Annotated in this window: 102 protein-coding genes and 1 riboswitch (1 of these 103 running past the window's edge); of the genes, 32 read left to right on the top strand and 70 right to left on the bottom strand. The window is 71.3% G+C overall.

Annotation, left to right across the window (positions count from 1 at the left end; all coding sequences use genetic code 11):
- Window positions 1-306, bottom strand: partial view of an iron-siderophore ABC transporter substrate-binding protein gene (locus tag ACP15J_RS11780; protein ID WP_424937190.1) — the start only. It extends 726 nt beyond the left edge of the window; only the first 306 of its 1032 coding nucleotides appear in the window; its start codon is at window positions 304-306; its stop codon lies off the left edge, out of view.
- A 96-nt stretch (window positions 307-402) separates the two neighbouring features.
- Entirely contained in the window at window positions 403-1215 is an 813-nt protein-coding gene (locus ACP15J_RS11775; RefSeq protein WP_424980953.1) for an ABC transporter ATP-binding protein, read from the bottom strand.
- A gap of 106 nt (window positions 1216-1321) precedes the next feature.
- Between ACP15J_RS11775 and ACP15J_RS11770 the strand changes: the two genes are divergently transcribed.
- The gene (locus ACP15J_RS11770; protein ID WP_424937188.1) at window positions 1322-2329 is read left to right on the top strand and encodes a siderophore-interacting protein; all 1008 of its coding nucleotides are present in this window, start codon (window positions 1322-1324) and stop codon (window positions 2327-2329) included.
- A gap of 64 nt (window positions 2330-2393) precedes the next feature.
- Here the strand turns inward: ACP15J_RS11770 and ACP15J_RS11765 are convergent, their stop codons facing one another.
- Window positions 2394-5264: a helix-turn-helix transcriptional regulator gene (locus ACP15J_RS11765; RefSeq protein ID WP_424937187.1), complete on the bottom strand. Its 2871-nt coding sequence runs from the start codon at window positions 5262-5264 to the stop codon at window positions 2394-2396.
- A gap of 167 nt (window positions 5265-5431) precedes the next feature.
- Complete coding sequence (locus ACP15J_RS11760) at window positions 5432-5785, bottom strand: hypothetical protein (RefSeq protein ID WP_424937186.1); 354 nt, start codon at window positions 5783-5785, stop codon at window positions 5432-5434.
- A 161-nt stretch (window positions 5786-5946) separates the two neighbouring features.
- Here ACP15J_RS11760 and ACP15J_RS11755 point away from each other — a divergent pair, with 161 nt between their 5' ends.
- On the top strand, window positions 5947-6984 hold the full coding sequence (locus ACP15J_RS11755) for an FUSC family protein (RefSeq protein ID WP_424937185.1): 1038 nt from the start codon (window positions 5947-5949) through the stop codon (window positions 6982-6984).
- A 259-nt stretch (window positions 6985-7243) separates the two neighbouring features.
- Here ACP15J_RS11755 and ACP15J_RS11750 read toward each other — a convergent pair whose 3' ends face one another.
- Complete coding sequence (locus tag ACP15J_RS11750; protein WP_424937184.1) at window positions 7244-7609, bottom strand: hypothetical protein; 366 nt, start codon at window positions 7607-7609, stop codon at window positions 7244-7246.
- Between the two features lie 46 nt (window positions 7610-7655).
- On the opposite strand from ACP15J_RS11750, the gene ACP15J_RS11745 reads away from it, so the two are divergent.
- Entirely contained in the window at window positions 7656-8420 is a 765-nt protein-coding gene (locus tag ACP15J_RS11745) for a DeoR/GlpR family DNA-binding transcription regulator (RefSeq protein ID WP_424937183.1), read from the top strand.
- 232 nt (window positions 8421-8652) lie between these two features.
- Here the strand turns inward: ACP15J_RS11745 and putP are convergent, their stop codons facing one another.
- Window positions 8653-10164 (bottom strand): sodium/proline symporter PutP, encoded by a 1512-nt coding sequence (gene putP / locus ACP15J_RS11740; protein WP_424937182.1) that lies wholly within the window; start codon window positions 10162-10164, stop codon window positions 8653-8655.
- Window positions 10165-10334: 170 nt separating this feature from the next.
- On the opposite strand from putP, the gene ACP15J_RS11735 reads away from it, so the two are divergent.
- From ACP15J_RS11735 to ACP15J_RS11715, 5 genes are all read left to right on the top strand, one after another.
- Complete coding sequence (locus tag ACP15J_RS11735; RefSeq protein ID WP_424937181.1) at window positions 10335-11003, top strand: DNA alkylation repair protein; 669 nt, start codon at window positions 10335-10337, stop codon at window positions 11001-11003.
- 196 nt (window positions 11004-11199) lie between these two features.
- Complete coding sequence (locus ACP15J_RS11730) at window positions 11200-13800, top strand: DEAD/DEAH box helicase (RefSeq protein WP_424937180.1); 2601 nt, start codon at window positions 11200-11202, stop codon at window positions 13798-13800.
- Between the two features lie 53 nt (window positions 13801-13853).
- A complete protein-coding gene (locus ACP15J_RS11725) occupies window positions 13854-14855 on the top strand; it encodes an ATP-binding cassette domain-containing protein (protein ID WP_424937179.1) in 1002 nt (333 codons plus the stop codon).
- Window positions 14855-16510: an ABC transporter permease gene (locus ACP15J_RS11720; RefSeq protein ID WP_424937178.1), complete on the top strand. Its 1656-nt coding sequence runs from the start codon at window positions 14855-14857 to the stop codon at window positions 16508-16510. Before ACP15J_RS11725 ends, ACP15J_RS11720 begins: the two co-directional genes overlap by 1 nt.
- A 60-nt stretch (window positions 16511-16570) precedes the next feature.
- On the top strand, window positions 16571-17116 hold the full coding sequence (locus ACP15J_RS11715; protein ID WP_424937177.1) for a GbsR/MarR family transcriptional regulator: 546 nt from the start codon (window positions 16571-16573) through the stop codon (window positions 17114-17116).
- A 239-nt stretch (window positions 17117-17355) separates the two neighbouring features.
- Here ACP15J_RS11715 and rocD read toward each other — a convergent pair whose 3' ends face one another.
- From rocD to ACP15J_RS11680, 7 genes are all read right to left on the bottom strand, one after another.
- Entirely contained in the window at window positions 17356-18567 is a 1212-nt protein-coding gene (rocD, locus tag ACP15J_RS11710; RefSeq protein WP_424937176.1) for an ornithine--oxo-acid transaminase, read from the bottom strand.
- On the bottom strand, window positions 18567-19445 hold the full coding sequence (gene ddaH / locus ACP15J_RS11705) for a dimethylargininase (protein WP_424937175.1): 879 nt from the start codon (window positions 19443-19445) through the stop codon (window positions 18567-18569). The genes rocD and ddaH overlap by 1 nt, the downstream gene beginning before the upstream one ends.
- Window positions 19446-19643: 198 nt before the next feature.
- A complete protein-coding gene (locus tag ACP15J_RS11700; RefSeq protein ID WP_424980948.1) occupies window positions 19644-20723 on the bottom strand; it encodes an NAD(P)-dependent alcohol dehydrogenase in 1080 nt (359 codons plus the stop codon).
- Between the two features lies 1 nt (window position 20724).
- Window positions 20725-20955: a helix-turn-helix transcriptional regulator gene (locus ACP15J_RS11695; protein WP_424937173.1), complete on the bottom strand. Its 231-nt coding sequence runs from the start codon at window positions 20953-20955 to the stop codon at window positions 20725-20727.
- A complete protein-coding gene (locus ACP15J_RS11690) occupies window positions 20955-21401 on the bottom strand; it encodes a hypothetical protein (protein ID WP_424937172.1) in 447 nt (148 codons plus the stop codon). Before ACP15J_RS11690 ends, ACP15J_RS11695 begins: the two co-directional genes overlap by 1 nt.
- A gap of 300 nt (window positions 21402-21701) precedes the next feature.
- The gene (locus ACP15J_RS11685) at window positions 21702-25400 is read right to left on the bottom strand and encodes a proline dehydrogenase family protein (RefSeq protein WP_424937171.1); all 3699 of its coding nucleotides are present in this window, start codon (window positions 25398-25400) and stop codon (window positions 21702-21704) included.
- 144 nt (window positions 25401-25544) lie between these two features.
- Complete coding sequence (locus tag ACP15J_RS11680; protein ID WP_424937170.1) at window positions 25545-26108, bottom strand: acyl-CoA thioesterase; 564 nt, start codon at window positions 26106-26108, stop codon at window positions 25545-25547.
- Window positions 26109-26259: 151 nt separating this feature from the next.
- Between ACP15J_RS11680 and ACP15J_RS11675 the strand changes: the two genes are divergently transcribed.
- Window positions 26260-26766: an N-acetyltransferase family protein gene (locus ACP15J_RS11675; RefSeq protein WP_424937169.1), complete on the top strand. Its 507-nt coding sequence runs from the start codon at window positions 26260-26262 to the stop codon at window positions 26764-26766.
- A gap of 57 nt (window positions 26767-26823) precedes the next feature.
- Here ACP15J_RS11675 and ACP15J_RS11670 read toward each other — a convergent pair whose 3' ends face one another.
- From ACP15J_RS11670 to ACP15J_RS11660, 3 genes are read right to left on the bottom strand one after another with little or no spacing between them, the layout of a single operon-like run.
- Window positions 26824-28554 carry a cytochrome b/b6 domain-containing protein gene (locus ACP15J_RS11670; protein WP_424937168.1) on the bottom strand — a complete coding sequence of 577 codons (1731 nt, stop codon included), beginning with the start codon at window positions 28552-28554 and terminating at the stop codon, window positions 26824-26826.
- A gap of 6 nt (window positions 28555-28560) precedes the next feature.
- Window positions 28561-29532 carry an electron transfer flavoprotein subunit alpha/FixB family protein gene (locus ACP15J_RS11665; protein ID WP_424937167.1) on the bottom strand — a complete coding sequence of 324 codons (972 nt, stop codon included), beginning with the start codon at window positions 29530-29532 and terminating at the stop codon, window positions 28561-28563.
- A gap of 1 nt (window position 29533) precedes the next feature.
- Window positions 29534-30310: an electron transfer flavoprotein subunit beta/FixA family protein gene (locus tag ACP15J_RS11660; protein ID WP_424937166.1), complete on the bottom strand. Its 777-nt coding sequence runs from the start codon at window positions 30308-30310 to the stop codon at window positions 29534-29536.
- A 76-nt stretch (window positions 30311-30386) separates the two neighbouring features.
- On the opposite strand from ACP15J_RS11660, the gene ACP15J_RS11655 reads away from it, so the two are divergent.
- The 3 genes from ACP15J_RS11655 to ACP15J_RS11645 all read left to right on the top strand — a co-directional run bounded on the left by ACP15J_RS11655 (window position 30387) and on the right by ACP15J_RS11645 (window position 31995).
- Window positions 30387-30923 carry a MarR family winged helix-turn-helix transcriptional regulator gene (locus tag ACP15J_RS11655; protein ID WP_424937165.1) on the top strand — a complete coding sequence of 179 codons (537 nt, stop codon included), beginning with the start codon at window positions 30387-30389 and terminating at the stop codon, window positions 30921-30923.
- Window positions 30924-30940: 17 nt separating this feature from the next.
- Entirely contained in the window at window positions 30941-31396 is a 456-nt protein-coding gene (locus ACP15J_RS11650; RefSeq protein ID WP_424937164.1) for an SRPBCC family protein, read from the top strand.
- 140 nt (window positions 31397-31536) lie between these two features.
- The gene (locus ACP15J_RS11645) at window positions 31537-31995 is read left to right on the top strand and encodes a YdeI/OmpD-associated family protein (protein ID WP_424937163.1); all 459 of its coding nucleotides are present in this window, start codon (window positions 31537-31539) and stop codon (window positions 31993-31995) included.
- Window positions 31996-32066: 71 nt separating this feature from the next.
- On the opposite strand, the gene ACP15J_RS11640 is transcribed toward ACP15J_RS11645, so the two are convergent.
- The 13 genes from ACP15J_RS11640 to ACP15J_RS11580 form a co-directional block, all read right to left on the bottom strand.
- Window positions 32067-32600, bottom strand: a complete 534-nt coding sequence (locus ACP15J_RS11640; protein ID WP_424937162.1) for a putative immunity protein — start codon at window positions 32598-32600, stop codon at window positions 32067-32069.
- A gap of 8 nt (window positions 32601-32608) precedes the next feature.
- Window positions 32609-33385 carry an enoyl-CoA hydratase-related protein gene (locus tag ACP15J_RS11635; protein WP_424937161.1) on the bottom strand — a complete coding sequence of 259 codons (777 nt, stop codon included), beginning with the start codon at window positions 33383-33385 and terminating at the stop codon, window positions 32609-32611.
- Between the two features lie 117 nt (window positions 33386-33502).
- A complete protein-coding gene (gene mmsB / locus ACP15J_RS11630; RefSeq protein ID WP_424937160.1) occupies window positions 33503-34384 on the bottom strand; it encodes a 3-hydroxyisobutyrate dehydrogenase in 882 nt (293 codons plus the stop codon).
- A 20-nt stretch (window positions 34385-34404) separates the two neighbouring features.
- Window positions 34405-35553 (bottom strand): acyl-CoA dehydrogenase family protein, encoded by a 1149-nt coding sequence (locus ACP15J_RS11625; protein WP_424937159.1) that lies wholly within the window; start codon window positions 35551-35553, stop codon window positions 34405-34407.
- A gap of 31 nt (window positions 35554-35584) precedes the next feature.
- A complete protein-coding gene (locus ACP15J_RS11620) occupies window positions 35585-37084 on the bottom strand; it encodes a CoA-acylating methylmalonate-semialdehyde dehydrogenase (protein WP_424937158.1) in 1500 nt (499 codons plus the stop codon).
- Between the two features lie 428 nt (window positions 37085-37512).
- On the bottom strand, window positions 37513-38640 hold the full coding sequence (locus ACP15J_RS11615; protein WP_424937157.1) for a bifunctional 2-methylcitrate synthase/citrate synthase: 1128 nt from the start codon (window positions 38638-38640) through the stop codon (window positions 37513-37515).
- Between the two features lies 1 nt (window position 38641).
- On the bottom strand, window positions 38642-39544 hold the full coding sequence (prpB, locus tag ACP15J_RS11610; protein ID WP_424937156.1) for a methylisocitrate lyase: 903 nt from the start codon (window positions 39542-39544) through the stop codon (window positions 38642-38644).
- Window positions 39544-41070 carry an MmgE/PrpD family protein gene (locus ACP15J_RS11605; RefSeq protein WP_424937155.1) on the bottom strand — a complete coding sequence of 509 codons (1527 nt, stop codon included), beginning with the start codon at window positions 41068-41070 and terminating at the stop codon, window positions 39544-39546. The genes prpB and ACP15J_RS11605 overlap by 1 nt, the downstream gene beginning before the upstream one ends.
- Complete coding sequence (locus ACP15J_RS11600) at window positions 41067-41789, bottom strand: GntR family transcriptional regulator (RefSeq protein ID WP_424937154.1); 723 nt, start codon at window positions 41787-41789, stop codon at window positions 41067-41069. The genes ACP15J_RS11605 and ACP15J_RS11600 overlap by 4 nt, the downstream gene beginning before the upstream one ends.
- Before the next feature lie 181 nt (window positions 41790-41970).
- A complete protein-coding gene (locus ACP15J_RS11595) occupies window positions 41971-43041 on the bottom strand; it encodes an alpha/beta hydrolase (RefSeq protein WP_424937153.1) in 1071 nt (356 codons plus the stop codon).
- 103 nt (window positions 43042-43144) lie between these two features.
- The gene (locus ACP15J_RS11590; RefSeq protein ID WP_424937152.1) at window positions 43145-43564 is read right to left on the bottom strand and encodes an RbsD/FucU family protein; all 420 of its coding nucleotides are present in this window, start codon (window positions 43562-43564) and stop codon (window positions 43145-43147) included.
- A 252-nt stretch (window positions 43565-43816) separates the two neighbouring features.
- Window positions 43817-44779: an aldo/keto reductase gene (locus ACP15J_RS11585; protein WP_424937151.1), complete on the bottom strand. Its 963-nt coding sequence runs from the start codon at window positions 44777-44779 to the stop codon at window positions 43817-43819.
- Window positions 44766-46064, bottom strand: a complete 1299-nt coding sequence (locus tag ACP15J_RS11580; protein ID WP_424937150.1) for an L-fuconate dehydratase — start codon at window positions 46062-46064, stop codon at window positions 44766-44768. Before ACP15J_RS11580 ends, ACP15J_RS11585 begins: the two co-directional genes overlap by 14 nt.
- A 146-nt stretch (window positions 46065-46210) precedes the next feature.
- Here ACP15J_RS11580 and ACP15J_RS11575 point away from each other — a divergent pair, with 146 nt between their 5' ends.
- The 3 genes from ACP15J_RS11575 (at window position 46211) to ACP15J_RS11565 (ending at window position 49270) form a co-directional block, all read left to right on the top strand.
- On the top strand, window positions 46211-47071 hold the full coding sequence (locus ACP15J_RS11575; protein WP_424937149.1) for a fumarylacetoacetate hydrolase family protein: 861 nt from the start codon (window positions 46211-46213) through the stop codon (window positions 47069-47071).
- Window positions 47068-47829 (top strand): SDR family NAD(P)-dependent oxidoreductase, encoded by a 762-nt coding sequence (locus ACP15J_RS11570; RefSeq protein WP_424937148.1) that lies wholly within the window; start codon window positions 47068-47070, stop codon window positions 47827-47829. Before ACP15J_RS11575 ends, ACP15J_RS11570 begins: the two co-directional genes overlap by 4 nt.
- Before the next feature lie 442 nt (window positions 47830-48271).
- Entirely contained in the window at window positions 48272-49270 is a 999-nt protein-coding gene (locus tag ACP15J_RS11565; protein ID WP_424937147.1) for a hypothetical protein, read from the top strand.
- 285 nt (window positions 49271-49555) lie between these two features.
- Here the strand turns inward: ACP15J_RS11565 and ACP15J_RS11560 are convergent, their stop codons facing one another.
- Window positions 49556-50236: a FadR/GntR family transcriptional regulator gene (locus tag ACP15J_RS11560; protein ID WP_424937146.1), complete on the bottom strand. Its 681-nt coding sequence runs from the start codon at window positions 50234-50236 to the stop codon at window positions 49556-49558.
- 69 nt (window positions 50237-50305) lie between these two features.
- Here ACP15J_RS11560 and ACP15J_RS11555 point away from each other — a divergent pair, with 69 nt between their 5' ends.
- The 3 genes from ACP15J_RS11555 to ACP15J_RS11545 all read left to right on the top strand — a co-directional run bounded on the left by ACP15J_RS11555 (window position 50306) and on the right by ACP15J_RS11545 (window position 52914).
- Complete coding sequence (locus ACP15J_RS11555; RefSeq protein WP_424937145.1) at window positions 50306-51184, top strand: amidohydrolase family protein; 879 nt, start codon at window positions 50306-50308, stop codon at window positions 51182-51184.
- 93 nt (window positions 51185-51277) lie between these two features.
- Window positions 51278-52333 carry a PLP-dependent cysteine synthase family protein gene (locus tag ACP15J_RS11550; protein ID WP_424937144.1) on the top strand — a complete coding sequence of 352 codons (1056 nt, stop codon included), beginning with the start codon at window positions 51278-51280 and terminating at the stop codon, window positions 52331-52333.
- A 68-nt stretch (window positions 52334-52401) separates the two neighbouring features.
- Window positions 52402-52914 (top strand): glycine cleavage system protein R, encoded by a 513-nt coding sequence (locus tag ACP15J_RS11545; protein WP_424937143.1) that lies wholly within the window; start codon window positions 52402-52404, stop codon window positions 52912-52914.
- Window positions 52915-53061: 147 nt separating this feature from the next.
- Here the strand turns inward: ACP15J_RS11545 and ACP15J_RS11540 are convergent, their stop codons facing one another.
- The 12 genes from ACP15J_RS11540 to rlmN all read right to left on the bottom strand — a co-directional run bounded on the left by ACP15J_RS11540 (window position 53062) and on the right by rlmN (window position 67007).
- A complete protein-coding gene (locus ACP15J_RS11540) occupies window positions 53062-53556 on the bottom strand; it encodes a VOC family protein (protein WP_424937142.1) in 495 nt (164 codons plus the stop codon).
- A gap of 46 nt (window positions 53557-53602) precedes the next feature.
- Entirely contained in the window at window positions 53603-55141 is a 1539-nt protein-coding gene (locus ACP15J_RS11535; RefSeq protein WP_424937141.1) for a sugar ABC transporter ATP-binding protein, read from the bottom strand.
- A 9-nt stretch (window positions 55142-55150) separates the two neighbouring features.
- Window positions 55151-56452, bottom strand: coding sequence for a sugar ABC transporter substrate-binding protein (locus ACP15J_RS11530; RefSeq protein WP_424937140.1), 1302 nt, complete (start codon window positions 56450-56452; stop codon window positions 55151-55153).
- A gap of 62 nt (window positions 56453-56514) precedes the next feature.
- The gene (locus ACP15J_RS11525) at window positions 56515-57525 is read right to left on the bottom strand and encodes an ABC transporter permease (protein ID WP_424937139.1); all 1011 of its coding nucleotides are present in this window, start codon (window positions 57523-57525) and stop codon (window positions 56515-56517) included.
- Window positions 57522-57893, bottom strand: coding sequence for a cupin domain-containing protein (locus ACP15J_RS11520; RefSeq protein WP_424937138.1), 372 nt, complete (start codon window positions 57891-57893; stop codon window positions 57522-57524). Before ACP15J_RS11520 ends, ACP15J_RS11525 begins: the two co-directional genes overlap by 4 nt.
- On the bottom strand, window positions 57890-58780 hold the full coding sequence (lsrF, locus tag ACP15J_RS11515; RefSeq protein ID WP_424937137.1) for a 3-hydroxy-5-phosphonooxypentane-2,4-dione thiolase: 891 nt from the start codon (window positions 58778-58780) through the stop codon (window positions 57890-57892). Before lsrF ends, ACP15J_RS11520 begins: the two co-directional genes overlap by 4 nt.
- Window positions 58773-60377 (bottom strand): FGGY family carbohydrate kinase, encoded by a 1605-nt coding sequence (locus tag ACP15J_RS11510; protein ID WP_424937136.1) that lies wholly within the window; start codon window positions 60375-60377, stop codon window positions 58773-58775. The genes lsrF and ACP15J_RS11510 overlap by 8 nt, the downstream gene beginning before the upstream one ends.
- Window positions 60374-61399, bottom strand: a complete 1026-nt coding sequence (locus tag ACP15J_RS11505; RefSeq protein ID WP_424937135.1) for an NAD(P)-dependent oxidoreductase — start codon at window positions 61397-61399, stop codon at window positions 60374-60376. The genes ACP15J_RS11510 and ACP15J_RS11505 overlap by 4 nt, the downstream gene beginning before the upstream one ends.
- A 33-nt stretch (window positions 61400-61432) precedes the next feature.
- Complete coding sequence (locus ACP15J_RS11500) at window positions 61433-62245, bottom strand: GntR family transcriptional regulator (protein ID WP_424937134.1); 813 nt, start codon at window positions 62243-62245, stop codon at window positions 61433-61435.
- Window positions 62246-62592: 347 nt separating this feature from the next.
- Window positions 62593-63606 carry an aldo/keto reductase family protein gene (locus ACP15J_RS11495; RefSeq protein ID WP_424937133.1) on the bottom strand — a complete coding sequence of 338 codons (1014 nt, stop codon included), beginning with the start codon at window positions 63604-63606 and terminating at the stop codon, window positions 62593-62595.
- A gap of 134 nt (window positions 63607-63740) precedes the next feature.
- On the bottom strand, window positions 63741-65675 hold the full coding sequence (locus ACP15J_RS11490) for a DUF4407 domain-containing protein (RefSeq protein ID WP_424937132.1): 1935 nt from the start codon (window positions 65673-65675) through the stop codon (window positions 63741-63743).
- Between the two features lie 105 nt (window positions 65676-65780).
- The gene (rlmN, locus tag ACP15J_RS11485; RefSeq protein ID WP_424980952.1) at window positions 65781-67007 is read right to left on the bottom strand and encodes a 23S rRNA (adenine(2503)-C(2))-methyltransferase RlmN; all 1227 of its coding nucleotides are present in this window, start codon (window positions 67005-67007) and stop codon (window positions 65781-65783) included.
- A gap of 147 nt (window positions 67008-67154) precedes the next feature.
- On the opposite strand from rlmN, the gene ACP15J_RS11480 reads away from it, so the two are divergent.
- The 3 genes from ACP15J_RS11480 (at window position 67155) to ACP15J_RS11470 (ending at window position 69095) form a co-directional block, all read left to right on the top strand.
- Window positions 67155-67655 (top strand): hypothetical protein, encoded by a 501-nt coding sequence (locus tag ACP15J_RS11480; RefSeq protein WP_424937130.1) that lies wholly within the window; start codon window positions 67155-67157, stop codon window positions 67653-67655.
- 64 nt (window positions 67656-67719) lie between these two features.
- Entirely contained in the window at window positions 67720-68370 is a 651-nt protein-coding gene (locus ACP15J_RS11475) for a bifunctional 4-hydroxy-2-oxoglutarate aldolase/2-dehydro-3-deoxy-phosphogluconate aldolase (protein WP_424937129.1), read from the top strand.
- Window positions 68371-68378: 8 nt separating this feature from the next.
- Window positions 68379-69095 (top strand): ankyrin repeat domain-containing protein, encoded by a 717-nt coding sequence (locus ACP15J_RS11470; protein ID WP_424937128.1) that lies wholly within the window; start codon window positions 68379-68381, stop codon window positions 69093-69095.
- A gap of 25 nt (window positions 69096-69120) precedes the next feature.
- Here the strand turns inward: ACP15J_RS11470 and ACP15J_RS11465 are convergent, their stop codons facing one another.
- Together ACP15J_RS11465 and ACP15J_RS11460 are read right to left on the bottom strand one after the other, a co-directional pair.
- Complete coding sequence (locus ACP15J_RS11465; RefSeq protein ID WP_424937127.1) at window positions 69121-69966, bottom strand: SDR family oxidoreductase; 846 nt, start codon at window positions 69964-69966, stop codon at window positions 69121-69123.
- 81 nt (window positions 69967-70047) lie between these two features.
- Complete coding sequence (locus ACP15J_RS11460; RefSeq protein WP_424937126.1) at window positions 70048-70809, bottom strand: SDR family NAD(P)-dependent oxidoreductase; 762 nt, start codon at window positions 70807-70809, stop codon at window positions 70048-70050.
- A 122-nt stretch (window positions 70810-70931) separates the two neighbouring features.
- On the opposite strand from ACP15J_RS11460, the gene ACP15J_RS11455 reads away from it, so the two are divergent.
- Window positions 70932-71294 carry a DUF488 domain-containing protein gene (locus ACP15J_RS11455; RefSeq protein ID WP_424937125.1) on the top strand — a complete coding sequence of 121 codons (363 nt, stop codon included), beginning with the start codon at window positions 70932-70934 and terminating at the stop codon, window positions 71292-71294.
- Window positions 71295-71330: 36 nt separating this feature from the next.
- On the opposite strand, the gene ACP15J_RS11450 is transcribed toward ACP15J_RS11455, so the two are convergent.
- Window positions 71331-71651, bottom strand: coding sequence for a TfoX/Sxy family protein (locus ACP15J_RS11450; protein WP_424937124.1), 321 nt, complete (start codon window positions 71649-71651; stop codon window positions 71331-71333).
- 233 nt (window positions 71652-71884) lie between these two features.
- Window positions 71885-73591, bottom strand: coding sequence for an RCC1 domain-containing protein (locus ACP15J_RS11445; RefSeq protein WP_424937123.1), 1707 nt, complete (start codon window positions 73589-73591; stop codon window positions 71885-71887).
- 287 nt (window positions 73592-73878) lie between these two features.
- Here ACP15J_RS11445 and ACP15J_RS11440 point away from each other — a divergent pair, with 287 nt between their 5' ends.
- Window positions 73879-74856 carry a helix-turn-helix domain-containing protein gene (locus tag ACP15J_RS11440; protein WP_424937122.1) on the top strand — a complete coding sequence of 326 codons (978 nt, stop codon included), beginning with the start codon at window positions 73879-73881 and terminating at the stop codon, window positions 74854-74856.
- 57 nt (window positions 74857-74913) lie between these two features.
- On the top strand, window positions 74914-75651 hold the full coding sequence (locus tag ACP15J_RS11435) for a phosphotransferase (protein ID WP_424937121.1): 738 nt from the start codon (window positions 74914-74916) through the stop codon (window positions 75649-75651).
- A 10-nt stretch (window positions 75652-75661) separates the two neighbouring features.
- On the opposite strand, the gene ACP15J_RS11430 is transcribed toward ACP15J_RS11435, so the two are convergent.
- From ACP15J_RS11430 to ACP15J_RS11420, 3 genes are all read right to left on the bottom strand, one after another.
- Window positions 75662-76462, bottom strand: coding sequence for an energy-coupling factor transporter transmembrane component T family protein (locus ACP15J_RS11430; RefSeq protein ID WP_424937120.1), 801 nt, complete (start codon window positions 76460-76462; stop codon window positions 75662-75664).
- Window positions 76450-77973: an ABC transporter ATP-binding protein gene (locus tag ACP15J_RS11425; RefSeq protein ID WP_424937119.1), complete on the bottom strand. Its 1524-nt coding sequence runs from the start codon at window positions 77971-77973 to the stop codon at window positions 76450-76452. The genes ACP15J_RS11430 and ACP15J_RS11425 overlap by 13 nt, the downstream gene beginning before the upstream one ends.
- Entirely contained in the window at window positions 77970-78605 is a 636-nt protein-coding gene (locus ACP15J_RS11420) for an ECF transporter S component (protein ID WP_424937118.1), read from the bottom strand. The genes ACP15J_RS11425 and ACP15J_RS11420 overlap by 4 nt, the downstream gene beginning before the upstream one ends.
- Window positions 78599-78708, bottom strand: a riboswitch (TPP riboswitch). (Overlaps the previous gene by 7 nt.)
- Window positions 78709-78858: 150 nt before the next feature.
- Here ACP15J_RS11420 and ACP15J_RS11415 point away from each other — a divergent pair.
- Window positions 78859-80508 carry a D-alanyl-D-alanine carboxypeptidase family protein gene (locus tag ACP15J_RS11415; protein WP_424937117.1) on the top strand — a complete coding sequence of 550 codons (1650 nt, stop codon included), beginning with the start codon at window positions 78859-78861 and terminating at the stop codon, window positions 80506-80508.
- 187 nt (window positions 80509-80695) lie between these two features.
- On the opposite strand, the gene ACP15J_RS11410 is transcribed toward ACP15J_RS11415, so the two are convergent.
- The 4 genes from ACP15J_RS11410 to ACP15J_RS11395 form a co-directional block, all read right to left on the bottom strand.
- Window positions 80696-82879, bottom strand: a complete 2184-nt coding sequence (locus ACP15J_RS11410; RefSeq protein WP_424980951.1) for an ABC transporter ATP-binding protein — start codon at window positions 82877-82879, stop codon at window positions 80696-80698.
- An 89-nt stretch (window positions 82880-82968) separates the two neighbouring features.
- The gene (locus tag ACP15J_RS11405) at window positions 82969-84696 is read right to left on the bottom strand and encodes an ABC transporter ATP-binding protein (protein WP_424937115.1); all 1728 of its coding nucleotides are present in this window, start codon (window positions 84694-84696) and stop codon (window positions 82969-82971) included.
- 170 nt (window positions 84697-84866) lie between these two features.
- A complete protein-coding gene (locus tag ACP15J_RS11400) occupies window positions 84867-86423 on the bottom strand; it encodes a helix-turn-helix transcriptional regulator (RefSeq protein ID WP_424937114.1) in 1557 nt (518 codons plus the stop codon).
- A gap of 182 nt (window positions 86424-86605) precedes the next feature.
- On the bottom strand, window positions 86606-87685 hold the full coding sequence (locus ACP15J_RS11395) for an enoyl-CoA hydratase/isomerase family protein (protein WP_424937113.1): 1080 nt from the start codon (window positions 87683-87685) through the stop codon (window positions 86606-86608).
- Window positions 87686-87818: 133 nt separating this feature from the next.
- Between ACP15J_RS11395 and ACP15J_RS11390 the strand changes: the two genes are divergently transcribed.
- Window positions 87819-90704 (top strand): ATP-binding cassette domain-containing protein, encoded by a 2886-nt coding sequence (locus tag ACP15J_RS11390; protein ID WP_424937112.1) that lies wholly within the window; start codon window positions 87819-87821, stop codon window positions 90702-90704.
- Between the two features lie 102 nt (window positions 90705-90806).
- On the opposite strand, the gene ACP15J_RS11385 is transcribed toward ACP15J_RS11390, so the two are convergent.
- The 11 genes from ACP15J_RS11385 to hemE all read right to left on the bottom strand — a co-directional run bounded on the left by ACP15J_RS11385 (window position 90807) and on the right by hemE (window position 100481).
- Window positions 90807-91244, bottom strand: a complete 438-nt coding sequence (locus tag ACP15J_RS11385; protein ID WP_424937111.1) for a hypothetical protein — start codon at window positions 91242-91244, stop codon at window positions 90807-90809.
- 104 nt (window positions 91245-91348) lie between these two features.
- Window positions 91349-92671 carry a glutamate-1-semialdehyde 2,1-aminomutase gene (gene hemL / locus ACP15J_RS11380; RefSeq protein ID WP_424937110.1) on the bottom strand — a complete coding sequence of 441 codons (1323 nt, stop codon included), beginning with the start codon at window positions 92669-92671 and terminating at the stop codon, window positions 91349-91351.
- A gap of 81 nt (window positions 92672-92752) precedes the next feature.
- Window positions 92753-93757 carry a porphobilinogen synthase gene (gene hemB / locus ACP15J_RS11375; protein ID WP_424937109.1) on the bottom strand — a complete coding sequence of 335 codons (1005 nt, stop codon included), beginning with the start codon at window positions 93755-93757 and terminating at the stop codon, window positions 92753-92755.
- On the bottom strand, window positions 93754-94551 hold the full coding sequence (locus tag ACP15J_RS11370) for a uroporphyrinogen-III synthase (RefSeq protein WP_424937108.1): 798 nt from the start codon (window positions 94549-94551) through the stop codon (window positions 93754-93756). The genes hemB and ACP15J_RS11370 overlap by 4 nt, the downstream gene beginning before the upstream one ends.
- Complete coding sequence (hemC, locus tag ACP15J_RS11365; protein ID WP_424937107.1) at window positions 94538-95566, bottom strand: hydroxymethylbilane synthase; 1029 nt, start codon at window positions 95564-95566, stop codon at window positions 94538-94540. The genes ACP15J_RS11370 and hemC overlap by 14 nt, the downstream gene beginning before the upstream one ends.
- 12 nt (window positions 95567-95578) lie before the next feature.
- The gene (gene hemQ, locus ACP15J_RS11360; protein WP_424937106.1) at window positions 95579-96301 is read right to left on the bottom strand and encodes a hydrogen peroxide-dependent heme synthase; all 723 of its coding nucleotides are present in this window, start codon (window positions 96299-96301) and stop codon (window positions 95579-95581) included.
- 145 nt (window positions 96302-96446) lie between these two features.
- Window positions 96447-96755, bottom strand: a complete 309-nt coding sequence (locus ACP15J_RS11355) for a hypothetical protein (RefSeq protein WP_424937105.1) — start codon at window positions 96753-96755, stop codon at window positions 96447-96449.
- On the bottom strand, window positions 96742-97149 hold the full coding sequence (locus ACP15J_RS11350) for a phage holin family protein (RefSeq protein WP_424937104.1): 408 nt from the start codon (window positions 97147-97149) through the stop codon (window positions 96742-96744). The genes ACP15J_RS11355 and ACP15J_RS11350 overlap by 14 nt, the downstream gene beginning before the upstream one ends.
- Window position 97150: 1 nt before the next feature.
- On the bottom strand, window positions 97151-97612 hold the full coding sequence (locus ACP15J_RS11345) for a hypothetical protein (RefSeq protein WP_424937103.1): 462 nt from the start codon (window positions 97610-97612) through the stop codon (window positions 97151-97153).
- 167 nt (window positions 97613-97779) lie between these two features.
- Complete coding sequence (locus tag ACP15J_RS11340) at window positions 97780-99423, bottom strand: protoporphyrinogen/coproporphyrinogen oxidase (protein ID WP_424937102.1); 1644 nt, start codon at window positions 99421-99423, stop codon at window positions 97780-97782.
- Window positions 99420-100481: a uroporphyrinogen decarboxylase gene (gene hemE, locus ACP15J_RS11335; protein ID WP_424937101.1), complete on the bottom strand. Its 1062-nt coding sequence runs from the start codon at window positions 100479-100481 to the stop codon at window positions 99420-99422. Before hemE ends, ACP15J_RS11340 begins: the two co-directional genes overlap by 4 nt.
- Before the next feature lie 298 nt (window positions 100482-100779).
- Here hemE and ACP15J_RS11330 point away from each other — a divergent pair, with 298 nt between their 5' ends.
- Together ACP15J_RS11330 and ACP15J_RS11325 are read left to right on the top strand one after the other, a co-directional pair.
- Window positions 100780-102108: a glutamyl-tRNA reductase gene (locus tag ACP15J_RS11330; RefSeq protein WP_424937100.1), complete on the top strand. Its 1329-nt coding sequence runs from the start codon at window positions 100780-100782 to the stop codon at window positions 102106-102108.
- A 42-nt stretch (window positions 102109-102150) separates the two neighbouring features.
- On the top strand, window positions 102151-102888 hold the full coding sequence (locus ACP15J_RS11325) for an alpha/beta fold hydrolase (protein WP_424937099.1): 738 nt from the start codon (window positions 102151-102153) through the stop codon (window positions 102886-102888).
- 61 nt (window positions 102889-102949) lie between these two features.
- On the opposite strand, the gene ACP15J_RS11320 is transcribed toward ACP15J_RS11325, so the two are convergent.
- On the bottom strand, window positions 102950-103759 hold the full coding sequence (locus ACP15J_RS11320) for a helix-turn-helix domain-containing protein (protein ID WP_424937098.1): 810 nt from the start codon (window positions 103757-103759) through the stop codon (window positions 102950-102952).
- 119 nt (window positions 103760-103878) lie between these two features.
- Here ACP15J_RS11320 and ACP15J_RS11315 point away from each other — a divergent pair, with 119 nt between their 5' ends.
- From ACP15J_RS11315 to ACP15J_RS11305, 3 genes are read left to right on the top strand one after another with little or no spacing between them, the layout of a single operon-like run.
- Window positions 103879-104451, top strand: coding sequence for an HhH-GPD-type base excision DNA repair protein (locus ACP15J_RS11315; RefSeq protein ID WP_424937097.1), 573 nt, complete (start codon window positions 103879-103881; stop codon window positions 104449-104451).
- A 3-nt stretch (window positions 104452-104454) separates the two neighbouring features.
- On the top strand, window positions 104455-104880 hold the full coding sequence (locus ACP15J_RS11310; protein ID WP_424937096.1) for a DUF1801 domain-containing protein: 426 nt from the start codon (window positions 104455-104457) through the stop codon (window positions 104878-104880).
- 16 nt (window positions 104881-104896) lie between these two features.
- Window positions 104897-106273, top strand: a complete 1377-nt coding sequence (locus ACP15J_RS11305) for a glycoside hydrolase 5 family protein (protein WP_424937095.1) — start codon at window positions 104897-104899, stop codon at window positions 106271-106273.
- Here the strand turns inward: ACP15J_RS11305 and ACP15J_RS11300 are convergent.
- Complete coding sequence (locus ACP15J_RS11300; protein ID WP_424937094.1) at window positions 106168-107991, bottom strand: sigma-70 family RNA polymerase sigma factor; 1824 nt, start codon at window positions 107989-107991, stop codon at window positions 106168-106170. The genes ACP15J_RS11305 and ACP15J_RS11300 overlap by 106 nt on opposite strands.
- 252 nt (window positions 107992-108243) lie before the next feature.
- On the opposite strand from ACP15J_RS11300, the gene ACP15J_RS11295 reads away from it, so the two are divergent.
- Window positions 108244-109107: a hypothetical protein gene (locus ACP15J_RS11295; protein ID WP_424980946.1), complete on the top strand. Its 864-nt coding sequence runs from the start codon at window positions 108244-108246 to the stop codon at window positions 109105-109107.
- Between the two features lie 67 nt (window positions 109108-109174).
- On the opposite strand, the gene ACP15J_RS11290 is transcribed toward ACP15J_RS11295, so the two are convergent.
- From ACP15J_RS11290 to ACP15J_RS11275, 4 genes are all read right to left on the bottom strand, one after another.
- The gene (locus ACP15J_RS11290) at window positions 109175-109705 is read right to left on the bottom strand and encodes a hypothetical protein (protein WP_424937092.1); all 531 of its coding nucleotides are present in this window, start codon (window positions 109703-109705) and stop codon (window positions 109175-109177) included.
- Window positions 109706-109961: 256 nt separating this feature from the next.
- The gene (locus tag ACP15J_RS11285) at window positions 109962-111710 is read right to left on the bottom strand and encodes a DUF6923 family protein (protein WP_424937091.1); all 1749 of its coding nucleotides are present in this window, start codon (window positions 111708-111710) and stop codon (window positions 109962-109964) included.
- A gap of 203 nt (window positions 111711-111913) precedes the next feature.
- Window positions 111914-112114, bottom strand: a complete 201-nt coding sequence (locus ACP15J_RS11280; RefSeq protein ID WP_424937090.1) for a hypothetical protein — start codon at window positions 112112-112114, stop codon at window positions 111914-111916.
- A partial coding sequence (locus ACP15J_RS11275; protein WP_424980945.1) for a hypothetical protein occupies window positions 112111-113072 on the bottom strand: 962 nt, incomplete at its 5' end. The genes ACP15J_RS11280 and ACP15J_RS11275, both read right to left, overlap by 4 nt.

Below are 113072 nucleotides of genomic sequence, written 5' to 3'. Positions count from 1 at the left end.
CCGGTACCCGTCGGCGTCAGCGACGGCCACCGGGGTGAGGCACAGGGAGAGCACGTCCTCGATCTGCTGCCATTCCAGGGCGGCGACACGCGACGCGGGGCGATCGAGCTGCACGGTGCGGCCCAAGGAGTCGGTGAGCGAGACCGGCCCGGTCGCGGTCGTGGTCGTGTCCTCGGCGCAGCCCTGGCCGGTCGCGGTCGCCGGGGAAGAGGTCGGCGCCGAGGAGGACGGCTGGGTCGTGCCGCAGGCGGTGAGGGCGAGAGCGAGCGCGCCGAGGGCGGCGACGACGGCGAGGGGCTTCTTCATGGGGACTCCGTCTCGGAAGGCGGGCACGCGGGCGCCCGGGGGTGTGGTCGATGTCGGGGAGGGCGGGCAGGAGGCAGGGGTGGCTCGGGCAGACCCTCACCGGCCGACAGGGACGGGCTGCGCCCACTCGGCCGGCGCGGCGACGCTCGGACGACGACCGTGATGGCGACCACGCGGGATCACGCGCACCCGGCCCGTCTCGGCGTCGACGACCGTGTCGATGTGCAGCCCGTAGACCGGCGACAGGTTCTCGCCGGTGAGCACCGAGACGGGGTCGCCGGTGGCATGCACCCGGCCGCGATGGAGGAGCACCACCTCGTCGGCCACCTCGGCGGCATGGCCGAGATCGTGCAGCACCACGCCGAGGGCCGTCCCTCGATCGGCAAGGTCGCGCACGAGATCGAGCGTCTCGATCTGATAGCGCAGGTCGAGATGGTTCGTGGGCTCGTCGAGGAGCAGGATGCCGGTGTCCTGGGCGAGAGAGGTCGCCAGCCAGACGCGCTGCAGCTCGCCCCCGGAGAGCTCGTCCACCGGACGGTGGGCCATCTCGACGAGCCCGGTGAGGGAGAGGGCTCGGTCGATCGCGTTCCGGTCGTCCACGGTCAGACCCGCGAAACGACCACGATGAGGATGGCGCCCGTGGGTCACCACATCGCGCACCTCAAGGCCCGAGGGGTGCGGGCGGGACTGCGACAGCATCGCCACCGTCCGCGCGAACTCGCGGGCGGAGAGGGTCTCGACATCGCGTGCCCCTCCTGCGTCGGCACCGATCCGGACCGAGCCTGTCTCGACCCGGTGCAGGCGGGCGATCGCCCGCAGGAGCGTGGACTTGCCGCTGCCGTTGGGGCCGACGAGCGCCGTCACCGCTCCGGGGCGCAACCGGAGCGAGACGTCGTGCACCACGGGGATCCGCCCGTAGCGCAGCGCGAGGTTCTCGGCGCTGAGCTCGCCGATCTCGGGGGTGGGGGGAGGGGCGCGGTGGTCATATTAGGGCATCCTAACCTATACTGGCGGGGTGAGTCATCCCTATCGCACGTACCGAACGACCGTCGCCCGCCTCACGCCGCTCTCCCCCCACTTCACCCGGATCACGCTCCACGGCGACGATCTGCAGTGGTTCGGGACCGACGGCCTGGATCAGCGCATCAAGGTGATGATCCCCTTCGGGGACGGCTCGTTCACCGACGTCGGGCAGTTCGACGAGTCGCAGTCGATGACCGAGTGGTACCGCCGATGGCGCGAGCTCCCTGACGCGCAGCGCAACCCCGTGCGCACCTACACGGTCCGCGCGGTGCGCCCCGAGGAGCGCGAGATCGACGTCGACTTCGTCCTGCACGGCACGTCAGGCCCGGCGTCGGCCTGGGCCACCGCGGCCGCCGTGGGCGACGTCCTCGCCGTCGTCGGGCCGGACGCGCGGGTCGAAGGGCACGACGGGGGGATCGAATGGCATCCCGGAGAGGCGACGACGCTGCTCATCGCCGGCGACGAGACCGCCGTCCCCGCCATCTGCGCGATCGTCGAGTCGCTTCCGGCCGATGCGACGGGACAGGTGCTGGCCGAGGTGCCGACCGAGGCCGATGCCCTGCCGCTCTCCGCCCCGGCCGGTGTCGCCGTGACCTGGCTCGCTCGCGGCTCCGCCGCCCACGGCGTGCGCCTGAGCGCCGCCGTGCACGCCTGGGGGCAGGAGCGCGCGGCGCATCTCGCCGACACGGCAAGACGAGCACCGGCCCTACGGGCCGCGGACTCGGCCGCCACCGCCTCGACCAGACGCTCGGCGAGCCAGGAGAGCACCGGAGGGGGCGTCGCGACGCTCGCTCCGGTCGCGGAGGAGTTCGCCGAGCCGGATGAGGACGAGGTGCTGTGGGAGGTCCCCGATCGGGTCTCCGGTGGCGAATACGCCTGGCTCGCCGGCGAGGCGGGGACGATCACCGCCCTCCGCCGCCACCTCGTCCGGGATCTCGGTATCGATCGTCGTTCGATCGCCTTCATGGGCTACTGGAGGGAAGGCCGCGCCGAGGCCTGACCCGCGCTTCGGCGGCGCTCGGGCAACGGGAGGGTCGCGGCCTGACCCTTCCGGGACGTCGGGATCACCCCCGACGGGAGGCGGCGACCGCGGCCTCGGTGCGCGTGGCGACGCCGAGCTTGCGCAGGATGGCCGAGACGTGCACGCTCGCGGTCTTGGCGCTGATGAACAGCCGCTCCCCGATCTGTCGGTTGCTGAGCCCCTCCGCGATCAGCTCCAGCACCTGCTGTTCACGAGCCGTGAGCGCGCTGGGGTCCGGCCCCGCCGAACGAGTCTCGCCATCGGCGCGGCCGGCGAGCGGGCCGGCGAGACCGGTCGCGTCCGCGATCGCCGCGATCTCGCGCCGCAGCCCGGCGTGACCGATCCGCTCCGCGATCTCCGCGGCGATCGACACCTCCTCCGCCGCCACCGCGCGATCGGCACGGGCGCCGGACGTCACGAGCAGTCGGACGAGCTCGCGCCGCAGGAGCACCCGGAACACCGCGGGCATGTCCTCTCCGTCGGCGATGCGCACCGCCTCGCGCACCCCGGACGGCGAGGGGTCCAGCATCGCGGCGAGCATCGCCCGCCACTCCGCCCGGCGGAGCTCGGCGGGAAGGGCGTCCCAGGCGCGGCGCACCACCGCCGCGGTCTCTGCCGCTGCGGCGTCATCTCCTCGGGCGCGGAGGCTCGCGACGACCCAGCCGCCGTCGAGCAGCATCCGAGCCTCATGTCCCAGCCGCGGCCCCGGATCGGCCTCGAGCGCCCGCAGCAGCTCGCGGGCGCCGGCGAGATCGCCCGCCGCGAGTGTGACCGAGAGGTCGGCCGCACGCACCGAGTACCAGATCTGCCGCTCGACGGCCCCGGCCGCCTCGAATGTCGCGTGCCATTCGTCTCGAAGGCTCCGCGCCTCGTCGATCCGCCCGCGCCAGGCGAGGGCACGGATGCGGGAGACCGTCGTGTAGACGCGGAAGATGCGGAGCGTGCGCATCGTGAGGTCTTTCGCGAGAAGCTCCTCGACCCGGTCGATCTCACCGAGCTCCAGAAGCGGCTCGACCATGTTCTGGGTCATGATCGAGCCGGTCGTGCGCTCGATCCCCAGCCGACGGGCGTGCGCGATCCCCTCTTCGGCCACCCGGACCGCCTCGCGGTACCGGCCGAGCGTGCGCAGGGCGTCGGAGTAGTTGACGCGGTAGCGCAGCCGGGGATCGTGGTCGACCGCGCATTCCCAGGACAACCGGTAGTCCGCCAGCCCCTCGGCCACCTGCCCCAGATGCACGCGGCTGCTCCCGCGCAGGTTCGCTGCCACGGACATCGCGGCGTCGTCGCCGATGCGCTCGGCGAGCCGGAACGCCTCGTCGGCGGTCGCGACCGCCTCCTCGGATCGGCCGCCGGTCAGGTGCCGGCCGGCGAGGTAGTTGAGCATGGTGGCGCGCAGACGGTCGTCGTCCACCCGCCCGTCCATCACCGCCAGCCCCTCGCGCAGCAGCTCGACCGAGCCCGGCCGGCCGAGGTTCTGCAGATAGAGCGCCTTGTCGCGGAGCAGTCGCACGTACGCCGCCGGGTCGGTGGTCACAGGGTCCGCCTCGGCGAGCGCGAGATCCACGACCGTGAGCGCCCGCTCGCCGTCGCCGGCGTTGCGCAGGATCGATCCGAGCCGCGCGAGCAGGGTCACACGGTCGATCCCCACCGCGGCCTCGGCGGCGGGCACCTGTTCCCACAGCTCGAGCGCGAGCTCGCCGAACCGTGCCGCGGTGGAGAAGGCGTAGCTGGTCTTCGCCTGCTGCATGGCGTCGACCGCGGACACGAGGGCCCGATGCGGGTCGTGCGCCTGGTGCCAGTGGAAGGCGAGGGCGGACGCCGGAGCCGTGCCCTCCAGCGCTTCGGCGTAGGCGCGGTGCAGGCGGGCCCGCTCGCCCGGGAGCAGGTCGTCGTGCACCGCCTCGCGCAGCAGGGCGTGCCGGAAGCCGTAGGCCTCGCCGTCGAGGACCGCGAGGATCGCGGAGTTCGCCGCCTCGCGGACGGCTTCGTCGAGGCGGTCGTCGGGCAGGCCGGCGAGCGCCGAGAGCAGACGGTGCGGCACGGCTCCGTCCGAGCCGGACACCGTGCGGACCACGCGCTTGGCGTCGTCCCCGAGCAGATCGAATCGCACCAGGAGCACGTCGCGCAACGTGTCGGGGATCGGTCCCAGAGCGTTGCACGCGAGCTCCTCGACGAAGAACGGCACGCCCTCGCTGCGCTCCAGGAGCCGTGCGAGAGCGGCTTCATCGACCGGGCCGCTGATCTCCTGCACCATCTGCCGCACCGCGACCGGGTCCAGCCGCCGCAGGGCGACCCTGTCGAGCAGGCGGGCGCGCTCGGCCTCGACGAGGAAGCCCCGCACCGGACCCCCTCGCCGCACCTCGTCGATGCGGCAGGTGAAGAGGAAGAGCACCCGACGCCCCATGAGCGCACGGAGGAGGAAGGACAGCATGGAGAGGGTGGCCGCGTCGGCCCAGTGCAGGTCTTCGACGACGATCACGAGCGGACGGCGCTCGGCGGCCGCCTCGAGCAGGTTCGCGATGACCTCGCCGAGCCCTTCCGGTCCCACCGCCGAACGGTCGACCGGGCCGTCGCCCCGCTCCGGCAGGAGCAGGCGCAGCGCCTCGCGCCCCGGCCCCGCCGCCGTCTCGGCCTCGTCGCCCAGCTCGGCCAGGACCCCGCGGAGGATCGCGGGGAGAGGACCGTACGGCGCGGGCGTGGAGCCGTAGTCCAGGCACCAGCCGACGAGGACGGTCGCCGCGTCCCCGACCCGCGCGCCGAACTCCCGCAGCAGACGCGACTTGCCGATCCCCGCCTCGCCCGCCACGAGCAGCGCGCCGGACTGCCCGGCCGACGCACGATCGAGCGCCGTCCGCAGGACGTCGAGCTCGGCGTCGCGGCCGATCATCTCGACGGTCGGGGCGGTGAGGGCCATGCCCTCATCGTGCCACCGGCCACCGACATCCGGGGCGGCCGCGGCCACGCCGGCCGACGCCGCCCGCCGTCCTCCGCGCGGGCCCGGCCCCCACCCTCGGGCCGGCCGGACGTGCGCGGCTTCGGCCCTGCCGTCGAGCCGGGCAGGAGCCGCCCCGTCCCCCGCCGTCACACCGAACGGGAAGCGGTCGCTCGAGAGGCGACGGGGGCGGGGCGGGAGGCCGCGGACCGCCCGGGGGCGAGACGCGGCGAAGCGGCGCAGGAGGTCGCCGCGGTCGGGGAGGTCGTGGGGACCGGCGCCGTGCTCGCCGCGGCCGGAGCCGGCCGGACGTCCGCGGCGGGCGAGGCCGCCGGGCCCCGCGACGCACGCCGGCGTGCCGAGGCGTCGCGGAGCCGGGTCAGCAGGCCGCGACGCGGTGGGAGCCGGTCGGCGTTCTCCGCGATGACGCGGGCACGCTCGGCGGCCTGGGCGATCTCGAGCTGCGAGACGCGGTAGGTGAGGGAGGGGTGCTGCTCGAACATCGTGAGCTCCTTGGTGCTCTGTCTCCTTGGTTCTCTGTCCCCTTACTCTTCGCGCTAAGGCCCCCTCCGCTCATCGGGCAGATGCCTTATCTTTCCGGCGACGGAGACGGAGGAACCGGGGCGATCGTCTGAGACCGCGGTCCCGCGGCTACCGTGGAGCCATGGGCATGTCCGCCGCGATCCGCGCCGCCAAGCGCGCCCCGCTGCTGCAGGTCGCCAAGTCCGCGGCGGCGACCATCGCGGCCTGGCTCGTCGCCGGAGCCGTCGTGCCGGGACCCCTTCCCGTCTTCGCCGCGATCGCCGCTCTGCTGGTCGTGCAGCCGAGCGTGAACCAGTCGCTCGCCAAAGCGATCGAGCGCAGCATCGGCGTGATCGCCGGCGTCGTGATCGCGATGCTCCTCAACCTCCTCCTGGGCACCCAGAACGGGACCGTGCTCCTCGCCGTCGTCGTCGCGATGCTCGTGGCCTGGGCATTCAAGGCCACCCCCGGAACCGGGAACCAGGTGGCCATCTCGGCGATGCTCGTCCTCGCGCTCGGCTCTTCGAGCCCCGCATACGCGATCGACCGGATCGTGGAGACGCTCATCGGCGCCGCGATCGGGATCGTGGTCAACGTGCTCATCGTGCCGCCGGTGCTCGTCGCCCCCGCCCGCCGCGACATCGCGCTGCTGGGAGGCGAGCTCGCCGCGACCCTCGACCGCCTGGCCGACGCCCTCCCCGCCGTGCAGCCGCCGGCACGGCGCGAAGAGCTGCTGCTCGAGGCCCGCCTCCTCCGGCCGATGAAGGAGGCGGCCGAGGCGTCGGTGGCGGCCGGCGAGGAGTCGCTCTCGCTCAACCCCCGCCGATCCGCGCACCGCGACGAGCTGCGCGCGGCGCGCGCCCTGCTCGACCGGCTCAGCCCGATCGTCACGCAGGTGATCGGCATGACCCGCGCGTACCTCGACCACTATGACGACACGCTCGCGGAGGAGCCCGCCCTCGGCGCGATCGCCGAGCAGCTGCGCCGCGCCGGGCACGACGTGCGGCTGGCCGTGCAGCTCGCCGAGGTCTCCCCGGAGCCGGAGCCGCTGACCTCCGCCGTCCCCGCGCTGACGGCCCCGCTCGCGCTGCGCCCGCCGTCCTCGGACCACTGGATCCTCATCGGCTCGCTCATGGAGGACCTCCGCCGCATCCACGGCGAGCTCCGCGCCGAGGACTGATCTCGCCCGTCCCTCCCGCCCCCGGCTCCGTCCGCCGGCTCCCGCCGACCCGGCCCGGCCCGGCCCGTCCCTCCCGTCGCCGCATCCCGCCCGTCTTCACCTCCCGTCGCGAAATCTGTCGTCAAATCCCCGGAATGCCGACATTTTTCGAGACGGGAACGGATAGGCGCGACGCGACGGGAGGGAGCGACGGCCGGGGAAGCAGGGAGGGAGCGACCACCGGGGCGCGCCGCGCGGCGCGGAGACGCGGCGGTCGACTTCAGGCGCGGGGGATCTCAGCGACGGAGGAGTAGACCGGGAGCCCCCGCTCGCGGGCGATCGCCACGTCCTGGTCGGCGCCGCGGGACTCGCCGGGGAGCCGCAGCACCGCGTCGCAATGCTGGAGAAGGCGCTCGGCCGTGGGATACATGACCTTCGCGGCGAGAGGATCGTCCGGACCGCTCGCGCCGGCGCTGGACAGGACGGGAAGGGCGACCCACTCCCCGATCATCGGGATATGACCGGCCTCGAAGATCGGCCAGGCCGCCTCCTCGAGCCGCTTCAGGTTCCGCGCCATCAGCGCGGGATCGCCATCGGTGCCGGACGCGTAGGGGCCGGCGATCAGGATCAGCATCGGTTTGCTCATCCCGCCACCATAGTGCACAATCGTGAAAGAACAGGAAGGAATCGGAATGCTGGCTGCCGCCCGCCGAGAACTGCTCCTCGATCGCCTCCGCCGCGACGGACGCCTCGTCGCGAAGGAGATCGCCGCCGAGCTGGGCCTCTCCGAGGACAGCATCCGTCGCGATCTGCGCGAGCTCGACGACGCCGGCCTCGCCGTCCGCGTCTACGGCGGAGCGCTGCCGGCCTCGCCCGCCATCGCCGACTACGCGACCAGGACCACGGTCGCCGCCGAGAGCAAACGCGGGGTCGCCGCAACCGCCGCCGCCCTCGTCCGTCCAGGAGCGACGGTCATCCTCGACGGCGGCACGACCGCGCTGGCCGTCGTCGCGGCCCTCCCACGATCCCTCGACTGCACCGTCGTGACGCACAGCCCTACCGTCGCCGCGGCGCTGCTGGACCATACCGCCGACGTGTTCCTCCTCGGCGGGCGTCTCTTCAAGCATTCGGCGGTCGCCTGCGGGGCGGCGGCGGTCGAGGCGGCGAGCGCGATCAGTGCCGACCTCTTCCTCCTCGGCGTCACCGGCGTCCACCCGACGGCGGGACTCACGACGGGAGACCCGGACGAGGCGGCGATGAAGCGGGCGCTCGCCGCGCGTGCCGCGGAGACCTACGTGCTCGCGAGCGACGAGAAGATCGGGGCCGCCTCCCGCTTCTCCGTGCTCCCCCTCGACGCCGTCGCCGGCGTCGTCGTCGATCGCTCGCCGCGGCGCGGAGACACGAAGGAGGCCGCTCTCCGCGAGCTCGAGGAGCGCGGGATCACGCTCCTCTCCTGACCCGGCCCGCCCGGCCCAGACCTGCCCGGCCCCGCCTCGTCGGCTCCCCTCCCACACGCCTGCCCGACCTCGCCCCGGCTCCCCCACCGTTTCCCCTCGCGAAATCTGTCGCTCTATCCGGAAAGGAACGACAGAGTTCGCGACGGGAACCGACCTCCTCCGGCCGGCGTCTCGGACAGGAGGGGCCCCGGACAGGAGGGGCCTCGGGCGGGAGAGCGCCCCGAGAGGGCGCTCAGGGGGTGTCACCGACGGCATGGGGCCGCGGGAGAGCGAGCAGCGTGCCGGTCTCGGTGAACTCCCGCTGGATCTCGTCGTCATGCCGATAGGTGAGGAGACTGATCGCCACGGCCGCGACGAACCCCAGGACGAACGCCGGGAGCAGCTCGTAGAGGCCCGTGTCCAGCGCCTTCCAGAGGAAGACGGTCGCTGCGCCGACGGACATCCCCGCCAGAGCGCCCGCGGTCGTCAGCCGACGCCAGAAGAGACTGAGCAGGATCACCGGGCCGAAGGCCGCACCGAACCCGGCCCAGGCGAACGAGACGAGGCCGAGGATCGTGTCGTTCGGGCTCAGCGCGAGGATCAGCGCCACCACGGCGACCACGAGCACGGCGAGCCGGCCCAGGAGCACCAGGCGCTTCTGCGGCGGAGGCGTCCGCCGGAACACCGCGTACAAGTCCTCGACGAGCGCCGAGGAGCAGACGATGAGCTGGCTCGAGATCGTGCTCATGATCGCCGCGAGCACGGCGGCCAGCACCAGACCCGCGACGAACGGGTGCAGCAGCGTCTTCGACATCAGCAGCACGACGGTCTCGGGGTTGCTCAGGTCCGTGCCGGTCCTGGCGATGTAGGCGACGCCGACGAGACCCGCGAGCACCGCTCCAGCCATCGACACGACCATCCATGAGATCCCGATCCGGCGGGCGCTCTTCGCCTCCTGCGGACTGCGCAACGCCATGAACCGCACGATGATGTGCGGCTGCCCGAAGTAGCCGAGACCCCAGGCGAGGGACGAGACGATCGCGAGCACGGTGCCCCCGGTGAGCGCCGTGTCGCCGAGGAGTGAGAGATGACCGGGGGCGACCTCGCCCAGGGTCTCTGCCGTCTCGCCGAGCCCGCCGACCGCCACCACCGCCGCGACCGGCACGACGATCAGCGCGACGACCATCATCAGCCCCTGCACCACGTCGGTGAGCGAGGCGCCGAGGAACCCGCCGAACAGCGTGTAGGCGAGCGTCACGCCGCTCACCAGCAGAACGCCGACGAGGTAGTCGCCGCCGAAGGAGCTCTCGAAGAACACCCCGCCGGCGACCATCCCGGAGGAGATGTAGAGGGTGAAGAACACGAGGATGACGACCCCGGAGAGCACCCGCAGCAGCCGGGTGCGGTCGCGCAGCCGGTTCTCGAAGAAGCTCGGGACGGTGATCGAGTTGCGTGACACCTCGCTGTACGCCCGCAGCCGCGGCGCGACGAGGAGCCAGTTGAGATACGCGCCGATCGTGAGGCCGATCGCGATCCAGGCCTCGATGAGCCCGGAGAGGTAGATCGCCCCGGGCAGCCCCATCACGAGCCAGCCGGACATGTCGGACGCGCCCGCGCTCAGCGCGGCGATCCACGGCGGAAGACTCCGTCCGCCGAGCATGTAGTCCTCGTGGTCCTCGGTCCGGCGGAACGCCAGGTAGCCGATGAACAGCATCCCCGCGAAATACAGCCCCAATGCCCCATACGTGAAGACCTGATCAGACATCTTCGTCCCCCTCTCCTGCTCCCCCCGAGCAGGACCCGTTCGATCTTGCCAAGCCGCCGCCGCGGGCGCCACCCTTTTCTTGTGCGTTCCGTCCCCCTCTGGCATTCCGCCGCAGCCTCGCGCTCTGAGCCTTCCCGTACGACGAACTAGGCTGTCGGCGGAGGTGCCCCATGACAGAGACGACGCTCAGCGACGCGCTCGAGGAGCTCGCCGCACTGGAGGACCCGAAGGCGCGCGCGGTGAACGAGCGTCATGGAGACGCCCATGGCGTCAACCTCACCAAGATGCGGGGGGTGGCAAAACGCATCGGCACCGATCAGGAGCTCGCCCGTCAGCTCTGGGCGTCCGGCGACGTGGCGGGACAGCTGCTCGGTCTCCTGATCTGCCGTCCCCGCGACTTCTCCGCCGACGAGCTGGACGCCATGGTCCGGGCGACCGACAGCGCCAAGGCGCACGACTGGCTCGTCAACTACGTCGCGAAGAAGTCCCCGTTGTCCGAGGAGATGCGGCTGCGCTGGCTCGACGACCGTGACGAGGGCGCACGGGCCGCCGCCTGGTCGCTCACCACCGATCGCGTGGCCAAGAAGCCCGAGGGACTGGACCTCGACGCCCTGCTCGACACGATCGAGCGCGAGCTGAAGGACGCGCCGAGCCGGCTGCAATGGGCGATGAACGAGACGCTCGCCCACATCGGCATCCACCACCCCGAGCATCGCGCCAGGGCGATCGCGATCGGCGAGCGCCTGCAGGTGCTGGCCGACTACCCCACTCCGCCGAACTGCACCTCGCCGTTCGCTCCGGCGTGGATCGCCGAGATCGTCCGCCGCCGCGAGGGCTGACCCGCGGTCTTCCTCGCCCGGCTCCGGTCCTCGCCCGGATCGGGTCACGCGAACCGCTTGAGCGCGAGACTGCATCCGCGTCACGAGACCTAGCGCTGTCTCGTGATGCAGATGCAGTCTCGCGGCACGGATCCGGCCACGCCCCGGCCACGCCCGGGCCGCGCGCGGCCGCCGGGGATGGGATGATCGAGGGACCATGTCTGCGCGCCTCGATCCGACCGGTCTCCGCACCGGCGACGGGTCGAGCCCCGACCCCGACGCCGTGTACTCCGCCTTCGTCGGCTGGGCGGAGAAGACCGGGTTCGCGCTGTATCCCGCGCAGGACGAGGCCGTCATCGAGATCGTCTCGGGGCAGAACCTGATCCTGTCGACGCCCACCGGGACGGGCAAGTCGCTCGTCGCGGTCGCCGCGCACTTCGCGGCCCTCGCCGATCGGCGGAGGAGCTACTACACAGCGCCCATCAAGGCCCTCGTGAGCGAGAAGTTCTTCGCCCTCGCCGAGACCTTCGGCCCCGAGAACGTCGGCATGGTCACCGGCGACTCGGCCGTCAACCCCGATGCCCCGATCGTCTGCTGCACGGCCGAGATCCTGGCCAATCTCGCCCTGCGCGAGGGGCCGGGGGCCGACGTCGGGCAGGTCGTGATGGACGAGTTCCACTTCTACGGCGATCCCGACCGCGGATGGGCGTGGCAGGTGCCGCTGCTCTCGCTCCCCCAGGCGCAGTTCGTCCTCATGTCGGCGACCCTGGGCGACGTGACAGGGCTCGCCGCCGACCTCACCCGGCGGACGGCGCGCGAGACCGCGGTCGTCACCGGCGTCGAGCGCCCGGTGCCGCTGCACTACTTCTACGAGACGACGCCGATCCACGAGACGATCGAGGAGCTGCTGAGCACCGACTGCGCGCCGGTCTACATCGTCCACTTCGCCCAGGCCGCGGCCATGGAGCGCGCCCAGGCCCTCGCGAGCGCCAAGATCGCCACCCGCGAGCAGCGCGACGAGATCGCGACGCTCATCGGCGGCTTCCGCTTCACCACCGCCTTCGGCAAGACGCTCTCACGCCTCCTCCGCCTGGGCATCGGCGTGCACCACGCCGGCATGCTCCCGAAATACCGCCGCCTCGTGGAGCAGCTGGCGCAGCGGGGCCTGCTCCGCGTGATCTGCGGCACCGACACGCTCGGCGTCGGCATCAACGTCCCGATCCGCACCGTGCTGCTCACGGCGCTCACCAAGTTCGACGGGACGCGGATGCGGCAGCTCAACGCCCGCGAGTTCCACCAGATCGCCGGGCGCGCGGGACGGGCGGGGTTCGACACCGCGGGGACCGTCGTCGCCCAGGCCCCCGAGCATGAGACCGAGAACCTGGCCGCGATCCGCAAGGCCGGGGACGATCCGAAGAAGAAGCGCAAGATCATCCGGAAGAAGGCGCCGGACGGCTTCGTCTCCTGGGGCGAGCCGTCGTTCCGGAAGCTCGTCGCCGCCGAGCCCGAGCCCCTCGCCTCGCACATGCAGATCACGAGCGCGATGCTGCTGAACGTGATCGGCCGGGGCGGCGACGTCTTCGCGAACGTCCGCGCCCTCGTCTTCGACAACCACGAGCCGCGGGCGCGGCAGCGCGTGCTCGCCCTGCGCGCGATCGGTGTCTTCCGGACGCTTCTCGAGTCGGGCGTCGTCGAGCGGACGCCGGACGGGCAGGTGCGCCTCACCGTCGACCTGCAGCCGAACTTCGCCCTCAACCAGCCCCTGTCGCCCTTCGCCCTCGCCGCCTTCGAGCTGCTGGACCCCGAGTCGCCGACGTTCGCGCTGGACGCCATCTCGATCGTCGAGGCGACCCTCGACGACCCTCGCGCGGTCTTGAGCCAGCAGGAGTTCACGGCCAGAGGCGAGGCGGTCGCGGCGATGAAGGCCGAGGGCATGGAGTACGAGGAGCGCATGGAGGCGCTCGAGGACGTCACCTACCCGAAGCCGCTGGAGGAGCTGCTCGGTGCCGCGTTCGAGACGTTCGGCGCCGCGCAGCCGTGGATCCGTGACTTCACGCTCCACCCCAAGTCGGTCGTCCGCGACATGTACGAGCGCGCGATGTCGTTCGGCGAGTACGTCGCTCTGTACAAGGTCGCACGATCCGAGGGCGTCGTCCTGCGCTACCTGTCGGATGCCTACCGGGCCACCTCCCAGACCATCCCGGAGCATCTGAAGACGGAGGAGCTGCGGAGCCTCATCGAATGGCTCGGCGAGCTCGTGCGCCAGGTCGACTCGTCGCTGCTGGACGAGTGGGAAGAGCTGGTGGGCGGGCGCCCCGCCAGGCACGACGCGGACCCCGTCGTGCCTCCGGCTCCGAGACGGCTCACGAGCAACGCGCGCGCCTTTCGGATCCTCGTCCGCAACGAGCTCTTCCGTCGCGTGCAGCTCGCTGCCAGGGAAGACGTCGAGGCCCTTGCCACGCTGGACCCGGAGTTCGGCGCGGCCGGCTGGGACGCCGCGCTCGACGCCTACTTCGCCGAGCACGACGAGATCCTCACCGGCCCCGACGCCCGGAGCACGGCGCTCCTCCTCCTGGACGAGACCGGCGGTACCGCTGCGGGCTCCCCTGACGCGGACGCGCCCGATACGGGTGCAGGCGGCGGCGAGGAGGAACCGAGGGGCGTCCGAACCGCCGTCGCACGCGTCTGGAGCGTGCGGCAGATCCTCGACGACCCGGCCGGCGACCACGACTGGGGAATCTCGGCGCGGGTGGACCTCGATGCCTCCGACGAGGCCGGCGAGGCCATCGTCACGGTCACGGCGGTCGATCGCCTCTGATCCACCAATTCACTCCCTTCACAAATTTGTGAAATGCGCGTACGCTCGCGGTCATGAACGCGATCATTCGCACGAGCGGCCTCACGAAGCACTACGGCCGCGTCCACGCTCTCGACGGCCTCGACCTGCAGGTGGACGAGGGGCAGGTGCACGGCTTCCTCGGCCCGAACGGCGCAGGGAAGTCCACCACCATCCGCATCCTGCTCGGCCTGGCGCGCAAGACCGGCGGGACGGCTGAGGTCTTCGGCGAAGACCCCTGGACCGCCGCCGTCGCCGTCCATCGACGTCTCGCCTATGTTCCCGGCGACGTGAGCATCTGGCCCAACCTCTCCGGCGGAGAGGCGATCGACCTGCTCGCGCGGCTGCGCGACGCGGACACCCGACACGGCGCCTACCGCGCCGAGCGCTCCCGGCTGGAGGAGGCGTTCCAGTTCGACCCCCGCAAGAAAGGCCGCGCGTACTCCAAGGGCAACCGACAGAAGGTCGCGCTCATCGCCGCCTTCGCCGTGCCCGCCGAGCTCTACATCTTCGACGAGCCGACGAGCGGACTCGACCCGCTCATGGAGGTGATGTTCCGCCGCGAGGTCGCCCGAGTCAAGGCCGCCGGGGCCACCGTGCTGCTCTCCAGCCACATCATGTCCGAGGTCGAACAGCTCTGCGACCGTGTCTCGATCATCCGCGCAGGGACGATCGTGGAGGCCGGTTCCCTCGCCGACCTGCGGCATCTGACCCGGACCGAGGTGTCGTTCGCCGCCGCCGGCCCCTCGGCGCTCGACGGCATTCCCGGAGCCCACGACGGCGCGATCGAGGACGGCCGAGCCCGTTTCACCGTCGACAGCGACCAGGTGCCGCTGGTCCTGCCCGCCCTCGCGGCGCGGCAGGTCGAGGGGTTGCGGATCGAGCCGCCCTCGCTGGAGGAGCTCTTCCTGCGGCACTACGGCGACGACCTCGCCGTGCTGGAGGGAGTGGGATCGACGGCAGGCCGGGACGACGACGGACCGAGCGTGCCGGGCACCCGTGCGGCACGGCGTGCGCACGAGAGGACGGCACGCTGATGTACGCCTCGCCCCCTGCCGCCCGGCGCTCCTCCGGCGCTCCCCTGCGCACGCTCCTGCGGCAACGGATCCGCCGCGATCGTGTCCAGCTGCCGCTGTGGATCCTCGGCACCGCGGCCCTCGCCGGCGCCGCGGTGAGCGGCGCGGCCTCGTCCTACGGCACCGAGCAGGAGCGGACCGAGCTGCTCGCCACGGTCATGGCGAACCCCGTGATCCTGATGTTCCGGGGCCTCCCCTCCGGCGCGGGCGAGGAGGAGTTCACGCTCTTCCTCATCCTGCCCTTCCTCGCCATGATGGCGGCGTTCATGAGCGTCTTCCTCGCCGTGCGGCACACGCGCGGCGACGAGGAGCAGGGCCGCAGCGAGCTGCTCGCCGCCACCTCTGCCGCGCGCCTGCGGCCGCTCGTCGCCACGATCGTCCACGGCCTGGCCGCGAACATCGTGCTCGGCGCCCTGACGGCCGCGGTCTTCACGGGGTCCGGGTTCCCCCTGGCCGGCTCCGTCGTCTCAGGCACGGCGACCGCGGGCGTGGGCGTCTGCCTCCTCGGCGTCGCGTTCACGGCAGGACAGCTCATGCGAACCTCCCGCGGCGCGAACTCCCTGGCGGTGTGGGTCCTCATGGCCGCCTTCGTGATCGCCGGCCTCGGCAACGCCATCGGGACCCCGGACGCCACGCTCACCCGCATGGAGAGCAGCGGGCTCGCCTGGATCTCGCCGTTCGGATGGGCGGAGAACAGCCGGCCGTTCGCGGACGACGCGATCGGCCTCGCGCTGCTGCCGGCAGCCCTCGGCCTCTTCCTGGTCGCCTTCTCGCTCGTGCTGCAGAGCACGCGCGACCTCGGCGAGGGACTCGTGCCGGAGCGGGCGGGACGCGTGCACGCCGGCCCCGGGCTGTCTTCGCCGCTCGGCCTGGTCTGGCGCCTCACCGGCGGCGCGACCCTCGGCTGGGCGGTGGGCGGGTTCCTCACCGGACTCCTCGCGACCAGCCTGGCCTCCGTCATCTCCTCGATCGGCTCCCAGCTGCCCAGCGTGCAACGGATCTTCGAGGCCATGGCCAAGGACGGGAACCTGGAACAGGGCATGGTGGTGATCTTCTACACGATCGTCGGCGTGCTCGCCGCCTGCGCCGCCGTGCAGACGATCAGCCGCGCCCGCCAGGAGGAGGCCCACGGCACCGCCGAGGCGCTGCTCGCGACCGCGGTCGCGCGGGTCCGCTGGCTCGCCGGCTACCTGGCCGTCGCCCTGATCGCTGTCGTCGCCACCGCGGGCATGGCGATCCTGGGATCCCTGCTCGGGGTGGTCGGACGGGGCGAGGCATGGAGCCTCGTCCAGGACGCGCTCGTCGCCGGCCTCGGCCAGGCGCTGGCCGCCGGGGTGTTCCTGGCGGTGGCCGCGCTGCTGTTCGTGCTCATGCCGCGCGGAGCGGTCGCCCTGAGCTGGGCACTCGTGCTCGTCGCGCTCATGCTGGGTCTGTTCGGGCCTCTGCTCGGCGCCGCCGAGGAGGTGACGAGCCTTTCGCCGTTCGCGCAGGCTCCCCTCCTGTCCGGCGACGGCGTCGACGTCAAGGGCCTGTGGTGGCTGCTGGCCGTGGCCGTCATCGGCTCCGGCGGCGCGCTCATGCTCATGCGCTGCCGGGAGCTTCACCCCGCAGGCTGACAGGCCCCGGATCGGCCGACGCCCGGGCGTTCGGCCGATCCGGGGCAGGATGGAGAGACCATGACCCCTCACCCTCCCGAGACCCCCCGGCCGAAGTCCCCGGCACGGAAGACGGCCCCGACGGAAGCCACCGGCACGGAAGAGCACCTCGGGATCGACGCCGCCGAGGAGGCGGCGGCGATGATCGCCGGCGTCGGCTTTCCCCGGATGCCGGGGCGCGTGATGATGGCCCTGATCGCCGCGCCCGCCGAGGGATACACCGCGGCGGACCTCGCCGTGCGCCTGGGCGTGAGCGCCGCGGCCGTGTCCGGAGCGGTGCGCTACCTGCAGACGATCCAGGTGGTGCGCCGGGTGTCGCGGCCGGAGGAGCGACGCGACCGCTACGTGATCGTCCCCGACACCTGGTACGGGCTGATGACGAACAACGGACCGATCTACGATCGCCTCGCCGCGCACATCGAGGCGATCGGGCTCGCGCACGACGACGACCACGCGGCCCGCGACCGCGCCGACGAGATGGCCGAGTTCTTCCGCTTCATGGCGAGGCGGATGCCGCAGCTCATCGACGAGTGGGAGGCGCACCGCGCCGAGCGCCCCGCGCCCTGAGCGCGGCGGCCCGAGGACGTTCAGATGGCTGGGAATCACCCGGATGGCCGAGAATTCCGCCGCGGACGCCCGGCCATCCGGATATTCCTCAGCCATCTGATTCGGTTGACGGGGCCCCCGCCGTTGCCTCGCCCCGACGTGGACGGGCGACCACGCCACCCCGCACGCCACCCCGCGCCCCGAACGGCGGGACGCGCGGCCTCCCCCACCGCGCCGGGCGCAGAGGGGGAGGGCCCGCCTCAGGGGGTGAGCACCACGCGCAGCTGCTCCAGCGCCCAGTCGATCTCCGTCGGGCGGATCACGATCGGGGGCGCGATGCGGATGGTCTGCCCGTGCGTGTCCTTCACGAGCACGCCGCGCTCGAGCAGACGCTCGGCGATCTCGCGTCCGGTGCCCAGCGCCGGGTCGATGTCGACACCGGCCCAGAGCCCGACGACCCGGACCTCGGTCGCACCGTGGCCGAGGAACGGCTCCAGCCCGGCACGCAGATGGTCGCCGAGGGCCTTCGCCCGTTCCTGGAACTCCCCGGACTCGAGCATCTCCACCACGCGCAGGCCCACGGCCGCGGCCAGCGGGTTCCCGCCGAACGTCGAGCCGTGCTCACCGGGGCGGATGACCCCGAGAACGTCCCGATCGCCGACGACCGCGGAGACCGGGAGTATCCCGCCGCCCAGCGCCTTGCCCAGCAGATACAGATCCGGCACGACTCCCTCACGGTCACAGGCGAAGGTCTCGCCCACGCGCCCGAGGCCGGACTGGATCTCGTCCGCGATGAAGAGCACGTTCCGCTCGGTGCAGATCTCGCGGATCCGGCGGAGGTACCCCTCCGGCGGGACGATCACCCCGGCCTCGCCCTGGACCGGCTCGACCAGCACCGCGGCGGTCTCATCGGTGACCGCGGCGACGATCGCCTCGGCGTCTCCGTAGGGGACCACGTCGAACCCGGGCGTGAACGGACCGAAGCCATCGCGCGCGGAGGCGTCATCGCTGAAGCCCACGATCGTCGTCGTACGGCCGTGGAAGTTGCCCGCGGCCACGACGATCCGCGCCTGTCCCTCCGGGATGCCCTTGACCCGGTACCCCCAGGCCCGGGCGACCTTGACACCGGTCTCCACCGCCTCGGCGCCGGTGTTCATCGGCAGCACCAGGTCCTTGCCGCAGAGCCTCGCCAGCGCCGCCGCAAACGGCTCCAGCCGATCGTTGCGGAACGCGCGGCTGGTGAGCGTGATCCGTTCGAGCTGCTCCTGGAGCGCCGCGACGAGGGCCGGATGGCGGTGGCCGAAGTTCACGGCCGAGTAGGCGGCGAGGAGGTCGAGATACCGTTTGCCCTCGGTGTCGGTGACCCAGGCGCCCTCGCCGCGGGCGATCGTCACCGGCAGCGGGTGATAGTTCTCGGCGACGTGGGGCTCGTTGCCGACCCCGGGCTCAGCCACAGCGTGCGAACCGGTCATCAGGCACCGCGCAGTTCCAGCGTGCAGCACTTGATCCCGCCCCCGCCGAGGAGGAGCTCGGAGAGGTCCACCGTGATCGGGTTGTAGCCGCGCTCGCGCAGCTGCCTCTCGAAGCCGATGGCCCGAGGCGAGATGATCACGTTGAGGCCGTCGCTGGCGGAGTTGAGCCCGAACACCGCGCCGTCCTCGTCCGAGACGAGGATCGCGTCGGGGAAGCGCTCCTCCAGGATCGCGCGGCTGGCATCGTCGAATGCGTGCGGGAGGTAGGCGATGTTCGCGCGCTCAGGGCCGCCGTTCTCCGCCCCGACCACGGGGTCGAGCACCGTCAGCGCCGTGTCGAGGTGGTAGAAGCGGGGGTCGACGAGGTTCAGCGAGACGACCTCGCGCCCGAAGACCTCTCCGACCTCGCGGTGGCTGTCTCCGGTGGAGCGGAAGCCGGTCCCGGCCAGGATCACGTCGCCCGCGAGCAGGAAGTCGCCCTCGCCCTCGTTGACCTCCTCCGGCTCGACCGTGTCGAAGCCGTTCGCACGGAACCAGTCGGCGAAGGCGGGGGCCTCGCCGGCCCGCTCCTGGAAGCGGAACTTGGGGACGTAGGCCCGTCCGCCGATCACGAAGCCGCCGTTGGCCGTGTAGACCATGTCGGGGTAGCCCGCGAGAGGATCGATCAGCTCGACCTCGTGCCCGAGCTCGATGTACAGGTCGTACAGCCGCTGCCACTGGGCGACGGCCTTGGCGGTGTCGGTCGGGTTGGCCGGCTCCATCCAGGGGTTGATGGTGTAGCTGACCGTGAAGTGCTCCGGGCGGCACATGAGGTACCGCCGGTGCTGCTGGACTCGGGGAACGGCCGGGGAGATGGTCGTGGTCTCGGGCGTCGACATGGATGCTCCTCTGGAAAGGGATGCGGCGGACGCTGTCCAGGGGCCCGGCGGTCCTTCGACCGGCACTCGGCGAGGATGCTCATCGAGGAGTGCGGGAAGATGCGACACGGGCACGCCGCCGTCCATTCTCTCACCCCGGGCCCCGGCACCGCCAGCACCGCCGGCCCGTCCGTCCGACCGCGTCGGCCGAGCAGGGCGTCAGCCGTCGATGCGGACCACCGTCTTGCCCGCCGCGTGCCCCGCCTCCAGGTGCGCGAGCGCGGCCGGGGCCTCGGCGAACCCCCACACCCGCTCGACCATCGGGGCCAGCCGGCCGGCGGCGACGAGGTCCAGCAACGCCGCGACGACCTCGGGACGCGCCGTGGCCGCGAGCGGCCTGACCGGCCTGCGCGAGCCGATCGACACCGCGGCGGCACGGATCATCCGGGGCACCGGTCCGAGGACCCGGCCTCCGTCGCCGGTCACGAGGACCACGGAGCCGCCGTCTCGCACCAGCCGCTGGAGCGCCCGGACCGGGACACCCCCGGCGACGTCCACGACGGCGTCGAAGTGCGCCCCGGGAAGGTCGCCCAGCGGAGCCGCACGGTGGTCGAAGACGCGCACGGCCCCCGCCTCCTCGACGAGAGCCCTGTTGCGCTCCCCGCAGGTCGCCCAGACCTCGGCGCCCCGTAGCGCCGCCAGCTGCACGGCGAAGATCCCGACGCCTCCGGACGCGCCGAGCACGAGGACACGGGGCACGGACCCGGGTGACGGATCGTCTGCGGCGAGCCCCGGCACCCGGGCGAGCTCCCACGCCTGCCACGCGGTGCCTGCCGCGATGGGCAGGCAGGCGGCGACCTCGGCCGGGACGCCGTCCGGCCTCCGGGCGAGCCGGTCGGCACGCACCGTCGCGAACCGCGCGAGCCCCCCTCCGCCCGGGAGCTCGCCCACGACGGCGTCGCCGACCTGAAGCTCCGAGACGCCGTCGCCCAGAGCGGCCACGGTGCCCGCCACGTCCATGCCCCGGACCGGGTTCTTCGGACGGAACAGCCCGAAGACCGGGCGCACGAGCAGCGGGTCGCCGGCCATGATGCGCACGTCGCCGGCATTCAGCGCCGTCGCCTGCAGGCGGCGCCGCCCCGCCCCCTCGGGGGGGGGGGCCGCGGGTCGCCGCTCCTGGCGCGGCCGGGCGGCGGGGCCGTAGCGGCGCTGCACCCACGCGGGCATCGTGGTCTCCTCCGCCTCCTCGGCCGAAGAGGCGGAGGGCGGCACGGGGGACTCCTGGTCGTCGGTCACCATGTCAGTCCTGTCCTTCCGGGGTGTCGGGGTACTGGAAGAGAGCGTCGAGGGCGACTCCGAAGACCCTCGCGAGCTGGAAGGCGAGCTCGAGCGTCGGTGAGTACTTGCCCTGCTCGATCGCGTTCATCGTCTGCCGCGTCACGCCGATGCGCCGGGCGAGATCGGCCTGCGTCATCCCCGCCTCCTCGCGATGGGCGCGGATGGCGTTGGTCACCCTGGTCGGCTTGACCATCAGACGAGGCCACGGCGGTACGCGATCACACGCGCGAGCCCACCGACGAAGGACGACACCGCGAAGCCGGCGAACATCGTGTTGGCGATCCAGAACACGTCGGCCCGCACCGCGCAGAGCAGGATCACGCCGAGACCGGCGATCACGAGGAACGCGTGCTCCACGCGTCCGCCCATACGGGCGATGTCACGGTCCCGAAGATCCGACACGGTCGCCGCGTCGCGGTCGCGGAGCCCGGCGATCATGCCCCACACGACGGAGAGGAGGATGCTCAGCACGATCGAGCCGCCGATCGCGCCGAGCATCAGCGGCCACCAGTCGACCGCGACGATCGGACCGCCGCCGGCCGCAGCGAGGAGCAGCACGACATAGGCGGAGACGCCGAGCGCCGTCGCGAGGAGCGCCGACCATGCGGTGCGTTCGTGGTAGACCATCGCAGCCTCCATGTAAAGGATTCTTTACATGGAGACTATGGCCCCTCCGAGAGGATGTCAAGAATTATTTACACAGCTCGGCTCGCCAAGGTGCCTGGCCATCGGCGCCTCGAAAAAAGTGAACCCTGTCGGGAGCGAGAGAAAGCGCACTCGACAGGGTCCACTGGCGACGACGAGCCCCCCAGCCCGTCATCGTGCGTCCACTGCCCCCACCCCCCGGTCGCGGCATATCTGGACGCTGACCATAAAACCGGTTGCGGACCACGTTAGACGCTCGCTCGTCGAAACGGAAGAGGAACGCGGCGGAAACGATCAGATCGTCTCCGCGCTCCACGGGTCCGGATTCCCGAACCGGTGCGCCGTGATCGTGATCGACTGCTCGTGCAGGAACGACAGCAGCTCGATCCGCCCGGCCGTCGTCACCTCGCCTCGGTAGACGGCGAGGTCGGGGTCGCCCCCGACGGCCTCGGCGAGCGCGTGGTGGAGGCCCTCGACGGCACCGGCCGAGCCCACCAGGCGCACCCGGCCCGGGCGCGCCAGGACCGGCTCTCCGTCGACGACCGTCGCCGCCTGCGCCGGATCGCCCTCGCGCAGGGCGAAGCGCCGCACCCATTCCTCGTCGGACTCCACGAACACGGGAACGCCCACCTCGCCCAGCACGCGACGTACTCCCGCGGGCAGGCCGACCGGCGTGGAGAGCACGATCTGCGCACCGGTGCGGATCCCTGCGATCGTCACGCGCAGGAGCTCTCGCCACGCGGCATCGCCGGTCGCTCGGATGGCGACCGGAACCGGCCGGTAGCGGAACAGGTTCCGCTCGATCCCGAGACGCGAGACGTCGCGGACCCGGCCGAACTCACGATCCCAGGCCAGGGCGTCCGAGAGCGCGGCCCGACGCAGCCACTCGAAGCCGGGGTAGTCGAGCGAGGGCTGCGCCGCCTCGATGAGCGCGGTGATCCGCGTGTCCAGGCCGCGCAGATGCAACGTGCTCGACGGCGCACCGCCGCCTGTCCCCTGCCAGGAGCCGAGGCCGATCAGATAGTTCGGGCCGCCCACCTTCGCTCCGGCGCCCACCGAGGAGCGCTTCCAGCCTCCGAACGGCTGGCGCTGGACGATCGCCCCGGTGATCCCGCGGTTGACGTAGAGGTTGCCTGCCTGCACCCGATCCAGCCAGAGCGCGAGCTCGTCGGGGTCCTGTGTGCACAGTCCCGCGGTCAGCCCGTAGTCGACCGCGTTCTGCAGTTCGATCGCGCGGGCGAGCGTCGGCGCGTGCATGACGCCGAGCACCGGCCCGAAGAACTCCTCGCGGTGGAACCGGGAACCGGGCTGGACGCCGACGCGGATCCCCGGCGTCCACAGCCGTCCCTCCATGCCCGGATCGTCCGGGGTCTCCTGCATCCGCGGCTTCAGGAGCCACTTCTCGTCCCCCTCGAGGTCGGTGAGCGCCCAGAGGAGCTTTCCCTGCGGACGCTCGATGACCGGGCCCACCTCCGCGAGCGGGTCGGAGGGGAGCCCTACCCGGAGCGACTGCGTGGCGTCCAGCAGCTGACGAGCGAAGCGCTTCGAACGTCCCACGGGCCCGACGAGGATCGCGAGCGAGGCGGCCGAGCACTTCTGCCCCGCGTGGCCGAAAGCGCTCCGCACGAGATCGGCCACGGCGAGGTCGAGGTCGGCGGAGGGCGTGATGATCATCGCGTTCTTGCCGCTGGTCTCGGCGAGGAGCGGGAGATCCGGGCGCCAGCCACGGAACAGCGCCGCCGTGTCCCAGGAGCCGGTGAGGATCACCCGGTCGACGTCGGGATGGGCGATCAGGCGCCGGCCGAGGGCTTCCTCGTCGATGTCGACGAGGGCGAGCACGGCGCGCGGGACGCCCGCGTCCCACAGCGCTGCGGCGATCACGGCCGCACAGCGCCGGGCTTGCGGGGCCGGCTTGAAGACGACGCCCGAGCCGGCGGCGAGCGCGGCGAGCACGCCGCCGGCGGGGATCGCCAGGGGGAAGTTCCACGGCGGCGCGACGATCGTGAGCCGCGAGGGCACGAAGGCGGCCCCCGGCACCGCGTCGAGCTCACGGGCCTTGGCCGCGTAGTACTTCGCGAAGTCCACCGCCTCGCTCACCTCGACGTCGGCCTCCGTCAGGACCTTGCCGGTCTCGGAGGCGGCGACCTCGATCAGCTCGGCGCGACGCGACTCCAGCACGGCCGCCGCCCGAAGGAGGATCTCGGCCCTCTCCGTCGCCGGTCGCGCGCCCCACGGCGCCGCCGCCCCGCGCACGGCGACGATCGTGCGCTCCAGCGTCTCCGGCTCGTCGATCCGCGCCGCGCGCAGGACCTCCTCGCCCGCCGTCGAGCCGGGGATCCGTGCGAAGATCTCCCGCGCCCACTCCCTGTTGGCGGGGAGCGCGGGGTCGCTGTCCGGCGTGTTCGCGAAGCCCGGGGCGCCGAGCGCGACGTAGGCGATGTCCTCCCTGGTCGCGTACACGGCCGTCTCGACGAAGGTGTCGTCCAGACTCCGCTCCGTCGAGCGGGCGATCCCGAGCACCGCCTGGGTCAGTGCGGCGTCGCTCCCCGCGGCGTCGGGGGCACGCACCATGGACTCGTGCACCGGCGCCTTCCGGTCCTGGGTGCGTCGCGGACCGATCCGCAGCCCCGCGTCGGCCGAACGCTCGACCGACGCGGCGAAACGCGCGGCCTCCCTGTCGCGCAGCCCCTTGTCCTCGTGGAGACGGAAGGCCGCGGAGAGGAAGTTCTCCGGGCTCGCGTTCTCCTCCAGCCGCCGCACGAGGTAGCTGATCGCGACATCGAACTCCGCGGGCCTGACGACGGGGACGTAGAGGAGCACAGGGCCGACCTCGCGCGACACGGCAGCGACCTCGCCCTTGGCCATCCCGAGCAGCATCTCGAACTCCACCGCCTCGCGCACGTCCCGATCTCCGGCGAGCAGCCAGGCGTAGGCGATGTCGAACAGGTTGTGCCCGGCGACCCCGAGCCGCACCGCCCTGACCGACTCCGGCCGCAGCGCCTCGGCGAGGCAGCGCAGGTAGTTGGCGTCGGTGTCGACCTTGACGTCGTAGGGCGCCGGCGTCCACCCGTGCAGGCGGGCGTCCACGTGCTCCATCGCGAGGTTCGCGCCCTTGACCAGACGCACCTTGATCCGCGCGCCGCCGTGATCCACCCGGTTCTGCGCCCACGCCGTGAGCTCGCGAAGGGCGGGGAGGGCATCCGGCAGGTACGCCTGCAGCACGATGCCCGCCTCCAGCCGGGCGAGCCGCGGATCCTCGAGGATCCGCGTGAACACCGCGATGGTGAGGTCGAGATCCCGGTACTCCTCCATGTCGAGGTTGACGAAGGTCGCGTCCTCGGCCGCCGTGAGGTACAGCGGGAGGAGGCGAGCGGCGACCTGCTCGACCACCTCGTCGAACGCCCACATCGAGATGCGGCTGACGATCGCCGAGACCTTGACCGAGACGTAGTCGACGTCGGGGCGCCGGATGAGGTCGTGGATGCCGTCCAGGCGCCGCCGGGCCTCCTCCTCGCCCAGGACCGCCTCGCCCAGCAGGTTGAGGTTCAGGCGTGCGCCGTCTTCGCGGAGCTTCGCGATCGCCGGCCCCAGCTTGTCGGGCCGGGCGTCGACGACGAGGTGCCCCACCATCTCGCGCAGGGCGCGACGGGCAAGCGGGACGGTCGGAGCGGGCAGCGACGGGGCGACCGCCCCGCCGACGCGCACGGCGGCACGCAGGTGCCAGGGCAGGAACTCGGGGACGAGCGGAGCGATCCGATGCAGGTTCGCGGCGGCGGCCCCGAGGCTCTCCGGACGCATCACGCCGTCGACGAACCCGAGGGTGAAGGGCAGCCCGTGCGGATCCTGCAGCACGCCGGCGAGACGTTCGGCGGCAGGATCCGCCGGTGCACCGGTGTCGGCCTTCGCCGTGGCGGCCTCTTCGATCCACCGCTGCGCCAGCTCGACGGCTCTGCGTGCGCGATCGCGATCCTCGTCGGCGAGCGTCTGCGGCATCCGTCTCATCCCTCTCTGCGCACCCGGGATCAGGCCCCGGCCACACGTGCTCTCTCCAGCATGACCCGCTTCGTGCTCGGACGTATCGAGGCACGCCCGGCTCCGGAGGGCTGATCGACCTTCAGCCGGCGAGGGATCTCCGGATCAGTCCGTCCAGACGCTCGGAGCGGGGGCCTTCGTCGGCGGCAGAGAAGAGGCCGTGGCCCAGTCGTGGATCCAGTCCGCGACGCCGGGCACTCCCTCGGGGCGCCCGAGCGCGCCGAAGAGCTCTTCGTGCGAGACGGTCCCGCCCGCGCGGCGCAGCATCCGCGCACGCACGATCACGCGCGCGTAGACCTCGCCGTCGACCACGGCGCGGTGCTCCAGGAAAAGCGCCTTGTCGTCGTGCCCCATGAGGCGCGACTCCACGTCGAAGCGCTGCCAGAGCTCGAGCGACTTCCGGAAGGTGACGGTCTCACTCGACACCACCGCGTACCAGCCGCGCTCCTTCATCGCGTCGAAGAGGCCGGTGCGGATCAGCAGATCCCAGCGTCCGAGATCGAACAGCGAGAGATAGCGGCCGTTGTTCATGTGACGCAGGATGTCGAGGTCCGTCGGCAGTGTGGTGAGGCGCACGCGGCCGACCTCGTTCGGTGCGAGCGTCTGCCCTCGACGGGCGCGACGGCGGGCGGCGGAGATCACGAGCAGGGTGCGCCAGATCACGTTCACGAGAGGCGATGGTAGCGAGGGGCGAACGAGAACGCAGATCTGTTGTCGCTCTTCTCTAAGACATCGATGGAGAGCGCCCAGGGCCCCTGAGGCGGACGGGCGGAACACGACTCAATTTCGCGTCTGCGGTGCCTCCGCGTAGAGTCGCCGCATGAGCGCCGATGCCCAGCCTGAGATCATCGTCCGGCCCGTCCGCGATGTGGACGCGGAAGCCCTCGGTCGCGTGCACGCCACCTGCTGGCACGAGACCTACGACCACCTCATCAGCAAAGCCGCCCTCGAGGCCGTGTCGCCCAAGCGTCTCGCCGAGCTGTGGACGCACTGGGCCGCCCAGGGCCCGGACTTCACGATGCGAGCCGCGCTCGTCGACGGCGAGATCGTCGGATTCGTCGGATCCGGTCCCGCCCGCGACAAGGACGCCCCCGCGTTCCGCGAGCTGTACTTCATCTATCTCCTTGACGCCTGGCACGGCACCGGGATCGGGCAGCGGCTTTTCGACGCCGCCGTGGAGAAGGACCAGCCGCTGTACCTGTGGGTCGCCGAGGACAACCCGCGTGCGCACCGCTTCTACGAGCGCAACGGGTTCCACCTCGACGGTGCCACGCACACCGAGCCGTTCCTCGGCGAGACCCTCACCGAGGTCCGTTTCGTCCGCTGACCCGCGGGCGGACGCCGTCCTGTGGGACGCCTTCGCGTTCCGCTGGGCAGAGGCGGGTCAGCGCCCGCTGACGTTGCCGAAGACCTTGGCGATCGGGGCGAGGACGAGCGGGCGGGCCGCGATCCACGCGGCGGCGATCACGACGAGTGAGGCGACGAAGACCCAGAACCCCGTCCATGTGACCGCATCCTGCGCGGCGTACATGTGGTTGAGGTTGCGGAGGAACCCGGTCAGCATCACCAGGGCCACGTGCACGACGATGAATCCCACGAAGTAGAGCATCACGGGGAAGTGCACCGCGCGCGCCCACTCGACCGGGTAGGCCTTCGAGAGCCGTTCGGCCTTCTTCGGCCACATCCCGGACATCCGGAATCCGGTCACGGCAGCAAGAGGCGCGGCGAGGAACACCGTCGTGAAGTAGGCGAGCTGCTGGAGGCTGTTGTAGTTGACCCAGCCGTTCTCGGTCGGCCAGTCGAACGAGACGTACTGCAATGCCGCCGACAGCGCGTTGGGGAAGACCTCCCAGCTGGTCGGCACGATCCGCGCCCAGTGCCCGCTCACGAACAGCAGGACGACGAACACGACGCCGTTCACGAGCCACAGGATGTCCAGCGCCTGGTGGAACCAGAGCGTCAGGCTGATCTTGCCCTTCGGGTTGCCCCGCGGCGTCCAGAACACGGTCGGCCGCTTCTCGCTGCGCACACGGAGCCCGGAGCGGATGATCAGGACCATCAGGAAGACGTTGAAGAAGTGCTGCCAGCCGATCCAGGCCGGGAAGCCGGGAGCCGGGTTCGCCGGGGAGTGGTACTCCCCCGGGAACATGGCGAGGAAGTCCTGCATGAAGGGCAGCGTGAGGAACGCCCGGACGAAGGCGATCGCCGCGCCCGCGACGATCCCGAGACCTGCCGCGGCGAACAGGGCCGCGAACGCCTGTGTCCAGGTCGGGCGGCGGCGCGGCCGCGCGTCCGTCACCCCAGGGCTGGCGGGCGGCGCGGCGGTCCGGCGCGGCGCGGCGCCGGGCCAGACCGTGCGGGTGAACGGGAGAGGGACGGAGAGAGGGACGCCCGACACGGTCGTCCCGACGGAGACGGCGGGAGCCGAAGGGGCCGAGTTCGCGGCGACCGGGGCCGAGTCGGCTGAACCGGCGTCCAGACCGCCTGCGGCCGCAGGAGCAGCGGCGTCGGCGGAAGGAGCGCTTGCGGCGTGCGTGCCCGCGGGCGGCCAGGGCTCTCCGCCGCTCATACGGGGAAGACCCCGGCGCAGAGCGGGCCCGTGCTCGCCAGCCACCGACGCCGCCAGGACCGCGACGGCCGGCGCGTCGTCCGCGACGGCCGCGGAAGGCGCGGCACCGGTCGCGGCCGGGGCAGAGCCGGCCGGCACCGGAGGGGAACCCGCCGACGTGACGTCGACGCTGACACCGGTCGCGGCGCCAGCTGTTCCGGCGGGGGCTGCGGCCGAGGCCATGCTGACCGACGGCCAGGGCTCACCCCCGGCGATACGCGGGAGGCCGCGCCGCACGGCGACGGGCGCCTCCACCGCTCGGGCCGCCGATGCGGACGGACCCGTCTGCGCAGCGGTCGCAGCCGTCTCCTCCCTCGGCGCCGAGGGTGCGGGCGAACCCGTCGACGCGGCGACCACGCTCACGGCATCGGTCGCGGCCGGGACGGAAGCGGTGACGGCAGCCGCGACGGCGTCCGCCTCGGCAACATCGGCCGAGATCCCGGCCGGCGGCCATCCCTCGCCACCGGCGACGCGGGGAAGCCCCCACCGCAGCATCCGCTCAGCCATCGGCCGCTACTTCTTCCGCGCCCGCAACGCCTCGACCACCTGCGGCACCACCGTGAACAGGTCGCCGACGATGCCGAAGTCGGCGACGTCGAAGATCGGCGCGTCGCCGTCCTTGTTGATCGCGATGATCGTCTTGGACGTCTGCATGCCCGCCCGATGCTGGATCGCACCGGATATGCCGAGAGCGACATACAGCTGCGGCGAGACCGACACCCCGGTCTGGCCCACCTGATGGGCGTAGGGGATGTAGCCCGCGTCGACGGCCGCACGGGATGCCCCGATCGCCGCCCCCAGCTCGTCGGCGAGCTCCTCGACCAGCGCGAAGCCCTCCTTCGACCCGAGGCCCCTGCCCCCGGAGACGACGGCCCGAGCGCCTCGCAGCTCAGGACGGGAGGAGGCCGCCTCGATCGCCTCGATCATGCCGGCGGTGGCGGCGGGAGCACCGGACGAAGGCGCCTCGAGCTCCTCGATGCGCAGCTCCTGCGCCTCGGCACGAGCGTCGACGGCTCCCTGCCGGAGCGTGACCACCGGAGGGCCGAAGGTCGGAGCGGAGTCGACGAGGAACGCGCCGCCGTAGACCGAATGATGCGCCACGACGCCCTCGTCGTCGCGGGAGACGCCGACGGCGTCGACCGAGAGCGCAAGCCTCTCGCGCACCGCGAGGCGCCCGGCGACGTCGCGCCCGGCGATCGAGTTCGAGACGAGCACGGCGTCGGGGCGCACGGTCGCGAAGGCGGCCTGCAGCGCATCGACGACAGGCACGGTGAGGGTCCCGGCGTCTGCGGCGGCGACGAGGACCTTTGTCGCCCCTGCGGCGGCAGCGGCCTCCGCAGCGGCCTGGGCGCCCCCGGCGGGAGCGGCCACCAGAGCGACCGGCGTGCCGAGCTGGGCCGCGGCCCCCAGGAGGCCGGCGGTGCTGGGAGCCGCCTCCCCGGAGGGCATGACGTCGACGAGGACGAGGATCGTGTTGTCGGTCATCTCACACCAGCCTGTTCTGCACGAGGAAGTCGACCAGCTGCGCGGCGGCGTCGCCCTCGTCCATGATCTTGACCCCCGCGGCCCGCGGCGGCTTCTCGGCCACACGGGTCATGATCGTCTGCGGCGCGGCGACAGGGCTCACGTCCACGCCGAGGTCGGCGAGCGAGAGCACCTCCAGCGGCTTCTTCTTGGCCGCCATGATGCCCTTGAAGTTCGGGAAGCGTGCGTCCGGAAGGGCCTCGGTGATCGAGACGACGGCGGGGAGCGGCGCCGAGACCTCCTGAGGACCGAAGTCCGTGGCCCTGGTGCCGGAGACCGCGTCCTCCGCGATCCGCACGGCGCTGAGCGCGGTCAGCTGCGCGATGCCGAGGTGCTCGGCGAGCATCGCGGGCAGCACACCGGCGGTGCCGTCGGTCGAGAGGTTGCCTGTGAGCACGAGATCCGGCTCGTCCCGACGGATCGCGGCGGCGAGGACGGCGGCCGTCGTGCCGAGGTCGGCGCCTCTGAGGGCCTCGTCGACCACCTGGACGGCAGAGGACGCACCCATCGCGAGCGCACGGCGCACCGAGGCCGTCGCCGACTCGGGCGCCATCGACAGGGCGACGACCTCGGTGCCGGGGTTCGCGTCCGCGTGGCTCAGCGCCACCTCCAGAGCACGTTCGGTGATCTCGTCGAGCACCACTTCGCCCGCGCCGCGATCGGCGAGGCCGGTCTCCAGATCGAGTCTGCGGTCGCCGTAGGTGTCCGGCACTTCCTTCACCAGCACGAAGATCTTCATCGATACCCTCCGCGTCCAGTCTGCCATGGCGCGCGCCTGGTCCCGTCTGTCGAATCGCCTCGCTACCGTGGAGTTCGTGGTTCGTTCACACCCTCTTCCGGTCGATCCGCTCGCCGAGGCGAAGCGGCAGTGGATGGCGCACGGATGGACGGATGCCGCAGACGGCATGTCGGTCGTCGTCTCGGTGATGCGCGCGCAGCAGCTGCTGCTCGGCCGGGTCGAGGCGACGCTGCGCCCCTTCGAGCTGTCCTTCGCCCGTTTCGAGGTGCTGCGGCTCCTCGCCTTCAGCCGGGAGGGCCGGCTTCCGCTGTCGAGCGTCGTGGCCCGGCTGCAGGTGCACGCGACGAGCGTCTCCAGCACGGCGGAGCGGCTGGTGCGCGACGGCCTGATCGTCCGCGAGCCGCATCCGCACGACGGCCGCGCGGCGATGCTGGCGCTGACGGACGAGGGCCGCGGCCTCGCAGAACGGGCGACGGCGGCCCTGAACGCCGAGGTCTTCCGTGATCCAGGCCTCTCCCTGGCCGACGCCGCGGACCTCGTGGCGATCGTGGCGCGGCTGCGCAAGGATGCAGGAGACTTCGCCGACCCCCGCCCGCAACCCGATCCGCTCTGAGTCGAGGGAGCGTCCGCATGCCGTCCTTCGTCCTGGAGCGCCCCATCGGCGCACCTCCGGAGCGGCTCTTCGCGCTGTCGCTCGACGTCGGCCTGCACACGGACTCGATGGCCCGCCATGGCGAGCGTGTCGTGGCCGGCCCGGCCTCCGGGCGGCTGGGCGAGGGCGACACGATCACCTGGAGCGCCCGGCACTTCGGCATCCGCTTCCGGATGACCTCGCTCGTCCACGACGTGGACGAGCCCCACGCCTTCTCCGATCGTCAGGTCGCTGGCCCGTTCGCCGAGTTCCGCCACCGGCACGAGTTCGTGCCCTGCACCGACGGGACCCTGATGCGCGACGAGATCACCTTCCGCTCCCCCTTCGGCTCCCTCGGCCGGATCGTGGACGCCACGATCATGCGCCGCCATCTCGTCGCGCTCATCGAGGCCCGCAACGACGAGATCGAGGCGCGCGCCACCGGCCGTGCCTGAGGCCGCGCACCCCGCCCGTCCCGAAACCGCATCTTCATCCCGAGGCCGCTTCTCCGTCACGAGGCCTCCGCGTGCTCCGCCGGTCTCGTGACGGAGAAGCGGTCTCGCAGATCGGGCGCACGGATCGTAGGCTGACCCGCATGACCGCACAGTCCTCCTCCGAGCTTCGCCTTCATGCCGTGCTCGAGCCCTTCGGACCGGCCGGGGCCCTCGTCCTGAGCGACGAGCAGGTCGCCGCGCTGGGGAGCGTCAAGAACCCTCCGGTGGTCGTGCGGATCGGCCAGACCTCGGCCCGGCTGCGGATCTCGCGAATGGGCGGGCGCAACTGCATCGGCTTCAGCAAGGCGGTCCGTGCGACCTTCGGGGTGGAGCTCGGCGACGAGATCGACGCCGTGATCACGCTCGACAGCGCCGAGCGGACGGTCGACGTGCCCGCTGTCCTGGCCGCCGCGCTCGACGCCGAGCCGGCGCTGCGCGCGGCGTTCGACGCCCTCTCCTACACCCGCCGGAAGGAGCTGGCCCGAGGGATCGCCGAGGCCAAGCAGGACGCCACGCGGGAACGCCGTCTGGCGGCGGCCCTGGAGAAGCTCCGCGGCTGACGGCCGAGCCTTCGTCGGAGCATCTTCCCGTCCGCCTGCGCCGTCGACCGCCGTCGACGACGGCGCAGGGGTCAGTCGCCGTCGTAGACGTAGCGGTCGAAGCGGGGCGGGATGTTCATCCGCTGCCACGCCAGCTCCTCGTCGCGACGGGAACGGTCGCCCGGGAACGCCTTGGCCGTGTACCGCGGGACCTGCCGGCTGTGCCCCGCCATGTGCGCCACCGCCACCGCCTGCCCGCACACGCGCGCCGCGGCGACGGCCGCCGGATCCTCCGCCTCTCTGGCCGCCGCATGGCAGGCGAAGGCCTTCTCGCGCACAGCGTTGATCCCGAGCTCGCCGCGTGTGAACGCCCAGGCCGCCGCGATCGCCTCCTGCGGGCGGGTGTCGTCCGGCCGCTCCTCGACGAAGAGCGGCAGCAATCGCTCGGCGCAGGCGACGGTCCAGCCCACGAGCACGCGACGGTCCTCCTCGGACAGGGTCAGATCGTCGTCTTCCGGAAGCGGGAGCCCATCGTCTCCAGGAAGCGGAGGCCCGGCGTCGTCCGACGACCCGGCGTCCGGATCCTCCCGACCGCCGCGGAAGACCTGTGCCGGATCGGGCGTCACGGGATGGTTCATCGGTGCCGGAACCCCGGTGCGCGTTTCTCGCGGAAGGCGGCCATGCCCTCCTTCTGGTCGGCGGTGTCGAAGAGCGCGGCGAAGGCCTGCTTCTCGAACGCCAGCCCGTCGGCGAGGGAGGTCTCCATCGCGGTGTCGAGAGCCGCCTTGGCCGCGTAGAGGGAGGGCAGCGACTTCGACGCGATCGTCTCGGCGAGGGCGGAGACCTCGGTCATGAGCTCGGCGGCAGGGACCACACGAGAGACCAGGCCGATCCGCTCCGCCTCCTCGGCGCCGATCGTGCGCCCGGAGAGGATCAGCTCCGCCGCCTTGTAGTAGCCGACGGCGCGGATCAGACGCTGCGATCCGCCCATGCCGGGGATCACGCCAAGGTTGATCTCGGGCTGTCCGAAGGCGGCGTTGTCGGCGGCGAGGATGATGTCGCACATCATCGCCAGCTCGCATCCGCCGCCGAGCGCATACCCCGAGACGGCCGCGATCACGGGCGTCCGCACCGCCGCGAACGCGGTCCAGGCGCCGAAGTGATCGGTGCCGAGGATCTCCGCGGCGGTCTTGTCCTCCATCTCCTTGATGTCGGCGCCGGCCGCGAAGGCCCGCTCCGAGCCGGTGACGACGATCGCCCCCACGCCCTCGTCCGCGTCGAAGGCGGTGGCGGCGGCGGTGACCTCCTCGGCGACCCGCGTGTTGAGGGCGTTCAACGCCTGCGGCCGGTTGAGGGTGATCCAGCCGACGCGTCCTCGCTGCTCGACGATGATCGTGGCGTACTCGGTCATGGTGCTCCCTCCGGCCGCGCCCTCGCGGCTCTCTCCAGTATTTCAGCCCTGGCCCCAGGGAGGCGCCCGCCTCGCGCGAGGCGAGACCGTACGCCCGTGGGACGTCTGGCCGGATCGTCAGCCGGCGTCGCGGATGTCGGTGATGATCCCGGAGAAGTCGCGGCGCGCCCCGTCGCCGGACGCGAAGGCGGCGTAGATCTCCTGCGCGAGGCGGCCCATCCTCGCATCGGTCCCCGTGCCCTCGATCGCCTGCAGAGCGAGGCCCAGGTCCTTCGCCATCAGCGCCCCGGCGAAGCCCGGCTGATAGTCGCGGTTGGCGGGGCTCGTCGGCACGGGCCCCGGCACCGGGCAGTTCGTGGTGAGCGCCCAGCATTGGCCCGAGGCGTTCGACGCGACGTCGTACAGCGCCTGGTGCTCCAGCCCCAGCCGCTCACCGAGGACGAACGCCTCTGCGACCGCGATCTGCGAGATCGCGAGGATCATGTTGTTGCAGACCTTGGCGGCCTGACCGAGCCCCGACCCGCCGCAGTGCACGATCCGCTTGCCCATCGCCTCCAGGATCGGCGAGGCCGCCGCGAAGTCCTCCGCGGACCCGCCGACCATGAACGCGAGAGTGCCGTTCTCGGCGCCGACGACCCCGCCCGAGACCGGGGCGTCGATGTTGCGGTGCCCCGCGGCGAGCGCGAGGTCGTGAGCCGTGCGGGCCTCGTCCACCGCGATGGTCGACGAGTCGATGAACAGCGTGCCGGGGCGGGCCGCCGCGAGGAGCTCGCTCCGGTACGCCTCGATCACATGACGACCGCTCGGGAACATCGTGAGCACGACGTCGACGTCAGCCGCGGCGGCGGCGCCGCTGGCGGCGACCTCGATCCCCGCCGCGGTCGCCGCCTCGACGGCCGCAGGGACCACATCGAAGCCGATGACCTCGAAGCCGGCACGGACCAGGTTCTGCGCCATGGGCAGGCCCATGTGGCCCAGCCCCAGGAATGCGATCTTCATCGTTCGCTCCTTCCGGACGGTCAGTCCGTCTTGAGGACCTCACGCCCGACGATCAGGCGCATGATCTCGTTGGTGCCCTCGAGGATCTGGTGCACGCGGAGGTCGCGCACGACCTTCTCGATCCCGTAGTCCTGAAGGTAGCCGTAGCCGCCGTGCAGCTGAAGGGCCTTGTTGGCGACCTCGAAGCCGGCATCGGTGGCGAACCGCTTGGCCATCGCGCACCGCTCGGCGGCGTCCGAGGCGTGCTCGTCGACCGCGCGCGCCCCGTCCTGCACCAGGAGCCTGGCGGCGTGCAGCTCGGTGCGCATGTCGGCGAGAGCGAAGACGATCGCCTGCTTCTCCGCAAGGGCCTCGCCGAACGTGAACCGCTCATGCACGTACGCCACGGCGCGTTCCAGCGCCCACTGCGCGCCGCCGAGCGAGCAGGCGGCGATGTTCAGCCGGCCGCCGTTGAGGGCCGACATCGCGATGGTGAAACCTCGCCCCACGTCGCCGAGCACGTTGACCGCCGGCACGCGGACCTCGTCGAGGACCACCTGCCGGGTCGGCTGCGCGTGCCACCCCATCTTCTTCTCCTCGGCGCCGAAGCTGAGGCCCTCCGACCCCGCGGGGACGAGAAAGGCGGTGATCCCGCGCGCGCCGGGCTCGCCGGTGCGCGCCATGACGACGTACACCGCGGCCTCGCCCGCCCCGGAGATGAACTGCTTCACACCGGTGAGCACGTACTCGTCGCCGTCACGGATCGCGCTCGTGGTGATCGCCGCGGCGTCCGACCCCGCCCCCGGCTCGGTGAGGCAGTAGCTGCCGAAGCCCTCCATCGACGTCAGCCGCGGCAGCCATTCGTCGCGCTGGGCATCGGTGCCGTAGGTGTCGATCATCCAGGCGACCATGTTGTGGATCGAGATGTACGCGGCCACCGTCGGGTCGCCCTTCGCGAGCTCCTCGAAGATCGCCACGGTGTCGGTCCGCGAGAGCCCCGTCCCGCCGGACTCCTCGCGGACGTAGATGCCGCCGAGACCGAGTTCGCCCGCGTCGCGCAACGTCTCCCGCGGGAACTCGTGCTTCTCGTCGCGCTCCGCCGCGAACGGCGCGAGCTGGGTCTCCGCGAACTCGCGGACGGCGCCGATGATGGCGGCGCGCTCCTCGGCGGTGGTGGTGGTGATGGTCATGACCTCTCCCTGGGGTCTCCTGGGCTCGGGCTCAGTGCATGGTGGGGATGACGAAGCTCGCGCCCTCGCGGATCCCGCTGGGCCATCGGCTCGTCACCGTCTTGGTCTTGGTGTAGAAGCGGAAGGCGTCGGCGCCGTGCTGGTTGAGGTCGCCGAAGCCGGAGCGCTTCCACCCGCCGAAGGTGTAATATGCGATCGGCACGGGGATCGGCACGTTCACGCCGACCATGCCGACGTTCACGCGCGCGACGAAGTCGCGTGCCGCGTCGCCGTCCCGGGTGAAGATGCCCACGCCGTTGCCGAACTCGTGGTCGGAGGCGAGACGCAGGGCCTCCTCGTAGTCGGCGGCCCTGGCGATCACGAGGACGGGACCGAAGATCTCCTCGCGGTAGATCGACATCTCCGGTGTGACGTGGTCGAACAGGGTCGGGCCGAGGTAGAAGCCGTCCTCGTGCCCCGGCACGGTGAGGCCCCGCCCGTCGGCGAGCAGCGTCGCGCCGGCGTCCACTCCCTGCTGGATGTAGTCGGAGACGCGCTCCACGGCCGCGCGGGTGACGAGCGGCCCGTAGTCCACGCCCTCGGCCAGCGACGGGCCGACCCGGAGCGCGGCGACCCGCTCCCGGAGCTTCGCGGCGAGCGCGTCCGCCGTCTCCTGCCCCACCGGGACGGCGACCGAGATCGCCATGCAGCGCTCGCCCGCCGAGCCGTAGCCGGCGCCGATGAGGGCGTCCGCGGCCTGGTCGAGGTCGGCATCCGGCATGACGACGAGGTGGTTCTTCGCGCCGCCGAAGCACTGGGCGCGCTTGCCGTTCGCCGAGGCGGTGGCGTAGATGTACTCCGCGATCGGCGTGGAGCCGACGAAGCCGATCGCCCGGATGCGCTCGTCGGTGAGCAGCACGTCGACGGCCTCCTTGTCGCCGTGGACGACGTTGAGGACCCCGGCCGGGAGACCCGCCTCGAGGAACAGCTCGGCGATCCGCACCGGCACGGAGGGGTCACGCTCGCTGGGCTTGAGCACGAAGGCGTTGCCGGCGGCGATGGCCGGTCCCATCTGCCACAGCGGGATCATCGCGGGGAAGTTGAACGGGGTGATCCCGGCGACGACCCCGAGCGGCTGGCGCAGCGAGTACACGTCGATGCCGGTCCCGACGGCGGTGGAGTACTCGCCCTTGAGCAGGTGCGGGGCGCCGATGCAGAACTCGATCACCTCGACGCCGCGCTGGATGTCGCCCTTCGCATCGTCGAGGGTCTTCCCGTGCTCGCGTGAGAGCAGCTCCGCCAGGGGGTCCAGCTCGTCACGGAGGAGCTCGAGGAAGCGCATGAACACGCGGGCGCGCTTCTGCGGGTTGGTCGCGGCCCATTCGGGCTGCGCGGCCTCCGCGTTCGCGATCACGGCCCGGACCTCGTCGGCAGAGGCCAGCGGGACGCGCGCCTGCACCGAGCCGGTGCTCGGGTCGAAGACGTCGCCGAAGCGACCGGATGCGCCTTCCCGACGCGATCCGCCTACGAAATGGGGGATGTCACGGATCATTGTGCTCGGTCCTCTCGTGCCGCCTTTGGCATCGTGTCGATGATACGTGGACAGTCACCTATTTACTAGGTCTTCCAAGCAAATATCGGTCGCCCGTTCGTCGTCCACGACGAACCGCATACCGCCCCTCACGACGCCGACAACGTCACCGACCTGAGCCGACGCAAGGAGAGACGCGCCGACGCCTTTTGCACTGCGTTCACCTGCCGTACACGTCCGCCGCGTACAAACGGTCCTGCGTGGACAGGGACTCTGACCGGATCGGGTGTGGCGTTCTCTCCGCGCTCGCGGGATGCCCTTCTCGGCCCCGCCGCGGTGTCTGAACCGCGAGGCCCCCGCCGAATCGGGTCGGCGGGGGCCTCCTCCCCCTCGTCCGGGATCAGGACGTCTCGGGAGAGCGTCGGCCGGGATCGGGACGGATGTTCGGATCAGGCTCCGACGTGCCTCTCCGGCACGCCGTCATACGCCGAGAGCGGGCGGATGAGGGCGTTCGACGCGGCCTGCTCCATGACGTGCGCGGTCCAGCCGGTCACCCGCGACGCGATGAACAGCGGGGTGAAGATCTCGGTGTCGAACCCGAGCAGGTGATACGCCGGCCCTGACGGGTAGTCGAGGTTCGGGTGGATGCCCTTGCGAGCGACGAACTCGTCCGCCAGCGTGTCGTACAGCGCGCCGAGGTCGGTGCGGCCGGTGTCTGCGATGAGCACGTCGAGCGCCGCCTTCATCGTCGGCACGCGCGAGTCGCCGTTCTTGTACACGCGGTGCCCGAAGCCCATGATCTTGCGCTTCTCGGCGAGCGCGGCATCGAGCCACGGGACGACCTTCGACGCGTCGCCGATCTCCTCGAACACGTGCATCACGGCCTCGTTCGCCCCGCCGTGCAGCGGGCCCTTGAGCGCGCCGATCGCGCCGACCACCGCCGAATAGATGTCGGCCGTCGTCGACGCGATCACCCGTGCGGTGAACGTAGAGGCGTTGAAGGAGTGCTCGGCGTACAGGACCATCGAGATCCGGAACACGTCGACCGCGGCGGCCGAGGGCAGCTCGCCGAACGTCATCCACAGGAAGTTCGCGGAGTAGTCCAGGTCGTCGCGCGGCGGGATCGGCTCCAGCCCGCGGCGCCGGCGCTGCACGGCGGCGACCGCCGTCGGGATCTGCGCCAGGAGATACACGGCACGGCCGAGGTCGAGCTCACGATCGGTCCAGCCGCCCGGCCGGTGCAGCGTGCCGTCGAACGTCCCGAGCTGGCTCACCGCCGTCCGGACGATGTCCATCGGATGCGCCTCGACCGGGATCGTCTCCAGCAGTGCGACCGTACGAGAGTCGAGCGGGCGCAGCGACCTCTCCAGGGCCTCGAACTCCGCCAGCTGCGCGGCGTCGGGGAGCTCTCCGTGCCACAGCAGATACGCCACCGCCTCGAAGGGCTGCGTCGCCGCGAGCTCCTGCACCGGGTAGCCCCGGTAGAGGAGGCTGTTGGTCTCGGGGTTGACCTTGGAGATCGCCGTCGTGTCGACGACCACCCCGACCAGGCCCTTCTTGATGTCCGGCTCGCTCATGTCACTCCTTCGTGATGGTGAAGTTGAAGACGCCTGCATCGAAGCGGTTGTAGCCCTCGTAGTCGATGAGGTCGTAGAGGTCGGCGCGATGCTGCATCTCGCCGAGCCTCCCGGTGAGGTGCCCTTCCTCGTTCAGCGTATCGAGAGCGCGCCCGGCGGCGCCCATCGCGATCCGCAGCAGCGAGACGGGCCAGATGACGATGCTCACCCCCGCGTCGCGCAGCTGCGCGCTGGTGAAGAGCTCGCTCTTGCCGAACTCGGTCATGTTGGCCAGGATCGGCACGTCGAGCTCCCGCGCCATCCGCTCGAACTCGGCGAGGTCGCGCATGGCTTCGGGGAAGATCGCGTCCGCGCCGGCGTCGACGAGCGCCTTGGCCCGGTCGACCGCGGCGTCCATCCCCTCCACGCCGCGGACATCGGTCCGAGCCATGATCAGGAAGTTCGGGTCGCGGCGCGCGTCGGCCGCCGCACGGATCCGCTTGACCGCGGTGTCCTCGTCCACGACCGCCTTACCGTCGAGGTGCCCGCACCGCTTCGGGTTGACCTGGTCCTCGATGTGCGTGCCCGCGAGCCCCACGTCCTCGAGCGTCTGGATCGTGCGGGCGACGTTCATGGGCTCGCCGAACCCGGTGTCGGCGTCGACGATCGCGGGGAGCTCCGTCATCCGCGCGATCTGCTGCGCGCGGCCGGCGACCTCGGTCAGCGTCGTCAGCCCGATGTCGGGGAGGCCCAGGTCGGCCGACAGCACGGCGCCCGAGATGTAGACGCCCTCGAACCCCTTCTGCTCGATGAGCCGCGCCGAGAGCGGGTTGAAGGCGCCAGGGAGGCGCAGCAGCTCGCCCGACGCCAGGCGCTCGCGGAACAGCCGCCGCTTCTCGGCGGCCGGCGTGGTGGAGTACAGCATCAGAACAGGCCCTTCGGCGCGGGGGCCGTCGCGAGCACGCCGGGGGCGGCGACGATCGAGAGCGCGGCGACCTCCTCGGTCGAGAGCTCGGGCAGGCGCTGCACGAGATCCAGGAACCGCTCGATCTCCGCCGGCTCCAGCACCGGCTCGGCGAGGATGCGGAACTTGCGGATGTAGTCCTCGCGGGCGAAGGGACGTGCGCCGAGCGGGTGCGCGTCGGCGACGGCGATCTCGTCCTCGAGCACAGAGCCGTCGGCCAGGCGGATCTCCACTCGGCCGCCGAAGGCCTTCTCGGCCGGGTCGACGGAGTGGTAGCGGCGGGTCCACTCCTCGTCCTCAGCCGTGGTGATCTTGTGCCACAGTGCCACGGTGTCCTCGCGTCCCGCGCGCTCGGGGGCGTAGGAGTCGACGTGGTGCCAGGCGCCGTCCTGCAGCGCGACGGCGAAGATGTACGGGATCGAGTGGTCCAGCGTCTCGCGCGAGGCCGCCGGGTCGTACTTCTGCGGGTCGTTCGCCCCCGATCCGATCACGAAGTGCGTGTGGTGGCTGGTGTGCAGGACGATCGAGGCGATGTTCGCCGGGTCGGCGAGGTCGGGCCGCTCGTTGTGGAGCTTGCGCGCCAGGTCGATCCACGCCTGCGCCTGGTACTCGGCCGAGTGCTCCTTGGTGTACGAGTCGAGGATCGCGCGCTTGGGCTCGCCCTGCGCCGGCAGCGGCACCTCGTAGGCGGCATCGGGACCGTCGAGCATCCAGGCGATCACGCCGTCCTCGCCCTCGTAGATCGGACTCGGCGAGGTCTCGCCCCGCATCGCCCGGTCGACGGCCTCGACCGCCATCTTGCCGGCGAAGGCGGGGGCATGGGCCTTCCAGGTGGAGATCTCGCCCTTGCGGCTCTGACGTGTGGCGGTGGTGGTGTGCAGCGCCTGGCCCACCGCCTGGGAGATCGTCTCGACGTCGAGGCCGAGGAGCGTGCCGATCCCGGCCGCGGCCGAGGGGCCGAGGTGCGCGACGTGGTCGATCTTGTGCTTGTGCAGGCAGATCGCCTTCACGAGGTCGATCTGGATCTCGTAGCCGGTGGCGATGCCGCGCACGAGCGCGCGTCCGTCCGCGCCGACGTGCTGGGCGGCGGCGAGGATCGGCGGGATGTTGTCGCCGGGGTGCGAGTAGTCCGCCGCGAGGAAGGTGTCGTGGTAGTCGAGCTCGCGCACGGCCACCCCGTTCGCCCATGCGGCCCATTCCGGGCTCGTCCGGCGGTCCAGCGCAGGGCCGAAGACGGTCGCGCCCCTGCCGCCGATCGAGACCGGGTGGTCGAGCGCCTGCTGCCGGGCCGCGCTGACGGGCGCACGGGTCAGCGACGCCGCCGCGACCGCGGCGTTATCGATGATCCGGTTGACGATCATGTCCACGACCTCGGGCTCGACCTCGACCGGGTCGGCGGCGATCTCGGCGATGCGCCAGGCGAGCTGTCCTTCGCGAGCGAGGTTCTCGTCGCTGCGGTGCACGCGCAGGTGGTGGGTGACGGTCATGGGCGGTCCTTCCGGTCGCGGTCGGCGGAGGTGATGACGGTGTCGCGGCCGCCGTCGGAGGACGGCTCGGCAGCGAGGGTGGAGAGGATGCTGACGAGCGCGTTGTGCAGGTGCACGTGCGTGGCGTGGGCGGCGAGATCGGCGTCCCTGGCGGCCAGGGCCTCGGCGATGAGACGGTGCTCGGCGACGGAGGCGGCGAGTCGTTCCGGCCGATCCCGCGCCATCCGCCGCACACGGACGAGATGGGTGCGGATCGTGCGGAGAGCCCCGGTGAGGTAGTCGTTGTCGGCCGCGGCGTCGAGCGCGGCGTCGAACCGGGCGATGCGCCCCTCATACGCCCCGCGGCCCTCAGGGGTGCCGAGATCGTCACCGCTCGCGAACTCTTGGGCGAGGGCCGCGAAGACGGCGGCGTCTCCGCGCACGGCGGCGATGCGGGCGGCGGACTCCTCCAGAGCGCGGCGCACCTCGAACAGCGCCTGGATATCGGACGCGTCGATCGGCGCCACGACGGTCACCCGCGGCGACTGCTGGATCACCAGGCCGTCGGCGGCGAGCCGGCGCAGCGCCTCGCGCAGCGGTGTGCGGCTCACGCCGAGCCGGGCGGCCTGCTCCACCTCTCCGAGCACGGTGCCGGCGGCGAGCTCTCCGGACTGGATGCCGTCGAGCAGCGTCCGATAGGCGTGCTCGCCCGCCCGCAGTCCCTCCGCCGCCATGGCCATTCCCTCAGTGTATACACAAACCGCGCCACATGACACTCATGTCTGGATCAGAAAGATGTTTTGCATACATAGGGCCGGGGCATCACGGTCCACGGCGTGGACGCGGCCCCGGTCCCGGCCTGGCGGCCGCCCTGGGCCCGCGACGCCGCCGGTCGCCGACACGGTCATCGGCGCCGCCGTCTCAGCGCGCTGTCACACGCCCGAGATAGTCCAGCGTCTGGGCGAGAGCCTCCTGGGCCTCGTCGGTGTCGAGGTGGAACTGGTACTCGTGGGGCAGCGCAGGCTCATGCTGCGCAGGCCAGAACGCCGTCGTCACGTCGACGCCCAGCTCGCGCAGGCGATTCGACATCGGGATGCTCTGCAGCCAGGTGAGGTCGTCGCCGTTCCCTCCGCTGACATACGTGGGAGGGAAATCCTCGGTGACGAACTCGATCGTCGACATCGTCGCACCCGAGTACTCCGCCGACCAGCCCTTGGTGCCCGTGTAGGCCCAGAGGGAAACCTGGAACCCCCAGGCGAAGATGCCGTTGAGCTCGGCCATGGCGCGGAGGTCGTACACGCCGCAGTTGAGGATCACGCCGACGAGCTGTGACGGCGGGAGAGCCGGGCGGATCCCGAGGAGGTCGGAGTAGTCCTTGTTGGTCACGAGCGTCGCGAGCTGGCTGGCCAGCTGCGCGCCGGCCGAGTCCCCCGCCAGGACGATCCGCTCCGGATCCACACCGAGCTCGTCGGCGTGCTCAAGGATGTACGCGAGCGCCGTGTTCAGCTGGATCACGGCCGTCGGGTACGTCGCCTCCGGCCCCAGGGTGTAGTTCAGGGCGATGCCCGTGTATCCCTCCGCGGCGAGGATCTGGAGGTACGGGTCGACGTTCGCCGCAGACCCCGATATCCAGGCGCCGCCGTGAACCCAGACGACTGTCGGGAGTCGTTTCCCTTCCTGCGCCGTGGTGTGGAGGTTGAGCGTGGCATCGGCATCGTCGCCGTACTTCACGTCCTTCATCGTGCGCAGCGGCTCGTCCGGGACATGCCGGAGCATCTCGGCGGTCGTCGCCGCGCCTCCCTGCTCGAACACGGACCGGATGACCATCGCCGAGGGCCACGGCGTCAGCGACAACACGATCACCGCGGCCAGGACGACAACCGCCAGCCCGCCGCCGACGAACGAGAGGACCCGCCTGGCTCGCCCCGGCCGTCTCTGTGTCGGGGGCCGCTCGTCCGTCGCGAGATGGCGCTGCGGGGGATCAGACGTCATGGTTCCTCCTGGGGAACAGCGGCACCGGGGGGGCTGGTGCCGTCGGGGACCAGTGTGCCACGGGCGATGCCGGAGGCCGGGGCACGGCCGGTCGCGACCGGCCTCAGGCCGAGGGGTGACCGACCACGCCCTTGCGCAGCGACGCGTTCCCGTATTTGCGCGTCTCGCCGGTGCGGACCAGGAGATAGGCCCCCTTGGCCACGTCGTAGTACGCGAACCGCTCGACGAACCGGGTCGTCGGCTCTGCGGTGCCGGCGGCGGCCATGAGCTCCCGCTGCACGTCGAGCACCGCGCCGTCGGCCGAGGCCATGAGGTCCATGCCCGGCGCGTCGTCCAACGGCAGCACGGAGCGGATCGCGGCTACGACCTCCGGCGTGGTCGTCCCGGGGAGGTCGATCACCCGGTCACCCAGGGCCCACGCGGGGAAGTGCGCATCCGCGACGACGACGGCGTCGGAGTGCCCCATCCGGTCGAGGTGCAGAAGCAGCTCACCGGTGAGCAGCGGGTTGATCCCTTCGAGCATGCGTCCATTCTCCTTCGTCTCTGTCCGCTTCGTCTCTGTCCGCTTTCGTCCCTGTCCGTTTTCGTCCCTGTCGCCCGTGCCCGCCCCGCCTCGCCTCCGCTCCGGCCCCGCGGCCCCGTCCCGCTCGCCTCCGCCTCACCTCCGCGCTGCGTTCCCGTCGCGATTTCTGTCGCTATCTGCGCGAAATGCCGACAGAAATCGCGACGGGAACGGAAAGGCGAGGCCAGGAAGCTGGACGGGCGACGGGAGGGCTCAGGCGGGGATCAGCTCGTCGGCGGCGAGCTCACGCCACAGGTCGCCGGGGATCGGCAGGGCGGCGTACTCCGCGTTCTGCCGAAGCTGCTCGGGCCGGCTCCCCCCGACGACGACCGAGCGGACCAGCGCCGACCGCAGGGGGAACTGCAGCGCTGCAGCCGGCAGGGGCACGCCATAGGAACGGCAGACGTCGGCGATCCGCACGAGACGACCCCAGAGCTCGTCCGGCAGCGACCCGTACTCGTATCGGCCGTCGCGCCGCGGCTCGCTCTGGGCGAGCAGACCCGAGTTGAAGACCGAGGCCGCGACGATCCCGGTGCCGCGCTCGGCGCACGCGGGGAGCACGTCGGCGGCGGCCGGCTGCTCGAGCAGCGTGTAGCGCCCCGCGACCATGATGAGGTCGAGGTCGGCGGCGCGCACGGCAGCGGCGAGCGCCTCGGAGACCATCGAGCCGATCCCGATGGCGGCCACCTGGCCGTCGGCGCGCAGCGCCTCCATCGCGGGGAAGGCCTCGCGCAGGGCAAGGTCCAGATCGTGCCGCTCCGGGTCGTGCAGGTAGAGCACGTCGATGCGCTCGATCCCCAGCCGCTCGCGCGACTCCTCCAGGCTCGTCCTGATCCCCTCCGCCGAGAGGTCCCACTCGCGGCGGAGGTCGTCGGGCACGTGGAAGTCGTTCGCGGTGTCGAGGCCGCCGGCGGCGTCGGGGTTCGGTCGGAGGAGACGACCCGCCTTGGTCGACAGCACGTACTCGTCGCGGGGCTTGGTGCGCAGGAACGCGCCGAGGCGACGCTCCGACAGCCCGAGGCCGTAGTGCGGGGCGGTGTCGTAGAAGCGGATCCCGCTCTCCCAGGCCGCGTCGAGCACCGCCCAGGCCTCGTCGTCGGTGAGCGGGCGGAAGAGGTTCCCGACGTTGGCGGCGCCGTAGCCGAGGGCGGGGACGGTCAGTTCAGCGTGCGGCAACGTGCTCGCCCTTCCACTCGTAGAGCTCACGGCTCTCGGCCTTCATCTCCATGCCGTTGCCCGGGGCGGTGGGAGCCATGTAGGAGCCGCCGCGGATGTCGGTGGGGACCACGAAGTGCTCGTGCAGGTGGTCCACGTACTCGATCATCCGCCCCTCGCGGCTGCCGCTGACGGCCACGAAGTCGAACATCGACAGGTGCTGCACCGCCTCGCAGAGCCCCACGCCCCCGGCGTGGGGGCAGACCGGCACGCCGAACTTCGCCGCGAGCAGCAGGTTCGCGATGTTCTCGTTGACGCCCGCGACCCGGACGGCGTCGATCTGCATGACCCCGATCGCGTCGGCCTGCAGGAGCTGCTTGAAGATCATCCGGTTCTGCGCGTGCTCGCCGGTCGCGACCCTGATCGGCGCGACGCCCCGGGCGATCTCGGCGTGCCCCAGCACGTCGTCCGGGCTCGTGGGCTCCTCGATCCAGGCCGGCCGGAACTCGGCGAGCGCGTTCACCCAGGCGATGGCCTCGGCGACCTCCCACCGCTGGTTGGCGTCGATCGCGATCGGGAAGTCGGGGCCGCACACCTCGCGGGCCTTGCGGAACCGGCGAATGTCGTCGTCGAGGTCCGCACCGACCTTGAGCTTGATCTGGGTGAAGCCGTCGGCGATGGCCTCGCGGGCCAGGCGCTCGAGCTTCTCGTCGGAGTAGCCGAGCCAGCCCGGGCTCGTCGTGTAGCCCGGGTAGCCGGTGGCAAGCAGCTCCCGCTCCCGCTCGACGCGGCCGGCCTCGGCGTCGCGGAAGATCCGCAGCGCGTCATCGCGGGTGAGGGCGTTGGAGAGGTAGCGGAAGTCGACGAGGTCGACGAGCTGCTCCGGCGTCATCCGCGCCAGCAGCTGCCAGAGCGGGAGTCCCGCGCGCTTGGCCTTGATGTCCCACAGCGCGTTGACGACCGCGCCGATCGCCATGTGCATGACGCCCTTCTCGGGGCCCAGCCAGCGCAGCTGGGAGTCGCCGACGAGCTCGCGGAAGGTTCCGCCCATGTCGTCGAGGAGCGGTTCGGCCTCGCGCCCCACGAGGTGGGCGGCGAGGGCGTCGATCGCGGCGACCTGCACGTCGTTCCCGCGGCCGATCGTGAACACGAAGGCGTGGCCGTCGATCCCGTCCGCGGCGTCGGTGCGGATCACGACGTAGGCCGCCGAGTAGTCCGGGTCGGGGTTCATCGCGTCCGATCCGTCCAGGCTCAGGGACGTGGGGAAGCGGATGTCGCTGGTCTCCAGCGCGACGATGCGGCTCACGGTGCTCCTCACTCGGGCGGATCAGCCGAGGAGCGGCGGATCGCGGGGACACTTGGAGTGTAAACATCCGATGTCTATACTGTCAACGCAGGCGCCACCGACGGCGCGGCAACGGAACGCCCGGGCGGGCGCCGAAGGGAGAACCCATGAAGTTCGCGCGGCTTGGCGCATCCGGAGCAGAGATCCCGGCCGTTCTGGTCGAAGGACACTTCTACGACCTGCGCTCCGTGACATCCGATGTGAACGGCGACTTCCTCGCCGACGATCCGGTGGGACGCACGCAAGCGGCCCTCGCCGCGGGCACGCTCCCCGAGATCCCCGGCGCCGGCGACCTGCGCATCGGCGCGCCGATCGCCCGGCCCAGCGCGGTCATCTGCATCGGGCAGAACTACGCCGCGCACGCCCGCGAGTCCGGCGCCGAGCCGCCCACCGTGCCCATCCTCTTCCTGAAGACCCCGAACACCGTCGTGGGCCCGAACGACCCGGTCACGATCCCCCGCGGCAGCGACAAGACGGACTGGGAGGTCGAGCTCGGCGTGGTGATCGGCGCCCGCGCGTCCTACCTCGACTCGCCGGAGGAGGCCGCAGCGCACATCGCCGGCTACGCCGTCGCCAACGACGTCTCGGAGCGCACGTTCCAGATGGAGGTCTCCGGAGGACAGTGGTCGAAGGGCAAGATCGCCCCGGGCTTCAACCCCACCGGCCCCTGGCTCGTCACCCCCGACGAGGTGGACGTGCAGAATCTCCGCCTGCGCAGCTTCGTCAACGGCGAGCCGCGCCAGGACTCGAACACGAACGACATGATCTTCACGGTCGCCGAGATCGTGCACCACCTCTCGCAGTACGTCGCGCTCGAGCCGGGCGACCTCGTCCTCACGGGCACTCCCCAGGGCGTCGCCTTCGGCGGGAGGTTCCCGTATCTGAAGGCCGGCGACGTCGTGGAGGTCGACATCGAGGGCCTGGGCGGTCAACGCCAGGAGTTCACCGCATGGAAGGCAGGACGATGACCGGGCAGAACCGCGAAGTGGAAGGACTCGTTGCCATCGTGACGGGCGGCGCCTCCGGGATCGGCGCCGCGATCGGCGCGCTGCTGCACGCCCAGGGAGCCCGGGTGGCCGTGCTCGACCGCGACACCTCGCACGCCGACGAGCGGTTCGCCGCGTTCACCGCCGACGTCTCCGATCGGTCGAGCGTCGAGGAGGCCGTCGCCGCCGTGGCCGAGCGCTTCGGCCGGATCGACATCGTCGTCAACAACGCCGGGATCGGCGCGCAGGGGGACGTGACGGCGAACGACGACGACGAGTGGGCACGCGTCCTCTCCATCAACGTCACCGGCATCGCCCGCGTCACCACCGCCGCCCTCCCCTGGCTGCGGAGGTCTCCCGCCGCCGCGATCTGCAACACCGCGTCGATCGCCTCGACCACGGGCCTCCCGCAGCGGGCGCTGTACAGCGCGTCGAAGGGCGCCGTCGCCGCGCTCACCCGCGCGATGGCCGCAGACCACCTCCGTGAAGGAATCCGCGTCAACGCGGTCAACCCCGGCACGGCGGACACCCCCTGGGTCGGCCGCCTGCTCGACTCCGCCTCCGACCCCGCTGCCGAGCGCGCAGCGCTGGAGGCCCGGCAGCCCCACGGGCGACTGGTCTCGCCGGAGGAGGTCGCCGGCGCCGTCCTGTACCTGGTGAGCCCCGCCTCCGGGTCCACCACCGGCACGTTCATCGAGGTCGACGGCGGGATGGCGCAGCTGCGCCTGCGCCCGGAGTAGCTCGCCCGGGCCCGGCCGCGTCCGTCGAGTCGGTCCTGCCGGTCCCGTCAGCACGATCCGACCCCGCCGGTCCCGCCCTCGCCGACGACCCGCTCTCGTCCTGAAATCTGTCGCCATCCTCCGCTCCCGTCGCGAAAACTGTCGCAAAGCGAGCCTCGAAGCGACGAACTTCGGGACGGGAGCGGACTGCGGCCCGCCCACAGGCCGGCATACCGCCAGGTGAGGCAGACCGCCAGGCCGGGGAGGCCCCCCGGGCGAGACGGATCGGGCAGCGAGACGGATCGGGCAGCGAGACGGGAACGGAACAGGGTCCGCCCACGCACAACGGGCGGTCCGCGGGGCCGAGACGGACGGACCGGGAGCAGAGCGCCGGAGCGATCACGGCTCCTCCACATGTGGACAAACGCCAGGCCAGGCGCGCCGGCGATGCCAGAGTTCTGGGATGAGAAGACCGGAGGAGCTCCCGGGGCACATCGGGGCGCGGTTCAGCGTGCGGGACGCCCTTCGCGCCGGCGTCTCCCCGGAGCGCCTCAGGCGCGACGATCTGGCACGTCCTTTCCCCGGCGTCCGCATACGCCTCCCGGCGGAGCCTTCGACGACCGGCGGCGGCGCCACGGACTCGCCGCCGCGTGACCTCTACGCCCGTCAGACGGGCGAGCGGCTGTCCCGGATTCGCGCCTACGCCCCTCGCCTCGGTCCGGGCCAGTTCCTCAGTCATGAGTCTGCGGCCGCGCTCTGGGGCGCGCCGTTGCCGCTGGTGCTTCGCGACGGCGTCCCGGTCGACGGTGGGACCCTCCCGGTCCATGTCAGCACGTTCGGCACCGCGTCGCTCGTCCGCACCTCCGGGGTCCGCGCACATCGCGCTCGGATCGAGACGACCGCCGTCCACATGCTCGACGGGGTCCGCGTCTCGTCTCCGGCGAGCACCTGGGCGTCGCTGGGGACGCTCCCCCTCGTCGACCTCGTCGCGCTCGGCGATCATCTCTGTCGCGTCTGGCGCAGACGGCCCGGACGGCCTCAGCCCGACCGTCCCGCGCTCACGACCGTCGAGGAGCTTCGCCACGTGATCGCGTCCGGACGCCGGGTCGGCGTGGGCCGCCTCCGCGAGGCGGTCGAGCTCGTGCGGGAGGACTCCTGGTCTCCGCGCGAGTCCGCGCTGCGCTGCCGGATCGTGCTCGCCGGCCTTCCCGAGCCGGAGCTGAACCACGACGTCTACGACGCCTCCGGACGCTTTCTCGCGTGCGTAGACCTTGCCTATCCGTCGCGGAGGATCGCGGTCGAGTACCACGGCGTCGTGCACCACTCCAGCTATGCACAGGACGTGGAGCGGATCGCGAGGCTTCGAGCCGCCGGCTGGATCGTGATCGAGGTCACCGCTTCGCTGTTCGCCGCCGACGACGAGCTGATCCGCCGGATCCGCAGCGCGCTCCGCACCGGCTGATCGCCATGAGACCGGTGTCTCCCGCCGCTGCGGGCGGCCCGTGTCCAGATCAGCCAACGTCCGGACCAGCCTGCGCCCGTGACCAGCCTGCGTCGTCTCCTCACTCCCGTCCCGAAATCCGTCGTTTCCTCCCGCTCCCGTCTCAAAAACTGTCGCTACTTCCCGTTCAGAGCGACAGATTCTGCGACGGGAGCAACCGACGAGGTGAGCGAGCCGGACCGGGACACCAGGGCCGGGCCAGGGGGCAGGCGCCGGGCCAGGGCAGGGGCAGGGCCGCCTGGCGGCTCAGGCCTGGACGGCCTGGCGCAGCCAGCGTTCCACACCCGCGATGTGCGCGGTCGCGAGAGAGGTCGCCAGGGCCGGATCGTGCTGCGCGATCGCGTCGGCGATGGCGCGGTGCTCGGAGAGCGTGCGCTCCACGGCGCCCTGCTCGGTGAGGCCGCGCCAGATCCGGGCGCGGACGGTCTGGCTGGACAGGCTCTCGATGAGGCTCGCGAGATAGCCGTTGCCGGTCATCCGCACGACCTCGCGGTGGAAGCGGCTGTCGTGCGCGACGAGATCGTCGATCGTCACCGATGACGAGTCGATCCCGTCGACCTCGGCGTGCAACGCCGCGATCGCCTCATCGTCACCGTGCGTCGCAGCCAGCCCCGTCGCCTGCGACTCGAGCATCCGACGTACGGCGAAGAGCTCCAGCAGCGAGTCGTCGTCGTGCATGTCCACCACGAAGCTGATGGCCTCCAGCAGCAGATCCGGCTCCAGGCTCGTCACGTAGGTGCCGTCGCCGCGGCGCACATCGAGGACGCGGATCACCTCGAGGGCCTTGACGGCCTCGCGCATCGAGTTGCGGGAGAGCCCGAGGCGTTCGGCGAGCTCCTTCTCCGGCGGCAGCCGGTCACCGGGGCCGAGCTCGCCCGACACGATCATCGCCTTGATCTTCTCGATCGCCTCGTCGGTCACCGCCATAGCGCACATCCTAGCCAATGATCGGATGTCTCCTTCGACGCGGGCGTGCGGATGGGAGAGGATGGCGATATGCACGCGATCGACTCGCACCTCCACCTCTGGGACCCCGAGCACCTCGACTACGCCTGGCTCGACGGGCCTCTGCAGGCCCGGTTCGCCGCCGACGACCTGGCCGATGCCGGGATCAGCGGCGTCTCCCCCGGCGAGGCGGTGTTCGTGCAGGCGGAATGCGCGGAGGAGCAGTTCCTCGACGAGGTGCGCTGGGTCGCCGCCCATGCCGCACGCACGGGCGTGCGGGGGATCGTCGCGGGCGCCCGACTCGACCGCGGCTCGCAGACCTCGGATCATCTCACGGCGCTGGACGGGCTTCCGCTGATCGTGGGAGTCCGGCACCTGCTCCAGGGCGAGCCCGACGGCTACGCCACGTCCCCGGCGTTCCTGGAGGGCGCCGCGCTCGTCGCGGCCCGTGGCTGGGCCTTCGACGCCTGCGTGCGCGCGCGTCAACTCCCAGACGTGGCCGCTCTCGCCACCGCGCTTCCCGACCTGCGCATCGTGCTGGACCACCTCGGCAAGCCGGAGGTCGGAACCACCGCCGCCCCCGTGACGCCGGCCGCCCGATGGGTCCGCGATCTCCACGCCCTCGCAGCGCGCCCGAACACCTTCTGCAAGCTGTCCGGCCTTCCGGCCGAGGCCGGCGGCGCGTGGGACGCCGACCAGGTCACGCCCTTCCTGGACGCCGCCGCCGACGCCTTCGGACCCGAGCGCCTGATGTGGGGCAGCGACTGGCCCGTCTCCGCGCTCGCCACCACGGGATCGGGCGGCGTCGTGTACCGCCCCCAGGAGCGCGACGCATGGTTTCACACGGTCGCGGACTGGGCGCAACGGCGGGGGCACGACATCGAGGCCATCATGCACGGCTCGGCCGCCCTGGCCTATCGCCTGCCCTGACCCGTCCGCCCGCCGCGTCCGCCACCGTGACAGACGGCGTGACGTTCTCTCCCCCGGCCATGGCAAGGAGACCCGCCCGGGTACTGTCGAGGCATGAGCGACTGGGTGAATGCCGCCGTCCGCAAGCTCGAGGCGGATGCCAACCGCAGTGCGGACACGCATCTGCACCTGTTCCCGCTGCCGCCCGAGTGGGGCATCGACCTGTATCTGAAGGACGAGTCGGTGCATCCGACCGGGTCGTTGAAGCATCGTCTCGCGCGGTCGTTGATCCTGTACGGGCTGGTGAACGGGAGGATCACGGAGGGCACGACGCTGGTGGAGGCGTCGAGCGGGTCGACGGCGGTGTCGGAGGCGTACTTCGCGCGGATGCTCGGGCTGCCGTTCATCACCGTCGTGCCGAGGACCACGAGCCAGGAGAAGATCGACCTGATCGAGTTCTACGGCGGCCGCTGCCACTTCGTCGACAGCGCACCGGAGATGTATCCGGAGGCGGAACGCCTGGCCGCGGAGTGCACCGGACACTACCTGGACCAGTTCACCTACGCCGAGAGGGCCACAGACTGGCGAGGGAACAACAACATCGCCGAGAGCGTGTTCAGCCAGCTCGCCGCCGAACGCCACCCGATCCCGTCCTGGATCGTCGTGGGCGCGGGAACCGGGGGCACGAGCGCCACCTTCGGCCGTTACGTCCGCTATCGCCGGCACGACACCAAGGTCGCCGTGGTCGATCCCGAGGGCTCCGCCTTCTACGGCGGCTGGAAAGACCGCAACCCCCGGCACACCACCGGCACCCCGAGCCGCATCGAGGGCATCGGCCGCCCCCGGGTGGAGCCGTCGTTCGTCCCCTCGGTCATCGACGAGATGATTCCGGTGCCCGACGCCGCCTCGATCGCCGCGATCCGCCTCCTCAAGGACCGCACCCTGCACTGGGCCGGGGGATCGACCGGCACCAATCTCGTCGGCGCGTTCCAGCTCATCGCCCGCATGCGCGCCTCCGGCCAGGAGGGAAGCGTGGTCACCCTCATCTGCGACGGCGGCGCCCGCTACCTCCACACCTACTACTCCGACACCTGGGTCGCCGAACAGGGCTGGGACCTCGCCCCGCACCGTGCGCAGATGGAGCGCTTCCTCGACACCGGCCGGTGGTGACCACGGGAGGCGACCACGACGGAGACCACAAGGGTGACCTCCCGGACGCCGCTCGCTACGCTGGCCGCATGACCACTCTCATCCTGACCGTCGTCGGCTCCGATCGCCCCGGCCTCGTCGCCGCCGTCGCGGACGTCGTCGACGCACACGGAGGAAACTGGGAGAACAGCCGCCTCGCCGAGCTCGCCGGGACGTTCGCCGGCGTGATCGAGGTGTCCGTGGCCGACGAGCGCAGCCAGGAGCTGCGATCCGCCCTGTCCGGGCTGGACAGTCTGCTGACCGTCGCCGTCCACGCGGGCGCGGAGGCGGTGACGCCCGCGGAGGCGGAACAGCAGCTCACGATCCAGGTGATCGGGAACGATCGGCCGGGCATCGTCCGCGAGATCTCCGGCGCGCTGAGCGGCCACGCCCTCAGCATCGAGAGCATGACGAGCGAGACCCGCGAGGCGGCGATGGCCGGCGGGCGCCTCTTCGAGGCCGAGGTCATCGCGACCCTGCCCGCCGACGCCGACCCGGAATCGGTGCGCGCGGCGCTGGAGCGGATCGCCGCCGACCTCCAGGTCGACATCGCCGTCGCCTGACACAACCAGTTCGCCGGATAGAAGAAACTCTGTCGGCCCGGATGTCCGATCTAGGCCGACAGAGTTACTTTGACCCGACAAACAATGCCGGAATGACCGAACGTCAGGCCGGCGGTCAAACCAGACGCGGATCGGCCGTCGCCGCGCTCACCCGACGATGCGCGTGGGCTGGATGTCGATCGCGTGCCCTGTGCCGCTCTCGATGGTCACCCCGAGCGTGTCCTGCGTGTCGAGGTAGTAGAACTCGATGTCGGCCCCGGTCTGACCGCCCATGACCTTCTCCGCGCCGACGTCGGCGATGAGCTCGTCGGAGTCCTCCTTCGAGTGCTTCATGATCGCGATGTGCTGCACCCCCTCGCCGTGCCGGTCGAGGAACTCCTGATAGATGCTCTCCCCGCCGGTGGGCTGGATGAGCTCGAAGCCGATGCCGCCGACCATCGTCTCGGCGCCGATCATCGTGAACTCCGCCGGCTCGCCGCGCAGGTGGGCGTCGTGCAGCAACGGCGCCTCATACTCGAACACCTTCCACGGCCCCCACCCCAGCCGCTCGGTGTACTCCTTCATCGACCGCTCGATGTCGCGGACGACGATGCAGATCTGGCTGATCTCGTGCTTCGGGCTGTTTCCCGTCGTCTCGGTCATTGCATCCTTCTCTCTCGGTTCTCTGGTTCTGTCCTGCGGGGTCCGGTCACACCATCAATGCCACGACCTCCTCCTCCCGGGCCGGCGCCGAGGGCGGGGACTCCACCTCGCCGGCGACCGCCCCGTCGTGCAGGACGAGGATCCGGTCGGAGAGGCCGATCAGCTCGAGAAGGTCGTCGCTGACGAGGACGACGGCCGCGCCCTGATCGGTCAGATCCCGCAGGAGCTCGTAGATCTCCTCCTTCGCCCCCGCGTCCACACCCCGGGTCGGATTGTCCGCGACGATGACCTCCGCCCCCTCCCGAAGCCACTTGGCGAAGACGACCTTCTGCTGGTTGCCGCCCGAGAGCGTCCGGACGGGCTGCTCGAGCGCCCTGCGGCGCACGCGGAGGCGGTCCGACCATTCCGCAGCGGCCGAGCGCTCGGCACGGCCGTTTCGCATCCGGGCCAGGGATCCGCGTCCCAGGGTCACCTCGTTGACGTTCTCGGTGATCGACATGCCCAGGCTCGCGCCCTCCGCATGGCGGTGCAGAGGGATGTACGCCATCCCGGCGGCCACGTGGGCGCGGACGCCGCGCCGGACGCGCTGCCCGTCCACCTCCACCGTCCCGCTCGCCGCCGTCGCCCCGAAGAGGGATGCAGCCAGCTGGCTCTTGCCCGAGCCGAGAAGGCCGCCGATGCCCACGATCTCCCCTGCACGGACCTCGAGGTCGAGCTCCTCGAGCCCGGGGGCCGCGAGCCCGCGGGCCGTGAGGCGGATCGTCTCGCCGGGACCGCACTGGCGGTCCTTGCGGTACATGTCCTCCGCCCGCTCACGGCCCACCATGAGACGGTGCAGCTCCGCTTCGGACGTCTCCGGCCCGACCTCGGCGACGAGGCCGCCGTCCTTCATCACGTACAGGCGGTCGGAGTGACTGAGCAGTTCCGGAAGGCGATGGGAGACGAAGACGAAGGAGGCGCCCTCGTCGCGGAGCGATCCCAGCAGCCGGAAGAACAGTTCCAGCTCGTGCCCTGCGAGGGCGGCCGTCGGCTCGTCCAGCAGGATCACCGGCGATGCCGCGCCGAAGATGCGCGACAGGGAGACCGCGCGCGCGATCTCGAGCAGCTGCCGTTCGCCGAAGGTGTAGGACGCGACCGTACGGTCGACGTCGATGTCGAGGCCGAGGTCGGCCATCACCCGGCGCGCGTGGTCGCGGGCACGCCTCCGTTGGAAGACCCCTGCCCGGCTGAACCGCTGCTCCGCGCCGAGGCACAGGTTCACCGACACGGGCAGCCTCGCCACCAGGCTCTGCTCCTGGAAGACCCGGAACACGCCGCTGGCGGCGCCGTCCATCAGCGAGGAGAACGCCACGGGACGTCCGTCGACGCGCACCTCGCCATCGGTGGGCCGCAGCGCGCCGCAGAGGATGTCCATGAGCGTCGACTTGCCGGCGCCGTTCTCCCCGATGAGGCCGACGACCTCGCCGGGGAGCACGCGCATCGAGACCTCGTCGAGCACCCGGTTGGTGTCGAAGACCATTCCGACACCAACCGCCTCGAGCCGCGCCGCGGTCGTCGCGGGCGTGCTCCCCGGTTCGATCGTCATGACCTCTCCTTACTTCTGCCCGAAGGAGGACGAGCCCGAGCGCGTGAGCGCGATGACGCCGCCCAACGGGTTCTCCTTGGCGTGGGACAGGTACAGCGCGGCGAGGTCGGTCACGGCTCCGCCGTCGAGGTCCTTCTTGAGAGCCTCGGGCATCACGTAGCCGCTGGGCGCCGGCTCGCCGATGCGTCCCCAGTAGTCCGCGGGGTCGATCGGGCGGAGCGGGACCTGGGTGTCCCAGGCGTCGCCGGCCTCGGCGCGCGACATCGCCTTCCAGTCGAACGGGAGCGGGTCGGCCTTGTACACGACGTCCTGGTACTTGCCCGCCGCCTCGGCCGTGTCCACCGTGAGGGAGTCCTGGAACATCATCGACTCGGCCGGGGTGTACTTCTGCCCCTTGAACGCGTCGTAGAGCCGGACGACGTTGTATCCGCCGAACCAGGACCCGTGGATCGCCACCGTGGCCGCCGCGTTGCCGCCGCTCTTCATGTCGTCGAGGAACTCGTCGATGGCGTCGATCCCGCCGACCTTCACGTCCTTCATGCCCCGATCCCGCAGCGCGTTGATGACCGCGATGGCCTCGTCGTCGTTGTGGCAGATCACCGCGGCGACGTCGGGATGGGCGGTGAGCAGGTCCTCGATCACCGGCTGGGTGGCGACGCGGTTCTCGCCACCGCTCTCCCGGCCGACGAGCTCGACGCCGGGGAACTCCTTCAGGGCGTTCTCGACGCCCAGCTGCCGCTCCTCGGCGGTGGTGTTGCCGGGCAGACCCGTGATGTGCAGGACCTTGCCCTTGCCGCCGATCTGTTCCAGCACCGAAGTGGCCATGTTGTAGGAGTCCTGCACGTTGTCGGGCAGGAAGTACCCGACGTAGTGCTCGTCGAACTCCGCGTCGGAGGGCGTGGACCAGGCCTGGTTGGAGAAGATGTTAGTGACGTAGATCCCCTGCTCCGTCGCCGCCGAGATGAGGGTCGGGGACGACGCCTGGTCCTGCGCGAACAGGAGCGCCATGTCGACGCCCTTGGAGCCCGCCTGCTGGACCTGGCTCAGCTGGGTGTCGGTCGAGTCGCCGTACACCTGGACGTCGACGTTCAGGCCGAGGGCGGTGGCGGCCTCCTTGGCGCCCTTGATGACGTCGGCCCAGTACGAGTTGTCCATGGTGGGGACCTGGACCATGACGGTCGACGCATCGGGATCGGCCGAGGCGGCGTCTCCGCCCTGTGGGCTCGCGCAGCCGGAGACGAGGATCGCGAGGGCGGCTGCCGTCGTGGCGGCGGCGACACGGACCGGTCGCCTTCTCATCGGGGTGGACATCGTGCACACTCCTTCGTGTTCGGGTTGTACTGCTTCTTTCGGGTGGCGGCATCGACCGCCCGTCATTTGACGCTGGAGAGCTCTTTGCGGTTGAGGGTCAGGGCGACGGCGGCGATGAGCACGACGCCCTTGATCGTCTGCTGCGTGAACGGATCGACGCTGGTGAGGTTCATCCCGTTGCTCAGCACCGAGATCACCAGGACGCCGAGGATGGTGCGCGTCGGGCCTCCGACACCGCCCATCAGCGACGTGCCGCCCAGCAGGATCGCGGCGAGCGCCTCCATGAGGAAGGGCTCGCCCATCGAGCCCGACGCCGAGTTCGTCCTGGTCATCAGGAGAAGCCCGGCGAAGGCGGCGAAGACGCCGGAGAGCACGAAGGCGAGCACCTTCACCCGCTCCACGTCGATCCCGGAGAGCTTCGCGACGGTCTCGGCGTCTCCCACGGCCTTCGCCCGGTAGCCGAAGACCAGCTTGCGCTCGACGAGGACCGCGACGACCAGGGCGAGCAGAGCCCAGAGCGAGATCGTGGGGATGCCGAAGAGGACGGTGCCGCCGAAGATCGCCGAGAGCTCCGGCGAGCGCAGTCCCTGGGGACGCCCGCCGGTGAGGATCAGCGCGATGCCGGCGAAGACGAACATCGTGCCGAGCGTGACGATGAAGCTCGGCACCTTGAGGTACACGTGCACGAGCCCGTTGACCAGTCCGCAGCCCACGCCCACCGCGAAGCCGACGAGCGCGCCCCAGGGGCCGATCACCCCGACCAGCATCGCCGACGACACCCCGGTGAGGGTGACGATGGAGCCGATCGACAGGTCGATGCTCCCGATCAGCACGACGAACGTGGAACCGAGGGCGACGACGAGGAGCACCGCCATCTGACGGACGAGGTTGACGAGGTTGCTGCTGGTGAGGAAGACGGGGCTGGCGACCGCGAAGAAGATCACGAGCGCGAGCAGCGCGATCACCGGGGCGAAGAGGATCAGCCGGGAGCGGAGCGTGCCGCCGCCGGGCCTCTCCCGTCGCCGCTGGGTGGTCACGGTCTCGGTGAGCGTCGAGCCGGCCGGGGCGCTCATCGCTCGTCCTCCGGCTCCCACGGGCGGTCCACCTTGTCGCCGTCCGTCCAGGGCGCCTTCACGAAGACCGCGCGGAAGGTCGCGTCGAACGGGTTGCGCACGAGGTGCTCCTCGCCGGGGCGCGCGTGGACGAGCTGCCCGGCCGAGACCACCAGGCGTTCCGAGCGGTCCAGCCAGATCTCCGCCGCGCCCTCCAGCACGAGGAAGCTCTCGGTGTGGTGCTCGTGGAGGTGGTTGGCGAAGACGTCTCCCGGGCGGAGGACGACCGTGCCGAACGCCGCCGCCCCATCCTTCGAGAGATATCCCGGCCCCCAGTCGCCGAAACGGAGCTCGGCGTCGCGGACGGTCACGATACGGTCATCGGTCATGACGACGCACCCCCTCGGGCCCGTTCCTGGTAGAGCTCGTGCGCGTCAGCGGGGTCGAGGTCGTCATGCACCACGGCGCGGACCGCGGCGATCATCGCCTCCGGCGCCTCGCTCTGGAAGATGTTGCGGCCCATGTCGACCCCTGCGGCGCCGGCGCGGACCGCGTTGGAGGCCATCCGCAGCGCGTCCAGCTCACCCAGCTTCTTCCCACCGGCCATGATCACCGGCACGGGGCACGCGGCCACGACGTCCTCGAAGCCGTCCTCGCAGTAGTAGGTCTTGACCATCTGGGCGCCGAGCTCGGCGATGATCCGCACGGCCAGCCCCAGATAGCGGGCGTCGCGCGTGAGCTCCTTTCCGACCGCCGTCACGCCGAGCACCGGGACCCCCGAGCGGTATCCGCCGTCGACCAGGGTCGTCATGTTGCGGATGCTGCGCGACTCGTGCTCGCCGCCGACGAACACCTGGACGGCGACCGCCGAGGCGTTGATCCGCACGGCGTCGTCCATGGCGAGGGCGACGTGCTCGTCGGAGAGGTCCTTGAGGATCGAGGGCCCTCCCGAGGCGCGGACCACGAGTCCTGCCGAGGTGGACGCCGGGATCGAGGTCCGCAGGGCGCCACGGGTGCCCATGAGCGCATCGGCCTTCGTCGCCAGCGGGGCGATGCCCAGGTCGATCCGCTCCAGGCCCGAGGTGGGTCCCTGGAAGTATCCGTGGTCGAAGGCGAGCATGACGGTCCGCCCGCTCTCGGGGTCCAGGATCCGGGAGAGCCGGTTCTGCATCCCCCAGTCGAGCGCGTGAGCACCCTTGATCGCGTTCGCGAAGCGAACCGCCGGGACGTCGGCATGGAACTGCTTCGCAGAACGGTTGCCGTCGAGATCAGCCATGGTGTTTCTCCTTCGTGGTTGGTCCGTGGTCGTCGATCGCCGGGCGGGCGGCGCCAGGCGGAGTGAAAAGGGCCGGAGTGCCGGCCATGACGGTCGCCGCGCGCTGCGCGTCGTACACCTCGCGCCACCGGCGGGCGGCCGCGCGGTAGGCGTCCCGCTCTCCTTCTGCGGGCACGACGGGCTCCGGCTCGTGCAGGAGAGGGGGGAGGTCGAGCCCTACGGCCGAGCCCGCGAGGCGGGCGGCGCCGTAGGACGTCGCCTCCGGAGCCTCGGTGGTGCGCGTCGTGCGGCCCGTCGCACCCGCGACGACGCGGGGCCAGAGGACTCCGGCGCTGGAGCCCCCGGTGAACGCCACCTCGCCCGAGGACGAGGCGTCTCCGGCGGTCAGCTCGTCGAGGATGCCCAGATGGGCGTCTGCCACGAAGGCCGCGGCCTCCTCGATCGCCCGCACCACGGTCCCCCGGTGGAAGCGCGCGGAGTCGGAGATGTCGAAGCCGACCAGCGCCGGCGTCGCGTGATGCCAGGCGTCGGCCTGCATCACGTCGCTGAGCACGGCGACGAGACCGTCGCAGCCGACGGGCACGTCGGCGGCCCACGACTCCATCACGTCGAAGGCGCTGACGCCGCCGCCGCGGGCGAGGTCGATCGCGTCGGGGCAGAAGGCGTCTCGGAACCACCGCATCGCGAGGCCGGACAGGAAGCCGATGCCCTCGACCATCCAGCTCGACGGCGACACGTGGCACAAGGTCCTGGTACGACGGAGGGGATCGATGACGGGCGTCGTGACGACGGCGGTCGTCTGCCAGAAGGTTCCCGCCACGATGGTGGGACGACCGGGGCCCGCGGCGATGGCGTGCAGCGCGAGCTGGGTGTCGGCACCGCCCATCACGACGGGCGTCCCCACAGGCAGGCCCGTCTGCGTCGCCGCCTCGGGGGTCACCCCGCCGATCCGGGCGCCGGGCTCGAGCACCGGCGGGAGGATGCGCGGGTCGATCCCTGAGCGTTCGGCCAGGTCCGCCGACCAGGTGCGTGCGGCCACGTCGAACAGCGCCGTGCTCGATCCGCAGGTCGGGTCGGTGAGATACTCGCCGGTGAGGCGACGGTTCACCCAGTCGCTGAGCATCCCGAGGTGCCTCGCACGCGTCAGGATCTCAGGGCGGTGGCGGGCGATCCAGCGGATCCGCGCAGGAGCGGTGATGGAGACCCAGTCCCCGCCCGTGGCGTAGATCTCGTCTGCGAGCCCCTCTGCGACGAGCTCGTCGGCCTCGACCCGCGCACGGCCGTCGGTGTTGGGGCAGGCGAAGAGCTCCGCGCCCTCGCCGTCGTAGAGCACGAAGCCCTCACGCATGCTGGAGGCCGCGACCGCGGCGATCTCCCGGCCGCGCAGGTCCGCTGTCATCTGGCGGAGCGCGGTGCACACGGCCTCCCACCCGCGCACGGCGTCGAACGCGGTCCCGCCGGGGTGGCCCGGGACAGGGGCATGGCTCCACTCGACGGCCGCGTGGGCGACCGGCGAGCCCGCCGCGTCGAAGGCGATCGCCCTGGCGGATCCGGTGCCCGCGTCGACAGCGACGACGACCGGGCTCCGCGGGTTCACAAGGACCACCTCCGCGTACGCCCCTCGGCGAAGGCGACGACGTCGTCCGCGATCATCTCGCTGCCCCGCTGAAGCGTCTCCAGCGTGGCCCCGCCGAGGTGCGGGGTGAGGACGACCTGGGGCAGGGCGACCAGTTCGCGCCAGACGCCGTCCGGCTCGTTGACGTCCATCGCGACGCCGCCGACCTGGCCCGAACGGACCGCCGCGAGCAGCGCCTGCTCGTCGACGAGGCTCTCGCGGGCGGTGTTGATGAGAAGCGCCCCGCGGCGGAGCGCCGCCAGCGCATCCTCCCCGATGAGGTGGCGGTTCTCCGCCGTCGCCCTGGCGTGCAGGCTGAGGACGTCGATCCGGGGCAGCAGCTCGTCCAGGCTCGACACCAGCTCGGCGTCCGACACCGAGGCGGGATCGACGAACGGGTCGAAGGCGATCACCGTGGCCCCCAGCGCGCGTGCCTTCGCGGACACGAGACGTGCGACGTTCCCGTATCCGATCAGGCCCAGAGTGAGCGTGGAAACCTCCCGCCCGAACCATCGGGCGCCCTCGAACGTCGACTCGGCGAGCGGCGCCCCGGACGCACGCCGCTCCTCGACGTCGTGCAGGGATGCCGGCACGTTGCGGATCATCGAGATCAGGAACCCGATCGTCAGCTCCGCCACCGCCTCGGCGTTCTTGCCCGGCGTGATCGACATCGCCACCCCGCGCTCCTTCGCCGCCGCGACGTCGATGTTCACCGGACCGCCCCGCAGGCAGCCGATCATCGACAGTCCGGGGTTCGCCTCGAGCACCTCCGCGGTGATCGGCGCCCCGTGGACGAGGGCCACGTCGTAACCCCTGAGCAAGTCGGCGACCTCGGCGGGATCCCCCTCGAACTCCCGGATGCCGGACACGTCCCAGGTCGGGACGGCTTCGGTCACCGTGCGACGGTCGACGGCGAATCCGCGGTCCGCGAGGGCGGCGGCGATCTGCTCGGCCGACATGTAGCTGTCGCCGATCGCGAGGATCTTCAGGGGGGACTCGGTCATGGGTGGCACTCCTCTTTCGTTTCTTCCGTCGTCTCAGCGGCTTCCGCCGGGGTAGCTTCCCGACGCGACGGCGCCGGGCAAGCCTTGAGCGTCGAAGCCCGTGTCCACGCTGACTCGCAGGCGGTCGGTGCGCACCGACGCCCTGGACACGTCGATCGGCACGCCCTCCTGGTCATAGGCCACGGCCTCGACCACGACCACGGGGTGGCCCGTCTCGACCTCGAGCAACGCCCCGAGGACGCGATCGGCGGTGGCCGCCTCGATCGTTCGATGCATCCGCGCGATGCGCACTCCGGTCACCCTGGTGATCGCGGCGTAGAGGCTCGCTCGCGGGTCGCGCAGATCGGGGATGATGCCGGCGAAGCGGGCCGGCATGTAGTTGACGACGTGCACGGCGGTTCGGGCGCCGACCGCCCGTACACGCTCGAGCACGAAGCCCTGCCCCTCGCTGTCCCTTCCCACCGTGGCGGCGGCCCAGGAGGGCAGGGGCTCGACCCCGGCGCGGATGATCGTGGAGATCAAAGCGCTGCGCCCCCGTTCGCCGTACTCGCCCAGAAGGCTCGGCGCCGAGGGCAACGTCCATGCCGAGGGGCCGTGCGGCGGCTCGACGAAGGCGCCCTTGCCCTGCTGTCGCGAGATGATCCCGGCCTTCTCCAGCTTGGCCATGGCCTCCCGCACCGACGTCCGGGACACGCTGAGCTCGTCGCAGAGCTGGTGCTCGCTCGGCAGGCGGTCTCCGGGGCGGAACCGGCCGCTGGCGATGGCTTCCTCGACGCCCCTCATGATCTGGAACCAGATCGGGATGTCGCTCTCGCGATCGATCGCGGGGAGAGAGGTCGTGGGCATGACGGCTACCTCGTCTTTGAGACAGTGAAGGATGCCGGCGACGCCCCCTTTTCGGGTGGGGTCGTCATCGGACTTGTCTCATCTTCACAGGCCAGGCGCATTCGGACCTAGAGACAAGTCAACCGATTTGGGGATAAATCTTTTTTTCATGGTCAATCAGGCGTTTTTTTGACCTCACCGAATCCCGCCCCCGATCGGGATGCTCACTCCCCTCCTCTCCGCACCCGACGAGAAGACAAGTTCCCGTCCTGTATCGGCCGACCGACCGCTCCCGGCTCGATCGGGCCGCGCACGACGACGGCCGACCCGCGCAGAGCGGATCGGCCGTCGGATGTCTCGGTGGGCAGTCAGACCAGACGGGCCGCCGGCGAGACCGTTTCGGTGTCGGCCGGGTCGGAGTAGACCGCGTCGCCGAGAGCCGCGTCGATCGCCGCGAGGGTGTCAGCGTCCAGGGTGACGCCGGAGGCCTTCACCGTGTCGGCGAGCTGCTCCGGTCGGGAGGCGCCGACGAGGGCCGCCGCCACGTTCCTGTTCTGGAGCACCCAGGCGATCGCCAGCTGCGGCATCGTGAGGCCCGCCTGCTCCGCGACGGGCTTGAGCCGCTGCACGGCCTCGAGGATGTCGTCCCGGAGGAAGCGCTGGATGAAGTGCGCGCCCGAGTGCGGGTCGGTGGCCCTGGACCCTTCCGGCACCGGCCGACCGGGCAGATACTTCCCCGAGAGCACCCCCTGCGCCATCGGCGACCAGACGATCTGCGAGATCCCGAGCTCCTCCGACGCGGGGACGACCTTGCCCTCGATCACCCGCCACAGCATCGAATACTGGGGCTGGTTCGAGATGAGCTGGATGCCCAGCTGCGTCGCCAGGGCATGACCGGCTCGCAGCTGCTCCGCCGTCCACTCCGAGACGCCGATGTAGAGGGCCTTGCCCTGTCGAACGATGTCGGCGAAGGCCTGGAAGGTCTCCTCCAGAGGCGTCTCGTGGTCGTACCGATGCGCCTGGTAGAGATCGACGTAGTCGGTGCCGAGGCGACGGAGGGAGCCGTTGATCGACTCCATGATGTGCTTGCGACTGAGGCCGGTGTCGTTCGGTCCCTTGGGGCCGGTGGGGAAGTAGACCTTGGTGAAGATCTCCAGGCTCTCGCGGCGCTGGCCGGCGAGGGCTTTGCCGAGGACGACCTCCGCGGCCGTGTTGGCATAGGTGTCTGCGGTGTCGAACGTGGTGATCCCGGCGTCGAGAGCGGCGTGCACGGTGCGGACGGCGGCATCGTCCTCGACCTGCGAGGCGTGCGTCACCCAGTTGCCGTAGGTGATCTCGGAGACCTTGAGACCGCTGTTGCCGAGGTAGCGATAGTTGACCATGGATCCAGGCTAGAGGCGCGAGCGTTCCGTAGGGCCGCCTCGCGCCGTCCGACCCGCTCCCGACCCGTCCTTCCCCGTTCGGGCACAGTCATTTCGTCGGGCCAACGCACGTTTGTCGGCCCGAACCGCGGAAATCACCCGACAGAGTGAATCTCGTCCGACTTAGGGACGGGGCCGGGGCTCTCGGACGAGCCCGAACCGCCAGCCGCATCCGGCCTCGCGTTGCGCTCCGCACCCGCCGGCCCGACATCCACGGATGCCCCCGCCGCGTCGGCGGCCCCGGACGACGCGGCCGCCTGCTGCGGCACCGTCGCGAGGGCCGCTCCCGCGGCTGCTCCCGCGGCGACCACCGCGGCTCCGGCCTCGGCCCCTCGCCGGGCTGCCTCGGCCTCGGCGGCGTCGGCGAACGCGCGGTCCTGCGCTCCCCGGGCGATGATCTCCGCACGCTCGCGGAAGCTCTGCGTGCTCACGCGATCGAGGTCGACCTGCTTGCGCAGCGCCGCCGTCTTCTCGTACAGCGACGGCTCGCCGAAACTGGTGAGGACCTTCACGATCACCGGCAGCAGCTCGATCATGAAGAAGAGCGCGGCGATGAGCCAGTGCGCCCAGAAGATCGTGGGCGCCTTCTCGGCCAGCCGATTGAGGCCGCTGATCTGGCTGAGCAGTCCGATGGCGCCCGCATTCCCGTCGGCGACGGCCGACGCGCGGGCGTTGTATGCGGCGAGCGCCTGATCATACGACTGGCGCGCGGCGGGGAGCTGGCTCTCCGCCTCCGTGCGGTTCTGCGCCTCCGAGGCGGAGGTGTTCTCCTTCGCCGCGGCATCGGCGGTGGCGAGCTGCTCGTTCGCGGCGCGCAGCTGCCCGGCGAGGGCGTCGTAGGTCTGCTGCGCCTGGTCGAGCTGCGCCTTGGCCGCGTCCGAGCTGGCGCCCTGACCCTGCACGCCCGTGCAGCCCGGCACCGTTCCGACGCCTTCGCCGGTCAGCTCGCACTGGTAGACGAGCCGTGCCTGGTCGATCACCTTCTGCTGTTCGGCCATCTGCGCGGTGACCTTGTCGACCGTGCTCTGCGCGGCGGACTGCGAGGCGGAGTCGGCGGAGGTTCCGGCCACGACCCCGGTGGCGGCCTGGTTCTCCAGGTCTTTCAGCCGCGCGGACGCGGCGTCGAGCGCCTTCTTCTCCGGCCCCTTCTCCAGCGCGTCCTGATCGGACTGCGCCTGCGTGATGTTGGTCGCGGCGACCTCGCGCGCGATGTCGTTGTGGAAGACCTGCAGCACGACCGGCTCCGCCACGACGAAGCCGATGACCGCGGCCATGAGCACGCGGGGGATGGCGAGGCCGATCAGCCGCCACACGTTTCGTGTGGAGGTCATGGTCGAGGTGAGGAAGCGGTCGAGGTTGAAGATGAGCGCGGCCCAGACGATCGCGAGCGGGATCGCGAGCCAGACGAGCACCTGCACGCCCGTGGTGAGGGCGAAGAACATCGACAGCGCGGAGACGAGCGCCGTGCCGAGGAGGACGAAGAACATCTGCACGAACCGCGGCGTCTCGCTGGGGACGCGGTCGAGGATCCCGCCCTCCGCCCCGCCGAGGATCGCCATGCGGCGCCAGGCCCAGCCGGGCTGACGCGGCGGCTTCGGCTCCCGCGGGGCCTGGGCCTGCCCCGCGGCCTGGGCCTGCCGCGGGGTCTCCTGCCCGTGAGGCGAGGCCGTCGCCGGGGCGCCCGCGGTCTCGGCGTCCGCGGAGGCCGAGACCATCCGGGCGATCAGCTCGGTCCTCGACGGGGCCCGCACGGAAGGGGCCTCAGCCGGCTCGGCGGCCGGTGCCACCTCCGGCTCGGCCGGTGCCGCCTCGGGCTCGGGCGTCGCCGCCTTGGGCTCGGGCTTGGGCTCGGCCGTCGCGGGCTCCTCCGCAGAGGTGCCGGGCGAAGCGGGCTCGGAGCCGGTCGGCGTGTAGTCACGGACGAAGTAGGAGTCCTCGGGCTCGGAGGGGGTGCCGGGCTCACCCTCCATCTCGAAGGCGATACGGCCCTGGGAATCCATCCGTCCAGGGCGGTGCGCGGAATAGGACATCCCTCAAACCTACGAAAGCACGGCTGGAAGATCGGTGCACGAGGCCTATGCGGGGCCAGGGGAGACCCTCTGTGAACCCGATGAGCCGCGCGGGGCCGGACGCGGTCAGACGAGCGCCGCGGCGGCCTCGTCCTCGGTCGTCGCGACCAGCTGGCCGCAGGCGCCGTCGATCTCCTTGCCCCTGGTGTCGCGGAGGGTCGTCGGGATGCCCGCGTCGTTGAGACGACGCACGAACTCGTCCTGCACCGGCTTCTCCGAGGCGGTCCAGATGGATCCCGGCGTGGGGTTGAGTGGGATCGGGTTCACGTGCACCCACCCGCGTCCGCGGGCGTTGAGCTTCTCGGCGAGCAGGTCGGCGCGCCAGGCGTGGTCGTTCATGTCCTTGATGAGCGCGTACTCGATCGAGACGCGACGCCCGGTCTTCTCGAAGTAGCCGTGCGCGGCGTCCAGGGCCTCGTCGACCTTCCAGCGCGAGTTCACCGGGATGAGCTCGTCACGCAGCTGGTCGTCCGGGGCGTGCAGGGAGAGCGCGAACGTGACGGGGATGTCCTCGTCCGCGAGCTTGCGGATCGCCGGGACCAGGCCGACGGTGGAGACCGTGATCCCCCGCGCGCTCATCCCGAGACCCTCCGGCTGCGGAGCGACCATGGTCCTGACCGCATCCATCACACGCCTGTAGTTCGCCAGCGGCTCGCCCATCCCCATGAAGACGATGTTGCTCACCCGCTCCATCGAGTGGTCATCGCGACGCTTGCCGCCCAGCTCGCCGTTCGCGATCGCGCGGTTGGCGCGCACGATCTGGTCGACGATCTCGGCGGTGGACATGTTGCGGGTGAGCCCCGCCTGCCCTGTCGCGCAGAACGGGCAGTTCATCCCGCACCCGGCCTGGCTCGACACGCACAGGGTGATCCGGCCCGGGTACCGCATGAGCACCGACTCGACGAGCGCGCCGTCGTGCAGCCGCCAGAGGAACTTGATCGTGTCGCCGCGGTCGGTCTCCAGACGCCGGACCTCGGTGAGCAACGGCGGCAGCATCCCCGCCACCAGCTCCGCCCGTTGCTCGGCGGGGAGGTCGGTCATCTCCGCCGGGTCAGAGGTGTAGTGCCTGAAGTAGTGGGTCGCGAGCTGCTTCGCACGGAAGCCGGGCATCCCCAGCTCCGTCACCTTCGCCACGCGCTCCGCGGGCGTGAGGTCGGCGAGGTGCACAGGCGGCTTTCCGCGCTTCGGGCTCGCGAACTGCAGCAGCGGGCGCCCCTCGGCGTCCTTCTTCTGCGTCCAGCCCTCGGTGGCGGGGCGCACCTGCGGGGCTCGGGTCGAACGCACCGGCGTCATCCCCTCGCCCTGCGCCGCCGTTCCGTTGCGCTCGCCGGCGCCAGGGGCCGTCGCGGACGAGCGCGAGGACGAGGAGGAGGGGATATCGGCGGGCATGAACCCAGGGTACGCGGTGGCGGCCGGGAACACCCTGCCAGACTGGGGCCCATGGAACCGTGGATGTGGATCGTCGGGTTCGTCGTCCTGCTGCTCGTCACGGCGTGGGCCGCGCGGTCGATCCGACCGAGGCCCCCGGCGCCCGTCGACGTCACGGGAGCCGTCTCGCGCACCTCCGCCCCGTCGCGCCGGGCCACGGTCTCTCCGGAGACGCTCGACGCCGCCTCGGTCGCGGAGATCGACCGCCTCGTCACGGCCGGGAGCGCCATCGCCGCGATCAAGGTCTTCCGCGACCGCACCGGAGTCGGCCTGCAGGAGGCGAAGGACGCGATCGATCGCTGGCGGCCCGGCGCCACGACCTCGCCGGCGACCGCACGACCCGGCCTCGGCGCCTTCTCCGCCGCCTCGCTCCCTTCCGACGTCCGTGCCGGGATCGACCGCCTCGTCGCCGCGGGGCAGCCGATCTCGGCCATCAAGCTCCTGCGCGAGCACGCAGGCCTCAGCCTCAAGGACGCGAAGGACGCGATCGACGCCTGGCCCTCGGCGCGCTGAGTCTCGGCCGCCCGTCGCCCCGGCGTCCAGGAGAATGGAAGGGTCCCCCACCGAAGGAGCCCCGATGACCGACCGCCTCGCCCGCACCCGTTCCGCCGGAGTGCTCGCCGTGCTGCGCGCCCCCTCGCCCGAGGCCGCGCTCGAGACCGCGGAGGCGCTCATCCGAGGCGGGATCACCGGGATCGAGGTGACCTACTCCACGCCGGACGCCCCCGTGGTCATCCGCGAGCTCATCGCCCGCCACGGCGCCGCCGCTCACGTGGGCGCGGGGACGGTGACGACGCCGGCGGAGGCCACCGCCGCGGCGGGGGCCGGCGCGGAGTTCCTCGTCAGCCCCGGCACCCTCCCCGACCTCACCCGGGCGATGCAGGACACCGGCAGGGTCGTCATGACCGGCGCCCTCACTCCGACCGAGGTCATGACCGCGCTCGATCTCGGCGTCGATGTCGTGAAGGTCTTCCCCGCCTCCCTCGGCGGCCCGTCCTACCTCGGCGCGCTGCGCGGCCCGTTCCCGCACGCGACCCTGATGCCGACGGGCGGGGTCACCCCCGACAACCTCGCCGCCTGGTTCTCCGCCGGCGCCGTGGCCGCGGGGGCCGGCGGCGACCTCGCGAACGGAGCCGCGATCGCGGCGGGCGACTGGGCCGACATCGAGCAGCGCGCTGTCCGGTTCGCCACCGCCCTGGCGGCCGTCCGCGCCGGGGCTGACCGATAGCCCACGCCATGGCCCGCCGCCCGACCCTCCTCGCGAGCGTCCTCTTCGTGGGCGTCATCGTCCTCGCCGGATGCGGCCCGGCGACGCCGGGCCCGACGGGCTCCGCCGCCGACCGTTCATCTTCCCCGGAGGGTCGCATGACCGCAGACGCCGACGCCCTGTTCGCCGCCGCCGCGGCGGGTCAGGACTCCGCCGTCCGCACGCTGATCGAGGCCGGCGCGGACATCGAGCACCGCGGCGAAGGCGGGATGACGCCGCTGATCGCCGCGACGAAGGCCAACCGCATCGAGGCCGCCCGGATCCTGATCGAGGCCGGCGCAGACGTCAACGCGAAGGACGACATCCAGGACTCCGCCTATCTCTATGCAGGCGCACGAGGCCACGACGAGATCCTCCGCATGACCCTCTCCCACGGCGCGGACCTGCGCAGCACCAACCGATACGGCGGGACGGCGCTGATCCCTGCGGCCGAGCGTGGCCTGATCGACACCGCCCGCATCCTGCTCGCCGCCGGCGTCGACCCCGATCATGTCAACGACCTGGGCTGGACAGCGCTGCACGAGGCGATCGTGCTCGCTGACGGCTCCGACCGCTACGTGCAGATGGTCCGCCTGCTCCTCGCCGAGGGCGCCGACCCCGCCGTCCCCGATGGCGACGGCGTGCTGCCGCGAGACCTCGCCGCCGATCGCGGCTACGACGCGATCGTCGCCGCGATCGACGGATGACCTGACCGGGTGCGGAGGCCAGGCCTCAGTCCAGGAAGATGTCGGGGAACAGCCGGTCGTCCGGCGTGCCGGGCACCGCCGCGTATGCAGAGAAGTCGGTCACGCCCGCGGCCTCGAGCACGTCCTCGACGATGAGCGAGCGTCCGGTGTTCTCCCGCGCGGGCGAGGTGAGCACCGCGTAGGCCGCGTCCGCGTAGATCTCGGGCGTCCGGCTCGCGGCCATCACCCGGTCGCCGCCGAGGAGGTTCTGCACGGCGGCCGTGGCGATCGTCGTGCGCGGCCAGAGCGTGTTCGCCGCGATCCCCGCCTCCGCGAACTCGGCCGCGAGCCCGAGGGTGACCATCGTCATGCCGAACTTCGCCAGCGTGTAGCCGGTGTGGGCGCCGAGCCAGCGCGGGGTGGGGTTCAGCGGCGGCGAGAGGGAGAGGATGTGCGGGTTCGGAGCGTCCTTCAGCACCGGGATCGCCGCGCGGCTCAGCATGAAGGTGCCACGGACGTTGACGTCCTGCATGAGGTCGTACTTCTTCGCGGCGAGGTCGAGCGAGGTCGACAGGTCGATGACGCTGGCGTTGTTGATCACCGCGTCGATCCCGCCGAACTCGCCCTGCGTCTTCAGCACCGCTTCGGTGATGTCGTCGTCGTCGCGCACGTCGCCGACGATCGGGAGCGCCCGCCCGCCGGCCTCGCGGATGCGCTCGGCCGCCGTGTGGATGGTGCCCTCGAGCTTCGGATGCGGGGTGTCGGTCTTCGCCAGCAGCGCGATGTTCGCGCCGTCGGCGGCGGCGCGCAGCGCGATCGCGAGTCCGATGCCGCGGCTGCCTCCCGACATCAGGATCGTGGTGCCCGCGAGGGCCTTCTCGTTCTCGGCCATCCTGCGCTCCTTCTCTCTTCCGGTCGTTCGCTCCTCCGCCGGAACGCCGGCGAGGCGGCGACCCGGCGGGTCGGAGAGCGCTTACTTCGGCGCCATGCGGATCGCGCCGTCGAGGCGGATCGTCTCGCCGTTGAGGTAGTCGTTCTCGACGATGTGCTGCACGAGCGCCGCGTACTCGTCGGGTCGCCCCAGACGAGCGGGGTGCGGCACCTGCTGTCCGAGCGAGTCCTGCGCGGCCTGCGGGAGGCCCGCGAGCATCGGGGTCTCCATGATGCCCGGAGCGATCGTGCAGACGCGGATCGCGTGGCGAGCGAGCTCCCGAGCGATCGGAAGGGTCATGGCGTGGACGCCGCCCTTGGAGGCCGAGTAGGCCGGCTGCCCGATCTGCCCGTCGAACGCGGCCACGCTCGCCGTGCTCACGATCACACCGCGGTCGCCGCCCTCGGCCGGCTCGTTCCTCGCGATGGCCGCGGAGGCCTGCGAGGTGACGTTGAAGGTGCCGACGAGGTTGATGCGGACGACACGCTCGAACGCGGCGAGGTCGGTGGGGCTGCCGTCGCGGTCGAGCACCTTGGCCGGGGGCGCGATCCCCGCGCAGTTCACGACGATCCGCAGCGGGGCGGCGGCCTGCGCGGCGTCGACCGCGGCGCGAACCTCGTCCGGGCTCGTGACGTCGGCCGGGACGAAGAGGCCACCCAGCTCCGCCGCGACGTCGGCGCCGGCCGAGCCGGGGAGGTCGATGATCGTCACATGCGCGCCGGCGTCCGCGAGGCGCCGTGCCGTCGCGAGGCCGAGTCCGCTGGCGCCGCCGGTGACGAGGGCGCCCGATCCCTGGATCCGCATCTTCGAGTTCTCCTTCGAACTTCGCCGCAACGGCGACCGAGTGTCAGTGTAGGTGATCCCCGGTCTCAGCCGATGACGCGCGACCGCTGGCGGACGAGCGCCAGGAGGTGTTGGCTGAGGCCATGGAACTGCATCTCAGGCGAGCCTACGACACCGCGTCCGCGGACGACGGCTTCCGCGTGCTCGTCGACCGGCTGTGGCCTCGTGGCGTGACGAAGGAGCGGGCGGGGATCGACCTGTGGGCCAAGGACACCGCCCCGTCCCCCGAACTGCGGAAGGCGTGGCACCATGCCCCGCCCGAGGAGTGGGAGGTCTATGCGGATCACTACCGCGCCGAGCTCGCGGGTCCGTCCGCGTCCGCGCTGCGCGCCCTCTCCGCAGAGCTGCGCGACCGCCCCGTCGTCACACTCGTCTACGCCGCACACGACCCCGAGCACAACCACGCCGTCGTGCTCGCCGCGGCGCTCCGCCCCCTTCTGGCCTGACCGTTCTCCCACTGTCGGCGCCGGAGCATATGAACGTCACCGCCGGAGTGCGGCGGTGACCCAGAACGCCAGCCGTTCGTCCGAGAGACCCTTCCCGTCCGCGGTCACCCGGATCCACCCCGTCCCCATCGCGCGGCCCCGTCCCATCTCCGCCCGCGTCGCGTCGGGCTCGGCGAGAAGAGACCCGTCCTCCGCGGGAGCGACGCGGACGAGCAGGCCGCCGTCCTTCTGCACCGCGACCGCCATCGCGTCGTCGACCATGAGGGCGACGGCCCCGAACATGCTCACCTCGCGCACCTCGCCCGCGCCGAGGAGCACACGGACGCGATCGAGCAGCTCCCGGCGTTCCGTCGTCATCGAGGCTCCTTCCCCGAGGGGACGCTACCTCCGCCACCCGTCACGGACAACCGGCGGCGGCGAACGGCTCGCCCCGGGCGTCCGCGAAGAACGGGAGCGCCCGGGGCAGAAGACACGGCGAAGCACCCTCGCGCATAAGGCGTGAGGGTGCTTCGCCTCTCCGAGCTCACCGGTCCCGCCGTTCGTCCGCCGTGGAGGTGTGGCGGACGCTCTGCGGGACGCGGCGCCCAGCCTCAGGGAAGGGTCGCCACCGACGCGTAGTTCGTCGACGACACGTCCGTCGCCCTGTCCCCGTCGATGAGGACCTTCGTCGGCGAGTAGAGCGGCGTCGGGACGATGCCCGTCCCGGTGTTCCCCTGTCCGTTGTAGCCGGCGGCGAACAGACGTCCGTCCGCGAGCTTGACCACGGAGGTGTACTCGCCGTTGACGATCTTGTCGACGACCGCCCCCTTGGGCAGGCCGACGTACGCCGGCTGCGCCGCCGTGAAGATGCCGCTGCGCTGCCCGTTGGCGAACAGTCCGTACCCGTTGCGTCCCCACGCACGGACGCTGTTGTCGTCCATGACCGCCCACCCCGTCCAGCAGCTCGCGAAGACCTTCCGCGCGCCACGCAGGATCACCGTCGGCGTGCTCTTGCGCTCCTGCATCCCGTTGGCATATGAGCCCTGATAACCCCAGGCGTAGAGGTCGCCGTTGCTCGCCAGCGCGAAGCGCGCGTGATAGGCGGCGGCCACCGCGACGATCGTGAAGTCCTTGCCCTCGTTGAGCGGCCGCACCTCGGCCGGCGCCGCTCCGTACCCGCCGAAGTTCCCGTTGCCCAGCTCGCCGCTGGCGTTGTAGCCCCAGGTGTAGACCTTCCCGGTCTTGCTGAGGGCGATGCCGCCGCGGTAGCCCATGGCGACCTGCGAGATGTCCTTCAGCTGCTGAACCTTGGTCGGTGCGAGCACGCGCTTGAGGTGCCCGAGCCCATGCGCGCCGGCACCGCCATATCCCCAGGTGTAGACATCGCCGTTGACCGTCAGCGCGGCCGAGGCCAGCCCGCAGCCGTCGGCGACGTCCATGAACCGCACCCGGTCGATGTTCTGTGCGGGGACCGGCGTCCGGACGTAGCCCGGAGTCACCGACCCGGTGCCCAGGATGCCGTTGGCGTTGGAGCCCCAGGACCAGATCTGCCCGTCACCGTCGACGACGTACTGCGTGAGCCGCGCGCTCCCCGTCGCGATGTAGGTGCCGCTCCGCAGGGCGGGCGAGACCGGGACCGGTCGGTGGACGAGCGCACCGTCACCGATCATCCCGTAGCTGCCGCGTCCCCAGGAGTTGGCGAGCTTGTTGATCTCGGCGACGACGGTGAGGTGGCGCTTCACGCCGGGATCGCCGCACCCGGTCACTCCGATGGCCATCGCGTGGATGCGCAGGTTGCCGAGCTTGTCGCCGCGGACGCGCACTCGAGCGAGGCCCGAGGGACCCGTCGTCACGGTGATCGTCTTGCCGACCGCCGTTCCGGCGTCGTTCAGGAAGGACGCCTCCCCTTCCGGGGCCGCCCCCGGCCCCTCGGGGGCGAGAGCCTCCGGCGCCTCGGGAGCCTCGGAGTCCTCGAGCGCCTCCGACGACGGCGCCTGAGGGCCGTCCTTGTCCGGGTCCTCCTCTTCCCCCTCCTCGAAGGTGACCGGCTCGAGGGTGAGCTTGATCTGCGTGCCCGGCGTCGGCTTCGTGCCGACCAGCGCGGCGACGTCGAACTCCACGACCTCCCCCGGCTTGACCCGGAGCGCGCCGTCCGGCGCATACCGGGCGAGCGGACACTTCGACGCCGACGCGGCGGCCAGCGGCATCGCCGACGCAGCGGCGATCACGGGGATGCTCCATGCGGCTCCCCTCACGATCGTCCGTCGCGAAACTCCCTGCGTCTGCTCCGAGGCAGCCGCGTCCTTGATCTCATCCATGCGGATGATCCCCCTTCGTTCTCAGTTGGATGCACCGCCCCTGCGAACGTGGAACTCCGTGGCGGATCGACGACCAGATGTCGTTTTCCGCGGCTCAAGCGTCGCTTCCCCAGGACGGCGACTCGATGCTCTAGGACTTTCTGGATCGAGGCGAAATACTAGTTGCCGTCCTGCTCGTTCTGGTTGCAGATCTGACGCTTCCCCCGCAGGAGCCGCCCCGGCTCCGCTTCGATGGTTCACGTCTGCGCGGCCGCGGACGCGCATCGGGGGGTGTACGCGAAGAGACCATGGTGAACGGGGAGGGGCGTACCGAACGCCGAGTCGCGCTCAGCGGCGACGCGGCGCGGCGATGGGTGGAGCGCAACGGCTTCGTCCCCGCGACGAACGACGACCTGCGCGTCGCCGGCGACGTGATCCAGAGACGTGACTTCCTCGTCGTCCGCGAATGGCGCAGCCCCGCACGCATGCGCCTTCCCGCGGACGTCCCCGCCGACCACGCCTGGTTCCTGTTCCCGCTCGAAGGGTCTGTGGAGCACGTCTCCGACTCCGGCTCCTTCCACGTGCGCTCCGAACAGGACTGGATGGCCATCGACCCTGCCTCGCCTCCCCTGCTCGTGAACAAGAAGCCGTTCGCCTATACGGCCGTGCGCACCGATCGGGAGCAGTTCCGCGAGGCTCTCGCCATGAGCGAGCTGCGGCTGGGCACCCGGCTCGACCAGGGCGACTTCGGGCGCTGCCTGATCTCCCTGCTGATGACGATGTTCAACTCCGCCATCACGCACACCGATCCATCGTTCGTGCACATCGTCGGATCCGTCCGTCATCTGCTGACCGCCGAGCTCAACGCCTCGCTGCTGCGCGATTTCCCCTCCGGCGCGAGCCCCGCACCGGCCGGCGAGCTGCAGACCTTCTGGAGAGCGCTGACCATCATCGAGGAGCACTACCACGAGAGCGAGTTCCGGATCGCGGATCTCGCCGACCATCTCGGCGTCTCGGCGACCTATCTCAACCGTGCGTTCGCCCGCAGCGGCTCGACACCGCTGCAGCACCTCGAACGGGCCCGGCTGCGAACGGCTCAGACGCTCGCGGAGAATGGGACAGATCGCTTCCTCAGCCGCACCGAGGTGGCCCGGCGCTCCGGGTTCCCGTCTCTGCGCGCGCTCCAACGCGCCCTGCGCAAGGCCCGTGCCCGTTCCGCCGACTCCTCTACTCTGCGTGCCTCTCCGCCGACCGAGCCGAAGGCATCTCGTCCGCCACCCCGATGACCGTCCTGACGACGACGGCCCGGACGCGGGTCACCCGTGCTCGGGCAGGATGGAGCCATGTCGATCCCCGACCAGCCTGTCGCCGTCCCCGCCCGTGTGGAGGAGCTCGCCCGCGGGGCGGATCTCGTCTGCGTCTGGGACAACGACTATGGCGGGCTCACCTTCCGTGCCTCCCCGGCCGACGGCCAGCCCTTCTACGTCAAGTGGGGCCCACGGAACCTGGAGTTCTCACTCCGCGACGAGGCCGAGCGCATGAGCTGGGCAGGATCCTGGATCCGTGTGCCGCGCGTGCTCGATCACGGCGAGGACGAGACGCACGAATGGCTCGTGACCGTCGCGATCGAGGGCTGGAGCGCGGTCGACCCGCGCTGGCAGAGCCGGCCCGAGCGGGCGGTGCGCGCCGTGGGCGAAGGGCTCCGGGCGATGCACGACGCGCTCCCCGTGTCCGCATGCCCATGGGAGTGGAGCGTCGAGTCGCGGATCGCCAACGCCGAGCGACGTGGGATCGTCGTCCCCGAGCGCTTCCGCACCGCACCCCCGATCGATCGTCTCGTCGTCTGCCACGGCGACGCCTGCATGCCGAACACGCTGCTGGACGATGACGGTCGTTGGACGGCCCACGTCGACCTCGCCCTGCTCGGCGTCGCCGATCGCTGGGCCGACATCGCGGTCGCGACCATGAGCATCGAGTGGAACTACGACACCGGGTGGGAGGACACCCTCATCGAGGCCTACGGCATCGAGCCCGACCGCGAGCGCCTGGCCTACTACCGCGGTCTCTGGGACGCGACCTGACCGATCGGCGTCAGGCGGGCCCGAGGATGAAGTTCCAGGTGCCGAAGACGACGGCGGCGGCGATGGCCGCGAGCGGGATGAACGCCGCGACGAGCAGGAGCGCGGTGTCGCCGCCACCCCATCGGGAGACCCGCGCCCACGTCCGCGGGCCCCGGCCGCCGAACCCTCGGGCCTCCATCGCCGTCGCGAGCGAGGAGCCCCGGCGGATCGCGAGCACGAAGAGGGCGAACGCCATCCCGAGCGTCCGCCGGATCCGCCCCTCGTCCGCGACCCCTCGCGCCCGGCGGGCGAGGGCGAGGGCGCGCCAGTCCTCCACAAGCAGCCCGAGCATGCGCATCCCCGCGAGCGCGCCGACGACGAACCGGGCCGGCAGCCGCATCCGTTGACCGAGGGCGTCCGCCAGATCCGTCGGATCGACGGTCGTGAACAGCGCCACGGCGGGGAGCCCGATCGCGAGGACGCGCAGCGCGGTCGCCACGGCGAGCGCGAGCGACCCCTCGCTCACCCGCACCACCAGCCATTCGACGAGCACCGCCCCGCTCGTCGCCCCGTAGAGGGCGATGGTCACGGCGCTGAGCGGCGCCGCGACCCACAGAACCGCCGTGCGCGTCCAGAACTCCCGTGGCCGCAGGCCCGCGCAGAGCAGGATCGGGATCTCCAGGACGAGCGCGACAGCGGCCGAGAGCACGTCGATCGTGAGGATCAGCGGAAGGCCGATGAGCAGCGCGGCGGCCAGCTTGGCCAGCGCGTTGCGTGAGGCGATGGGGCCGGTGCGGATGGCCCTCGCGCCGGGCGGGCTCAGCGCGGCCACCGTCGTGGCCCCTTCCCCTCATCGGGGACGCCCCCGGCGCCTCGCCCCTCCATGACCACAGGGCGGGCATGCAATGCGCGGAGGACATCGTGGTCGTGCGTCACGGCGACGACCGCGGTCCCCGCGTCGCGGACGGCGGCGATGAGCGCGACGAGCTCGGCCCAGGTGGTCGCATCCTGGCCGAACGTCGGCTCGTCGAGGACGAGGACCCGCGGCCCCGTGGCGAGAGCCGCCGCGACCGTGAGTCGGCGCTTCTCGCCGCCCGAGAGCGTGTAGGGGTTGGCCTCGGCGAGCGGGGCGAGGCGCAGTCGCTCCAGCAGTCCGTCGACCAGGGCGTTCGCCTCCGCATCGTCGAGGCCGAGGGCACGGGGGCCGATCGCCAGCTCCTCGCGAACCGTGCGGGCAAGGAGCTGGTGCTCCGGGCTCTGCAGCACCATCCCGATCCGAGTCAACAGCGCACGCGACGGCCAGGCGTGCGGGTCAGCGCTCTTCAGCCCCTCCGCGAGCGCGGAGGACGCGACGACCCGTCCCGCCTGTGCGGGAATGAGCCCGGCGAGGGTCAGGCCGAGCGTCGACTTGCCCGCACCGTTCGGCCCGGTGATCCCGACCGCCTCCCCGGCGCGTACGGTCAGGTCGAGAGGGCCCGCGACCGGCGCCCTCTCGACCCGTCCGACGACGAGACGCTCGCTCCGGAGGAGTTCCTCCCCCGGAGCCGTGGACGGCGGAGGAGGGAAGGCCGGCCGGACCCCCGGAACCCAGACGCCGGCGGCCGCGAGCTCGTCCCGGCGGGCGCCCAGCACCTCGTCCGGGCTCCCGTCCGCAAGGACGACGGTGCCCTGGTCCTCGGCACCGAGCACGATCACCCGGTCCACCAGCGGGAGCCAGGCGTCGATCCGGTGCTCGATCACGACGAGGGTCGCCCCCGTGGCGCCCAGCGCGCGCGCGACGGCGTCGCGCACCTCCACGACGCCGTCGGGGTCCAGGTTCGCGGTCGGCTCGTCCAGCAGCAGGGCGCCGGGACGCATCGCGAGCACGCCGGCGAGCGCCAGCCGCTGCTTCTGCCCCCCGGACAGCGCCGAGGTCGGATGGTCGAGCGGCAGATCGAGCCCGGCTCCGGCGAGCGCGGCGCTCACCCGCGGCCAGATCTCGGCCCGGGGGACGCCGAGGTTCTCGCAGCCGAACGCGACGTCGTCACCCACCCGGGCGAGGATCGTCTGCGTGTCCGGATCCTGCAGGACCATGCCGATCCGCCCCCGCGTCCGCGAAGCCGGTAGGCCGTCGACGAGCAGCGCGCCGAGCTCCTCGCCCTCGTCCGCGCCGCCCAGCACTCCGCCGAGCCCCTGGAGCAGGGTCGATTTGCCCGAGCCCGAGGCCCCCAGCAGGAGCACCCGCTCGCCGGGCGCGATGCGCAGCGTTGCCTCGCGGACGGCCCACCGCAGACGCGTCGCATACCGCCATCCCCAACCGCGCGCCTCCAGCGCGGCCGGGGTCGGCGCGAACGGTGCGCTCACACCCGCGTGGTGGCGGTGCGCCCGGACGCGAACCTGCTCAGGGCACCGGTCGCGGCCAGGCCACGGGTGATGAGCCAGCCGCCGAGCCCGGCGATGACGGCGCCGGAGAGGGTCGTGGCGGTGATGTAGACGACGGTGAAGAGCGTGTCCGCCCCGGCGTACCAGAGCAGGCGGTCGTTGATGCCGCCGGCAAGACCGGCGCCGGCGCCGGCGAGGACCGCCACCGGCAGCCGCCATACGCCATAGAGGAAGAGGAGGAAGACGATCTCGGCGCCGAAGCCCTGCACGAGGCCGGAGACGATCGTCAACGGTCCCCACTGGTTGCCCACGAGCGCGGAGATCGTCGCGGCGACGAGCTCGGTGTACAGCGCGGCGCCGGGCTTGCGGATGATCAGACCGCCGAGGACGCCGGCGATCAGCCAGGGCCCCGCGAGGAGTCCCTGGATCCCGGGCAGGAGCGGCTTGAGGAGCGTTCCCGGGACCTCATTGCCCACGTTCCAGAGCAGGAAGACGACGGCGCAGGCGACGGCGACGACGCTCGCGACGACGATGTCGACGACTCTCCACCGCCAGCGGTCGGTGCGACGAGCGGCCGAGGTCCCGGCCGGGGAGACGGGTGCGGACGTGTTCATTCGATACTCCTCCCTGCGCTGGCATGATCCAGATCAGGTTCGACGGTCGAAGCGCGGATCGCTTCCTCTCAGCCCGGCTCGCCGGACTCCCGTGGTGTGTCCCGCCATCTTAGCGCCGCGGACCCCTGCGTCGACGCCGGGGGCTCTCCGCTCGTCACCGGGGCGCGTGTCCGACGATCCCAGAACCCGCGAACCCGACATGCCGCGGACACCGGAGCGGCAGTCCCACAGGAGCCGCCGGTACGGTGGAGCCGTGACCACCGACGACGCCGACCCCGGCGCCCCCACGGCGGACGAGTCGCCTGTCGGCGGGACCTCGAACGCCGACGCCCCCACGCCGGACCTCGCCGCGCCGGCCCCGGCGCTCGCCGTCTCGGACCTGGCCGCCGAGGTCGCCGCCGCCGAGGCGGCCCTGGCTCCCGCGAACACCGTCGCGGACGGAGCATCCCCTGCTCCGCGCGCGACGGGAACCGTGGCGGTCGCCCCAGGGGCCATGACGGCCCCGGCGACCCTGCCGGCTCCGGACACATCCTTGATCGATCCCGCCTCTCCTGATGCCGACGCCCTCGCCTGGGTCGACATCGAACGCCTCGCCGTGTCGACCGCCACCGGATCGTCCGCGACGGAGGCGTTCGCGAGAGGACGAGGCGATCTGCTCCAGGACGCGCCGCGCCGATCGGCGCTCCGTCCCTCCGTGCTCGTCCCGCTCGCCGTGCTCCTCTGCGCTGCCGGGGCCTACACCGCGACCACGGCGCTGTGGCCGCTGACCGAGCTTCCGCCGACGGTCACGGCGGCGTCCATCCGGATCGACCCCGCACCGAGCGCCGCTGTCGCCTGGCCCACGACCGGCAGTGCGGCGGTGGGCATCGAGGGGATCGGGGCGGTCGCCTCGGCCGAGACGCAGGTGCCGATGGCGAGCATCACGAAGGTCGTCACGGTCCTCGCGGCGCTCGAACGCATGCCGCTCGCACCAGGGGAGCAAGGACCCTCCTTCGCCTTCACCCAGAGCGACAGCGACCAGTACTGGCGCTACCGCGAACAGGATCAGTCCTCGCTCGACGTGCCGGTCGGCGGCTCGCTCACCCAGTACCAGATGCTGCAGGGGATCCTCCTCGGCTCCGCCAACAACTACGCCGACCGTCTCGCCCGCGAGATCTGGGGCTCGGACGCGGACTTCGTCGCCGCCGCCCAGGCCTGGCTGCGCAAGAACGACCTGACCGGGATCTCGCTGGAGAACCCCTCGGGATTCGGGATGGGCAACACGGCGACGCCGCGCGCGCTCCTTCAGCTCGGCCAGATCGCGGTGCACCACCCGGTGATCGGCGAGATCATCGCGACGCCGTCTGCGGAGATCCCCGGCGCAGGGGTCGTGAAGAACTCCAACAAGCTCCTCGGCGAGACCGGGTTCATCGGCGTGAAGACCGGGACGATCGGCGAGACCGGTCAGGAGGACTTCAACCTCCTCTCCGCCAAGGAGATCACCGTCGACGGCACGACCGTGCGGGTCTACGCCTCGGTCCTCGGACAGCCCGACGACGAGGCCCGCTACACGGCGAGCCGTTCACTGTACGCGGAGGTGCAGCACGCACTGACGGACAAGTCGCCGGCCGTGCGGAAGGACGCACTGCTGGGCACGGTGACCACCGCCTGGGGCGAGAAGGTCGAGGCCGTGGCTGGTGCGGACGCCCGGGTCGCACTGTGGAACGGCGCGACAGCGACCGCCACCAGCTCGTTCTCCCTCGGCGAGGACTGGGACGAGGGCGCACGGATCGGGACACTGACGGTCAAGGGCCCGCTCGACGCCGAAGACGTGCAGATCGAGCTCGCCTCCGCCCTGCACGGCCCCGACCTCTGGTGGCGGATGACCCATCCGCTCGACCTCTTCGGCCTGAGCGAGCGCTGACCGCAGGCACGCCGCGCCCGCCCGACCTCCTCGTTCCGCCGCACCCGCTCAGGTCTCGAGATCCGTCGCTGTCAACGCCCGTCGACGAACAGATCTCGGGACGGGAGCAGGGGAGAGAGACGGGTCGGTCAGCGGACACACGACAAAGGGGCCCGCGCCGATACACGCGGGCCCCTTTGTCGTTCGCTCAGGAGCGGTGCTCGCCCTCAGGCAGGTCGTCGACGGCATCGGCCGCCGCGGACTCCGCCGTTCCGGCAGCCGCCGCGCCCTCGACCGTCGCTACGCCGACCGCGGTCGCGAGACCGACGGACGGACTCGCCTCGACCGAGCCCGTAGCGACCGAGACCGAGCCCGTGGCGACCGACAGCGAGCCGGTGAGCGCCTCCTCGGCATCGACGTCGACGGACGCCTGCTCGAACTGCGACTGGTAGAGCCTCCAGTAGGCGCCCTGGGCTGCGATCAGCTCCTCGTGGTTGCCCTTCTCCACGATGTCGCCGTGCTCCATCACGAGGATGATGTCGGCGTCGCGGATGGTGGACAGGCGGTGCGCGATCACGAACGACGTGCGCCCGTTGCGGAGCGCCGCCATCGCGTGCTGCAACAGCAGCTCGGTGCGGGTGTCGACCGCGCTGGTCGCCTCGTCGAGGATGAGGATCGACGGCTGGGCCACGAACGCGCGAGCGATCGTGATCAGCTGACGCTCACCGGCCGAGACGTTCGAGGCGTCCTCGTCGAGCTTCGTGTCGTATCCCTCGGGGAGGGAGTGCACGAACCGGTCGACGTATGTCGCCTTCGCGGCCTCGATGATCTCGTCGTCCGTCGCGGTCGCCCGCCCGTAGCGGATGTTCTCCCGGATCGTGCCGGCGAACAGCCACGGGTCCTGCAGCACCATGCCGGTGCGTGCACGCAGGTCAGACCGCTCCATCTCGGCGATGTCCTGGCCATCGAGCAGGATCCGACCGCCGCTGAGCTCGTAGAACCGCATGATGAGGTTCACCAGCGTGGTCTTGCCCGCTCCGGTCGGCCCGACGATCGCGACCGTCTGTCCCGGCTCCACCCGGAATGAGAGGTCGGTGATGAGAGGCCGCTCGGGGTCGTACGCGAAGGCGACGTGCTCGAACTCGATGACGCCCTTGCCGTCGGCGACGGTCGGCGCATCGTCGGCGTCGGCTTCCTGCTCCTCGGCGTCCAGCAGCTCGAAGACGCGCTCGGCCGATGCCGTGCCGGACTGCACGACCGCGGCCATGCCGCCCAGCTCGCTCAGCGGCTGCGTGAACTGCTGCGAGTACTGGATGAACGCCTGCACGTCACCGAGGCGGATCTGACCGCCGGCGACCATCAGGCCGCCGAGCACCGCGATCCCCACATAGGTGAGGCTTCCGACGAAGGTCATGGCCGGCATGATGATCCCGGACAGGAACTGCGCCTTGAAGCTCGCCTCGTAGAGCTCCTGGTTCTCGCTCTGGAAGCGGTCGAGCGCGTCCTTCTCGCGGCCGTAGACCTTCACGAGCGCGTGGCCGGAGAAGGCCTCCTCGACCCGGGCGTTGAGACGACCGACCTTGCGCCACTGCATGCCGAAGGCCTTCTGCGAGCGCGGCCCGATGATGCCGAAGATGACCGCCATCAGCGGCAGCGCCACGAGAGCGACCAGGGCGAGCTGCCACGAGATCGTGAACATCATGACCAGCACGCCGATCACGGTGAGGACCGAGGTCAGCGCTCCCGACAGCGACTGCTGCATCGTCTGGGTGATGTTGTCGATGTCGTTGGTCACCCGGGAGATCAGCTCACCCCGCTGCACCTTGTCGAAGTACGACAGCGGAAGGCGGTTGATCTTGGCCTCGACGTCCTCACGCAGGCGCCACATGGTGCGCACCATGATCACGTTGATGACGTAGCCCTGGATCCAGCTCAGCAACGCCGAGACGACGTAGATCGCCAGCACGGCCGTGATGACCCAGCGCAGCTTGTCGAAGTCGATGCCGGTCCCGACCGAGAAGTCGTTCATGGCCGCGACCATGTTCGCGAAGTCGCCCTGCCCGGCCTGCCGGAGACTGTCGACGACCTGCTGCTGCGAAGCACCGGCCGGCACGCCGTTCTGCGCGAGCGTGTTCGAGATGAAGCCCTCGTAGACGAGGTTCGTGGCCTCGCCCAGCACCTTCGGCGCCGCGACGGCGAGCACGACGCCCACGGCCCCGAGGAACGACACGAGCACGAACCAGAGGGCGGAGGGCTTGAGCAGCCCGATCATCCGCTTGAAGCTCGGGCCGAAGTTGTCGGCCTTGCCAGGAGCGGGGCCGTCGAACATGCCGCCGCCCTCCTGACGCGCCTTCTCGGCCTGCTCGGCCTCGTACGCCTCGAGCTCGGTCATCTCCGCGACGGGCGCGGATCCGGCCTCGGCCTTGGCACGGCGCTCGGCCACGCGCGCGGCACGGGCGGCCTTCTTGTCGACGTTGTCGCTCATGCGTCCACCCCCAGCTGCGACTCCACGATCTCGCGATAGGTGTCATTGGTCTCGAGCAGTTGCTCGTGGGTGCCGACACCGACCATCGTCCCGTCTTCGAGGACGATGATCCGGTCGGCGTCGGTGATCGTCGAGACGCGCTGGGCGACGACGATCTTGGTGACGTCGGGCAGCTCCCGCCACAGCGCCTGGCGGAGCCGGGCGTCGGTGGTCAGGTCCAGCGCCGAGAACGAGTCGTCGAAGACGAGGATCCGCGGCTGGTGCACGATCGCCCTGGCGATCGCCAGACGCTGACGCTGCCCGCCGGAGACGTTGGTGCCTCCCTGCACGATCGGCGAGTCCAGGCCCTTCGGCATCTCCGAGACGAAGTCCTTCGCCTGGGCGATCTCGAGCGCCTTCCACAGGTCCTCGTCCGTCGCGTCCTCACGGCCGTAGCGGAGGTTGGACGCGACCGTCCCGGTGAACAGGAAGGGACGCTGCGGCACGAGCCCGATGCTCTGCCAGAGCGCCTCGACATCGGCCTCGCGCACATCGGTCCCGCCGACGGCGACCGATCCGCCGGTCACGTCGAAAAGGCGGGGGATGAGCGAGACGAGCGTCGTCTTGCCCGAGCCGGTGGACCCGACGATCGCCACCGTCTCACCGGGGTCGGCCGCGAAGCTGATTCCGGTGAGCACCGGCGAGGCGGCGCCCGGATAGGTGAACTCGACGTCGTCGAAGGCGACGGCTCCGGGGACGGGGAAGGTCGTGACGCCGTTCTCCGGACGGGTCATCGTCGACTCGGCGTCGAGGACCTCGCCGACGCGCTCGGCCGAGACCGCCGCACGGGGGATCATCATCGCCATGAAGCTCGACATGATGATGCCCATCATGATCTGGCCGATGTACTGCATGAACGCGAACAGCGTGCCGACCTCGACCGTGCCGTCGTTGACCTCGATGCCGCCGAACCAGATCACGCCGACGACGGTGACGTTGAGGATGAGCATGAACAGCGGGAAGAGCAGCACGAAGAGCGAGCCGACCTTGCGGCCGACGACCATGATGTCGGTGTTGGCCTCGCGGAACCGCTCCTCCTCGATCCGCTCGCGCACGAAGGCGCGCACGACCCTGACGCCGGTGAGCTGCTCGCGCATGACGCGGTTGACCGCGTCGAGCTTGCCCTGGTAGCTGCGGAACAGCGGGACCATCCGGCCGATGATGAGAGCGGCGACGATCAGGAGCGCCGGCACCGAGACCGCGATGAGCCAGCTGAGCCCGAAGTTGGTCTGCAGCGCCATGATGATGCCGCCGATCGCGAGGAGCGGCGCGGTGATGAACATGGTCGAGCCCATCATCGCCAGCATCTGGACCTGCTGCACGTCGTTCGTGTTGCGGGTGATGAGCGATCCGGCGCCGAACTGCGAGACCTCGCGTTCGGAGAACCCGCTCACGCGGGAGAAGACGTCGGAGCGGATGTCGCGGCCCATGCTCATGGCGGCGCGGGCGGCGAAGTACGTCGCGACGATCGACGCGACGATCTGGCCGAGCGAGACGGCGAGCATGAGCGCGCCGTGCGACCAGATGTATCCGGTGTCGGCGGTGGCGACGCCCTTGTCGATGATGTCGGCGTTCAGACGTGGCAGATAGAGCGATGCCAGCGCACTGGCGAACTGGAAGACCAGCACGCCGAGGAGCAGCCATCGGTAGCGGGTGAGATAGCGGACGAGGATTTTTCCGAGCACAGGCGGACTTCCTGGATTCCTGGTGGGCGGATGAAGCCGGGATTCGGCCACGCTATAGAGTGCCACGAGCCGCGGACATTCACACCCGCGAGTTCTGAGCCTTCGCTGTCAGCGAAACTTCCCCGGGACGACCTGGGCTTTCCGCACCCGGTCAAAGAAGGGTGAACCCGTCAGCAGTCACCCCTTCCCGCGCGATCGCGCAGGACGAGGGCGATGAGCTCGGACCTGCCGCCGATCCCGATCTTGCGGAAGATCCGGCCGAGATGGATCTCCACCGTACGTCCCGCGATGCCCAGACGAGCTCCGATCTCGCGGTTCTTCATCCCCTCCCCGACGAGGTCGACGATCTCGTTCTCGCGAGCGGTCAGCCTGCTCCGCAGCTGCGCCCGCATCCCGGCGGCGCGCGTGAGCCGGGCAGCGATCGCCGTGATCCGCGGAGCCCGCAGCTCGTACTCCAGGTCCAGCTGCACCGAGGACGCCGGCCGCACCAGGGCGAAGGAGCTCTCGAGGCCCCACAGGTCGGGGGCCGTGTGGCGCAGCACACGCAGCACGCTCGTCATCAGGCCACCGGCGAAATGGGTCATCGGCAGCCGCAACAGCGCGTCTCGGAGCGTCGCCGCCGCGCTCGCCGGCTCCCCCGCGAGGAGAAGAAGCACCGCCTGCTGCCCACGGAACTGGGCCTCGATGATCGGCGACAGCGGACCGGTGGTGATCCGCCACGGCCATGCCGGCCGTGCGCCGACCGTGGTCGCCATGAGGCGCGCCTGGATCCCGTCCACCTCGTCGTCGTCACCCCAGCCGGCGAGGATCGCCGCCATCCCGTGCAGCGCCTCGTGATCGGAACGCGTCGCCTCGAACTGGCGCAGAGCGCCACCCAGCCGCAGGAGCGTCGCAAGCCCGTTCTCGGCCGGCAGCGCGCCGTGGAGCATGCTGTCGATCGCATCACGCAGTCCCGCCGCCTCCTCCCCCTGCCTCGTGCCGTCCAGGGAGCGCAGCACCGCGACCGCTTCCTCGAAACAGCCCAGCGCCGCCGCCGCGCGACCCATCAGCAGACGTCCGCTCGCGCTCGGCCCGCCGTCACCATCCCCTGCGACGAGCCTGCCGACTCGGTACGCCGCGTCGGCGGAGCCCCCGGCGAGGAGCCGACGTCCGAAGCGTGCGAGCTCCGCGACCGCCCCGCTCGCGGCACCGCCCAGCTGAACGGCGTGCCAGGCCTCGCGCCCCGTCTCGCCCCGCCGACGATGCGCACGGGCGAGCGCTCGATGGACCGTGTCCCGGTGACTGCGCGGCGCCTGGAGAACAGCGGCCCGCGCCGCGGGCGAGACGAAGCGGAAACGTCCATCGTTCCACGACAGGAGCTCGCCCATGCCGTCAGTGAGGAGGACCGCGGGGTCGATCGCGGCGGCGGCGAGCACCACGTCGAACCGATCGGAGGTGCTGAGGGCCGCGGTCAGCAGCAGCCGCCGTCCGGCCGAGCCCGCGGCCTCCAACGCCGACGCATGACGATCGCGGAGCGCAGGCGAGAGCGGGAGCGCGGCGGGAAGGACGGCCATGCCGCGGAGCTGAGCGGTCGAGAGCGCTCGGAAGACGTGCCCCAGATCCTCGTCGTCGAGGTCGCCGAGGCGAGCGATCTCGCCCGCGACATGGGGCGCGATCGCCCTCTGCCCCTCCGCTCCTGCAGCCCGCTCCGCGAACGCCACCGCTCTCACGGCTCGCGTGATCAGCATGCACCCTCCCCCCGGATGGCACCGGCGCCGTACAGGCCGCCAGCGGGAACATGGTGGCACGGGTTTCGCTCACCCGTCCGCCGAGGACGATGCAGGCATCCATGCCCTATGTGTTTGCACATAGGGCATGGAGATCGGCGCCAGGGCAGGCACGGACCGCGAAGGAGGTCAGAAGCGCGCCGTCAGCCCCAGAGCGGCGCCGGCGGGACGTAGGCGCGCGCCGCGACCGCCGCATCGGGAGAGAGCTCGGCGAGGGTACGGGGAATCCACAGGGGCGTGCGGTCCTTGTCCACCAGCTGCGCGCGGATCCCTTCGACGAGGTCGGGGTGGCTCGTGGCGAACCAGAGCACGCGACGATACTCACCGGCGAGGGCCTCCCGCAGGCTGGCCATCGCCCTGGCCTCGCGCACCGCCTCCAACGCCACGGCGAGGGCCGTCGGCGAGATCGCCTCCAGCTCGTCCGCGGTCGCCATCGCCTCGGAGACACCGGACGCGCGCAGCCGGGCGACGATCTCGATCACCGAGTCGCCGGCGAAGGCGTCGTCGATCCACCCTCGCTTCGTCGCCAGCGTCGACGGCTCGGGCGTCTCGTCGAAGAGCAGGACGATCTCGCTCGGCCCGGTCGGATCCGCCCGGTACGCCAACGCCTCCCGCAGCGCGTCCACGCGGTCGGACGGCACGAAGTGGTCGGCGAGGCCGGCATAAAGCGCGTCGGCGGCATCCATGCTCCCGCCTGTGAGGGCGAAGTACTCGCCCAGACGACCCGGCGCACGACCGAGCAGCCAGGTCCCGCCCACGTCCGGCGTGAAGCCGATCCGGGTCTCGGGCATCGCCAGGCGCGACCGCTCCGTGACGATCCGGATCGCGGCGTGTCCCGCGAGCCCGATCCCGCCGCCCATCGTGATCCCGTCGGCGATCGCGACGACAGGCTTGGGAAACTCCGCGATCGCCGCGTCCAGGGCGTACTCCTCGCGGAAGAAGGCGACGATCTCGTCGTCCCGGCCCTCCGTGATCATGTCGTACAGCGCGCGCACGTCCCCGCCCGCGCACAGGCCCCGGTCGCCGGCGCCGTCGAGCAGGACGATCTGCACGTCGGTGTCGTCCCGCCACGCCGCGAGCGCGGCGTGGAGCTCGCGGATCATCCCCAGGTCGAGCGCGTTGAGGGCCTTCGGCCGGTCGAGCGTGAGGTGCCCGAGCGCGCCTTCGGTGCGGGCGAGGACGTGCGAGGCCGACGGGGCGGCTGCGGGGGCGGGAGGCGTCACGCCAGCCAGGTTACTCTCGCGGACCGGCCTTCCCCCTGTCCACTCCGACCGGAAATCACGGGGTCGATGAGCTTTTCGGGGTAGTTTCCGACAAGATAGACAGGTATTGCCCCCTGACGACGAGAGGTCGCGGATGACCGACGGACAGCTGCTCGAGTTCTCGCGGGCGACGAAGCGATTCGGCGCCCTCACCGCGGTGGACGACCTGTCCGCGCAGATCGCGCCGGGCGCGGTGACCGGGTTCCTGGGTCCCAACGGCGCGGGGAAGACCACCTCGTTGCGGATGCTGCTCGGCCTCATCCGCCCGACCTCGGGCACGGCGACGATCGGGGGAACCCCTTATGCCGACCTGCGTCACCCGCTGCGCACCGTCGGCTCGGTCATGGAGGAGGCCCTGTACCGCCCCCGGCGCACGGCGGCGCGTCAGCTCGCGATCGCGGCGAAGGCCAACGGGATCCCGCTCGCGCGAGTAGACGAGGTCGTCTCGCTCGTCGGCCTGCAGAACGAGGCCGAGACACGCATCGGCGCCTATTCGCTCGGCATGCGCCAGCGGCTGAGCATCGCGACCGCGTTGCTGGGCGATCCCGGGGCCCTGGTGCTCGACGAGCCGGCCAACGGCCTCGATCCCGAGGGCATTCGCTGGATGCGCCTGCTCATGCGCCGCCTCGCGGACGAGGGGCGCACCGTGCTCGTGTCCTCGCACGTGCTCAGCGAGATCGAGCAGATCGCCGACAACGTGCTCGTGCTCGCCCGGGGCCGTCTGGTCTACGCCGACAGCATCAACAAGCTCTCCGATCCGACCAACGGCTCGGTCGTCGTCGACGCCGAGGACCGCGACGCGCTGATCGCCGCGCTGACGCAGGCGGGCCTCGCCTACGACGTCCTCCGGATCGGCCTCAGCGTCCACGACACCGACGCGGCGACGGTCGGCGCACTCGCGGCGTCGTCGGGCATCGCGCTGAGGACGCTCCAGCAGCGCGGCCCCACCCTCGAGGAGGTCTTCCTCGATCTCGTGCACGGTCGGCGCGACCCGGTAGCCGGGGCTCCGTTCGACGCAACCGTGGCGATGCCCACCGTCGCCGCCGACGCGGAGACCGGCACAGGTGTTCGCGCAGGCGCGGCCGTCGCCGGCGCGGCAGCGGCCGGAGCGGCGGTGGCGGGAGCCGCAGCCGCCGGAGCGGCGGGGCTTCTCCCCGGACCGGATGACGCAGGCGAGCTCTCGCCGCGCCGCGCCGCGCGCGCGCAGGCCGAGGCCGCGCGGCATCCCGCGGGCGCCCCGGCCGCGGACGGGCACGCTGACGCCGCGATGGCCGAGGACGCCACCGGCGCGGCTCCGGTCACGGAGGAGGCCACTCCGATCGAGGAGGAGGCCACGACGTCCGACGAAGGCTCCGCGAACGACGGCGCGCGATCCACGGACACCCTCGCCAGCGATGCGGACACCGCCACGGAGGACACGGGGGCCGACGCAGAGGCCGGCGCAGAGGAGGCGGGCGCGGATCCGGTCGCCGAGAGCAACGCGTCCGTCACCGCTGTCGCTGCATCGGCCACAGACGATCACGGCGCGGAGGACGCCCCCGAAGGCATCGGCGCGCTCGCGGGCACCGCACGTGAGGACGTCGAGCCCGCCGACGAGGAGGACTCCAGGACGGAGGACGTCGAGCCCGCCGATCACACGGCGGACGAGGACGACACGTCCCTCGGGAACGACCCGGCCACGCACGACCCGTCCGCGCATGTCCCCGACGGACTCGAACCGCAGGAGGCGGGCCCGATCGAGGAGGAGGCGACCGAGGAGTCACCGGCCCACGAGCCCGCGGCGAACGCGGAGTCCGCCGACCCGAGCTCCTCGACCGTGACAGACGAGGAGGCCGCAGAGGAGAGCCCGTGGGACGCCGACACCGGCGACACCGGCGACGCTGCTGCCGCCGAAGGGCGCGTCGCGGAGGAGCCCAGGGATGAGCAGGCCGCAGACGAGGAGTCCGGCGGAGAGGCACCGGGCGTCGCTCTCACCGCCCCGATCGCCACCGACGAGGACTTCGGGCTCGCCACGGGCGAGACGTCGGAAGGCGACGGGCAGGCGGACGAGCCGCGGCCGGTCACCGCTCCGACCTCCTTGTTGTTCGCGACGCCGGCTCCTGCCGCTCCCGAAGAGGACGAGGGGTCTGGCGTCCTTCCCTTCGCCACCGAGGCCGTCTCCCTTCCGCCTGCCGACACGACACCCCGCTTCGACGACCTCGTCTGGGGTCCAGCGGCGACCGCCTCCACGGACGCCGCTGCAGAGATCGCCCGAGTCGACCGTCAGGGCGAGAGCAACGCGACGCCGGCCGAGCACACCGGCGAGGCAGCGCCGGCGGAGACCACGAGGCAGGCCGGCGAGGGGCACGCCCTCCCCGCCGAGAGCACCGAGGCCGGGGACCACGACGGGCGGGCGGAGCACAGCCAGGCGATCGATGACCGCCACGTCTTCGAGCCTGATCCGGCCACAGCCGTGTTCGAGGTGCCGAGCCCCGATCTCATCGCCGACCGGGACGACGCTCCTGTCGAGCCGTCGACCGAGACCACGGAGATCGCCGGGATCGAGATCTTCGCCCCCCTCGCCGACGGGCAGACCCAGGAGATCCAGGTGATCCTCGAGCAGCCGCACGAGGACGACCACGGCGACGACGAGGTGACCCGGGGCGAGGACCCCAGGGCCGCCGCCGTCAGCGCCTCGCTCGCGGCCGCCGCTCGCGCCTACTACAGCGACGACGCCCCGGCATACGCCCCCTCGGACGCTCCCGTCGCCCACGCCGAGCCGGCGACGCCTGGCTCCGACGACGCCGGTGCCGAGCGCGCGGAGGCGAGCGACGTGGAGCCCGCCCCCGAAGACGAGCGGCCCGCGCAGGCCGCGCCCTCGCATGGGGATACGGCAGCGGAGTCCGAAGGACCTGCGGACGGTGCGCCCGAGGACGAGGGTCAGGAGGCCCAAGGACACGACCACGGCGCCCCGCACTCCGAGGGATACCGACGGGGCTGAGCCCGGCCGCAGACTCCCGACGGGAGCGCGACGATCCGATGCGGGTCGCCGCGCTCCTCCGTCTTCCGCGTCACCGCCTCGGCGGCCGTGACGAGTCTCGACTCAGGCCGGGCGGACGGACGGCTTGCCGCTGCGCGTCTTGCCCCGGGACGATGTCGGGACGATGTCGGAGACGTCCGCCGGCTCGGACGACACGTCCAGTCGCAACGCCTGGGTCAGGGCGAGACCGTGCCTGGTCGTGAGGATAAGACGCTGATAGTCGGCGTCTCGGAGATCGATCACGACGCTCGGCCGCCGGCGACGGATCAGCACGAAGTCCTGCCCGGAGGCCGACCGCCACGTCCCCGCGGCGAGGACGCCCGGCACATGGGTGCCGGGCGAGGCGACGCCGCGGAGCCAGGTCCATGCGTCGTCCGTGAGCTGCACCTTGACGATCGCGTCCCGCTCGATCAGCAGGTTCTCGCGGTGGAGCGTGACCGCGCGCTCGATGGGCGACAGCACCACCTCGAGCCGTGTCCGATCCAGCAGCAAGGTGACCATGGCACCCAGTCTGCCAGCCGTCGACGTATGCGGCCCGCAAACAAGCTCACAGGACGGCAACGATCCGCCCCCTCGCGCCTCCCTCCCGCCAAGGAGGAAACGGCTCAGGCGGCAGCGCGGACCGCGGCGCGAGCGGCCGCGGGCAGAGCGGCCTCGATCGCGCTCAGCTCCTCCTCGCCGTGCGCCGCCGTCAGGAACCAGGCCTCGAACACGCTCGGCGGCAGGGCGACGCCGGACTCCCGCATCGCGTGGAAGAACGGGGCGTAGCGGAAGGCCTCCTGGGCCAGCGCCTGGGTGTAGTCCTCGGGGGCGGCCGCAGAGAAGGCGACGCCGAAGAGGTTGCCCGCCCGCGGCACGGCGTGCACGACGCCCTCCGCGGTCAGCGCCCGGTCGAGCGCGCTCGCGACCCGCTCGGCTGCGGCGTCCACCCGTGCGTAAACCTCCGGCGTCGCGAGCCGGAGCGTCGCCAGCCCCGCGGCGACCGAGAGCGGATTCCCGGAGAGAGTGCCGGCCTGATACACCGGGCCGACGGGCGCGAGCATCTCCATGACCGCCGCGCTGCCGCCCAGCGCCGCGAGCGGCATCCCGCCGCCGACGACCTTGCCGAAGGTGATGATGTCGGGGACATAGTCCTCGCCGGCCTCCTGCTGAAGCCCCCAGTATCCCGCCGGATGCACGCGGAAACCGGTGAGCACCTCGTCCAGGATGAGCAGGGCGCCATGCGCGTGCGCGGTCTCCGCCAGCAGCCGGTTGAAGCCGGGACGCGGGGGGACCACACCCATGTTCGCCGCCGAGGCCTCGACGATGACGGCGGCGATCCGCTCGCCGTGCTCGGCGAACACCGTCGCCAGCGCCGTGGGGTCGTTGTAGTCGATCACCAGCGTCTGCGCGGCGATGGGCGCGGGGACCCCGGCAGAGCCGGGGAGCGCCAGAGTCGCGACGCCGGAGCCGGCCGCGGCGAGGAGACCGTCGGAGTGCCCGTGGTAATGCCCGGCGAACTTCACCAGAAGATCGCGTCCTGTCGCACCGCGTGCGAGGCGGATCGCGGTCATCGTCGCCTCGGTGCCGGTGGAGACCAGCCGCACCCGCTCCACGGGACGGGCATCGCCCACGCGCACCCTGTCGGCGATGAGGGCGGCGAGCTCCACCTCGCCCTCGGTCGGCGCGCCGAAGGAGAGCCCGCGCGACGCGGCCTCCTGCACCGCGGACACGACCTCGGGATGCGCGTGCCCGAGCAGCGCCGGTCCCCAGGAGGCGACGAGGTCGACATAACGCCCGCCGGCGGCGTCGGTCACGGTCGCACCCTGCGCGCTCGCGAGGAACCGCGGGGTCCCTCCGACCGAGTCGTAGGCGCGTACCGGCGAGTTCACCCCGCCGGGGATCACCGTGCGCGCGGCCTCGAAGAGATCGTCGTTGCGGTCGGTCATCAGTTCTCTCCTCCTGCGTCGCGCCAGGCCATCACGTGACGCCATCATGCGGAGCCGCCGGGCGGGGCGGCCAGGTGGCCGTCAGCCGGCGCGCAGCCAGCCGGCGGCCTCGGTGGCCCAGTAGGTCAGGACCGCGTCCGCACCGGCCCGTCGAATCGAGAGCAGCGACTCCTGGACCGCGGCCCTGCGGTCGATCCATCCGTTGGCCGCGGCCGCCTCGATCATCGCGTACTCGCCCGAGACCTGGTACGCCCACACGGGGACCGTCGCGGCGTCACGCACCTCTCGCAGCACGTCGAGGAACGCCATCGCCGGCTTGACCATCACGACGTCCGCGCCCTCGGCCTCGTCGAGCAGCGCCTCGCGCACGCCCTCACGGCGGTTGCCGGGATCGAGCTGGTAGCTGCGGCGGTCGCCGTGCAGCTGCGAGTCGACGGCCTCACGGAACGGACCGTAGAAGGCGCTCGCGTACTTGGCCGCGTAGCCGAGGAGGAGCGTGTCCGTGAATCCTTCGCCGTCCAGCGCCTCCCGCACCGCGGCGACCTGGCCGTCCATCATCCCGGACAGGCCCAGCAGCCGTGATCCGGCACGCGCCTGCGCCAGTCCCATCGCGACATAGCGCTCCAGGGTGGCGTCGTTGTCGACCGTGCCGTCCGCGGCGAGGACCCCACAGTGCCCGTGGTCGGTGAACTCGTCCAGGCAGAGGTCTGTCTGCACAAGGAGCGCGTCGCCGACCTCGGCAGCCACGGCGGTGGTGGCCACATTGAGGATCCCGTCCGGATCGTCGGCGCCCGACCCGCGCGCATCGCGGACGGCGGGGACGCCGAACAGCATGATCCCGGAGATCCCGGCCTCTGCGGCGTCGGCGGCCGCGCGGCGCAGCGAGTCGACGGTGTGCTGCGCCACCCCCGGCATGGAGCCGATCGGCGCGGGCTCGGCCAGCCCCTCGCGCACGAAGGCGGGCAGCACGAGATGCCGCGGCAACAGGTCGGTCTCGCGGACGAGTCCGCGCACGGCCGGCGTCTGACGCAGCCGCCGGGGGCGTACCGCCGGAAAGGAGCCGTTCACGGACCGCCGGGCGCTCACGGCGCGAACTCGTCGGTCGCGTGCGGAAGGGTGAACTGGGAGACCGCCTCGATGAGGGCATCGACGGTCTGGCGATCGGCGACGACCGACACCGGCAGTCCTGCGCGCTTGGCGTCCTTGGCCGTCCGCGGCCCGATCGCCGCCAGCAGCGTGGTCTCGGGGATGTCCGGGAACTGCTCGCGCACCTGCTCGGCGACCGATCCGCTCGTGATGAGGATCGCGTTGATCCGGCCGTTGGCGACGTCGCGGAGGATGCGCTCGGTCACCGGCACACCGACCGTCCGGTAGGCGACGACACTCGACACGTCGTGCCCCGCGTTCAGCAGCGACCTGCTGAGCACGGGCTTCGCGATCTCGCTGCGCAGGCTGAGGATGCGGCGGGGCTCGGTCTCGAGCGCGATGAGCTGCGCGGCCATGCCCTCGGCGGAATTGTCCTCCTCGGGGACGAGGTCGACCTGATATCCCACGGCCTGCAGCGCAGCGGCGGTGGTCTCGCCGACGGCCGCGACCTTCGTGGTCGGGGGGATGACGGCCCGGTGGGCGAAGAGCACGTCCACGGTCGTGGCACTCGTGACGGTCAGCCAGTCGAACGCGCCGTCGGCGAGCTTGACCAGGGCCTCGTCCAGCGACGCCTGGTCGGTGGTGGGGCCGAAGTTAATGAGGGGTGCCACCACCGGGACAGCGCCCTGAGCACGCAGAGACGCGGCGACGCCGTCGCCCCAGGGACCGCCGCGCGGCACGAGCACGCGCCAGCCGGTCAGCGGTTTGGTTGGCTTCGGATCAGTCATGGTCATCGGGTCTGGTCTCGGGGAGGAGGCCGGCCGCCCCTTGTTCGAGCAGCCGACGGGCAACATCCGACCCGATGTCGCGCGCGGCGCCGATCGGGTCTGCTCCATCGGCAGCATTCGCACCATCGCCACTGCCGTTCCGACGAATATACCCCCTGCTCAGGGGTTCCGTGACGTCGACGCCGATCCGCCGCTCGTCGGAGGGAGCGTAGACGACAGCGCGGACACGGAGATTCCGACCTTCCATGGCCGCATGCACGGCCATCGGCGCCTGGCACCCGGCGTCGAGCCCGGCCAGCGTCGCCCGCTCGGCGGTCACCGCGATCCGGGTGCCCTCGTCGTCCAGACGGGCCAGCGCCGCACGCAGCTCCTCCGGAGCATCGGCCGTGGTCTCGACCGCGAGCGCTCCCTGCCCCGGGGCCGTCGGCCACTCAGCCAGACCCAGCGCCTCCGCGTGCAGACCGTCCAACGGATCGCCGTCGAGGCGCGAGAGCCCCGCCGCGGCGAGGATCACCGCGTCCAGCTCCCCCGACGCGACCCTGCCGAGACGGGAGTCGACGTTGCCGCGGATGTCCACGGCGCGGGAGCGCGGAGCGCGGATGCGCACCTGCGCGATCCGCCGCGGCGAGCCGGTGCCGATGGTGCTTCCCGTGCGCAGCTCGTGCAACGGGGCCCCGTCCCTCGTGACCGCGACGTCGCGCGCGTCCGCTCGCGCGGGCGTCGCGGCGATCACGAGGTCGTCGGGCTGGGCGGTGGGCAGGTCCTTGAGGGAGTGGACGAGGAGGTCGCACTCGCCTCGCCGCAGGGCCTCGCGCAGACGCGTGGCGAACACGCCCATCCCGCCGATCTCGGAGAGGGAGGCGCGGTTGGTGTCGCCCTCGGAGACGATCGGGACGAGCTCCACCCTGCGGCCCGAGGCCTTCTCCAGGGCGGCGGCGACCTGCCCCGACTGTGCGCGGGCGAGCGCGCTGCGGCGGGTGCCGAGGCGGATCGGCGCGGTCGTGTCGCTGAGGCTGCTCATGATCGGCCTCTCTTACTGCAGCACGTCGGCGATCTCGTCCACGCGCAGGCGCCGCCCGGTATAGAACGGCACCTCCTCCTTCACGTAGCGGCGCGCGTCCGTGTACCGGAGGTCGCGCATGAGATCCACGAGCTCAGTGAGGTCGTCAGCCTCCAGCGGCAGCAGCCACTCATAGTCGCCGAGGGCGAAGGAGGCGACGGTGTTCGCGATCACCCCGGTGAACGCGGCGCCCTTGCGGCCATGCTCCGCGAGCATCTGGCGCCGCTCCTCCTCCGGAGCGAGGTACCACTCCGGCGTGCGCACGAACGGATACAGGCACAGCCAGTCCTTCGGCTCGACCCCGCGGAGGAATCCGGGGACGTGCGCACGGTTGAACTCGGCGTCGCGGTGCACGCCCAGCACGTTCCAGACCGGGAGGAGCGTGCGCAGCAGCTCGGTACGACGCAGGCGCCGGAGGTCTCTCTGCAGATCCTCCGCCGTGGCGCCGTGGAGCCAGACCATGAGATCGGCGTCGGCCTTGAGACCGGAGACGTCGTAGAAGCCGCGCACCGAGACGCCGCCGGCCTCGATGTGGGCGACGATGTTCTCCAGCTCGGTCGCGTCCGTCTCGGTCACCGGAGCGTCGGGATTGCGGCGCCAGACCGCCCAGAGGGTGTATCCGGACGGCGAAGCGGCGGGCTCCGACGCCGTGCTCTCGGGTGACGCGGGCGCAGTGATCTCTTCTGCTTCGGGCATGACCCCAGTCTGCCCCTTCGAGCCCGTCCTCGCGAACACGCCGGGGCCATGCTGATCCTCTGCGCCCTCGGTGCGACGGCCGGACCGGCGTTCCCAACGCGGGCCGGCGTCCCGGCGATAGAACGGATCCGGTGACGGACGCCGCTCAGCGGGACAGGGCGCGTGCGACGCCCCAGACGATCCCGCCGACGGCCACGGCGATGCCGACGGCGCCGGCGATCGCTGCCGCCGGATTGCGACGGGCGAAGGCGCGGGCATTGACCGCAGCCCTGGCCGATGCCTTCTCGATCCGGCGCGGGAGGTTGCCCTTCACCTCGATCGCGGCCAGCGCGGCCTTGAGCTCCGCCCGGGCCGACGCCACCGGGTCCACGATGCCGTGCGGGACGGCGGTTCGCGGAAGCGGGGCGGCTGCGGGCTTCCTGGAGGCGGGGTTCCTCGGGTCAGCGGTCGTCATCGCCAGCCTCTTTCACGATTCGGATGTCCTCGGCAACGGCCTGGGCAGGGTTCTCCCGGGCTGTCAGGCGTTTGAACTTCAGGATGCCGAGCAGGGCGAAGAAGGCCACTGCCAGCAGGAGGATCCCGAAGACCGCGAGCGCCGACAGCCAGACCGGCCACCAGGAGGAGATCCCGGCGATCGCGAAGACCAGGAGGACGGGGATCGCCCAGAACAGGAAGAACAGGGCGACGAGAAACCAGACGCTGCCGATCCCTGCGTCCTTCGCGGTGCGGGAGATCCACACCTTGGCCGCGTCGATCTCGGCCTTGACGAGATTGCTGATCAGGTCGGGCAGATCGCCGAGCAGCGTCAGCAGGCTGTCGTCGGCGCGATCCCGGTATCCGCGAGGCATGTCACTTGCCGCTTCGGGGCTTCTTGGGAGCGGCGGGCTTCGCAGCGGACGGCGTGGCGGCGGCCTTCGTCGCCGCCGGCTTCGCCGACGCGCTCGACGCCGCCTTCGCCTGCTGGGCGAGCTCGCCCTTCTCCGCGGCCTCGATCGTCTCCTCCGCGGCCCGACGGACCTCGTCGACGACATCGCCGCCGCTGGCGATCGCCGAGTCGAGCCGCTGCCCCGGGGTCTGCCCGGCGCTTGCCGCCTTGACGATCTTGACCGCACCGTTCCAGAGCGCCTGGGGAACCGCGGCCGCCTGGGACTTGGCGAACTCGCGGGCCTTCGACACCTGGGCCTGGACGGGCTCGAGGTGCCAGACCTTGAGCCACTGCCTCTTGATCTGCTCGTAACGCTCACGTCCGGCCCGCGTCCCGAGGACGTAGCCCACGCCCAGTCCGACGACGAGTCCGATCTTGCCCTTCATAGGGTCTCCCTCACCATGTGGTCGGCCTTGCGGAGTACCAGCGTAACCCCGTATTCCGATTTCGGCATCTATCGCCCCCGCACGCTGACCCGGTGGTCTTTACGTCCTTCGTTCTGCGAGAGGCCCATGCCTCCGCCCCGGGCCGCATCAGCCGCGGCGCGGAGCGGTCAGTCCCACAGCAGGGCGCGACGGAGGCGCTCGGCCTCCGCGCGCGCATGCGGGATCACCTGGGCCAGTCCGGTCCCCGCGAGCCAGGCGCCGGTCGCCGCGAGGTGCGGCGTCTCAGCGACCGCCCGCGCTGCCGCCGCCCGCCGCTCGGCGGCGCCGAGCGAGGCCGACGGCTGGGACTGCGCGAAGCGGGCGCGGAAGGACCCTCGGAGCGCGGTCGCGGTGAGCGGGACGCCGAGGAGCGCGGCGGCCTCCCGAAGGGCGAGCGCGGCCGCGGCCTCGTCGTCCAGCCCCGCCGTGGCGGGGGGCTCGCCCTGCGAGCCGAACGAGACGCGCACGACATGGCGTCCACCGGCCGCCGCACGCAGCCATGGCCACTTCGCCGTGCCATGGGTGAGCGCCTTGGCGGTATGGCTCCCCGGCACCGTCAGCACTCCGGATCCGCGGGGCGCGGCGTCCAGCTCCGGCGCGTCGAGCACGAGCGTCACGATCTCGATCTGCGGCGAGGGCCCGGGGGGGATCGCGGTGAGAGCGGGCACGTGAGGGCTCAGCAGTCGACGGGCGGCCACCTCGTCGACCGCGAGGATCACGGCCTCGAAGGATCCGGAGCCGGAGTCGCCCTCGTCGGGGCCGGCTGCGTCGGAGCCGCCGTCATCGAGCGCCCCGCGCTCCGCCGGACGTCCCGCAGCGACGTCGTCCGCCGCGACCGGCTCTGCGTGGACCGTCCAGACGTCATCCTCCCGGCTGATTCCCGTCACCGGCGTTCCGGTACGCACCTCGACGCCGAGCAGGGCCAGGCGCTCCAAGAGGGCGTCGACGAGCGCGGCCATGCCGCCGGCGAGGCCTTGGACGGCAGCACCCGGCCGGCGTTCCAGGGCGCTGCCACCGGCCTTCGCGGCCGTGGTCGCGCGAAGCTCGGCGACGGCGCCGGAGAGCGATCCGGCACGGGTGAGCGCGGCGTTGAGGCCAGGCACCGCGACATCCGTGTCGATGTCGTCCGGATGTGCCGAGTGCACCCCTGTGCTCACCGGCGCGACGAGGCGTTCGAGCACGCGCGCGCCCATCCGCGAGCGGACGAGATGCCCGAGGCTGCGGTCGTGACCGATCGTCAGCGGTGGCCGCACCCGGTCCAGGTAGGCACGCCACGCGCCCGGCCAGCCGATGATGCGCCGGACGTCGTCGGCGAAGGGGTTCTCCGGAATCCCGAGGATCCCCCCTCGCGGCAGCGGGGCGGCGCCCGCCCCGGGGATCCCCGCGAGCCAGGCGCCTCCGGGCGCCGGGTCGACGACCTTCTCCGCGATCCCCAACTCCTCCACAAGGCCACGGACGTGTCCGCCGCGGGTGGCGAAGCTCTCGGCGCCGGCGTCGAAGACGATCCCGTCGGCCTCGCCCCTCCGCACGACCCCGCCCGCCCGCTCTTCCGCCTCGAAGACCGTCACCCTCATGCCCACCGCCGCGCACTCCTTGGCCGCGACGAGCCCCGCGATCCCGCCGCCCACGACGGCGATCCGGATGCCCGCGGCCTTGGCCACGAGCTCCGCGGCGGGGACGGACGCCACGCCCGCACCGGCGGAGTCGACGCCGGCCGATCCCGTTCCCTCCGGGCCTGGGCCCACCGGATCGACGCCTTCGGGGGCGCTCATGCCGCACCTCCGGTCCGGGAGGCGTCCTCCGCTCCCTCACTCGCATGCACGAGCTCGACGATCCGGGTCAGCACGCCGGGATCCGCATCGGGCGGCACGCCGTGGCCGAGGTTGACGATGTGGGCCCTGGCTGCGGCACCGCGGGCGAGCACGTCGTGCACGTGAGCCGCGAGCACCGGCCAGGGCGCGGAGAGCAGGCCGGGGTCGAGGTTCCCCTGCACGGTGACGTCCGGGCCGAGGAGCCGTACGGCCTCGTCCAGCGGGGTCCGCCAGTCCACGCCGACCGCGGCGGCCATGCCGTCCAGCCGCATGTCGGCGAGGAACGGCCCCGTGCCGACGCCGAAGTGGATGACCGGGGCGTCGATGCCCACGACAGCCGCCGCCGAGTGCGGGGCGACGAACGCACGATAGTCCGCTGCGGACAGGGAGCCCGCCCATGAGTCGAAGAGCTGAACCGCCGAGGCGCCCGCCTCCCGCTGCGCGAGGAGGAAGGTGCGCGAGACCTGGGCGAGCCAGCCGGCCAGGCGGTTCCACGAATCTGGGTCGGTGTGCATCATCGCTCGCGCCCGCAGATGCTCCTTCGACGGCCCTCCCTCCACGAGATACGCGGCCAGGGTGAAGGGCGCTCCCGCGAAGCCGATGAGCGGCGTCTCTCCGAGCTCGCCGACGACGATCCGCACGGCCTCGGCGATGGCCGCGGTGTCCAGGGACGCGGGATCGATCGCGGTGATGCGGGCGACGTCGTCCGCGGTCCGCACCGGGGAGGCGAACACCGGCCCCCGGCCCGGCTGGATCTCGACGTCGACCCCGGCCAGTCGGAGCGGGACCACGATGTCGCTGAAGAAGATGCCCGCGTCCACGCCGTGACGCCGCACCGGCTGCAGGGTGATCTCCGCCGCCAGGTCGGGGGTGAGGCAGGCGTCGAGCATCCGCGTCCCCACCCGCAGCTCGCGATACTCGGGCAGAGAACGGCCTGCCTGCCGCATGAACCAGACCGGCGTGCGGTCGGGGCGGGAGCCGGCGAGGGCGCGCAGGAGCGGAGCATCGGAGAAGGCCATGCCTCCATCCTTCCACCGGGGGCTATGGGGCGGCAGGACATGGCACCCCCGCCCGGCCCGGCACCCCGACGCCATCCGCACCCCGGCCCGGTACCCCGCCGGACACGGCACGGACGGCGGGAGATCCGACGCATGGCGGATCACCCCGCACGGGATCGTCCGCCAGCCGGAGAATCGTCCGCCATCCGCGTCGCGCGACGCGAACCGCACCGCCGCCCGGGAGCCCGCACGGCCCAGGGCAGGCACGGCCCAGGGACCTCGGCGGACCCGCACGCGGGCCCAGGGGTAGACTCGGAGGGTGCTGCTGTGCCTCACGGCGAGTCACAAGACCGCCTCCTTCGATCTGCTCGAGCGTCTCAGCCGCACCCCTGACGGCGTCGCGACCGGTCTGGTCGAGATGGCCCCGTGCGTACAGGGGGCGGTGGTGCTCGCGACGTGCAACCGCTTCGAGGCGTACGTCGAGATGGACGAGCCGGTGACGGCCGCCGGAGCGATCGCCGTGGAGGCCGTGCTCGAAGCGGTCGAGGCCGCCACCGGCGTCCCGGCGTCCGACCTCGCCGGCGGCTACGCCGTGCACACCGGCCGGCGGGTGGCGGAGCATCTCTTCGCCGTCGCCTCGGGACTGGAGTCCGTCGTCTCAGGGGAAGGCGAGATCGCGGGTCAGGTCCGTCGCGCCCTGACGGCCGCGCGCAAGAGCGGGACGACCTCTCCAGAGCTGGAGCGGCTGTTCCAGCGCGCGAGCCAGGCCCAGCGCAAGGTCAAGAACGTCACCGCGCTCGGCCGGGCAGGACGCTCGCTGGTGCGCCTCGCCTTGGAGCTCGCGGACAGCCGGATCGCCGATTGGAGCGGCGAGCGCGTGCTGCTCGTCGGGACCGGCGCATATGCGGCCGTGACCCTCGCCACCCTCCGGGAACGCGGCGCGACCGACATCGCCGTCCACTCCCCCTCGGGCCGTGCCGCCGTCTTCGCGAGAAAGCACGATCTCCGCGCCCTCCGCCCGGAGGAGTATGCACGAGCCGCCGCAGAGGCCTCCCTCGTGATCACGTGCACGTCGGCCGAGGAGCACGTGCTCGATGCGCGCACTCTGCGAGAGGGCCGCGGGATCGACGCCGCCCCCGTGGCCGCCTCCTCCGGCTGCCCGGTCTTCGGCGCGCCCGCCGGCCACGCACAGCTGATCATCGACCTCGGGATGCCCCGGAACGTCGACCCCGACGTCGCCACGATCGAGGGCACCTCGCTCCTGGACCTCGAGACCATCCGCCTGCACGCCCCGCTCGAAGAGCTGCAGGCCACCGACGCCGCCCGCTCGATCGTGCGCGAGGCAGCCGAGACCTTCCACGTCGTCGGCGAGCGCCAGAGCGTCACGCCCGCGGTCGTCGCACTCCGCTCGCACATCTTCTCGCTGCTCGACGCCGAGATCGACCGTGCCCGCCGTCGCGGCGACGAGGACGGCCGAGTCGAGCAGGCGATGCGGCACCTGGCCGGCGTGCTCCTGCACTCCCCGACGTCTCGGGCGCACGAGCTGGCCGCCGCCGGGCGAGGTGCCGATTTCACCTCCGCGCTGGAGACCCTGTTCGGCCTCGTCCCTGATGCCCCGCCCCTGACCCAGACCGCAGAGAGCGCCTGACCGACCGCTCCCGCCTCCAGACGCAGGTGCGACACTGGGGGCATGGCCCTGCACGTCACGATCCGCGAAGGGGCACAGCGCTCCGTGCTGCTGCTGCACGGCGGCGGCTGCGGAGGGTGGATGTGGTCACCGCTCGTGGCAGAGCTGGACCCGGGGCTCCGGCTTCTGATTCCCGACCTCCCCGGACACGACCGCAGCGGCTCCATCCCCTACCGGGCTCATGACGAGACGCTCGATCACCTCATCCCGCTCATCGAGGCCGAAGCCCCAGAGGCGGTGGCCGTCATCGGTTTCTCGCTCGGCGCACAGCTCGCCGTCCTCCTGGCCGCCCGCCGTCCCGATCTCGTGAGCGACGTCGTCGTGATCAGCGCTCAGGCGAAGCCCTCGCCCTTCCCCGCTCTCACCCTGGCCACGCTCGGCCTGGCCGCCCCGCTCGCGCGAAACGAACGCTTCGCGCGGCTGCAGGCCAGAGAGCTGTTCATCCCCGAGACGCTGATGCACGACTATCTGCGAACGTCGAAGGGCATCGCCAAGGCCACCCTGCTCGCCTCGGTCGGCGAGAACATCAGATTCACCGTCCCGGGCGGGTGGGGAGCGTTCCCCGGGCGCTCGCTGATCCTGGCCGGAGCGAGGGAACGCCCCATGATGCGAGCATCGGCACGGCTCATCGCCGACGCGAGGCCCGGAAGCGAGCTCGAGATCGTCGGGGACTGCGGACACGGCCTTCCTCTGCAGCAACCGGGATGGCTGGCGCGACGGCTCGACTCTCTGCTTCGCTGAGAGGGCCGCGGGTCGCCCTCGTCTACGAGAGAGACCAGCCGGTGTTCATCGGCGATGCGAGTCAGCTTTCCGAGACGCGCTCGTGAGCGTTCTCGGTGGGCGCTTCTGTGAGGATCGATGAGATCGCTGCGAGCACGCGGGGGAGATCTATCTCGAGGGTGGCCCACACCGCGTCATAATCGGTCGCCTCATAATGATGAGCATGCCGATCGCGCATGCGCTTGATGCTCGACCAAGGCACCTGGGGGTTCGCGACGATCATCTCGTCACTCAGCCGCGCGACGTTCTCACCGATCTTGATGATGATCGATTCGGCCGCAAGCCCCGGCGTGTTGAGCTCATCCGAGACGTACCAGTCGTGACCTCGGTGCGCCAGTCGCACGCCATCGTCACACAGGCGCACGATCTCACGGAGCGACCGCTCGTCCTTATCCCTCACGCAGCCACCGCTGATCGGATGATCGGAGGGAAGCCCTCCATCTGTGACCACGTCGACAGGAACGCCGAGTAGCTGTTCGGCTGCTGAGGTGAACTCGGCGATCGTCAGCAATCCCACGTTCGGCGCCCGCGTGACAAGAAGGTCGAGGTCGCTCTGCGCCGTGTCCGTCCCCCGCCCGGCGGAGCCGAACACGCGCACGTTGCTCAATCCGTACTCCGCAGCAAGCTCCTTGAGTGCGTCACGATGCCGTTCAAGTGCCTCGTGAGGCAACGGGCGCATAGCCGAAAGCAACCTCGTGACCATTGCGTCCGACGGATCCCGCCGCCCGGACTCGTATGCGGCGATGTTCGGCTGCGCAACCCCGCTGCGTAGCGCGAGTTGCGACTGGCTGAGCCCAGCGCGCTCGCGCGACTCCCGCAGCATCTCTCTCATATCATGATGAGATCTCTCAGAGGGAATCGACGGAAGGACGCGTGTGGAGCCCGCCCGGTCAGTCACGAGGCGAGCGGCTGTGACGCCCGGTAGAACGTCACCCCTGGCACACTGTCTCCATGGCCCTTCACATCACCGGAGACCCCGCCGCTGACGAACTGCTCACGACGAACCCGCTCGCACTGCTCGTGGGCATGCTGCTGGACCAGCAGGTCGCGATGGAGACGGCCTTCGCCGGGCCGCTGAAGATCGCGCAGCGCACGGGAGCCGTCGACGCGGCTGCCATCGCCTCCTACGACCCGGAAAGGTTCCTCGCCGCGTTCACGGAGACGCCGGCGGTGCACCGGTTCCCCGGATCGATGGCGGCGCGTGTGCAGACGCTGTGCCAGACGCTCGTCGACGACTGGGGCGGCGATGCGTCCGCGCTCTGGACACGCGACGACCCGGACGGCGCGGAGGTGCTCCGCCGCCTCCAGTCCCTGCCCGGGTTCGGCGCCCAGAAGGCGAAGATCTTCCTCGCCCTTCTCGGCAAGCAGTACGGCTTCACCGGGGCAGGCTGGCGGGACGCGTCCGCCCCCTACGGCGAGGACGGCTCATACCGCAGCGTCGCCGACATCGTCTCGCCCGAAGCGCTCGCGAAAGTCCGCGAGCACAAGAAGGCCATGAAGGCGGCGGCCAAGGCGGCGAAGTAGCCGATGAAGAGGACAGGGGACGACGTCGCCGGCGCGATCGCCAGGGCGACGCCAGCGGTCCGCCGCCGCGACGCCGAGACGCTCACGGCGCTGATGCAGGAGATCAGCGGCAGGGAGCCGGCGATGTGGGGGACGATCATCGGCTTCGGCGCCTGCCGCTACCGCTATCCCACGGGCACGGAGGGGGATTCGCCGCTCCTCGGCTTCGCGCCCCGCAAAGCCGCCACGACCGTTTACCTGCTCGACGGGATCGACGCCCACGCCGCCGACCTCGTCCGCCTCGGCCCGCACGCCACGGGAGCAGGCTGCCTGTATCTCAAGGATCTCGACGCCGTGGACCCAGTCGTCCTGCGCGTCGTCCTCGCCCGGTCCCTCGCCTGGGCCGAGGCCGGTGGCTCGTCGGGAATGCAGCTGACCGTCACCTCCTGACCCCGAGAGGACCCCGATGAGCACGCCCCTCCTCGACGCCCCGTTGCGCTTCGGAGCGAACTACACGCCGTCCGCGCACTGGATGCACTCCTGGATGGAGCTCGACCTCGACGACGTACGCCGTGACTTCGCCGGCCTCGCGGCGCTGGGTCTCGACCACGTCCGCGTCTTCCCGCTGTGGACGATCCTCCAGCCCAACCGGACGCTGATCCGGGAGCGCGCGGTGGCCGACGTGCGGGCGGTCGTCGACGTCGCGGCCGAGTTCGGCCTGGACGCGAGCGTCGACGTGATCCAGGGGCATCTCTCCAGCTTCGACTTCCTCCCCTCGTGGCTGTCCACCTGGCACGACAAGAGCATGTTCACGCATCCCGCCGCCCTGAGCGGCCAGGTCGCCCTGGTCGAGCGCCTGGGCGCCGCGCTGCGCGACGCCCCGAACTTCCTCGGCTTCACCACCGGCAACGAGACCAACCAGTTCTCCGCCGAGACCCACCCCTCTCCCTGGCCGGTGACCGAGGCAGAGGCGGCCGGATGGATCACCGCCCTCCTCGACGCCGCCCACAGCGCGGCCCCGGAGCAGACCCACGTGCACAGCGAGTACGACGCGGCCTGGTACATGGACGGACACGGCTTCACCCCTGCCCTCGCCGCCCGTCTGGGCGCGATGACGACAGTCCACTCCTGGATCTTCAACGGCACCGCCCAGCGCTACGGAGGCCGCTCCGTCGCCTCCGACCGGCACGCCGAGTACATGATCGAGCTGTCACGCGCCTTCGCCGATGACGCGCACCGACCGATCTGGCTGCAGGAGGTCGGCGCGCCGTCGAACTGCCTGGCGCCTGATGAGATGCCCGGCTTCCTCGAGGCGACCGTGCGCGCGGCCACCCGCTCGGCGGACCTGTGGGGCGTGACCTGGTGGTGCTCGCACGACGTGAGCCGCGAGCTCGCCGACTTCCCCGAGCTGGAGTACTCGCTGGGCCTCATCGGTCAGGACGGTGCGGCGAAGCCGATCGGCCGGCGCTTCGCGGAGATCATCCCCGACCTGCGCGCGCGGCGTCCCGTCCCCGCCCGCCCGCTCGGCATCGTGATCGAGGTCGACGACGCCGACACCCCGGTGAGCCGGGCATCGCTGAGCCCTGGCGGAGCGGTGTTCCAGGCCTGGGTCGACGCCTGCACGGACGGCGCGGACCCCGCCTTCGTGACATCCCGGACCGCCGAGGATCCAGCGGCGCTCGCCGCCCGCGGCGTCACCGAGCTCCTCCGCCCCGACCTCTCCCGCGGCGTCGGCGTCTACTCCTCCACCAACACCGTCGTGTCGGGGCCCGGATCGACGAACTCGAACGTCATCTCCTCGGGTGGAGGGCCCCAGGGGTCGAAGATGATGTCCGGGTCGTAGACGTCGAGAGCGACCTCGGTGCCAGGACCCCAGTATTCGTCCGCGTCCAGAGCACGGAAGGTGAAGTAGTACCACCCGCGCGAGTTCGTCAGCAGACGGCGTCGGGCGTGTCCCTCGGCATCGAGCGTGATCACTGCCGAGGGGCCCGCCATGCTCGCGACGAAGACCCTCCCGTTCGCGGGTCCGGTGAAGGCGACCACCAAGCCCGTCGTGCTCGCCTCGGTGACCGTCATGTCCTCGAAACCGGTTAGCTGCTCGAAGCCCTGCACCAGGAGGGGGAGGACGGTAAAAGACCCCGTCGACGCCGCCGACTGGGACTCCTCGTCAAACGCCCATACCTCGTACTCGTACGTGCCCGCGCCGAGCTGCAACGTGCGCATGTCGAAGGTCCAGGTCCCGTCATCGGCCACTGTCGGGGCATAGCGGGCCGAATCCAGCGACAGTGCGACGCCCGTCCCCGGCGCGGTCCGCCCGGAAATGACCGGAGAGAGATACCCCGATGACGACACCGGGCTGGTGAGACCGGGCGAGGGTCCTGAGACGGATCCGGGGTCGGGCCCTGGCACGTCCGGTCCAGCCTGAACGGGACGATCCGGAGCTATCGGGACTTCCTGCGTGGGATCGTCGCTCAGCCAGGTGTTCGGCACCGACGGGTCCTCGATGTGCCGGCCGGTCGTCCTGTCGTCGACAGGCAAGGACTCCATCGGCGCCTCCTCGTCGATCGACGAGGAGGGCGGTCCGAGAGGCGGAACGGAAGAGGACGCGTGCGTGCCGGGCGCCGGCTCGGCGACGATCTGCGTCCGCGGCGGAGCAGGCGGGTCAGGCACCGCCGCGAACATCGGGGCGAGGGCGAGGGTGCCTGCCGTCAGCGCTCCGATCCCCCCGACGAGAAGCCAGGCGGGGATGCCGATCCCCGACACCGCCGCCACCGCCGCCGCCGTGCCCGAGGACAGCGACGCGACCGCCGGAAGCCCGACGCCGGCGGAGCCCAGCAGGACAGCGAGGGTGCTGCCCTGGAGCCTTGCCGCGGCGCCGCGCATCCCTCGAACGAGGTCGTCACAGCTCATGCAGGCGACGAGGTGAGCGGCGACCTCGGCCGACACCGCCGTGTCGCCCGGCTCGGTGAGATATCGCGGGATCAGTCGTGCCACATGTGCCGAGTCGTCGCGCAGGCCGACCGGGATCTGTCGCAGAAGCCACTGGTACTTCAGTCCCGAGCGGGCACGACGCTGCAGCGCCGAGACCGCGTTCGGCTTGATGCCCAGTTCCCGGGCGATCTCACCCCTGCCCACCTCCGCGATCTCGGCGAGCCAGAGCACGCGCTGCCATCGGTCAGGAAGCTCCTGGAGAGCAGCCAGCACGTCTCCGGCGCTCGCCTGCTGTTCGACGATGCTGAGACCGTCACGGGGGTCGATCTGCTCGACGTCCTCGTCGTCGGTCAGATGGTCCATCTCCTTCTGCCAGCGGATCGCCGTGTTGCGCATGACCGCCTTGAGGTAGGGGCGGAAGGCGAACTCCGGGCCTTTCCCGGCTCTCGTGACCGTCTGGTAGACGACGAGGAACGACTCCGAGACCAGATCATCCGCGCGCGACGGGAACAGGTGCAGGGCGTAGCGGTGGGCGGAATGCGAATGCCGTCGCCACAGGGACTCGTACGCGCGCCGGTCTCCGGCGCGCACCTCTCCGAGCAACTCCGCGTCAGTGCGGGAATCGTCCACGTCCCCTCCCGAGGAAAAGGGCTCTCCCCCCGGAGCTCAGGTGGTCGGAGCGACGGACACGGCGACTCCGAGCCTCAGGATATCGGCAAAGGACCGAAAAGCGTCCTCTTTTCTTTGCGGTCAGGTCCGGTTCGCCGTCACCGCGTCACCATTCGTGGCGTGTGCACTCCTTCACAGTGACGCTTGACCCGAAAGCGTATGTGACCCGAAGCGACACCTCCTATGAACCCACGCACTCCCGACCCGCGAGCGATGCCGATGACGCTGGCATCGCTCGGCTGGGCTGCAGGTCAGGACGGCCCTCAGCGGTCCTCCGTGGAGATGGTCAGCAACAACTCCTGGAACGTGGCACGCGTCTGGACCTCGGCCGGATCCCTCGCCGCCGCTCCGACAGAGCCTCAGATCACCCGTATCCTCGTCGGGGTCGATGGGACGGGGACGCTGCAGTTCGGCTCGAGCACCATGGAGCTCGGCGCACGGCAGATGATCCTCGTCGCCGGGGACGAACAGTTCTCCACCGTGAACGATGGCATCTGGGCGCGCTGCGAATGGAAGCTGCGCTCTCCGGCGATACGGCAGGACCGCTTCACGCCCCACTATTCGCAGATCATCGCCCTCCAGCCCGAGAACTACACGTTGATCACCACCATGACCAACGTCCTCAGCACGAGTCAGAGCATCCAGGCCGGGGCCGGCGCGCCTCTCTTGCTCGAAGCGCTCACCGGCGTGATCATGGCCTCGCTCCTCGACGCGACTGGGCAGTCGGCAGGGCTCACGCCCCACCAGGCCGCCATCATCCAACGCGCGTCCGAGGTGATCGAGCACCGGCACACGGACCCCGACTTCGACGTCACGGCCCTCGCTGAGGAGCTCCACCTCTCCGTCCGTCACCTTCGCCGCGTGTATGCGAACGCCGAGCAGACCCCGCGCGGCGCCATCGAAGCGCGGCGCGTCATGACCGCGCAGTCCATCCTCAGCGTCAACCCCGGCTGGTACCGGAGGTCCAAGGAGGAGGTCGCGCGCGCCGCCGGATTCTCTTCGATCGAGCAGATGGACGCCGCCTTCCGGCGCCACCGTATCCGGCCCGGTGCCCAGACTCTGTCGACCTCCGCCTGAGCGACGAGACCGACGCCTGGGCACCGGGCAGGTGAGATGTGCGTCCGACAGCAGGACGGACGGGCTGTCAGGAGGGGGTGCAGAGGACGAGCGTCTGACGGAGCCCGCCTTGTGCCTTCGTCCCCGCGCCCGCCGTGCTTCCGGCCGGGAGTGTAAGAGAGGCCGTGGTCGTGGTGAGCACGGTGACGCTCAGCAGCCATCGGATGTTCATCTGTCCTCCGGCCGGGATCTCCTGGGTGAGGGTGATCCCGAGCCGGTTGGAGGAGAGCAGGTCGACGTCGGCCAGTCCTTGGCCGGAGAGGGAGACGAGGTTCACGGTGAGGACGCTGGTGCTCTCCAGGACGACCTGCGTCCCGACCGGGATCGGCGAGGTCCCCGCGGCGACCGTGAATCCGGGGCCCAGGGCGCCGAGGAGGCCACAGGTCCCATCGACCCGAAAGCCGTCGACGACACCTGTCGACGCGGTGGCTGCCGGTGTCGCGACGACGGAGGCGATGACCGGGATCGACCACGCCGCGCCCTTCACGATCGTCCGACGCTGAACGACATCGCTTGGCCCCGATTGCGGGGCCAGCACGTCATCGGAGGTGGAGTTCATGTTCTTGATGGTCTTTCTCTTCGTTGATCCAGATCCAAGAAGCCCTTCTGCAGGGGGCCTTGCCTCCGAAGAGCCAAGGCCCCCTGCGCCTGCTCGCTGGGGACGTCGCAGGCGGGCGCCGGCTGGAGGACTCCCCATCGTCAGCCGGCCCTCGCACGCCCGGCCGGAAGAGCTCCGGCTACGGGGTGAGGGATGGTCAGGGTGTCCCGAATCAGGTCTTAGGGGTCCTGATCCGGGACACCGTGGGTGGGGTTGGTTATGCGCGGCGGCGTCGGATGGCCAGCACACCGGCCCCCGCAGCGACCAGGATGAGCGCGGCGATCCCGTACCCGGTCATGTCCGCGCCACCCGTCGTCGCCAGGGACGACCCGGCCGGCTTCGGCGTCGCAGACGGCTTCGGCGTCACCGTCGGAGTCGCGGTCGGGCTGGGAGTGGGGGTCACCGGAGCGACCGTGGTGACCCTCGCCGTCGCCGGAGAGGACTCCACCGCAGCACCGCCAGGGGCCGTGCCCGACGCGGTGGCCGTGTTCACGATCGGCTCATCCGTCAGATCAGCCGCGACCACCGTATACACCGCGGTGCACGTCACCTTCTCAGCCGGAACGAGAACATCCGCCTCGGCCGGGCACACCACGTCACCCAGCGTTCCGTGACCGGAGAACGAGCCCTCCGTCACCGACACGTCCGCGACATCCACATTCCCGGTGTTCGTCACGACGAACGAATACGTGACCTTCTCACCCACTGACGACACCTGAGCAACATCCGCAGACTTCACCAACCCCAAAGACGGAGCAGGAACCACCGGGGGGCGGGGAGCGAACGTGGCAGTGTTGTTGCCCATGTTCGGGTCAGCCTCGTTGCCGTCGACCGTGACCGTGTTCCTGAGCGAATCAACGGTCGCGTCGTTCGCCGCCGTTCCGGACACCCTGATCGTGGTGCTCGCGCCGGACGCGAGAGTCCCCACGGTGCAGTTCAGCGTTCCGCTCGTGATCGAGCATCCCGCCGTCGCCGTGCTCGGCGAGGTCAGCCCCGCTGGGAGCTCGTCCACAACCCGAGACCCGCTGGACACCCCGGCACCGTTATTCTTCACCGTGATCGTGTAGGCGTAGGCCTCACCGGGAGTGAAGGTCTCGTCTCCCGACTTAGTCACCGCGAGGTCAGCGCCCGGGCCCATGATCGACGCGGCGTCGTTGTTCGCCGTCGGCTCCCCGGAGTCCCGGGAGACCAGCTGGAAGCCCGGGTTGGCGCTGTCACCGTTCATGATCGCGATCTGATACACCGTCCCGTCCGTGTTCCCCGTCAGGCCGATGTTCCCGTTGCCGTACAGCCACTGGCCGCCGTACGGCTGAGCGGTCAGGCCCAGAGAAGAGATATCGAACACCGACGTCGCACCGCTGTGCGGATCAATCCGGTACATGAGACGCGAGTCTGCCGTCCGACCGTCGTAGGCCCAGACGAACCCGTCACGGTAGACGATGTCCGAGACGTTCGGGACCTGCTCCGAGAGCACGATCTCCGACGCCTGCTGCGTCGCGATGTCGATCGCCCACATGCGGCCCGTGTGGTTCATGCTCCGCACATAGTACGTACCCGCGTCCGCCCCCAGGCCGAACGTCCCCTGGTTGTACGAGAACCCGGCAGTCGGCAAGCCCGCAACAGCACCGAGCGGCTCGATCGCCCCCGTGCTGTCGATCCGCAACAACCCCTGAGTGTCGTTGTTCATCGCGTACAGGTAGTTGTCTTCCGTGTTGAACCCCAAGGCGTTATACGACACCGACCCGGCCGGCCGAATCACATCAAGATCAAACCTTCCCGAAGCACCCAAAGCCGTACGCGCCAACGTCGTGGGCGCGTCGTATCCGATCAGTACCGCCGGTTTGGCCGGGTCGAACGGCACACCATCCGCCGCAACAGCCGCAGACGGGACGAGCATTCCTGCTCCCAGCACCGCCGAGAGCCCCAGCCCGATCGCGGCACCCCGCATCGCGCTCACGCCCTTCACCGGCATCCTTACTTTTCGGGAATCCATGACAAATCTCCTTCGATACAACACGGTCCAACAAAGATCAGGTACTGCTACCGCCCTCCCTTGTTCCGCTGTGAGATCTCAGTGGGTGACCGAGGTCTTTGTCAGCGGCCGGGCCATGCGGTCTGTGACGGCTGGTGCTCCTCTCGGCTTCGCGGCACCCCTGCACCTACTGCTGGTTAGCAGTCGACCCGGGTGGTGTAGGGGTTGTTGGTGAATTTGATGGTCGCGGCGGATGCGGTCGCGGTGGGGACGGCGATGGTCGCGGCGATGACGGGGGCTGCCCAGACCAGGGCGCGGCGGGAGAGTGTCTTCGTGTTCTTCCCCGTGGTTGGGCCCGTGGTCGGGCCGGTGGGCTGGGTGTGGGTGGTGCCGGTCATGGCTGTCCTCCGGTGGTGCAGAGTGTGGTGATCGTGGTTGTCGCGGTCAGGGGTGTGGTCGCGGTCGTCGCGGTCGCGGTCAGGGGTGTGGACCCCAACCCGATCCCGTAGACGGTCGCGTTCACGACACCACCGGTCCCGGCGGGGACGGTGATCGTGGTCGACCCGTCCGCGAACCGGGCCACCGACCCGTCCGCGATCGTCAACGTGACCGGTTCACCTTCCGTGACGGGGAGACCGGTGCCCGCGGTGACCTGCACGGTCACGTCCGTGGTCTCCACCATCGACACGGCCTCGATGTTCGCGATCTGCGGACCCGCAGCCGTGATCATCGCCCCGGGGTAGACGAACGGGTCCCACCCGGGCTGGACCCCACCGGTCCGGGTGAGCGCATCCGCCGTGGCGGGCATGTCCGACAAGAACCGGACCGTCGTCGAGGTCGACGTCGGCGTGAACGTGTACAGGTATGCCTGCCAGTCCGGCCCCGCCCCCGGGGTCTGCGTCGCCGTGAGCGGAAGGACGTACTCGGTGTGGGCCGTGCCCTCCCCGGTGTCCGCATACAGCGCTGCCTCGCGGATGGCCTGCCCGTTCGCGCCACGCAGGGTGTCGACGTTCGTCGACGCGAGGAAACGCACCGTCACCGGAACCCCGGGCCTGGTCGCCAACGTCGTCTGAATCCCCCCGAACGCCGCAGCCCCATTCAAGTCGACCGACCGCACCCCGACACCCAGCCCCGTATCTGCCTCCCCGTAGACCTCAGCCCCGGCACCGATCGCCGTCCACCCGCCCAGCCACGACTCACCCGCAGCGAGCACCCGACGATCCGCCGACCCCACCACCGTGGCACCCGTGTCCGTGAACTGCCCGTTCACCACCGGGAGGGGAACACCCATCGGAAGGACAGCGTTCGAGCGGGAAGCGCCGCAGGCAGGCTCCTCACCCCGAAGAGCGGACGACA

This window comes from Microbacterium sp. S308A+ (assembly GCF_049800815.1).
Classification (GTDB): Bacteria; Actinomycetota; Actinomycetes; order Actinomycetales; family Microbacteriaceae; genus Microbacterium.
This window is presented reverse-complemented; position numbering and strand designations above follow the sequence as displayed.

What these genes read in the sequence shown, in the direction of transcription:
- ACP15J_RS11445 (WP_424937123.1), bottom strand. Translation starts at nt 73,591, where the DNA reads ATGGATGAGATCAAGGACGCGGCTGCCTCGGAGCAGACGCAGGGAGTT.
- ACP15J_RS11550 (WP_424937144.1), top strand. Translation starts at nt 51,278, where the DNA reads ATGAGCGACTGGGTGAATGCCGCCGTCCGCAAGCTCGAGGCGGATGCC.
- ACP15J_RS11660 (WP_424937166.1), bottom strand. Translation starts at nt 30,310, where the DNA reads ATGAAGATCTTCGTGCTGGTGAAGGAAGTGCCGGACACCTACGGCGAC.
- ACP15J_RS11560 (WP_424937146.1), bottom strand. Translation starts at nt 50,236, where the DNA reads ATGGCGGTGACCGACGAGGCGATCGAGAAGATCAAGGCGATGATCGTG.
- prpB (WP_424937156.1), bottom strand. Translation starts at nt 39,544, where the DNA reads ATGCTGTACTCCACCACGCCGGCCGCCGAGAAGCGGCGGCTGTTCCGC.
- ACP15J_RS11410 (WP_424980951.1), bottom strand. Translation starts at nt 82,879, where the DNA reads ATGACCGAGCTCGAGGCGTACGAGGCCGAGCAGGCCGAGAAGGCGCGT.
- ACP15J_RS11600 (WP_424937154.1), bottom strand. Translation starts at nt 41,789, where the DNA reads ATGGCCATGGCGGCGGAGGGACTGCGGGCGGGCGAGCACGCCTATCGG.
- mmsB (WP_424937160.1), bottom strand. Translation starts at nt 34,384, where the DNA reads ATGAAGATCGCATTCCTGGGGCTGGGCCACATGGGCCTGCCCATGGCG.
- ACP15J_RS11465 (WP_424937127.1), bottom strand. Translation starts at nt 69,966, where the DNA reads ATGGCCGAGAACGAGAAGGCCCTCGCGGGCACCACGATCCTGATGTCG.
- ACP15J_RS11495 (WP_424937133.1), bottom strand. Translation starts at nt 63,606, where the DNA reads ATGGTCAACTATCGCTACCTCGGCAACAGCGGTCTCAAGGTCTCCGAG.
- ACP15J_RS11450 (WP_424937124.1), bottom strand. Translation starts at nt 71,651, where the DNA reads ATGACGACGGAACGCCGGGAGCTGCTCGATCGCGTCCGTGTGCTCCTC.
- ACP15J_RS11345 (WP_424937103.1), bottom strand. Translation starts at nt 97,612, where the DNA reads ATGAAGGGCAAGATCGGACTCGTCGTCGGACTGGGCGTGGGCTACGTC.
- hemL (WP_424937110.1), bottom strand. Translation starts at nt 92,671, where the DNA reads ATGACCGACCGCAACGACGATCTCTTCGAGGCCGCGCGCACGGTGATC.
- ACP15J_RS11555 (WP_424937145.1), top strand. Translation starts at nt 50,306, where the DNA reads ATGCACGCGATCGACTCGCACCTCCACCTCTGGGACCCCGAGCACCTC.
- putP (WP_424937182.1), bottom strand. Translation starts at nt 10,164, where the DNA reads ATGTCTGATCAGGTCTTCACGTATGGGGCATTGGGGCTGTATTTCGCG.
- ACP15J_RS11280 (WP_424937090.1), bottom strand. Translation starts at nt 112,114, where the DNA reads ATGACCGGCACCACCCACACCCAGCCCACCGGCCCGACCACGGGCCCA.
- ACP15J_RS11325 (WP_424937099.1), top strand. Translation starts at nt 102,151, where the DNA reads ATGGCCCTGCACGTCACGATCCGCGAAGGGGCACAGCGCTCCGTGCTG.
- hemC (WP_424937107.1), bottom strand. Translation starts at nt 95,566, where the DNA reads ATGAGCAGCCTCAGCGACACGACCGCGCCGATCCGCCTCGGCACCCGC.
- ACP15J_RS11755 (WP_424937185.1), top strand. Translation starts at nt 5,947, where the DNA reads ATGGGCATGTCCGCCGCGATCCGCGCCGCCAAGCGCGCCCCGCTGCTG.
- ACP15J_RS11690 (WP_424937172.1), bottom strand. Translation starts at nt 21,401, where the DNA reads ATGGAGGCTGCGATGGTCTACCACGAACGCACCGCATGGTCGGCGCTC.
- ACP15J_RS11620 (WP_424937158.1), bottom strand. Translation starts at nt 37,084, where the DNA reads ATGATCCGTGACATCCCCCATTTCGTAGGCGGATCGCGTCGGGAAGGC.
- ACP15J_RS11350 (WP_424937104.1), bottom strand. Translation starts at nt 97,149, where the DNA reads ATGCCTCGCGGATACCGGGATCGCGCCGACGACAGCCTGCTGACGCTG.
- ACP15J_RS11420 (WP_424937118.1), bottom strand. Translation starts at nt 78,605, where the DNA reads ATGAACACGTCCGCACCCGTCTCCCCGGCCGGGACCTCGGCCGCTCGT.
- ACP15J_RS11595 (WP_424937153.1), bottom strand. Translation starts at nt 43,041, where the DNA reads ATGACGTCTGATCCCCCGCAGCGCCATCTCGCGACGGACGAGCGGCCC.
- ACP15J_RS11635 (WP_424937161.1), bottom strand. Translation starts at nt 33,385, where the DNA reads ATGACCGAGTACGCCACGATCATCGTCGAGCAGCGAGGACGCGTCGGC.
- ACP15J_RS11685 (WP_424937171.1), bottom strand. Translation starts at nt 25,400, where the DNA reads ATGCCGCAGACGCTCGCCGACGAGGATCGCGATCGCGCACGCAGAGCC.
- ACP15J_RS11570 (WP_424937148.1), top strand. Translation starts at nt 47,068, where the DNA reads ATGACCGGGCAGAACCGCGAAGTGGAAGGACTCGTTGCCATCGTGACG.
- hemE (WP_424937101.1), bottom strand. Translation starts at nt 100,481, where the DNA reads ATGGCCTTCTCCGATGCTCCGCTCCTGCGCGCCCTCGCCGGCTCCCGC.
- ACP15J_RS11575 (WP_424937149.1), top strand. Translation starts at nt 46,211, where the DNA reads ATGAAGTTCGCGCGGCTTGGCGCATCCGGAGCAGAGATCCCGGCCGTT.
- ACP15J_RS11590 (WP_424937152.1), bottom strand. Translation starts at nt 43,564, where the DNA reads ATGCTCGAAGGGATCAACCCGCTGCTCACCGGTGAGCTGCTTCTGCAC.
- ACP15J_RS11305 (WP_424937095.1), top strand. Translation starts at nt 104,897, where the DNA reads ATGAGCACGCCCCTCCTCGACGCCCCGTTGCGCTTCGGAGCGAACTAC.
- ACP15J_RS11720 (WP_424937178.1), top strand. Translation starts at nt 14,855, where the DNA reads ATGTACGCCTCGCCCCCTGCCGCCCGGCGCTCCTCCGGCGCTCCCCTG.
- ACP15J_RS11715 (WP_424937177.1), top strand. Translation starts at nt 16,571, where the DNA reads ATGACCCCTCACCCTCCCGAGACCCCCCGGCCGAAGTCCCCGGCACGG.
- ACP15J_RS11320 (WP_424937098.1), bottom strand. Translation starts at nt 103,759, where the DNA reads ATGAGAGAGATGCTGCGGGAGTCGCGCGAGCGCGCTGGGCTCAGCCAG.
- ACP15J_RS11760 (WP_424937186.1), bottom strand. Translation starts at nt 5,785, where the DNA reads ATGTTCGAGCAGCACCCCTCCCTCACCTACCGCGTCTCGCAGCTCGAG.
- ACP15J_RS11730 (WP_424937180.1), top strand. Translation starts at nt 11,200, where the DNA reads ATGTCTGCGCGCCTCGATCCGACCGGTCTCCGCACCGGCGACGGGTCG.
- ACP15J_RS11390 (WP_424937112.1), top strand. Translation starts at nt 87,819, where the DNA reads ATGACCGACGGACAGCTGCTCGAGTTCTCGCGGGCGACGAAGCGATTC.
- ddaH (WP_424937175.1), bottom strand. Translation starts at nt 19,445, where the DNA reads ATGTCGACGCCCGAGACCACGACCATCTCCCCGGCCGTTCCCCGAGTC.
- ACP15J_RS11435 (WP_424937121.1), top strand. Translation starts at nt 74,914, where the DNA reads ATGTCGATCCCCGACCAGCCTGTCGCCGTCCCCGCCCGTGTGGAGGAG.
- ACP15J_RS11540 (WP_424937142.1), bottom strand. Translation starts at nt 53,556, where the DNA reads ATGACCGAGACGACGGGAAACAGCCCGAAGCACGAGATCAGCCAGATC.
- ACP15J_RS11470 (WP_424937128.1), top strand. Translation starts at nt 68,379, where the DNA reads ATGGCCCGCCGCCCGACCCTCCTCGCGAGCGTCCTCTTCGTGGGCGTC.
- ACP15J_RS11695 (WP_424937173.1), bottom strand. Translation starts at nt 20,955, where the DNA reads ATGGTCAAGCCGACCAGGGTGACCAACGCCATCCGCGCCCATCGCGAG.
- ACP15J_RS11490 (WP_424937132.1), bottom strand. Translation starts at nt 65,675, where the DNA reads ATGTCCTATTCCGCGCACCGCCCTGGACGGATGGATTCCCAGGGCCGT.
- ACP15J_RS11615 (WP_424937157.1), bottom strand. Translation starts at nt 38,640, where the DNA reads ATGAGCGAGCCGGACATCAAGAAGGGCCTGGTCGGGGTGGTCGTCGAC.
- ACP15J_RS11460 (WP_424937126.1), bottom strand. Translation starts at nt 70,809, where the DNA reads ATGCGGATCCAGGGATCGGGCGCCCTCGTCACCGGCGGCGCCAGCGGA.
- ACP15J_RS11665 (WP_424937167.1), bottom strand. Translation starts at nt 29,532, where the DNA reads ATGACCGACAACACGATCCTCGTCCTCGTCGACGTCATGCCCTCCGGG.
- ACP15J_RS11400 (WP_424937114.1), bottom strand. Translation starts at nt 86,423, where the DNA reads ATGCTGATCACGCGAGCCGTGAGAGCGGTGGCGTTCGCGGAGCGGGCT.
- ACP15J_RS11735 (WP_424937181.1), top strand. Translation starts at nt 10,335, where the DNA reads ATGACAGAGACGACGCTCAGCGACGCGCTCGAGGAGCTCGCCGCACTG.
- ACP15J_RS11355 (WP_424937105.1), bottom strand. Translation starts at nt 96,755, where the DNA reads ATGACGACCGCTGACCCGAGGAACCCCGCCTCCAGGAAGCCCGCAGCC.
- ACP15J_RS11520 (WP_424937138.1), bottom strand. Translation starts at nt 57,893, where the DNA reads ATGACCGATGACCGTATCGTGACCGTCCGCGACGCCGAGCTCCGTTTC.
- ACP15J_RS11475 (WP_424937129.1), top strand. Translation starts at nt 67,720, where the DNA reads ATGACCGACCGCCTCGCCCGCACCCGTTCCGCCGGAGTGCTCGCCGTG.
- ACP15J_RS11385 (WP_424937111.1), bottom strand. Translation starts at nt 91,244, where the DNA reads ATGGTCACCTTGCTGCTGGATCGGACACGGCTCGAGGTGGTGCTGTCG.
- ACP15J_RS11565 (WP_424937147.1), top strand. Translation starts at nt 48,272, where the DNA reads ATGAGAAGACCGGAGGAGCTCCCGGGGCACATCGGGGCGCGGTTCAGC.
- ACP15J_RS11765 (WP_424937187.1), bottom strand. Translation starts at nt 5,264, where the DNA reads ATGGCCCTCACCGCCCCGACCGTCGAGATGATCGGCCGCGACGCCGAG.
- ACP15J_RS11700 (WP_424980948.1), bottom strand. Translation starts at nt 20,723, where the DNA reads ATGGTGACCGACGACCAGGAGTCCCCCGTGCCGCCCTCCGCCTCTTCG.
- rocD (WP_424937176.1), bottom strand. Translation starts at nt 18,567, where the DNA reads ATGACCGGTTCGCACGCTGTGGCTGAGCCCGGGGTCGGCAACGAGCCC.
- ACP15J_RS11295 (WP_424980946.1), top strand. Translation starts at nt 108,244, where the DNA reads ATGCCGATGACGCTGGCATCGCTCGGCTGGGCTGCAGGTCAGGACGGC.
- lsrF (WP_424937137.1), bottom strand. Translation starts at nt 58,780, where the DNA reads ATGGCTGATCTCGACGGCAACCGTTCTGCGAAGCAGTTCCATGCCGAC.
- ACP15J_RS11290 (WP_424937092.1), bottom strand. Translation starts at nt 109,705, where the DNA reads ATGAACTCCACCTCCGATGACGTGCTGGCCCCGCAATCGGGGCCAAGC.
- ACP15J_RS11725 (WP_424937179.1), top strand. Translation starts at nt 13,854, where the DNA reads ATGAACGCGATCATTCGCACGAGCGGCCTCACGAAGCACTACGGCCGC.
- ACP15J_RS11505 (WP_424937135.1), bottom strand. Translation starts at nt 61,399, where the DNA reads ATGACCGAGTCCCCCCTGAAGATCCTCGCGATCGGCGACAGCTACATG.
- ACP15J_RS11310 (WP_424937096.1), top strand. Translation starts at nt 104,455, where the DNA reads ATGAAGAGGACAGGGGACGACGTCGCCGGCGCGATCGCCAGGGCGACG.
- ACP15J_RS11750 (WP_424937184.1), bottom strand. Translation starts at nt 7,609, where the DNA reads ATGAGCAAACCGATGCTGATCCTGATCGCCGGCCCCTACGCGTCCGGC.
- ACP15J_RS11670 (WP_424937168.1), bottom strand. Translation starts at nt 28,554, where the DNA reads ATGGCTGAGCGGATGCTGCGGTGGGGGCTTCCCCGCGTCGCCGGTGGC.
- ACP15J_RS11315 (WP_424937097.1), top strand. Translation starts at nt 103,879, where the DNA reads ATGGCCCTTCACATCACCGGAGACCCCGCCGCTGACGAACTGCTCACG.
- ACP15J_RS11645 (WP_424937163.1), top strand. Translation starts at nt 31,537, where the DNA reads ATGACCGCACAGTCCTCCTCCGAGCTTCGCCTTCATGCCGTGCTCGAG.
- ACP15J_RS11545 (WP_424937143.1), top strand. Translation starts at nt 52,402, where the DNA reads ATGACCACTCTCATCCTGACCGTCGTCGGCTCCGATCGCCCCGGCCTC.
- ACP15J_RS11440 (WP_424937122.1), top strand. Translation starts at nt 73,879, where the DNA reads ATGGTGAACGGGGAGGGGCGTACCGAACGCCGAGTCGCGCTCAGCGGC.
- ACP15J_RS11525 (WP_424937139.1), bottom strand. Translation starts at nt 57,525, where the DNA reads ATGAGCGCCCCGGCCGGCTCGACGCTCACCGAGACCGTGACCACCCAG.
- hemQ (WP_424937106.1), bottom strand. Translation starts at nt 96,301, where the DNA reads ATGCCCGAAGCAGAAGAGATCACTGCGCCCGCGTCACCCGAGAGCACG.
- ACP15J_RS11675 (WP_424937169.1), top strand. Translation starts at nt 26,260, where the DNA reads ATGAGCGCCGATGCCCAGCCTGAGATCATCGTCCGGCCCGTCCGCGAT.
- ACP15J_RS11650 (WP_424937164.1), top strand. Translation starts at nt 30,941, where the DNA reads ATGCCGTCCTTCGTCCTGGAGCGCCCCATCGGCGCACCTCCGGAGCGG.
- ACP15J_RS11340 (WP_424937102.1), bottom strand. Translation starts at nt 99,423, where the DNA reads ATGAGCGCCCCCGAAGGCGTCGATCCGGTGGGCCCAGGCCCGGAGGGA.
- rlmN (WP_424980952.1), bottom strand. Translation starts at nt 67,007, where the DNA reads ATGACGCCGGTGCGTTCGACCCGAGCCCCGCAGGTGCGCCCCGCCACC.
- ACP15J_RS11455 (WP_424937125.1), top strand. Translation starts at nt 70,932, where the DNA reads ATGGAACTGCATCTCAGGCGAGCCTACGACACCGCGTCCGCGGACGAC.
- ACP15J_RS11535 (WP_424937141.1), bottom strand. Translation starts at nt 55,141, where the DNA reads ATGACGATCGAACCGGGGAGCACGCCCGCGACGACCGCGGCGCGGCTC.
- ACP15J_RS11745 (WP_424937183.1), top strand. Translation starts at nt 7,656, where the DNA reads ATGCTGGCTGCCGCCCGCCGAGAACTGCTCCTCGATCGCCTCCGCCGC.
- ACP15J_RS11625 (WP_424937159.1), bottom strand. Translation starts at nt 35,553, where the DNA reads ATGACCATCACCACCACCACCGCCGAGGAGCGCGCCGCCATCATCGGC.
- ACP15J_RS11370 (WP_424937108.1), bottom strand. Translation starts at nt 94,551, where the DNA reads ATGACCATGACTGATCCGAAGCCAACCAAACCGCTGACCGGCTGGCGC.
- ACP15J_RS11605 (WP_424937155.1), bottom strand. Translation starts at nt 41,070, where the DNA reads ATGACCGTCACCCACCACCTGCGCGTGCACCGCAGCGACGAGAACCTC.
- ACP15J_RS11500 (WP_424937134.1), bottom strand. Translation starts at nt 62,245, where the DNA reads ATGCCCACGACCTCTCTCCCCGCGATCGATCGCGAGAGCGACATCCCG.
- ACP15J_RS11530 (WP_424937140.1), bottom strand. Translation starts at nt 56,452, where the DNA reads ATGTCCACCCCGATGAGAAGGCGACCGGTCCGTGTCGCCGCCGCCACG.
- ACP15J_RS11480 (WP_424937130.1), top strand. Translation starts at nt 67,155, where the DNA reads ATGGAACCGTGGATGTGGATCGTCGGGTTCGTCGTCCTGCTGCTCGTC.